Source organism: Streptomyces novaecaesareae, from assembly GCF_000716875.1.
Classification (GTDB): Bacteria; Actinomycetota; Actinomycetes; order Streptomycetales; family Streptomycetaceae; genus Kitasatospora; species Kitasatospora novaecaesareae.
In genome coordinates this window covers 1-106,969 of sequence record NZ_JNWQ01000011.1, presented here as the reverse complement: position 1 = coordinate 106,969, position 106,969 = coordinate 1, and the positions used below count along the sequence as shown (strand labels likewise).

Genomic DNA, 106,969 nt, shown 5'->3' with positions numbered 1-106,969 from the left:
ACGGCATACGAGATTTCTGCCTGTCTCGTGGGCTCGGAGATGTGTATAAGAGACAGGGGTGGGGGCGGCGGGGCGACAGGGGAGGACGTGGGTGTCGTACGGGTGGCCGTCGCAGCGGGGGCGGTGGCCGGTGAGGACCCGCGCCGGGACGGTGGCGCGGCCGCGGCGGGGGCGGCGGGGCCCGTGGCCGCTCGGGGCGGGGCGGGTCTGGGCCGCGGCGGCCGGGCGCCGGACCGGTGCGGCGGCGGGCAGGCCGGGGCCGGAGTCGGTGACCTCGATCCGCAGCCGGTCACCGCAGATCGACGCGGTGACCTGGAAGCCGTCGTCCGGCCGCCCGGTGGCGCCGTGCTCGACGGCGTTGGCGCAGGCCTCGCTGAGGGCGACGCCGAGGTCGTCGGCGATCTGCGGGTCGACGCCCGCCGTCGCCATGGCACCGAGCAGGATGCGCCGGGCCAGCGGAACGCTGACCGGGTCGCGCTTGAGGTGCAGAGTCCACCAGATGTCCACGGGAGGTCCCTCCTGGCTGCGGCTCCACATACAACTAGGTATCTCCGGGCGATTCGGCGGTGAACCGTGCCCGGGGGCCGCTACCGCCCGTTCGGCGGATGGACTGGGGGACGGGGTCTGTGCCGGGCAGCGCGTGCCCGGACCCGCACGCCGCTGCCGAAAGGGGCATTCGTAGGGATTTCCCACCCTGCCCGTGGCGGCGTCGTACGCAATGAGAGGATGGCCCGGCCATGACTGCCCTCGCTGCCGCCCCGCTCCCGGGCGACCCCGGACCGGCTCAGCCGGTGGGGGCCGCCGCCTGGGACCTGCGGCTTGCCCGGGCGGTCCCGTTCGCACTGTTCTGCACCTTGATCGCGGCGGCCGGGCACGCCCTGGCCGGTGGCGGCGACGTGCCGCCGACCGCGCTGGCGGTGGGTTTCGTCGCGGTGCTGGGCTTCGCGGCGGCCTGCGGCGGACGGGAGCGTTCGCTGGCGGCCATCGCGGGGGCGCTGGGCGCTGGGCAGCTCGCGCTGCACTGCCTCTTCCACGGTTTCAGCGGCCACGGCTTCGGCGCCGGCTCCATGGCCGGTATGGCCGGCATGCACGCCGGCGGCTCCGGTCCGCTGACCCTGCCACAGGTGGCCGGCCGGCTGATCTGCAACGAGGCCCGCCCGGGGACGCTGGTCGGCCTGCCCGGCAATCCGTCCCCGGAGCAGTTGGTCTCCTCCGCGGGCCTGGATCCGCACGCGTTCGCCGCCGCGCCCTGGTGGCAGGGCGGCGTGTTGGGCATGACGCCGTCGATGCTGGCCGGGCACCTGGCCGCCGCGCTGGTGGCGGGCTGGTGGCTGCGGCGCGGCGAGGCGGCGTTGTGGCGGCTGCTGCGGGTGGCCGCCTCGGCGGCCCGGGAGCACTGGGCGGCGCCGCTGCGGTCGGCGTTCGCGCTGGTGGCCGCGCTGCTGCGCGGTCTGTTCGGCGTGGCCGGTCCGGCCCGCCGGTTCGGGGCCCGGGGCGGGGAGAGTCCGTTCCCGGCGGGTGCCGTGCTGCGGCACAGCGTGGTGCGGCGCGGGCCGCCGCGCGGGGTCTTCGCGTACTGATCCGTGTTCCTGGCGGCCTGCGGGCCGTACCGGGTCGCGGGTGTGCGCACCGTCCGGGCCGTTCCCCCGACCACACCGGGGCCGGGCCCGAGGCTCTGCCCCCACACGTCCCCACGCGCGGCACCACCGAGGCACCGCCGGAGCGCGGCTCCGTCCGTCGCCCGGTCCCGGCCTGCCGCCGAGCTCCGATCGGAGACCCCTCATCATGCGTTCCCTTCCCGCCCGTCGTCTCGCCGCCGTCGCCCTGACCGCCGCCGCCTCCGTGGTGGCGCTGGCCGGCCCCGCCTTCGCGCACGTCACCGTGAACCCGGGCTCGGCCGCCCAGGGCGGCTACACGGCCGTCGACTTCCGGGTGCCGAACGAGAGCGACACCGCGAGCACGGTGAAGCTGGAGGTCAACCTCCCGCTGGACCACCCGCTGGCCTCCGTCCGGACCCTGCCGATGCCGGGCTGGACCGCCGCGATCGAGAAGTCGAAGCTGGACAAGCCGATCAAGGTGCACGGCAGCGACGTCAACGAGGCCGTCTCCAAGATCACCTGGACCGCCGACGCGGGCACCAAGATCGCCCCCGGCCAGTTCCAGGAGTTCCGGGTCTCGCTCGGCCCGCTGCCGACCGACTCGGACAGCCTGGTCTTCAAGGCCCTGCAGACCTACGACAACGGCGACGTCGTCCGCTGGATCGACGAGTCCAAGGACGGCCAGCCCGAGCCGGCCAAGCCCGCGCCCGTCCTGAAGCTCACCAAGGCCGACGGCGGCGACGGACACGGCGATGGCCACGGCGACAGCCACGGCGCCACCGCCTCCCCGGCCGCGGGCGCCCACGGGGACAGCTCGGACCACGCCGCCGCCGACGACTCCGGCAGCAAGGCCAGCGACTCCACCGCCCGCACCCTCGGCGTGGTCGGCATCGTGGTCGGCGTGATCGGCACCGCCGTCGGCGTGCTCGGCCTGCGCCGCAAGACCGGCGGCTCCGCCTCCTGACCCCCGCGCCGGCGGGGCCGCACCGAAGCCAAGGGTGCGGCCCCGCCGGCCGTCCCACCGCGCACGATCGGAAGCCCCATGCCCCGCACCACCCGCACCACCCGTCTGGCCGGCGCCGCCGCCCTCGCGCTGGCCGCCGCCCTGACGCTGTCCGCCTGCGGCTCCTCCGGCGGCGGCTCCACCGCCGCGAAGGTCACCCAGCAGAAGGAGGACACCCCGTACCAGGGCACCAAGCTGGCCAAGAACTTCGAGAAGCCGGACCTCCAGCTGACCGACACCTCCGGCCAGCCCTTCGACCTGCGGCAGCAGACCAACGGCAAGGCCACCCTGCTGTTCTTCGGCTACACCAGCTGCCCGGACGTCTGCCCGACCACCATGGGCGACATCGGCGTCGCGATGAAGGCGCTGCCCGCGGAGGAGCGGCAGAAGATCAACGTCGTCTTCGTCTCCACCGACCCGCAGCGCGACACCCCGAAGGTGCTGCGCACCTGGCTGGACTCGATGGGCAGCGACTTCATAGGCCTCACCGGCGACCTGGCCAAGGTGAAGACCGCGGCCAAGTCGCTCGGCATCATGATCGAGGACCCGGTGGTCAACGCGGACGGGACGGTCACCTCCACCCACGGCGCGCAGGTGCTGGCCTTCCTCCCCTCGGACGACAAGGCGCACGTGCTCTACATGAGCGGCACCGAGGAGAAGACCTACGAGCACGACCTGGCGCTGCTCGCCAAGGGTGTCGCGGCATGAGCGGGCAGAGCGGGCTCGCCGGCGAAGGGACGGCGGTGGCCACCGGAAAGCGCTTCCGCCGCAGCGCGCTGCTGGGCGCCGTGGTCGCGACGGCGCTGGGCGGCGGCGCGATACTGGCCGCCTGCGGGACGGGCGGCCAGGGCGGCGCCGCCGCCGGGCCGGCCAGGCTCAGCGTCGCCGACTCCTACATCCCGCTGCCCCCGGCGGGCGGGATGGCGGCCGGCTACCTGACCGTCCGCAACGACGGCGGGCAGGACGAGCTGGTCAAGGTGACCAGCCCGGGCGCCGAGTCGGTCACCATGCACCGCTCGACCGCGTCGACCATGGAGCAGGTCGCCAGCCTGGACGTGCCCGCGCACGGAGCGCTGCAGTTCGCGCGCGGCGGCACCCACCTGATGATCATGGGCTGGGAGAAGGCCCCCGCGGTGGGCGACGAGCTGGAGCTCGACCTCACCTTCGCCAAGTCCGGCACCATCTCGGTCAAGGTGCCGGTCAAGGAGCTCACCTACCGCCCCGGCCAGAGTTAAGGGGACCGCCAGCATGCAGACGGCCGGCCTGGAGAAGGCCTCCCACCGCCGGATCGCCGGGGTGCTCGGAATGCTCGGCGCGCTGCTCGCGCTGATGCTCGCGGGCGCCGGACCGGCCTCCGCGCACGCCACCCTGGACTCCACCGACCCCCGGCAGAACGCGGTGGTCGCCACCGCCCCGCAGGCGGTCACGCTGACCTTCAGCGAGGCCGTCTCGCTCTCCTCCGACTCCGTCCGGGTGCTCGACCCGGCCGGCCGGGCCGTGGACACCGGCAACCCGGCGCACGCCGACGGCCGGGGCAACACCGCCCGGGTCGGCCTGAAGAGCGGGCTCGCCAACGGCACCTACACGGTGGCCTGGCGGGCCGTCTCGGAGGACTCGCACCCGGTCGGCGGCGCGTTCACCTTCTCCATCGGCGCGCCCTCGGACACCTCGGTGTCGGCCACCGCGCTGCAGGGCGCCAAGGCCGACGGCCTGGTCGCCGCCCTGTACGGCACCGGGCGCACCGTCGCCTACGCGGCGTTCGCGCTGCTGGCCGGCGTCGCCGCCTTCGTGCTGATCTGCTGGCCGGCTGGGACCGCCCGGCGCCCGGTGCAGCGGCTGCTGATGACCGGCTGGACGGCGCTGCTGGTCTCCACCGTCGCGGTGCTGCTGCTGCGCGGCCCGTACGAGCGCGGCTCGGGGGTCGGTCAGGCCTTCGACCTGACCCTGGTGCGCGCCACGCTGGACGAGCGGATCGGCACCGCGCTGGCCGCCCGGCTGCTGCTGCTCGCGGCGAGCGGGGTGTTCCTGTCGCTGCTGGTCGGCCAGCTGGGGCAGCCGCCGCGGCCGCTGCCGGCGAAGCCCGTCGAGGACGACGGCCACGGCGTCGAGGGCGAGGACGCCGAGGACACCGAAGCCGCCGAGCTGCGCGAGCTGGAGCAGCGGGCCGCCGAGCGGCCGCAGCGGGAGACCAGGCTGGGCCTCGGCGTGGCCGGGCTGGTGCTGACCGTCGCCCTCGCGGCGACCTGGGTCGGCGCCGACCACGCCTCGGTCGGCATCCAGGTCTGGCTGGCGCTGCCGTTCGGCATCCTGCACCTGATCGCGATGGCGCTCTGGCTGGGCGGCCTGGCCGCGCTGCTGGTCGCACTGCGCGAGGGCGTCGGCGCCGAGGTGGTGGACCGCTTCTCCAGGATCGCCTTCGGCTCGGTGGCCGTGCTGGCCGGCACCGGGATCTACCAGTCCTGGCGGGGCCTGGGCAGCTGGGGCGCGCTGACCGGCACCGAGTACGGGCGGCTGCTGCTGGTGAAGAGCGGCTGCGTGGTCGTGATGCTCGGCGTCGCCTGGATCTCCCGGTCCTGGCTGGCCCGGCTGCGCTCGGCCCCGGCCGAGGCGGCGGAGGTCGAGCGGGCCGAGGTGCCGGAGCCGGTCGCCGTCGCCGCGCACAGCGAGGACCCGGTCCGGCAGGCGCAGCTGGCCCGGCAGAACGCCGCCCGGGAGAGTGCCGGGCGCGAGCGCGGGCTGACCCCGACCCGGGCCGGGCTGCGCCGCTCGGTGCTGGTGGAGGCGCTGGTCGCGGTGGCGGTGCTGGTGGTCACCACGATGCTCACCAACTCCCCGCCCGGGCGGGTGGCGAGCGAGGTCACGGCCGGCACGGCGGCCGCGGCCCCCGGCGCGGCCGCGGCGGCCCCGCAGACCGAGCCGGGCCGTACCGTCGAGCTCAAGCTCCCGTACGACACCAAGGGCCGGACGCCGAACGCCAAGGGCACCGCGACCGTCACCCTCAACCCGGCCCGGACCGGGCCGAACGAGGTGAAGCTCGCGCTGGACGGCGCGGACGGGCAGCCGGTGGACGTCCCCGAGGTGCAGCTCGCCTTCACCCTGCCGGACCGCGACCTCGGCCCGCTGCCGGTCGCGCTCACCCCGGAGGGCACCGGCCGCTGGAGCGGCACCGCGCAGCTGCCGCTGGCGGGCAACTGGGTGGTGTCGGTGCAGGTCCGCTCCTCGGACATCGACCAGACCACGCCGACCCAGCAGTTCAAGATCGGCTGACGGCGGTGGACGACGTGACGAGGGACGACGTGACGACCACGGAGCAGGCCTCGGCGGCACAGGCCGCGGCGGACCGTACGGGCTTCACCCGGCGGGCGCTGCTCGGCACCGCCGGCGCCGGGCTGCTGGTCGGCGCCGGTGCGGGTGTCGCCGGGGCGGTCGCGCTCGATAGCTCCGACCGCTCCGCCGGTACGGCCGCCGCCGGTGGCGCGCTCGGTGCGGCCCGGGTGCCGTTCCGCGGCGAGCACCAGGCCGGGATCCTCGAACCGCAGCAGGCCAGGGTCCAGCTGGCCGCCTTCGACCTGGCCGAGGGCGTCGGCCGGGACGGCCTGCGCGGCCTGCTGCAGCGCTGGACGAAGGCGGCCGAGCGGTTGACCGCCGGGGAGCCGGCCGAGGAGTTCGACAACCAGATCGCCCTGGACGCCGGGCCCTGCTCGCTCACCCTCACCGTCGGCTTCGGCGCCGCGCTCTTCGACAAGGCCGCACCGGCCGACCGCCGCCCGCCCGGGCTCGAACCGCTGCCCGCCTTCCCCGGCGACGCGCTCGACCCCGCCCGCGGCGACGGCGACCTGTTCGTCCAGATCGGCGCCGACGACGCGCTGGTGGCCGTGCACGCCCTGCGGGTGCTGCAGCGGCTGGCGGCCGGTACGGCGGCGCTGCGCTGGCAGTCGGCCGGCTTCGCCCGCACCCCCGGTGCCGCCGCGCAGCCGGTGACCGGCCGCAACCTGATGGGCCAGGTCGACGGCACCAACAACCCCAAGCCCGGCGAGGACGGCTTCGCCGCCAAGGTGTTCTGCGCCGCCGGCGGCGACCAGCCGGGCTGGCTGGCCGGCGGCTCCTACCTGGTGTTCCGGCGGATCCGGATGCTGCTGGACCACTGGGAGGCGCTCCCGGTGGACCGGCAGGAGCGGGTGATCGGGCGGCGCAAGTCGGACGGCGCCCCGCTCGGCGCGCCCGCCGGGGCCGGCGAGCACGCCCCGGTCGACCTCTCCGCGCAGGGCCCGGACGGCGCGCTGGCGGTCCCCGCCGACGCGCACATCCGGGTCGCCGCCCCGGCGGCCAACGGCGGGGCGGCGATGCTGCGGCGCGGCTTCTCGTACCACGACGGACTGCTGCCGGACGGCTCGCCGGACGCCGGGCTGCTCTTCCTCGCCTTCCAGGCCGACCCGCGCAGGGGCTTCACCCCGGTGCAGCGCAAGCTCTCCCGGGGCGACGGCCTCTCCCGCTTCCTGCGGCACGAGGCGAGCGGGGTGTACGCGCTGCCCCCGGCCGCGCCGGCCGGCGGCTACCTCGGCCAGCAGCTGCTGGAGGGGTAGCGCCCCGGCGCCCTGACGCCCCGGCGCCCCGGTGCCCGAAGCGGGCTCTTAGCACACGCGGTCCCGGCCACTGGAACGCTTTCCTGCCGGGACCGCGGAATCGTTAGGGTGACAGCTTCGGCACCACCCTGTTCGCGCAGCACCCCGTTCGCGCGGCACCCTGTCCGTGCGGCACCGAGTACTCCCGGAGGCGTCATGTCGGCCACCCGCTACACCTACCTCGGCCCGGCCGGCACCTTCACCGAGGCGGCACTGCACACCCTGCCCGAGGCGGCGACCCGGGAGCTGGTGCCGCTGTCCTCGGTGGCGCTGGCGCTGGACGCGGTGCGCGGCGGGGAGGCGGCCGGGGCGTTCGTGCCGATCGAGAACTCGGTGGAGGGCGCGGTCACCGCGACCAACGACGAACTGGCCGCCGGCACGCCGCTGATGATCTACCGCGAGGTGCTGCTGCCGATCGCCTTCGCGCTGCTGGTGCGGCCGGGCACCGAGCTGTCCGGGATCAAGACGGTGACCAGCCACCCGGTGGCCCAGCCGCAGGTGCGCCGCTGGCTGGCGGCCAACCTGCCGGAGGCCACCTGGGAGTCGGCCGCCTCCAACGCCGACGGTGCCCGGCTGGTCGCCGAGGGCCGCTACGACGGGGCGTTCGCGGGCGAGTTCGCGGCGCCGATCTACGGGCTGGCCCCACTGGTCAAGGACATCGCGGACGCGAAGAGCGCGGCCACCCGGTTCGTCCTGGTGGGCCGTCCGGGCCGGGTCTCCTCGCCGACCGGTGCGGACAAGACCTCGATGGTGGTCTGGCTGCCGGACGACCACCCGGGTGCGCTGTTGGAGCTGCTGCAGGAGTTCGCGGTCCGCGGGATCAACCTGATGCGGATCGAGTCCCGCCCGACCGGCGAGGGCCTGGGGAGCTACTGCTTCCTGATCGACTGCGAGGGCCACCTGACCGAACGCCGGGTGGGCGAGGCGATGATGGGCCTGAAGCGGATCTGCCCGCAGGTGCGGTTCCTCGGCTCCTATCCGCGCGCCGACCGGCAGGTGTCCGTCCACCGGCGGCCGGGGACCTCGGACGAGGATTTCTCCTCGGCGGCGGACTGGCTCTCGCGCGCGCTCGACGGGCGCGGGGACATCTGAGACTTCCGCGGCCGAGACGCATCCGACTGATACGCACGCACGCGGCGCCCCTGCGGGACAGCCTGACGACACCTGTTGTCTTTCTGACCTTTTCCGACCGTTTTGGACCGGGCCGCTCAGGCGGGGAGAGTGACCGTCCCGCTCATCCACAGGGGCGCCCGGCGCCGGAGTCCGCTGTCCACAGGCCTCCCGACTGTCCACAGCCGGAAGTTATCCACAGACCTGGGGACGAGTCGACAAACCGGTATAGCCATTGCCCAGAACTGGTCGGATCATCGGTTTGCGTCGCAGAGATGACTAATCGGACCAGAGTCACCCGCTTGCCAGCAAATCACCCGTGCGAGTGCTTCAATTCCCTCACTCGAGTAGGTCGATTGAGGTTTGAAACCTCAATTCCCTGGTTCGGTCACCCGGAGGGCGATCCTCCCCTTCGATCCACAGCCCCGGCCCCGGGCCTGTGGATAACCCGCCCCAGCGGGGTTCCCCACAGGAGTTATCCACAGGATCGGGGGAGTTATCCCCAGGGAAAAACCGGTACCGGTGGAGGAACTCCCGCCCGGTACGCTTGGGCCTGTGATTGACCTTCGCCTGCTCCGTGAGGACCCTGACCGAGTGCGCGCCTCGCAGCGCGTCCGTGGCGAGGACGTCGACCTGGTCGACGCCCTCCTCTCCGCCGACGAACGGCGCCGGTCCTCGGGCAGCCGCTTCGACGAACTGCGCAACGAGCAGCGGGTGCTCGGCAAGCAGGTCGCCCAGGCCAAGGGCGAGGAGAAGGCCGCCCTGCTGCAGCGCACCAAGGACCTGGCCGCCGAGGTCAAGGCCGCGGACGCCGAGCAGAGCGCCGCCAAGGAGGAGGCCGACCGCCTGCTCCGCTCGCTGGCGAACCTCATCGACCCGGCCGCCCCGGTCGGCGGCGAGGAGGACTTCGTCACCCTGGAGGAGATCGGCACCCCGCGCGACTTCGCCGCCGAGGGCTTCGAGCCGCGCGACCACGTCGAGCTCGGCCAGATCCTGCGCGCGATCGACACCGAGCGCGGCGCCAAGGTCGCCGGTGCCCGGTCCTACTACCTGACCGGTGTCGGCGCGCTGCTGGAGCTCGCCCTGGTCAACATGGCGATCGCCCAGGCCACCGCGGCCGGCTTCACCCCGATGATCACCCCGACCCTGGTCCGCCCGGCCGCCATGGACGGCACCGGGTTCCTCGGCCAGGCCGCCGAGAACGTGTACCACCTCGCCGAGGACGACAAGTACCTGGTCGGCACCAGCGAGGTCCCGCTCGCGGCGTACCACATGGACGAGATCATCGAGGCCGAGAAGCTGCCGCTGCGCTACGCCGGCTACTCGTCCTGCTTCCGCCGCGAGGCCGGCACCTACGGCAAGGACACCCGCGGCATCATCCGCGTCCACCAGTTCGAGAAGGTGGAGATGTTCGTCTACACCACTCCCGAGGACGCCGAGAACGAGCACCGCCGCCTGCTCCAGTGGGAGAAGGACTTCCTCAACGCGCTGGAGCTGCCGTACCGGGTGATCGACGTCGCCTCCGGCGACCTCGGCGCCTCGGCCGCGCGCAAGTTCGACATCGAGGCCTGGATCCCGACCCAGGGCAAGTACCGCGAGGTCACCTCGACCTCCAACACCACCGAGTACCAGGCCCGCCGCCTCTCCATCCGGATGCGCGAGGAGGGCAAGACCCGCCCGCTCGCCACCCTGAACGGCACGCTGGTCGCGATCCCGCGCACCATCGTGGCGATCCTGGAGAACCACCAGCAGGCCGACGGCTCGGTCGTCGTGCCCGAGGCGCTGCGGCCGTTCCTCGGTGGACGGGCCGTCCTCGAACCGGTCAAGTAACCCCGGTTCCAGCCGCACCACCCGCACTGCCTGCACCACCCGCAACTCCCGGGAGACGACCGGCCCATGAGCACCACCAGCCCCAGCCCCGTCTCCCCGGACGACACCCGAAGCGGTGGCGGCCTGCCCTACCGGCTGGTCGCCACCGACCTCGACGGCACCCTGCTGACCAGCGAGGAGACCGTCTCCGAGCGCACCCGCGCCGCCCTGGCCGCGGCCACCGGCGCGGGCGCGCAGCACATCATCGTCACCGGCCGCTCGGCCGTCTGGGCCCGCCCGGTCTTCGACGAGATCGGCTACACCGGGATAGCCGTCTGCGGCCAGGGCGCCCAGGTCTACGACGCCGGCGCGCACAAGCTGCTCACCTCCCTCACCCTGGACCGCCGGCTCGCCGCGCTCGCCATCGAGAAGATCGAGGCCGAGACCGGCCCGCTCGCCATCGCCGCCAACCAGGACGGCCTCGACGGCCAGGTGCTGGCCGGCCCCGGCTACGAACTGCTGATCGGCTCCGACCTGCCGGTCGTCCGGGTCGACCGCGGCGGACTGCTCGCCTCCCCGGTCAGCAAGCTCTACATCCAGCACCACGCCCTGACCGACGACGCCCTCGCCGAGGCCGCCCGCCGCGCCGCCGGCGACCTGGTCGGCGTCGTGATGGCCGGCGCCGGCGTGGTCGAGCTGCTCCCGCTGGGCCTGTCCAAGGCCACCGGCCTGGCCGTCGCCGCCCGCCGCCTGGGCGTGCGTGCCGCCGACACCATCGCCTTCGGCGACATGCCCAACGACGTCCCGATGTTCGGCTGGGCCGCCCACGGCGTGGCCATGGCCAACGCCCACGAGGAACTCCTCGCCGTCGCCGACGCCGTCACCACCAGCAACGACGAGGACGGCGTCGCCGTCGTCCTGGAGCGCCTCTACCCGGCGCGCTGACCGGGCCCCGCGGCCCGGAGCAGGCCCGGAGCAGGCCCGGGGCAGGACCAGGGCAGGCCCGGGACGGGACCTGTACCGGCCCGGGCGGGTGGCGGTGGCCGGGCGTTCACGGATTGTTCGCATGGGGGGTTGTAGGATGACCGGGCAAGCAGTTGTAGGATGACCGACGACTGATGGTTGTGCGGAGGGAGGCCCGGAATGAGCGGTGACGGCAGCAGCCTGCAGGCGGCCGGGCGGCGCTCCCTGGTGGACACCGCGATCGACCAGCTGCGCGAGCAGCTGGCCGGCGGGGCCTGGCCGGTGGGGTCGCAGATCCCCACCGAGCACGAGCTGGCCGAGCGGCTGCAGGTCGGGCGGAACACCGTGCGGGAGGCGATCCGGGTGCTGGTGCACGCCGGGATGCTGGTCTCCCGGCAGGGCGAGGGGACGTTCGTCCGCTCCACCAGCGACCCGGCGGCCGTGCTGCGCGGCGTCCAGCGCTCGGGCATCCGGGACGTCCTGGAGGTCCGCGCGGCGCTGGAGACCGAGGGCGCCCGGCTGGCCGCGCTGCGGCACACCCCCGAGGACGTCCGGCGGATGCGGGCCGCGCTGGCCCGTGAGGCCGAGGTGTTCGCGGCGCACCCCGAGCGGGCGAGCCGCGAGGCCACCGTCGAGCACGACCTGGAGTTCCACACCGCCGTCGTCGAGGCCGCGCACAACCCGGCGCTGACCGAGGTGTACCGCTACTTCGGCGCCTCCGTCCGCGAGTCGATGACCTCCGCCTTCGGCGACCACGACATGCCCGAGGCGGTCGTCGCCACCCACGAGGCGCTGGTCGACGCGATCGAGAGCGGTGACCCGGAGCGGGCGGAGGCGGCGTGTCGTGCGCTGCTCGCCGGCCCGACCGCGGCCGTCGAGCAGCTGCTCGCGGCCATCGCGGCCCGGAAGTAGGACGGCGCGAGCCTCCGCCCTCCCGCCCGCATCCACGCACATCCAGGAAAGAACAGCACACCCATGGCCGTCACCCGTGCCCAGCAGCCGGTTGTCACCACGCCCGCCCCGCTCCCCGTCCGCGCCCGGCTGGCCCATCCGCTCCTGCTGCTGACCGGCATCGTGCTGGTCGCGCTGAACATGCGCGCCTGCCTGGCCGCGATCTCCCCGATGGTCGGCGAGATCCAGCGGACCTTCGGCCTCTCCGCCACCGCGAGCGGCCTGATCACCACCGTGCCGGTGCTGTTCCAGGGCGTCGGCGCCCCGCTCACCCCCCGACTGACCCGCCGGTTCGGCGCCGAGCGGGTGGTGCTGGGCGCGGTGCTGGTGCTGGGCGCGGGCGTGCTGCTGCGGGTGCTGCCCTCGGTGTTCGCGCTGTACGGGGGCTGCGTGGTGATCGGCGTGGCCATCGCGGTGCTCAACGTGTCGATGCCGGGCCTGGTCAAGCGGGAGTTCCCGGACCGCGCGGCGACCATGACCGGCGTCTACTCGACCACCATGCTGGTCGGCGCGACCCTCGCGGCCGGCACCTCCGTCCCGCTGGAGCACGTGCTCGGCGGCGGCTGGCGGGCCTCGCTCGGCGCGTGGTCGCTGCTCGCCGTGGTCGCGGCGGTGGCCTGGCTGCCGCAGGTGCTGCGGGCCCGTCAGGAGCGGGGCGCGGTGGCCGCGGCGGCCGTGCCGGGCAAGCCGATCGAGGGCATCTGGAAGTCCCCGCTGGCCTGGCAGATCAGCCTGTTCATGGGGATCTCCTCGCTGCTGGTCTACACCCTGGTGGCCTGGCTGCCGACCATCCTGGCGGACCACGGCATGGACCGCGGCCAGGCCGGACTGGTCTTCGCCTTCTCCAACCTGGTGCAGGTGGCCGGTGCCTTCCTGGTGCCGCTGCTGGCCGGCCGGATGACCAGCCAGCGCGCCCTGGCGGTGACCATGGCCGTGCTGAACGGGCTCGGCATCGCGATGCTGCTGGTGGCGCCGGTCTCCGCCGCGTGGGTGTCGGCGACCGTCCTCGGCGTGGCCCAGGGCGGTTCGCTGGGCCTGGGCCTGGCGTTCATCGTGCTGCGCAGCGGCAGCGCGGCCGGCGCCGCCCAGCTGGGCGGGATGTCGCAGGCGATCGGCTACCTGGTCGCGGCGGCCGGGCCGGTCGGCGCCGGCGCGCTGCACCAGCTCACCGGCGGTTGGGACGCCACCCTGATGCTGATGCTGGTGCTGGTCCTGGTGGTCGGCGCGGCCGGCTGGGGCGCGGGCCGCAACCGTACGCTCTGAGTCCCCCGGTACGGCGCTGCGATCCGTCGGGCGCCGTACGGCTCACTCCTCGCCGGCCAGGGTCAGCCCGGCCAGCTTCACCGAGGCGAGCACCGTCGCCCCGACGGTGACCACCAGCAGCAGCGGGACGGCCGCCCCGAAGGAGACGTCGGCGCCGATCGCGGTGTCCCCGGCGACCGCCTCGGCCACCGCCTTGCCCCACTGCTGGACGCTCAGCGTCCGGGCGCCCTCGACGAAGTTGCCGACCACCGACTCCCAGATCAGGGCGTACCCCAGCCCGGCCACCACCGCGTGCCGGGTGGCCACGCCGAGCAGCAGGAACAGCGCGCTGTACGCGGCCCCGGCGACCAGCACCGCCACGGTGTAGCCGAGCACCACGCCGTCCCGGGTGCCGTACAGCAGCAGCCCGGACAGCAGCGTCGGGACGACCGAGAACAGCCAGGTGACGCCGGTCGCGACGGCCAGCTTGGTGGTGATGATCCGCCACCGCGGCAGCGGCTTGGCGAGCAGGTAGACGATCGAGCCGTCGTCGATCTCGGTGGCGATGACCCCGGTGCCGACCACCAGGCCGAGCAGCGGGACCAGGGTGCCGAGGCCGAGCTGGCCGAGGATCTTGACGGTCAGGCCGTGCGCGTCGGCGCTCGACCCGCTCGCGATGGCGGAGACGAGCAGCAGCAGCGCGGGGACCACCAGGAGCAGCAGGCCGCGGCGGCGGCCCAGCAGCCCGCGCAAGGTCAGCCTGGCGACGGTGGGGTTCATGGACGGTCGGCCCTTTCCTGGGTCCGGTTGGTGACGTGGATCAGGTCGGGGATCACGCGGAGACCAGGTACGAGAAGACGCTCTCCAGCGACTCGTCGGCCGGGGAGACGGTGTACAGCCGGATGCCGGCCTCCCGGGCGACCCTGGGCAGCAGGGTGGTGAAGCCCTGGAAGTTCACCGCCTCGATCCGCAGCGCCCGCTCCCGCTCGTCCACCTCGATGCCGGTGGTGGAGCCGTCGGCGATCAGCGCGGCGGCGAGCCGGCGGTCGTCGCTGGAGCGGACCAGGTAGCGGTGCGGGCGGTCGGTCATCAGCCGGCGGATCCGGCGGAAGTCGCCGGAGGCGGCGTGCCGGCCGGCCACCACGACCTCGATGTGCCGGGCCAGTTGCTCGACCTCCTCCAGGATGTGGGAGGAGAACAGCACGGTGCGGCCGTCCGCGCCGAAGCGGCGCAGCAGCTCCATCAGCTGGAGCCGCTGGCGCGGGTCCATGCCGTTGAAGGGCTCGTCCAGCAGCAGCACGGCGGGGTCGTGGACCAGGGCGGAGGCCATCTTGACCCGCTGCTTCATGCCCTTGGAGTACGTCCCGGTGCGACGGTCCTTGGCGTACGCCATCTCCACCAGGTCCAGCGCCCGGCGGGCGGCGGCGCCCGGCTGGGGCAGGCCGTGCAGTTCGGCGTTGGCGAGCACGAACTCCCAGCCGGTCAGGTAGTCGTACATCGACTCCCGCTCGGGGACCAGGCCGATCTGCCGGTACACCTGCTGGTTGCGCCAGATCGGCGCGCCGTCCAGGGTGACCGTGCCGCTGGAGGGGGCGAGGAAGCCGCTCATCATGTGGATGAGGGTGGACTTGCCCGCGCCGTTGGGCCCGAGCAGGCCGGTGATGCCGGGGCCGATGGCCATGGTGACGTCGTTGACCGCGACCACGTTCCCGAACCAGCGGGAGACCTTGTCGATGCTGATGGTGGCCATGCCGCCCTCTCTCAAACCTTCTTGTAGCGGCTCAGCAGCAGCCGGTACGAGCCGACCACCATGGCCACCGCGACGAGCGCGAACACCGCCAGGCCGAGGCCGCCCGGCGCGTGCCGGCGGTCGAGCCCGTTGCCGAGCTCGAACAGCTCGTTGACCAGGGACTCCACCAGGTCGGTGGGCGAGATCAGCGAGGTCCACTGGGCGGTGTCGGAGCCCGACGTGCTCGGGTTGCTGATGCCCACCGCGACGGTGGCCACCGCGGCGCTGACCGCCAGGTAGCCCATGATGGCGGCCACCCCGAAGCCCCGGCGCGGGGTGGTGGCCGCGATCACCAGCGCCACCGAGGTCGGCACCACGGCGTACAGCACGGCCGCCGCGAGGCCGTACAGGAACTGCCCGGTGTTGTGCGAGAAGTCCATCCCGCCGAGCAGCGCACCGGCGTACAGCACCAGCAACGGGGCCGCCATCAGCAGCAGTTGGGCGCAGACCATGGCGGCGAACTTGGCCCGGACGTAGTCGGTGCGGGTGATCGGGCGGGAGAAGTAGAGCGGCACGGTCTGGTACCGCAGGTCCCGGGAGAGCAGCACCGGCGCCTGGGAGGCGAGGAAGACCGAGACCACCAGGCTGAGGCTGGAGAGGTAGCCCGGGTACTCGACCGGCAGCTCCTCGCGCTTCATGGCGATCGCGACCGCCACGAAGATCATGGCGGGCACGGTGACCACGCCCAGCACCAGGAACGGCAGCACCTTCGACTTGCCGGAGCGGCCGAGGCCGTACGCGGCGCGCAGGCTCTGGGTGAAGAGCGAGCGGGTCGCGTACGCGCGGCCGAGCCGGGGGCCGGTGTAGCCGCGGTAGCCGATGTCGTGGATGACGCCGGTGTCGGCGGGCCTGGTCTCAGGAGGCAGCGACATCGTCCGTCCCTCCCCTGCTGTCCTGGTCGTCGGTGAAGAGCTCGGCGACCCGGTGCCGGCGCTGTTCCAGCCGGACCAGGCCGAGGCCCAGCCCGGCCACGGTGTCGCGGATGGTGTCGTACGTCGACTCGTCCGCGAGCCGGACCAGCAGCAGGTGCGAGCCCTCGGGCTGGGCTTCGACGCCGGCCGCGGCGAGGCGCTCGCGGACCGCCGTGCCGGGTTCGGAGCCGATCGCACCGGGTTCGCGGCCGTGGTCGTCCGGGAAGTCGGTGACCTCGACCGCGAGGACGGCCGTCGCCTCGGTGAAGGAGGCGGTGGAGGAGGAGCGCAGCAGCTTGCCGCCGTCGATGACGACCAGGTGGTCGCAGGTGCGCTCCAGCTCGCCGAGCAGGTGGGTGGTGACCAGCACCGAGATGCCGAAGTCGGAGTGCACCCGGCGGATCAGTGCCAGCATCTCGTCCCGGCCGGCCGGGTCGAGGCCGTTGGTCGGCTCGTCCAGCAGCACCAACTTCGGGTCGTGGACCAGTGCTTGGGCGAGCTTGACGCGCTGCTTCATGCCGGTCGAGTACCCGCCCATCGGCCGGTACCGCTCCTCGTAGAGGCCGACGTGCCGCAGGGTGTCCGCGGTGCGCTCACGGGCGGCGGTGGCGGGCAGGCCCGCCATCCGGGCCATGTGCACCACGAACTCGGTGGCGGAGACGTCCGGTGGCAGGCAGTCGTGCTCGGGCATGTAGCCGACCCGCTCGCGGATCTCGGAGCCCCGGGTGGCGATGTCCAGGCCGAGGACTTCGCCGCGGCCGGAGGTCGCCGGGGCGAGCCCGAGCAGGATCTTGATCAGGGTGGACTTGCCGGCGCCGTTGGACCCGACCAGCCCGACCACCCCGGGCCGCACCTCGACGGTGAGCTGGTCGAGGGCGGTGACCCGGGGGAACCTCTTGGTGAGGCCGTCCGTCGTGATGACAGCTGTGGACACGCCCTCAAGGTAACGGCCTTGCCCGGCACGGGTCATGAGCTGGAATGACGAGGGCCCCTGCTGCTGCGGTATGACGTCCGGGCTCCTCCCCCCTAGGGGTCGGCGGAGCCCGGACGTCGTACCGCGGCCGCGGCGGATCAGCTGTGCGCGCGCTCCCACAGCTCGGTGACCTTGCCGGAGGCGTCGATCGCCACCTTGTAGTCACCGGCCGAGCATGGGTACGAGCCCTTCTCGTTGTGCGGCGTGGCGATGCACTCGTTGACGTGCTTCACCAGGTCCGTCAGGTTGACGTCCTTCGGCGCGGCCAGCACCGAGCTCAGGTGGCCCTTGGCGGTGGGCGCGAAGGGGGCGGTCTTGTCGGCGCCCACCGGGTCGAAGCCGACGTCGTCGACCCCGCAGACGTCCTTGGTCTCCTTGTAGACCAGGGCGGTCGCGCTGGTGCCCTTCACCGGGTAGATCCACTTCTGCCCGGCGGGCAGCGGCTCGTGGGTGCAGAAGCCCTCGGGCTCGCCGGAGGCGGCCGAGGTGCCGCTCGGCGCGGGCTTGCCGGTCGGCGCGGGCTTCCCGGTGCCGGCCGGGGCGGCGGTGGGCGCGGCGCCCGTCGGGGCGGCGGTCGCGGTGCTCGACCCGCTCCCCGCGCCCTGGTCCGACGAGTTGTCCGGGCCGCAGGCCGCGAGCGCGAACGCGGCGGTGGCGACCAGAGCGGTGGCGAGCAGTCTCCTGGAAACACGCATGACGAAAGAACCCCCGTTGTAACGCATGATCAGATTGACGGTGCGGCGGACAGACTAGCGCCTCGCACCGTCGGGCCCCCGCCGGTCGAGCCGCACCGGCGGGGGAAGAAGCGGATCAGCCCAGCTGGGCCAGGCCCTCGGTGGCGATCCGCTCGAACACCGCGAGATCGTTCTCGAAGATCGAGTCCGGCACCGGCCAGTGGACGACCAACTCGGTGATGCCCAGCTCCCGGTAGGTGCCCGCCCAGTCCACGAACGCGTCCACCGACTGCAGCGGCTTCTCCGCGGTCGAGCCCTGGAGCAGCATCTTCTCCAGCGTGGCCACGTCCCGGCCCTTCGCCTCGCAGGCCGCGGTGAGCTTCACGATCTGCTGCGCGATCACCTCGGGCGCCTGCTCCACCGGCACGTCCGCGGGGCCCTTCGGGTCCCCGTACGTGACCCAGCCCTGCCCGTACTCCGCGGCCAGCCTCATCCCGCGCGGGCCGGCGGCGGCCACGTAGAACGGCACCCGCGGGCTCTGCACGCAGCCCGGGATGTTCCGCGCCTCGACCGCCGAGTAGTACGTGCCCTCACGTGTGGTGGCGTCCTGGCGCAGCAGCTCGTCCAGCAGCGGCAGGAACTCCCCGAACCGGTCCGCCCGCTCCTTCGGCGACCACGCCTCCTGGCCCATCGCGGTCGCGTCGAACCCGATCCCGCCGGCCCCGATGCCCAGCGTGAGCCGCCCGCCGGACACGTCGTCCAGGGTGATCAGCTCCTTCGCCAGCGTCACCGGGTGCCGGAAGTTCGGCGACGTTACGAGCGTGCCCAGCCGCATCCGCTCGGTCGCCGTCGCGGCGGCCGTCAGCGTGGGGATCGCCCCGAACCACGGCTCATCCCGGAACGACCGCCACGACAGGTGGTCATACGTGTACGCGGCATGGAACCCGAGTTCCTCGGCCCGCCGCCAGATCTTCTGTCCCTCGCCCCACCGGTGGATGGGGAGGATCACTGTGCTCAGACGCATGGCTCCGACCCTACGGGAGCGGTCGTCGTGAGCCCTGGTCATCGGGGCAGGCCGCACCCAAGGATCAGTAGCGGCTCATGTGCGGCATCGCCTTCTCGGCAAGATCGATGATCGCCTGTGCCTTCGGCAGATCGCCGCTCACCCTTCGGGGGTGATGGCCGGGGCTTCGGCAGACCGGTACTCGCTCTCGTTGCGGCGGATCCGCATGCGGCTGAACGGTCGCAGGACTCCGCCCAACGGCGGGTCGAGCTGCGCCTTCACCGTCTCGTACACGGCGACATGGCCACCCCTGCTCGTGGCACGGAGACCCTGGTTCATCAAGACCGCCGCAAGCGCCTTGCGCGCGGCGTCGTACGCGAGGCTGTACGCGCCGACCGGGTCGGCGTCGAGGAGCAGCTTCGCAGAGGCCAGGTGCTGCCGTGCCTGAGCCAACTCCGCCTGGGCATGCCCCGCAGACGCCGGCACCCTCTCGACCTCACGTCGTTGGATCAGGTCGTCAACGGTCGCACGGCCCTGTTCCCAGCGGTTCACGCGCCATTCTCCTTGTGCAGCGTTAGGCGGACCAGCGGTCGCTCGCGGACCGAGGTGAGGAACGGTTCGGCGCTCTCCGAGGCCCAGGCCAGCGGGGAGATGCGGTGGACGTTGACCTCCCGGTGCAGCTCTCGCGACGCCTGCTCGGCGACGTCGAAAAGCTCGTCCGGGTCGGGCTGCCCGACGACCAGGACATCGACATCTCCTGGGATCGGACCGGGCTCCCCCTCGTAACGGGCCGCCCACGAACCGTAGATGTACGCCTCCTCGACTCCGTCGAGAGTCGAGAGGATCACCGTGAGTCGAGGCACTGGCCCGTATGTCACGAGCAGCAGGTCGCACAGCGGTCGATACAGCAGGGTGTCCGTTCGAGCACTGATGATCCGGGTGCGGCCGAGCCGCTTCCCTGCGAGGATCTCAGCGCCGATCAGCCTGTCCACCTCTCTGAGCACCGCCGTGTGCGAGACGTCCAGCGCCCTGGCCAGTTCGATGAGCGTCCAACTGCGCTCCGGACTTAGCAGAGTGAGCGCCAAGAGGTCCCCCTGTAGCTGAGACCGGAACAGGGGGAGCAGAGAGGGTGCAGAAGACTTCATTACGCGCAGAATATCATGCGCGTAATGCAGATATCGCCTCAGGGTCAGAAAGCGATCACGCTGCGTAAGGTGGCGGAGCTGGCAAGCTCGCGCAGCGACCGGTCCCCCACCCGGCTGCCCCATAAGCCACCGGGTGGATACTCCTCCCGCACCTGCGCGAGTACCTGCTGCGGTCCGCCAACCCGGTCTTCGCCCGGGGCCGTGGAACAGCCCCCGCACCGATCAACCCGATCGAGCGTAGTACTCCTGATCCGCCGCCACTGTCCGGGCGACGGCGATAGCCTGCCCCCGCAGTACACCGTCGTCTGTTCTCCGCGAAGGTCCGCCATGTCACCCGTGTCCCGCAACCGCAGGTCGAACACCAAGAAGCAGCAGGGCAACAAGAAGCGTTCGGGCAACCCGGCGTCCCCGAAGAACATCCCCACCCCGCGCGAGCGGCTGAACCTGTCAGGCCTCCGCGCCGGCAACCCCTTCGGGGATCCGTCCGGCCTGTCGTTCCTGCAGCGGCTCGCGGGCGCGGAGTCCGCACGACCCGACTGGTTCGGACCGTCCATCGAAGGGCTCCTCGACGAGGCCGAGGTGTTGTTCGATGCCCAGAGCCCGCGTCAGCTGGAGGACATGACGGCTCGCCTGCTGGGAGCACACGTCCACAAGGCCGTCCAGGACGAGCACTCCCTCTTCCTCGACTACTGGGTCGAGGAACTGATCGACGTGACGGAGCGACGGGCCCGGGAACAGCTGGTCGCCGGGGCGCCCGGCAGCCGGGCCGCCAACCTGCTCCTGCACGGCCTGACTTCGGTCGGCTCCCCCGCAGTCGCGCACATGGCGGATGCCGCACTGTCCCGGCTGCACCCGATCGTGCACGGCACAGACATCGCGGGGGACCGGCCGGACTGGCTCGACTCGGCAGCGAAGCCGCAAATGACCGGAGACGTGTGGACGATGCGCGACGTCTACGGCAGCCGGCTCGGCGTCATCGCGGCCACCAGCTACCCGAACGGCGCCGACCCGGCTGTCTACCTCTTCGACATCGACGCCTGCGGCTTCGTCGTGCTCGCCGGAGGCGGCACCTTCGACGACGTGCAGCAGGCTGCCGCAGCCTGGCGCACCGCAGTCGGCGCAGCAGCAATCGACTGCGTCCCGCAACCACTCGACAAGGCCCACACGGAAGCGCTGCGCTGCCTCATCGAGGTGGACCTGAGTGAGATCACCATCCGCGGAACTGAGTCGCGGGCGGTGTGGGACGAGTGGTTCCGTGCCCTGCGGCGCATCCACGACCTGTCCAACGCCCTGCAGCGGCACGGCAGCTCACTGCCGACGCCCCTCAGCCTCTACCAGGATATCGATGTCACCCCGACGGTGGAGGCGTTCTCCGCCTGGCTGCGGCACGAGCACGGCAAGGAACCCGACCCGGAAGCCGTAGAAGCGCTGGTCGGCGAGTGGCTGGAGGGCGCCCTTCCCGATACCGCCGACTCGGTGTCACCACATCGGATCGAGCACCAACTCGGCCTGATCAACGACTGGATGCCCGACCATCCGGCCACCATCGGGGCCAAGGGGCTACTGCCGCACTGGGTGCGGTTCCTCGCGCAGCGGACGGACATCCCCGACAATGCGGCCGCTGCCGCCCTCGCGACGCTGGCAACCGTGTCCGGGGGCGGCCACCGGGCCGCCGAACACTGCCGCGACGTCCACTGATCGCGCTGCCGACACAGGACAGCTCGAGCCGATCTGCCGCCTTCACTGCGTCTCCTCGACCCCCTACGTCGCGTTCTCGCAGGTCACACTGCGATAGGTGAAAAAGGATTGACCGAGGTCACCAGCGTGCCCAGCCGCAGCCGCTCGGTGGCGGTGGCGGCGGCCGTCAGCGTCGGCACGGACCCGAACCACGGCTCGTCCCGGAACGACCGCCAGGACAGGTGGTCGTAGGTGTACGCGGCATGGAACCCGAGGTCCTCGGCCCGCCGCCAGATCTTCTGCCCCTCGCTCCACCGGTGGATGGGGAGGATCACCGTGCTCAGTCGCATACCACCGACCCTACGGCAGCCGTCAGCGGCTCCCGGTCGGATTCAACGCTGCAGCCAGCTCAGCAGGGTCGTCGCCGTGAACACCGTGCCCGACGCCAGACAGACCGCGCGCGGGGTCAGCCACCCGGGGCCTTCCGGGGGCCGGGACTGCGGGACCGGAGCCAGCAGCGCGTCCGCGAAGGCCTGGGCGGTCGGCGGTCGGTCCGCCGGCTCGACGGACATCGCGGCCCGTAGCAGCAGGGCGACGTTCGGTGGGAGCTCCGTTCCGGCTGGGAGCGCCGGCAGCGTCGAGGAGGTCGGCTGGCCGGTCATCAGGGCTGTGGCGCGTCCGCCCGGGCCGAACGGCTTCTGCCCGGTCAGCAGCTCGTAGGCCACGACGGCCAGCGCGTACACGTCGGCCCTCCCGTCGAACCCGCCGGTCTGGAAAGCCTGTTCCGGTGCCATGTACGCGGGCGTGCCCGTGGTCACCGTCAGCCCGGATGCGTCGGCCAGTTGCTTCGCGCTGCCCAGATCCGCCACCAGCACCGCGGCGGGCGCAGGGCCGGTGGCGAGCAGCAGGTTGGACGGCTTGACGTCGCGGTGCACCACGCCCGCCTCGTGCAGGACCTGGACCGCGTAGCCCGCCTCCGCGGCCAGCCGTAGCGCCTCCTGCGGGTCGCACTGCCCGACCCGGTCCGCCAGGGTGCCGCCGCGTACGTAGTCCATGACGAAGTAGGGCCGGTCCTCCTGCACCCCGACGTCGTGCACCCGGACCACCCGCGGGCTGGCGATCCGGCGCAGCAGCCTCGCCTCCGCCAGGAACCGCTCGCGCACATCGGCGTTGGCGGCCCAGTTCTCGGCCAGCACCTTCACCGCGACCTCGGTGTCGAGCTCCGGATCGTAGGCCTTCCAGACCGTCGCGAAGGAGCCGGCTCCGAGCCGCTCCAGGAGGAGGTAACGGCCGAGCTTGCGCATGTGGCAGCATTCTGCCGGAGTCGGGGGGAGTGCGGAACTCCCGTTCGGCGGGGGATGCCGGGCGGGACGAAACGGGGGGATCCGGATGTTCGAGGAAAGCGAGCTGGAACGGCTCGTGGCGGCTGCTCAGGCGGGGGACCCGCGGTCGATGGAGCACCTGCTGGCCAAGCTGCGGCCGGTGGTGCTGCGCCGCTGCTCGCGCTTCCTGCCCCACCACGCCGACGCGGAGGAGGCCGCACAGGACGCGCTGCTGTCCATCAGCACGCACCTGGGCGAGTACGGCGGCCGCGGCTCCTTCCTGGGCTGGGTGACGGTGATCGCCTCGAACGCCGCCCGGTCCACCTACCGCTCGATGCGTCGGCGCGCCGAGGACAGCCACGCCGACCTCCCCGAGTCCGTCGACCCGCGCACCACCAGCGTCATCGCCGGGACCCGGCTCGACCTGATGGAGGCGCTGTCCGCGCTGGAGCAGCAGCACCCCACCCTGGTGGAGTCCTTCGTGCTGCGCGACCTGGGCGACCTGACCTACGTCCAGGTGGCCGAGGCGCTGGACGCCCCGTTGGGCACGGTCAAGGACCGTATCCACCAGGCCCGCCGCTTCATGCGCGAGCGCCTGGTCACCGGTCTGTGAACGGCGGTCCCGCGGCGGGCGGCGGCCACCCCGTCGTCCGGCCCCGGTCCGCCGTCGCCGCCCTGGTGGCAGCCGCCGCGCTCGGGCTGGCGACCGGCCGGTTCGTCCTGCCACCACCCCCCGGCGCTACCGCGCACCCGGCAGCACGGTCGGGTGCCGCGGTCGGCGGGGCGTCCCAGGGCGCGTCCGCTCCCGCGACGCCCGGCGGGTCCGTCCCGACGCCCGCGTCCTCGGCCTCCGGCTCCGCCTCGCCGACCGGGGCGACCGGGCCGGTGACGATCGCGAACCTTCTGGAACCCGCGGCGTTCAGCCCGGACGTCGGCATCGGGCGGATCCACGTCACCGACCGGGTCGGCGACGGGGTTTACGCCAACGCGGCCTGCACCGGCGAGAAGACCCTCAGTCAGACCCTGGGCGGGCCCGATGCCCACTTCCGCGGACTGATGACCAGTCCCCGCACCGACCCGGGCGACTTCACGCTGGCCGCCGACCGCGTCGACCAGGTCGCCCGCGAGGTCGCCGCCGAGACCCAGAGCCCTTCCCTGGCGCAGAACTTCACCGAACGCCTGCTGCTGGAGGAGGTGCCCTGCCAGGAGGAACCGCCAGGGCACTGGGTCTACGGAAGGACCACGACGCTGCAGCTCGCCCCGGACGTCACCGCGAGCTGGATGGGCTACTACCAGGGATCGCGCAACACCACCGGCAGAGCACCCGAGGGCAAGGAGCCCTGCGGCGGCATCGCCGTGCTGCGCAGCGGCAACCACTACGGGGTGCTGGAGGTCGATGCCTGCCTGGGGACGGCCGCGATGGACCGCGTCGTCAGGACCGCTCTGTCACAGCTGTGAAACAGCCGGTCAGGGCTCCAACTTTCCCTCCTTGGGCGGCATCTCCCCGGTTGTACGAGGACGCAGCAGGCGTCCCGACCAGCAGGGGGACCAGATGACCGAGAACCAGACCGTCCAGCAGAAGTCCGTTCGCCGCAACCGGCTCGCCGCCGCGGCCTGCTTCGCCGCCGCACTGATCACGGCCAGCGTCGTCGGCACCCAGTCGGCCAGCGCCGACGGGGCCGCGCACGACGCCGCGCACCGCGCCGCGGTCGCCGCCCACCCGGCTGCGGTCGCCGCGCCCGGACTCGGCTCCGCCGACCTCGTCCAGAGCGAGGACTTCCCGCAGGGCCTGAACCCGGTCGGCGCGACCGTTGCGCTGACCGGACGCCAGGCGCTGTCCGCGTGCTCCGGCGAGGAGACGATGCGCGACCTGACCAAGGACAAGGCCACCGCGTACGCATCCGTGAACTGGACCTTCGACACCCACGGCATGCTGATCGAGTCGGCCGCGAGCGCCCCCACCGGGACCGCGGCCGACACCTGGGAGAAGCAGCTCGTCGCGCTCGTTCAGGACTGCCAGGACGAGCCCGCCAGCCACTGGCACTACGGCGCGGCCCACACCCTGACCGTCACCGGCGGCACCGCCCGCTGGTACCCGGCCTACAACGGCGACGGCACCGTCAGCGGCGGGGTCGCGGTCCTGCGCAGCGGCACCAAGGTCGCCATCGTCGAGCTCACCGGACGGCCCACCGACGCCCCGACCTACGTCGAAGGCATCACCACCGCAGCGCTGAACCGCCTCTCCTCCTGAACGGCAGCCCGGCTCCGCCCGCGCCGCCGGGCGGAGCCGGCCCCGAACGTCGAAGCGACTCGCCCGCCCAGGGGTGATGGGTGAACGAGGCTTGACCGAGGTCACGAGCGTGCCCTTCCGGTCAGCCGGTGCCGCCGCGTCCCAGGGCGGTGCCCCACCGTTCGGTGATGGCGGCCGCGTGCGCGAAGTGCGTGGCGGCCTCGGCGTCGCGGCCCAGGAGGCGGGCGAGTTCGCCGAGGGTGTACGCGACCGGGCGGATCGCCAGGGTGAAGCCTGCGGAGGGCGGCGGCGCGGCACGGTGGGGGAGCAGGGTGCGGTAGAGCTCGTCGGCCCGTTCCTGCTCGCCGAGCGCCACCACGGCCATTGCACGGAAGGTCGCGAGGACCGTGAGGAGGTAGTCCGTGCGCAGCGGGCCGAGCCTGGCCAGGACGGCGCGGGCCTCGTCCGGCTGACCGGCGGCGCACAGGGCCGCCGCGAGCAGGTCCGCCACCAGCGGGCCGTACTCCTCGGTCAGCTGCCGGGCCTGCGGGACGAACTCGCCGAGCCTTCCCTGCGCGGCCCGGATCGTCGCCAGCGCGACCTGCAGGAAGCCGTCGGCGTGCGGGGAGCCCTGCCTGGCCATTGCGGCGGTGGCTTCGGCGTACAGCTCCTCGGCGTCCTCGGTGCGCCCTTCGATCAGCGCGCGCGTCGCCAGCGCGGTCTGGCCGACCACGGTGGGCCCCGGCATCCGGTAGGTCCGGGCCAGTTCCACGCACGTGTCGATGTGGCCGTAGGCAGCGGCGACATCGCCTTCGGCCGCGGCAGCGGTCGACAGGGCGAGCAGGCCGAACCAGCGGAAGGCCGGCAGGTCGTGCTCGGTGGCGAGCCGGACGAGTTCCTCGCTCCGCAGCACCAGCTCGCGCACCTCGCGTTCCTCGGGCTCGTTGTCGAGTTCGCGGAGCAGCGCCGCGAGCGCCCGCGCGCGAAGGCCGGGATCCCCCAGGGCCGTTGCGAGGTCGACGGCTTCCTCGGCCGCGGCCCGCACGCGCGGGTTCCGCTCGTCGGACAGTTCGGCGCAGTAGGCGAGCAGCAGCCCGCACCGGGCGGCGGGTACCAGCCCCGGCTGGGCCAGCGACCGGCCGAGCAGCGCGACGACGGGCTCGTCGACCGCGCCGTACGGCCGGGTCTGCCACGGGGTGGGCTCGGACCAGGCGGTGAGTGCGCGGATCAGCAGCTCGCTCCGCCCGGTGCCGACCGCGCACTCGATCGCCCGCTGCCTGGTCTCCCGGGCGGACATGACCGCCCCGGCCCGCACCTGGGCGCGCAGCAGCCTGCCCAGCAGGTCGACGCGTTCCGCCTCCCGGTCCTGCGACGGGCCGACCGGGGTCCGGTCGAAGCAGTCCAGCGCCGCCGCGAGCAGATCGGCCGCCGCGTCGTGGGCGTAGCGGGCGGCGGCCAGCTCGGCCGCGCGCAGGCAGTAGTGCACGCCCTTGGCGGCCGTGGCCGAGGCCGCCGACCTCGCGAAGTGGTGGGCCAGCGCGGACACATCACCCGAACCGAGCCGCTCCAGGCCGGCCGCGATCCGTCCGTGCATGCGTCTGGCCCGCAGGCCGCTCAGATCGGCGAGCAGCGTGTCGCGCACCAGCGCGTGCGTGAACCGGACGCGGCCCGGGGCGGGCTCGGTCAGCAGTCCGGCGACCAGGCCGGCGTCCAGCCCGCCCAGGACCCCGTCCTCGTCGGTGTCCGCGGCGCCGACCAGCAGCTCGACGTCCGCCTCCCGCCCGACGACCGCGGCCAGCCGCAGCACGGCCACCACCGCTTCGGGGAGGCGCCCGAGCCTGCGGCGCACCACGTCCCGTACCCCCTCCGGCACCTCGGACAGGGCCACCAACGCGCCTTCGCTGCCGAGCAGTCGGGCGCTCTCCCACACGTAGAAGGGGTTTCCGCCGGTGCGTTCGGCGAGTGCGGCGACCGTTCCGGCGTCCACCGGCCCGGTACCCGCCGCCTTGATCACCTCGGCGACGGCCGGCACGGGCAGCCCCGGCAGCGGCAGCCGCAGCGGCGACCGCCCCGCGAGCACGGCGAGCTGGTCCGCGAGCGGGCCGCCGATCTCGTTCGGGCGGTAGGCGGCCGCGACCAGGACCGGTGTCCCCGGGGGCAGGTCGGTCAGGCCGGTCAGCAGGGCGAGCGTCTCGGCGTCGGCCCAGTGCAGGTCGTCCAGCAGCACGGCCAACGGCCGCTCGCGGGCCACCGCCGCGAGCCACTGCGACACCGCGCGGTTCAGGCGGAACCGGCCGGCGGCCACGTCCTCGTCGGGGCCCCGGCCGGATGCGCGGTCGGAGAGCAGCGGGGCCAGGACCTCGGCGGACCCGGCCGGGGGCGGCGCGGCGGCGGCGATCGTCCGCAGTGCCGCCACCCAGGGCCACGCGGGTGGCGCGCCCTCGTCGTCGGTGGCCTGGCCGACCGCGACCAGCCAGCCGTCGCCACGCAGCCGCTCGCCGAGCCGCTCCAGCAGCTCCGACTTTCCCAGGCCCGCCTCGCCGGTGACCAGCGCGACCCCGGGCCCCGCGGTGGCCGCCCGGCCGGCGGCCTCCACCAGCCGGGCGAGTTCGGCGTCGCGGCCGACGAACAGGCGCGGGTCAGCGTCGGTGTCAGTGTCAGCGTCGGTGTCAGTGGCGGGTCGGCGAGCCGGTGCCGGGGCGTTCCGGCCTTCGGGCGAGGTCGGCGGCCGGTGCCGCGGAACCTCCGTCGCGGCCCGCAGCACCGCGGTGCGACCGCCCAGGATGGCCGCTTCGAGCTCGTTCAGCGCGGGCCCCGGGTCGAGGCCCACCTCGGCCGCCAGGACCGCGCGGGCCCGGCGCAGCGTCGCCAGCGCGTCGGCCTGCCGGCCCGCCGCCCACAGCGCCAGCGCGTGCAGCCGCCAGCCTTCCTCCCGCAACGGCTCGTCGAGGGTGAGCAGTTCGGCCTCGGGTACGGTCACCGCGGCATCCGCCGACCTCAGCCCGGCGACCACGTTCAGCTCGCGGGCGACCAGCCGCAACTCGTCCAGCCGGGCGACCTCGGCCCGGGCCCAGGAGTCGTCGACGAACTCGGCGTACGCCGTGCCCCGCCACAGCGACAGCGCCTCGCCGAGCAGGCGCCGCGCCACCTCCGGCTGCCACTGCGAGACCTCGCGCGCCTCGCGCAGCAACCGCTCGAACCGCCAGGCGTCGACGGCACCGTCCGGCAGGCGCAGCGCGTACCCGGGTGGTGCGCTGACCAGCAGGGCGGCCGGAGTGCGCGGTGCCCGGCCGGGCTCCAGCAGCCGTCGCAGGTTCGACACGTAGACCTGAAGTGACGTCACCGCCCGTGCAGGCGGGGCACCTTGCCAGATCTCCTCGACCATCCGGTCGACCGAGACGACCGCGCCGCGCGCCACCGCCAGCCGGGCCAGGACGGCGCGCTGGCGCCGGCCGCCGAGCGGGACGGGCCCGCCGTTCCACTCGGCCGCGAAGGAGCCGAGCACGCGTATGGAGACCATCACCGGGCACATCGTAGACGGCCCGATGCTTTTCCAAGTCGCTTCCAAATGCCCTCCAGGAGCCCCCGGCGAGGCTTCTCGCATGGACACCACGAACGCACCCGCACAGACCCGTCCGAACACCCGGGAGATGGTGGTCATCCACCGCGGAATGCGCCGCGAGTCGCGACTGCTCATCGAGCTGATCGCCGCCGTGGCTCCCGGCGACACCGCCCGCGCCCGGGTGCTGGCGGACCACTTCCGCGACTACCGGCTCGGATTGAGCAACCACCACCACGGCGAGGACGCGTTCCTGTGGCCGCCGCTGCTGGCCAGGGTCGACCTCGAAGCCGACCTCGTCCTGCGGATGGAGGCCCAGCACGAACGCGTCGCCGCCACCCTCTCGGCGGCCGAAGCCGCCCTGGCCGCTTGGGAGTCGGGGGCCGGCGAGGCGGAGCGCGACACGCTCACGGCCGCCCTGGCCGAGCACCGCGCGGTCCTCGTCGAGCACCTCGACGAGGAGGAGACCTCACTGCTCCCGCTCGCGGCACGGCACTTGTGGCTGCACGAGTGGAACGCGATGGGCGAGCACTTCCTGGCCAACACGCCCAAACCCAAGCTGCTGTTCTTCCTCGGCATGGTCCTGGAGGAGGCCGATCCCGCCGAACGCTCGGCTCTCCTCGGCGGCCTGCCGCTCCCGGCCCGACTGCTCTGGTACGCCGTCGGCCGCGCGCAGTACACCCGCGCCACCCGCCGGGTCCGGGGCTGACCGCCCCGACCGCCTCCGCCCGGACCGCCCCTCCTCCCCGAATTCTCTCCGAAAGAGCAGGAAAGCCATGAAGCGCTTCACCACCGTCCTCACCGTCCTGAGCGTCCTGTTCGTCCTGTACATCGGCCTCCTCTACGTGCTGGACCCCCAGGGGGCCGCGTCCGGATTCGGCCTGCCGAGCTGGCCCGAGCACGAGGGCACGGGCTTCCTCACCGTCAAGGGCGGGCGCGACATCGCGACCGGCCTGGGCCTCTTCGCGCTCCTGCTGACCGGCCACCGCAAGGCCCTCGGCTGGATGCTGCTGGGGCTCACCGCCGCGCCCGTCACCGACATGCTGACCGTCCTGGGCAACCACGGGTCGGCCGGCACCGCGTTCGGCGTCCACGGCCTCACCGCCGCGGCAGTCGCCCTGAACGCCGTACTCCTCCTGCGCGAACGCCCCGCCCCGGCCGCCGCCTAGGGCCTCGCACGCACCCCGTTCCGCGCCTACCGGGAGAGGCTCCGGAAATCCGCGATGGCGCCCACCAGGTCGTCCCGGACGGGGTCGTCGTCCGAAAGCCGGTTCAGCTCGTCCTCCGAGAACGAGCCCACGGCGGCGAGGAGGGCGTCCACGAAGTCCGCTACCGGCATGCGTCCGATCTCTCCGTCCGATCGAGCTCGCGGACGAGCCGTCCCCGGAGATCTCGATGTCTCCGAGATCGAAGCCGCTCGGAGCCTCCTGGGGCGACCTCCTGGAGAAGTGGAACTCGATCACGGGGCTACGGGTGTGGGCGGGTGCGTTGGGCGGGGAGGCTGGGGGCCTCGGTGCGGCGGGCGAGTTCGGCGAGGGTGTGGAAGAGGACGTCGCCGAGCAGGACCGGGTCACGGGAGGTGTCGGAGGCGTCCGGGGCCGGGGAGTCGGGGCGGGCGGTCGGGGGCGACTGGTCGCGGAGCTGGCGAGTGGGCATGGCTCTTCCTGCCGACGGGGTGGCCGTGGGCTGTCCTGCCCGCCGGGCCCGGGGCGGACACCCGGGGCGGGGGATGATCGGCCGGAAACGGCGCAGGAAGGGCCGGATCGGGCCCCGGGCCGGGGCTGCGCACGGCCGGGGCCCGGGCCGGTGACCCGGCGGCGCCGATGGGCGAAGATGGACCGGTGACCGAACCCCGTACCGTTCCCCGCCTCATCGCCACCGACCTGGACGGCACCCTGCTCTGCTCCGGCGGCACCGTGACCGCCCGCACCGCCGCGGCCCTGGCGGCGGCCGAGGCGGCCGGGGTGCAGGTGGTGTTCGTGACCGGGCGGCCGCCGCGCTGGATGCAGCAGGTGAGCCCGCACATCGGCGGTCACGGGGTGGCGATCTGCTCGAACGGCGGCGCGGTGGTGGACGTGCGGCGCGGCGAGCTGCTGGAGTCCTTCCCGCTGCCGGTGGAGACGACCCTGGCGGTGGTCGAGGTGCTGCGGGCCAAGCTGCCCGGCACCGCGTTCGCCTTCGAGTACCCGGACGGCTGGGCCCGCGAGGCCGGCTACGCGGTGCCGATGTGGGGCGACGACCTGGAGGAGCAGATCGGCTCGGCGGAGGAGCTGCTGGGGGCCGGCGGGCCGGTGCGGGGCCTGTTCAAGCTGCTGGCCAAGCACCCGGACCTGGACCCGGACAAGTTCCTCGCCGAGGCCCGGGAGGCGGCCGGGCACCTGGCCGAGATCACCCGCTCGGCGCCGATCCCGCTGCTGGAGATCAGCGCGCCCGGCGTCACCAAGGCCAGCACGCTGGCCCGCTGGTGCGCCGGGCACGGGATCGACCGCCGCGAGGTGGTGGCCTTCGGCGATATGCCGAACGACCTGGAGATGCTGGCCTGGGCCGGCACCGCGTACGCCGTCGCCAACGCCCACCCGCAGGTGCTGGCGGCGGTGCCGCTGCACACGGTGAGCAACGAGCAGGACGGCGTCGCGGCGGTGCTGGAGGAGCTGCTCGGCCTCGCCTGAGCCGAGCGGCCACCCGGCCGTTGGGCGCCTTGAGCTGCCAGCGGTAGCGCCCGTCCGCGGCCCGTTCGGCGCGGAACCCCCCTCGACGTGCCCCTGCTGCGGTGTGACCGCGGCCGGAAGCGTCCGCAGCCCCCTCCGTCCGGTTACCTTCCGGATTCCCCTCCGAGCGGAGCAAAGCCATGTGTGCACATGGAGCTGCCGAAAGCCCAGAACGTTCACAACTTGCGCTGTTGGTCGCGAAGTTCTCCCTCGTTTAACTTTCACAGATCTTGACCGGCGGGCCCCCGAACGGCCCGCGTGGGTTCAGAGCCGAGCCGTCCAGCGCACCAGGGTGCCCTTGCGGTACGGCCCGCTCTCGTGCCAGGCGTCGCCGCCGAGCGCCTCCGCGCGCCGGGCCAGGTTGCGCAGTCCGCTGCGCCGGCCGCCCGCCGGGATGCCCACCCCGTCGTCGGTCACGGTGAGCAGCACGCCCGGCCGGCCGTCGCGGTCCAGGGACTCCGGGTCGCCGCCCATCGGCCGGCCGTCGTCGCCCAGGTGGACGGTCGCGTCGATCTCCACGCCGACCCGGGAGGCCCGCGCGTGCCGCGCCGTGTTGGAGAGCATCTCCCGCAGGGCGGCCAGCAGTTGACGGCCGGTCTGGTCGCCGACCAGGCTCTCCACCGGCCCGACGAAGCTCACCGAGGGCTTGAAGCCGAGCGCCGCCGCGGCCTGGCTGGCCTCCCGCAGCACCCGGGTGCGCAGGGTGTCCGGCGCGTCGCCGTGGTTGTCGTGCTGCAGGGCGTAGATGGTGGTGCGGACCTCCTGGATGGTGGCGTCCAGCTCGTCCACCGCCTTGCCGATGCCGGATCTCACCTCGGGGACGACCGCCCGCCGGGCCGCGCTCTCCAGCATCATCCCGGTGGCGAACAGCCGCTGGATCACCAGGTCGTGGAGGTCGCGGGCGATCCGGTCGCGGTCCTGGAAGACGGCCAGGCGCTGCTGGTCGCGCTGGCCCTCGGCCAGGCGCAGGGCGAGCGCGGCCTGCGAGGCGAAGGTCTCGGCGAGCTGCTTCTCGGTGTCGGTGAACGGCAGCGCACCGCACGGGCGCCAGACGCAGAGCCCGCCGAGCACCCGCCCGGCGGCGACCATCGGCACGGCCATGGACGGGCCGAAGCGGCGGGCGAGGCGGATCACCACGGTCGGGTCGCTGGACATGTCGTCCAGGTAGACGCTCTCCCCCGCCAGCAGCCGGGCCGCGAAGCTCTCCTTGGGCAGCAGTTCGCCGCGGACGAACTCGGCCACCTCGCCGGAGGCGTGGGCGACCCGCATCTGCCCGTCGCCCTCGCCCTCCGGGCCGGTCGGCAGCAGGATCATGCCGAGCGCGGCGTCCGCCAACTCCCGTACCTGCTCGGCCGCGACGGTCAGCGCCGTCTCGGCCTGCTCGGCGGAGAGCAGCGCGGTGGTGACGGCGGCGGCGCCGGCGATCCAGCGCTCGCGGCGGCGGCCCTCCTCGTACAGCCGGGAGTTCTCGATCGCCACGCCGGCTGCGGCGGCGAGGGCGTGCACCACCTGCTCGTCCTCGGGGGTGAAGGCGCCGCCGCCCTTCTTCTCGGTGAGGTAGAGGTTGCCGAACACCTCCTCGCGGACCCGGATCGGCACGCCCAGGAAGGTCTTCATCTGCGGGTGGTGCGGCGGGAACCCGGAGGAGCGCGGGTCGGCGCCGAGGTCGGTCAGCCGCAGCGGCTCGGGGCGGTCGATGAGCGCGCCGAGGATGCCGCGGCCGGCGGGCAGTTCGCCGATCGCGGCGGCGGTGTCGTCGGCCACGCCGACGTGGATGAAGTCGGCCAGGCCGGTGCCGCCGGGGGCGATCACGCCGAGCGCCGCGTACCGGGCGTCGACCAGTTCGGCGGCGCCGGTGGCGATCCGGTGCAGGGTGGCGTGCAGGTCCAGCCCGGCGCCGATGGAGACCACCGCCTCCAGCAGCCGCTGCATCCGGTCGGTGACGGCGGCGGCCGACTGCAGGCGCTCGGCGACCTCGGTGACCAGGGTGTCCAGCCCGAGCGAGGCGATCTCGGGCACCCGATGGGGTGTCGGCTCGGGGGTGGCCTCGGGGAGGTCCGGCGTGGGGTCCATGGAGAAAGCCTAGTTTGTACGCTTTTCAGCCGAAGGGTGGCGCGACTGGCGGTTACCCGCTGACGCCGGCTACGCCGGAACCGCCTCCAGCAGCCCGTCCGCCTCCCGCTCCCGCCGCCACAGCGCGTGCAGCCGCCCGTCCGGGTCGGCGACCAGCTCCGACCAGCGGCCCCGCTCGGCCACCCGGCCGCCGTCCAGCACCAGCACCTCGTCCACCGTGGCGTCGTCCAGCCCGGCCAGCCGGTGGGTGATCAGCACGGTGGTGCGGCCCGCGGTGGCGGCCAGCAGGTCGGCGGTGAGCGCGTCGGCGGTGGGCAGGTCGAGGTGCTCGGCGGGCTCGTCCAGGACGAGCACCGGGAAGTCCGCGAGCAGCGCCCGGGCGAGCGCGAGGCGCTGCCGCTGGCCGCCGGAGAGCCGGGCGCCGTGCTCGCCGACCATGGTGTCCAGGCCGTCCGGCAGGCCCTCGGTCCAGTCGAGCAGCCGGGCGGCGGCGAGCGCGGCGCGCAGCTCGTCCTCCGCCGCGCCCGGCCGGGCCAGCCGCAGGTTCTCCCGCAGCGAGCTGTCGAAGACGTGCGCGTCCTGCGCGCAGAGCCCGATCACCCGGCGGACGTCCTCGCCCGCGAGCGCGCGGCTGTCCACAGCCTGTGGACGACCGGCGGCGAAGGTGACGCCTCCGGCGGTGGGCTCCAGGAAGCGCAGCAGCGCCTGGGCGAGGGTGGTCTTGCCGGAGCCGGACGGGCCGACCACAGCGATCCGGCGGCCGGGGGCGAGGTCGAGGTCCACCCCGGCGAGCGCGTCCACCGGCTGCCCGGGGTGGCGTACGGTCAGCCCGCGCACCGCGACCGGCAGCGGCTGCTCGGGCAGGTCCACCGGCTCCGCCGGTTCGGTCACCGGCAGCGGAGCCTGAAGGACCTCGTCCAGCCGGGCCTGCGCGGCGCGGCTGCGCTGGCGGGCCTGGACGGCGAGCGGCATCCCGGTGACCGCCTCGAAGGCGGCCAGCGGGGTCAGCACCACCAGGGCCAGGCAGACCGGCGCCAGCGCCCCGTCCCGCACCCCCTGGACGCCGACGGCCGCCGCGGCGGTCACCGTCAGCCCGGTGAGCAGCGCGATCAGCCCGGTGCCGAGCGCCGTGGTGGCGGCCGAGCGGGCGGCCAGCCGGGTCAGCACGGTGTCGGCGCTGCGGACGGCGGCCAGCCGGCCGGGCAGCGCGCCGGCCACGGTGAGTTCGGCGGTGCCGGTGAAGGCGTCCACCACGGCGGTGGCCAGGCGCCCGCGCGCCGGGGCCTGCCGCCGCTCGGCGCCCGCCGACCAGCGGGCGGTCAGGGCGGGCACCAGCACGCCGGCCAGCAGCAGCCCGAGGCCGAGCACCGCCCCGGCGGCGGGCAGGAAGGCGGTCAGCGCCACCGTGGAGGCCAGCGCGACCACGGCCGCCACGGCGGCGGGCAGCCGCCAGCGCAGGTAGTGGTCCTGGATCGCGTCCACGTCGGCGACCAGCCGGGAGAGCAGGTCGCCGCGCCGGAAGGCGGGCAGTGCGGCGGGGGCGAGCGCGCTCAGCCGCCGGTGGACGGCGGCCCGCAGGGTGCCGAGGGTGCGCAGCACCGCGTCGTGCGAGACCAGCCGCTCGGCGTAGCGGAAGACGCTGCGGCCGATGCCGAAGGCCCGGACGGAGGTGACGGCCATCATCAGGTAGAGCACCGGCGGCATCTCGGAGGCGCGGGAGATGAGGTAGCCGGAGGTGGCCAACAGCGCGACGGCGCTGCCGAGGGCGAGCGCGCCGAGCAGGACGGACAGCGCCAGCCGGGGCGTGCTGCCGGTCTCGGCCTCGGGCTCCTCCGGTACGGCGGGGGCGGGCGTCGGCTTCCCGCGGTGGGCGAGCAGCGGGACCGGGGCGGCGCGCCCTTCGGCTCGGGGCGGGGCTGCGACTCGCCCGCTCGACGGGGCCAGCCGTACCCGCTGGTCCGCGACGGCCAGCAGCGCGGGCCGGTGCGCCACGACCAGGACGGTGCGCGCCGGGTCCGCGGCGAGCGCCCGGACGGCGTCCACGACGGCCGCCTCGGAGGCGCCGTCCAGGTTGGCGGTGGGCTCGTCCAGCAGGACCAGCGGCCGGTCGTCGGCGAGCAGCACCCGGGCGAGGGCGAGGCGCTGGCGCTGCCCGGCGGAGAGCCCGCTGCCGTCCTCGCCGAGCTCGGCGGCCAGGTCGGTCACGAAGTCGAGTGCGTGCGCGGCCCGCAGCGCCGTCCACAGCTGTTCGTCGTCGGCCTCGGGCCGGTAGAGCCGCAGGTTCTCGGCGATCGTCCCGGCGAACAGGTGCGGGTGCTGCGGCACCCAGGCGATCTGCCGCCGCCAGCTCTCCGGCTCCAGCTCGGCGAGGTCGTAGCAGCGGCCGTCGGCGGCGGTGATCCGGACGGTGCCGGCCTCGGGGGCGGTGAGGCCGAGCAGGACGGACAGCAGGGTGGACTTGCCGGCGCCGCTCGGGCCGGTGAGGGCCGTGGCGGTGCCCGGGCGCAGGGTCAGCGCGGCGCCGTCCAGCGCGGGCTCGGTCCGTCCGGGGTGGCGGACGACCAGGCCCTCGGCGCGGATCCCGGCGCCGGTCAGCACGGGGGCGGGGACGGCCCCGGCGGCGGGCAGCGGGGTCTCCAGCACCCGGAACAGCTCGTCGGCGGCGGTCAGCCCCTCGACGCTGGAGTGGTAGAGGGCGCCGACCTGGCGGATCGGGACGTACACCTCGGGGGCGAGGACCAGGATCAGCAGCCCGGTCTCCAGGTCGAGGGTGCCGTCCACCAGCCGGAAGCCGACGGTGACGGCGACCAGCGCGACGGAGAGGGTGGAGAGCAGCTCCAGGGTGAAGGAGGAGATGAAGGCGATCCGCAGGGTGCGCAGGGTGGCCCGGCGGTAGTCGGCGGTGATCCGGGCGATGGTGGCGGCCTGGGTGCGGGCCCGGTTGAACACCTTGAGGGTGGGGAGCCCGGCGACGACGTCGAGGAAGTGGTGTGAGAGCCGGGCCAGGGTGTCCCACTGCCGGTCCATCCGGGCCTGGGTGGCCATCCCGATCAGCACCATGAACAGCGGGATCAGCGGCAGCGTCCCGGCGATGATCGCGGCCGAGGTGAAGTCGGCGCCGACGATCCGCAGCAGCACGATGACCGGCACGACCACGGCCAGCGCCAGCTGCGGCAGGTAGCGGGCGAAGTAGTCGTCCAGGGCGTCGATGCCGCGGGTGGCGAGGGTGGTGAGTTCGCCGGTGCGCCGGCCCGCCAGGTAGGACGGGCCGAGCGCGGTGGCGTGGTCGAGCAGCCGGCGCCGCAGGGTGGACTTCACCCGGGCGACGGAGCGGTGTGCGGTGAGTTCGGTGAGCCAGCCGACCAGCCCGCGCCCGACGGCCGTCAGGGCGAGCAGCAGCAGCGGCGTGGTCAGTTCACCGAGCGTCGCCCCGCGCTGGAAGGCGCGGACGACGATCTCGGCGATGAGACTCGCCTGGGCGACCACCAGGGCCGCGCCGGCCGCGCCGAGGAGCACGGATCCGGCGAGGAAGGCCCTGGTGGTGCGGGCGTACCCGAGGAGTCGGGGGTCGACGGGCTTCACGGCGTCAGGCCTGGTCGAGCGGGGCGGCCGGGTTGTGCCCGGGGATGTGCTGGACGCCGATCCGCTTGCGGAACACCCAGTACGTCCAGCCCTGGTAGAGCAGGACCAGCGGGGTGAACACCGCCGCCACGATGGTCATCAGCTTCAGCGTGTACGGCGAGGAGGACGCGTTGCTGACGGTCAGGCTCCAGCCGCCGTTCAGGGTGGACGGCATGACGTTCGGGAAGAGCGCCAGGAAGAGCATCGCGACCGCGGCCACGATGGTCGCCCCGGAGAGGACGAACGCCCAGCCCTCGCGGCCGAGTTGGTTGGCGACCAGGGCGCCGGCCAGGGCCAGCACGGCGATCACCAGCGCGGCGAGGCTGCGGCCGTTGCCGCTGTCCGCCTGGGTCCAGATCAGGAAGGCGGCTGCCAGCACGGCGGTCGCCAGCCCGGCCTGCAGGGCGGCTCTGCGGGCCCGCTCGCGGATCTCGCCGACCGTCTTGAGCGCGGCGAACACCGCGCCGTGGAAGGTGAACAGGGCGAGCGTCACCAGGCCGCCGAGCAGCGCGTACGGGTTCAGCAGGTCCCCGAGGGTGCCGACGTAGTTCTTCTGCGCGTCGATGTCCACGCCGCGCACGATGTTGGCGAAGGCCACGCCCCAGAGGAAGGCCGGGAGGAGGGAGGTCCAGAAGATGGCCTCCTCCCAGTTCCGCTGCCAGCGGGCGCCGTCGCGCTTGGCCCGGTACTCGAAGGCCACGCCGCGGACGATCAGGCAGACCAGGATCACCAGCAGCGGGATGTAGAAGCCGCTGAAGAGCGTCGCGTACCAGTCCGGGAAGGCGGCGAAGGTGGCGCCGCCGGCGGTCAGCAGCCAGACCTCGTTGCCGTCCCAGACCGGGCCGATGGTGTTGATCAGCACCCGCCGCTCGGTGGTGTTGCGGGCCAGCGGCTTGGTCAGGATGCCGATCCCGAAGTCGAAGCCCTCCAGGAAGAAGTAGCCGATCCACAGGACCGCGATCAGCACGAACCAGACGTCGTGGAGTTGCATGTCAGATCCTCAGTTCCCCAGTGATCCTCGGTTCGGCGGTGGTCAGTACGCGAAGGCGAGCGGCTTGTCGGGGTCCTCGCCGACGGACGGTCCGCGCAGCGAGGGGTCCTTGGTGGGCGGCTGTTCGGTCACCACCGGGCCGGCCTTGGCGTACTTGACCAGCAGTCGGACCTCGATGACCGCGAGGATCGCGTACAGCGTGGTGAAGGTGACCAGCGCCCCGATCTGGGTGCCGACACCGACCTTGGGGGAGACGGCGCTGGCCGTGGTCATCAGGCCGAAGACGGCCCAGGGCTGGCGGCCCATCTCGGTGAAGATCCAGCCGAAGCTGTTGGCGATCAGCGGGAAGCCCATGGTCAGGATGCCGATCCGCCAGCTCCACTTGGTGAGCAGCGGCCCCATCTCCCGCTTCGGGGTGAGCATCAGCCGGGGCACCTCGGTGTCGCCGGTGCGGAACTCGGGGCGCAGCAGGAACTTCCGGCGGGTGGTCCAGAGGCCGATCAGGCCGGCCACGAAGGAGGTCATCCCGAAGCCGATCATGAGGCGGAAGCCCCAGTAGGTGACGAAGATGCTCGGGATGTAGTCCTTGGGGTCGCCGCCGTGCTGGGCCGCCTCGGCGGCCGCGGTGTCGTTGATGCCGGGGACGGCGGAGCTGAAGTCGCTGTGGGCGAGGAAGGACAGTATCCCGGGGATCTCCAGCTCGACCGAGTTGTGGCCCTTGCTGACGTCGCCGACCGCGAAGATCGAGAACGGCGCGGGCGCCTGGGTGTCCCACAGGGCCTCGGCGGCGGCCATCTTCATCGGCTGCTGCTCGAACATGACCTTGCCGAGTTCGTCGCCGCTGAGCGCGGTGCCGGCGCCGAAGACGACGGCGAGCACCAGGCCGAGCCGCAGCGAGGTGCGCATCGAGGCGGTCTTCTTGGCGTCGGCGGTCTCGGGCTTGCGCTTGGCCTTCCAGAGGTGGAAGGAGGAGATGCCGACCACGAAGGCGGCGCCGGTGAGGAAGGCGGCGGTCAGGGTGTGGGCGACGACGGTGAGGGTGGTGTTCTGGAACAGCACCTTGGCGATGTCGGTCAGCTGGGCCTTGCCGGTGACCGGGTCGATCGAGTAGCCGACCGGGTGCTGCATCCAGGAGTTGGCGGCCAGGATGAAGTAGGCGGAGAGCACGGTGCCCACCGCGACCATCCAGATGCAGGCGCAGTGGATCTTCCTCGGCAGCCTGTCCCAGCCGAAGATCCACAGGCCGATGAAGGTGGACTCGAAGAAGAAGGCGATCAGCGCCTCCATCGCGAGCGGGGCGCCGAAGACGTCGCCGACGAAGCGGGAGTAGTCGGACCAGTTCATGCCGAACTGGAATTCCTGGACGATTCCGGTGACGACGCCCATCGCGATGTTGATGAGGAAGAGCTTTCCCCAGAACTTCGTCGCGTGGAAGTACTTCTCCTTGTTCGTCCGCACCCAGGCGGTCTCCAGGCCGGCCACGACCGCGGCCAGGCTGATCGTGAGCGGAACGAAGAGGAAGTGGTAGACGGTGGTGATGCCGAATTGCCATCGCGCGATGGTCTCGTGAGCGATTGCCAGTTCCACGTCGCCCTCTCTCCCAACCTGCCCGTGTGATGACGGGCACCTTCCGGACAAACTTCTTCTATAGCCGTGGACCGCCGCCAAGCCGCGCAAGCTTGCCCGCTTGTGAACGTGAACACGTTCACAAGGGCCAGTATCCACCATCCTTACGGCGGAACTGCAGGTGGGGTGGGGTCGACAGCCCTGTGCGCTGCGTCACAGTGCGCGCGGCGCTGCGTCACGGGGTGCGGTGCGGTGCGCACAGTCTGCGGAACCGCCCGGGCCGGGGCAACGAACGAGCGGGCGGACGGCGCGCGCTTCTTGGCCGAACCGGCGCTTGACAGGCCGACGCCCCGCTCGCGTCGGCGGGCGGGGCGTGCTGGGCGGGGCGTGCTGGGCGGGGCGTGCTGGGCGGGAGTCCTACGCGGCCGTCCTACGCCCGGCCGTCCTACGCCCGGCCGAGGAGCTGGGTGCCCGAGACGGAGTCCGCGCGGGCCGTGAAGAACTCGGTGAAGCCCCGCAGGAACTCCTCCCGGGTGATCCGCCCGTCCCCGTCGGTGTCCAACTGCCGGAAACCGTGCGAGAGTTCGGCCGGGTGCACCCGCGGGCCGCCGAACACCACGCGGTACTCGTCGAACTCCAGGAACCCGCTGCCGTCGGTGTCGGCCGCGGTGAACACCGCCCGCAGCGCGGGCAGCAGCCCCTCCTCCAGGTACGCCCCGTCCCGGTCGCAACCCGCCACGGTGGCCGCCACGAACTCCTCCCGGCTGACCCTCCCGTCCCCGTCGGCGTCCATCACCGCGCGCAGCTGCTCCCACCAGCCCTCGAAGGCGCCGTACACCCGGGCCTCGGCGGCCTCGTCCAGCTCCAGTTGCCAGCACACGTTGTGCGCCATCGCCCGCAGGTCGTGTGCGGTGATGAAACCGTCGCCGGTCTGGTCCAGCACCTCGCGGAAGAAGCGGTCCACCCGGGAGCCGCGGGTGTCCCGGCGGTGCGGGCGGTAGCGGCCCGCCGGGCGCTGCTCCTCCGGGGAGCGGTAGCGCAGCCGGTCCGGCAGCAGCGGGACGAGCGCGCCCGCGCCGCGGTGCAGGACGAAGGACAGCAGCGCGGCCCGCCGGGTGCGGACCAGCCCGAACCGCTCGCGCACCGCCGGCGGCAGGTCCGCCACCGTCAGCTCGGTGACCACCCGGGCGGCGAGGCCCCGCACCACCCGCCACCCGGCGTCCCCGAGGAACCACAACCGCCGCGGCCGGGGCGCCTCGCGCAGCAGGTCCCCCATCAGGTAGCGCGCCCCCTCGGTGAACTCCAGCCGCTCGCGGGCATATCGGGCGAAGTACCCCGGCAAGTCCTTGGCGGTGGCCGGCAGTTTACCCTCCGGGAGGTCGAAGGCGGCCACCGCCTCCTTGAACTCCCCGTACGCATGCTCCAGTTGGGCCTCGTCGTAGCCGTCCCCGCCCAGCCGGCGCATGGTGGCCACGCACTCGAAGAGCGTCAGCAGCACCCACGCCCTGGTCCCGGCGTCCCGCGCGTCGTACGGCCGCCCGTCCGCCGCCGTGCCCCGGATCCGCTTGTGCGCCCGCTCCAGCCGCGCGATCTCCCGCCGCAGCGTCTCCGCGTCCTGGTAGAACAGCCGCCGCCCACTCCCCAGCGTGTGCTCCACCCGCCGCCACGGATGCGCCCGGTACGTGGAGTGCTCCGCCATCCCGGCCCCCACCACCGGATCCGCCGCCTGCAACACCAGCAGCCGCCACGCGACCAGGACGATCCGCCACTCCGACAGGTCCCGCTTGAACGACACCGCGGGCTCAGCCACGGCGCTCGCCGGTGATCTCGGGGCCGATCACGAAGCCCTTGGCGGGGCCCTCGGGGATCACGGCCTCCTTGCCGTAGGGGATACGAGTCGAAGAGGCATACGCACGGCGGTCGCGATCCGGCTCGGTGAGGATGGTGACGGCGCCACCGTCGTCGTAGTCGTCGATGATCACGTACACCGGGATGCCGGCGGCAGCGTAGGCGCGGTGTTTCAGGACGTGGTCTCGCTTCCTGGCCTCAGACCCGGGCGAGACGGTCTCGACGACCAGAACGACACCCGATGCCAACACGCCGAGGCCCTCGGGGTGCTCAACCGTCTCGCTGTCATCTGGCGCAACGAAGACGTCCGGGATCAGGACCTTGAGACCGGCAATCACGTTGCCGTCCTGGGCGGAGCCGTGATCAGTTCCGTCCAAAAACCGGTCCAGAGCCTTGTCCAACCGCCGGTTGAGGCTGAAGTGGCGATGCCCGCCAGTGGGTGACAACGTGATCGTCCCCTCGATGATCTCCGCTCGGAAGCCCTCCGGCACATCCAGGGACTTCCACGCTTGCCACAACACCTCGTCCAGGTTCACGGCGACGGTCCTCTCGACGATGGCCTTCTCTGCGACGGCCCTCTCGGCAACGAGCGCGCTCATGGGAACACCCCATTTCCCGTCCAGTGTGATCAGCTCGCACGAATCCGCACAAGCAATGGCTGCACGGTCGCACACGACCGAGGGGCTGACCGGGTGAACGAGTTCCGGTTCACCCGATCGAGGAGTTTCGGGGCCGGGAATGCCGGAACCGCAGGACGGGCCGGGGCCTGTCCTGCGGTTCCGAATGGGTTCGCGACCTCCTCCCGAGCGGGCGCGAACCGGGGTGGGTCAGGAGGTGGAGCGGGCGGCCGGCTTGCGGCGGGAGGATCTTGACGGCCGGGCCGTGCCGATCATAGGCACACGCATTCTTGACGCTCCATGCCGGATTCCGGCAGGAAGCGGGCCGTGGAATTGCCGGGTCGGTCAGCAGAATTGACGAGTCGACAATTTGCCGGAAGGCCGGTCCTCAGGCAGGCCGCTCGCCGTTGTTGGGCAGTTCGACTCGGAACGTCGCGCCCGCGCCCGGTGCGGTGTGCAGGCTGAGGGTGCCGCCGTGCGCGCGGGTGAGGGCGGTGGCGATGGCGAGGCCGAGTCCGGCGCCGCCGCCCTTGTCGCGGCTGCGCGAGGCGTCGACCCGGTAGAAGCGGTCGAAGACCTGCTGGGCCTGCTCCTCGGTGAGGCCCGGGCCAGTGTCGGCGACCTCCAGCAGGCAGACGCCGTCGGCTCCGGCGCCCACCCCGATCCGCACCGGGGTGCCGGACGGGGTGTGCTTGACCGCGTTGCCGACCAGGTTGGTCACCACCTGCCGCAGCCGCGCCTCGTCGCCGAGGACGGGCGCCGCGCCGGGGGAGCCCGTACCGGAGGGGCCGGTGAGCGCGACGGGGCGGCTCGGGTCGAGCGCGGTGAGGTCGTGCAGGGCGTCGGCGGCGAGGGTGCGCAGGTCCATCGGAGCGAGGTCGAGGGGGCGTTCCTCGTCGAGCCGGGCGAGGACCAGCAGGTCCTCGACGAGGGCGCCCATCCGGTTGGCCTCGCTCTCGATCCGGGTCATGGTCCGCTTGACGTCCGCCTCGGTGGGCAGCGCGCCCATCCGGTACAGCTCGGCGAAGCCGCGGATCCCGGCCAGCGGGGTGCGCAGTTCGTGCGAGGCGTCCGCGACGAAGCGCCGCATCCGGGCCTCGGACTCGGCGCGGGCCGCGAAGGCCGCCTCGATCTGGGTGAGCATCCCGTTGAGGGCGATGGACAGCCGCCCGACCTCGGTACCCCGGGAGAGTTCCGGCATCCGGTGGGAGAGTTCGCCGTCCGCGATCCGGGCGGCGCCCGCCTCGATCCGCCGCAGCGGCCGCAGCCCGGCCCGTACGGCGAAGAAGCCGAGCGCGGCGCTCAGCACCAGGACGGCGCCGCCGATGGCGAGGAAGGAGGTGTTCAGCTTGACGAGGGTCGCGTCGATGTCCTCGCGGGAGACGGCGACCATGACGTAGGTCGGGGTGACCGCGGGCGCGGCGTACGCGCTGGGGCCGACGGCCTGCCCGCGGGGCGCCTGGAGCGGCAGTACGAGCACTCGCCAGCTGTGGTGGCCGCGCTGGTCGGGCAGGTCGAAGGGGACGTCGGGGGCGGTGCGGGTCGGGTCGAGGCCGACCAGCTGGGGGGCCGGGTCGCTGTCGGAGACGGGCTGGCGCATGACCGCCTGGACCTTGCCGTCCGCGGACAGGTACTGCACCAGGTACTGGCTGGGCAGTCCGACCCGCCGGCCGGTGGTGACGGCGGGCTTGCCGACGTTCGGCGTGGCCACCTGGACCGGGGGCTTGCGGGACAGCGGCAGCCCGTACCGCTGGAGCTGCTCGTCCAACTGCTCGACCAGCTGGCCCCGGACGGTGCCGAGGACGAAGGTGTCGCTGACCACGAGGCCGGTGGTGACCAGCGCGAGCGCGAGCACCAGCAGCCGGACGCGCAGCGACAGCCGTGAGGTGAACCGGGCGAACACGTACCGGACCGGTCAGCCCTGCGGGGGGCGGCGCAGCGCGTAGCCGATGCCGCGCACGGTGTGGATCAGCTTGGGGCCGTGCGCCGGGCCGGAGTCGAGCTTGCGGCGCAGGTAGGAGATGTACGACTCGACGATGGAGAGGTCGCCGCCGAAGTCGTAGGCCCAGACGTGGTCGAGGATCTGCGCCTTGGACACGACCCGGCCGACGTTGGCCATCAGGTAGTGCAGCAGCTTGAACTCGGTCGGGGAGAGCGCGACCGGGGTGCCGCCGCGGGTGACCTCGTGGGCGATCGGGTCCAGGCTGAGGTCGGCGACGACCAGCCGGCCGTCCTCGGCGGGCCCGCCGGCCCGGCGCAGGATGGCGCGGATCCGGGCGATGAGCTCCTCCAGGCTGAACGGCTTGGTGACGTAGTCGTCCGCGCCGGCGGCGAGGCCCTGCACCTTGTCGCCGACACCGTCCTTGGCGGTGAGGAAGAGCACTGGCAGGTGGTCACCGGGGTGCCCGTGGGCCGGCCCGGCTATCTGGCCGCGGCTGGTGCGCTCGCGCAGCTTCTCGACGACGGTGAAGCCGTCGAGGTCGGGGAGCATCACGTCGAGCACGACCAGGTCGGGGCGTTCGGCGGCGATCAGGTCGAGCGCCTCGGTGCCGCTGGCGGCGGAGGCGACGCGGAAGCCGGAGAAGCGCAGCGAGGCCGCGAGCAGTTCGCGGATGTTGGGCTCGTCGTCCACGACGAGCAGGAACGCCTCGCCCTGGCCCCCGGCCACCGCGGAGCCGCCGGGTGTGGTGACAGTGCCTTGCACGGGGCTTTCGCCTCCTGGTCGGACGGGGACGTTCAGCATGAGGCTAGCCCTCGGAGGCTACGCGGCATGGATGAATGTTGGATTAACACCTTATCGGTCGGTTTTGCCGCCACAAGCCCTTAGGCAGGCGCTCGATGGTGTGCGCACGGGCGTGAGCACGTCCAGTGCGCCCCCTGGAGACTCTGCCCGCCCTGTGCCGTAGCCGGTATGACCCACCTCACTCCCGGGGAACGCGAAGGCGCAGGAAGTCGGCCGAGCCGACTTCCTGCGCCTTGCCGGGTGCTCCGCGTCACTCACCCACGGTTCGAAGCGATCACCACTGCGACCAGTCCACCGTGGAGATGTCGTTGTGGAAGTCCCGGGCGACCGTGGAGAGTGGCTGGACGTAGGTGTAGAAGGGGGGGAAGTCGCTGGTCGAGCCCCCGACGACCGTGCCGAGAGCCTTGTCGCCGAAGATGGCAGCTCCCCCGCTGTCGCCGCCGCGCGACCTCATCTCATCGATCTTGATCAAGTGATCGGTGGTGCCTTCCTTGGTGGTGATGCTGGCGTCGGCGTTGTTGAACGGGCCGCACTTCCAGCCGGTCCGCACGCCCGAGGTGCAGGTCCACATGCCTTTTTCCATCGTGGCCTGCGGGTCGGCGACGTAGCTGTTGTAGAAGTTGTAGACGTCGGCGACGTCCGTCTTGATCATCTTCCCCGTGGGGTGCCACGCTCGCGGGTTGTCCACCCTGATCAGCGCGTAGTCCGAGGCGGGGAGCTCCTTGTTGGTCACGACTCCGATGCGGGTGTTGCCCCACTGATCGGGCCAGTTGTCGTCGCGCCGGATCACCGTGCCGACGTCCCAGCAGTGCCCTGCAGTCATCAGGTAGGTCTGACCAGCCTGCTGGATCATGATGCCGGCCGAGCAGACCTCGTCCTTGTTGTCCCCTTTAAGACCGTCACCCCCGACCAGACCGGTACGGGCGATGGCGGCCCCCTGGTGGGCGGTGACGTTGACCTTCGCGCGGTCGGCTCCGGTGACACCGGCCGCGCGCAGTACCTCGTCGGCGTCCCTTCCGGCCGGCAGGTCCAGCACGACGCGGTTGGCGGTGGTGTCCACTTCCCACGAACTGTCCTGCGGCATCAGCCCCTTCCGCCCGAACGTGTTGAGCCGCTCGTAGACCTCCTTGAGGTCCGCTGTGGTGTAGGCGGCACGCTGCGGAATGACGCCGGCGGCCTTCGCCGCGCGCTCCCCCTCGTCGTCCACCACGTTCGCGTGCACCTCGCCGCGCATCACGTCGAGCCACACGCCCGCGGCCTTCGCGCCCTGGGCGGCGCGGAACGCCTTGGCGGTGTTCGACAGCCCGTCCTGAGCGGCCAGCCGCTGCGCCACCTCCTTTTCCGGGAGGCCGACTTGGGCCGCGACGGCGCTCACAGCGGTTTGCGGCGTGAACGGCGACGGTAACGCGACCGTCGCCGCCGCCGGGCTCTGGACCGCGCCCGGGGCCACGACCAGCCCGGCGAGCAGGACCGCCGTCGCGCCCCTGGCGAGGGCCTTCCTTGAGACCTTCATGGTCATCTCCTTGGATGGATTTCACGTGCGGGGTACGGGCCCTCGCTCAGGCGAGGAGGTTCATCCGCGAGGACATCAGGCGGTACTGGCCGGAGGCGTAGTCGTAGGAGACGTAGCCCGTCCAGTACGGGCCGACCAGCGAGTCGGTGAGAGCCCGGGTGAAGGTGTACGAGGTGCCGGACGAAGCCCACTGCCAGGCGCCCGAGACGTAGTTGTTCACGCCGCACTCCTGCGGGTCGCAGGAGTACAACCCGACCCAGTCGTACTTGCCGACCGGATTCCCGGCGTAGTCCCACCCGATCGTGATGACCTGAGTCTCCTTCACGTGGATGGCGACGGCCCAGGTGCCCTGCGCGGACCGGGCGACGGCCTCGGCGGCCACCGCCGGGACCACCGGCCCGGCCGCCGAGGCAGCCGTGGCCGGCAGCGCGCAGAGCAGCGCAAGAGTGAGGGCCGCCGCCCTCATCGACACGGCCACGGGCTCAGCTGATCGTGGACTTGTGGGACTCGACGATGCGGTACTGGCCCGAGGAGTAGTCGTAGGAGATGTAGGCGGTCCAGTAGTCCCCGCTGACCGCCGCGGCGCTGGTCACGTACGACGTGCCGTGGTTGTAGGCCCACTGCCAGTCCACGTAGCTGTTGATGCCGATGGCGCCCGGGTCCTGCTTGTAGAGGCCGATCCAGTCGTACTTGCCCACGTTGAAGGGCGGGGTCCAGTTGATCTGGACGTAGCCGCCGTTCTTGGACGCCCACGTCACGGGCGAGTCCGCCGACTGGACCGAGCTCTGCGCCTGCTGCACGCCGGTCGGCACCACCGCCGATGCGGTGGCCGAGCCCGCGAGGGGCAGCGCGACGGCCGTCACCAGGGCCGCGACGGCCGCGGCGCGGGTGCGGAAGGGGATGCGGGACATGGGGGTCCTCCTGGATCGTCGGCCGGCGCCCCCGGACGGGTGGGCGCCGGTGTCCGTGACCGGACTCCGACAACGGTCCGGGACGTCGGCAGACGATCAGTCAACACGCATGTCAGCGCGGCGATTTGTGCCACAATGACGCCGAAGTAGACGCCCGATGGACACCGCCCCGGAGGACCGGCCCTACGGCTCCAGCCGGTGCGGCCCCCGGAACAGGAACGTCGCCTCCCGGATCGACGGCAGCCCGAGGGCCAGCATCAGCAGCCGGCCGAGCCCGAGGCCGAGGCCGCCGTGCGGCGGGGTGCCGTAGCGGAAGCAGTCCAGGTAGCCGGAGAGCGGCCCGGTGTCCATGCCCTTCTCCCTGGCCTGGGCGACCAGCCGCTCGTGGCGGTGCTCGCGCTGGGCGCCGGTGGTGATCTCCACGCCCTTCCACAGCAGGTCGAAGGACTCGGTGACGGTCGGGTCGTCCTCCGGCCGCAGGTGGTAGAAGGGCCGGACGGCGGCCGGGAAGCGGGTGACGAACACGAACTCGTGCCCGGTCTCCTCGGCGATCAGCGCGCACAGCGCCCGCTCGCCCTCGGGGTCGAGGTCGTCCTTGACGCCCTCCCGGTCCCAGCCGGTGGCGCGGAGCCTGGCCTGGGCGTCGGCCATGGTGATGCGCGGGAAGGGCAGCTCCGGGACGACGACCCGGGTGCCGAAGTGTTCGGCGATCGCCTCACCGTGGCGTTCGGCCACGGCGGTGAGCACCCGGTGCAGCATCCGCTCCTCGAAGGCCATCACGTCCTCGACGCCGTCGATCCAGGCGATCTCGACGTCGACGCCGGTGAACTCGGTGGCGTGCCGCGAGGTGAACGACGGCTCGGCCCGGAACACCGGCCCGATCTCGAAGACCCGGTCGATGCCGCCCGCGATGGCCATCTGCTTGTAGAACTGCGGCGATTGGGCGAGGTAGGCGGTGCGCCCGAAGTACCCGACCTCGAACACCTCGGCCCCGGACTCGGAGGCGGTGCCCATCAGCTTGGGCGTGTGCAGCTCGGTGAAGCCCTCCTCCGCGGCGAGTTCGCGCATCGCCCGCTCGACGGTCGTCTGGACGTCGAAGACGAGGTGCTGGGAAGGGCGCCGGATGTCGAGGAACCGCCAGTCCAGGCGCTGGTCGATGCCGGTCTTCTCGTCGATCGGCAGCTTCGGCTCGGCGAGCGAGACGACCTCGACCCGGGACGGGACGATCTCCAGACCGCCGAGCTTCACCTGCGGGCTGGCGACCACCTCACCGGTGATCTTCACGGCCGACTCGACCGGGCGGCGGCGGTCAGAGGGTCCAGCGGGTGGTGGTGCCGTTGGGGGCGGTGTAGGCGGCGTACTGGGCTTCCGGGCCGGCTTCGACGGCGAACCACTCGGGGCGGGGGCGGTTGTGGACGAGCCAGTTGCGGTGGGCGGCCTCGACGAGGCGCCAGAGGTCGCGGGGGCCGCCGAGGGCGACGGTGGAGGGGCCTTCGGGGTGGGCGGTGGAGCCGTCCGCCGGGTCGTGGAGGGTGTGGCCGCTGCGGGTGACGGTGGGGGCGAGGCGCAGGCCGGCCCAGAAGGCGAAGCCGGGGTGGTCCAGGACGCGGGCGTCGAGTTCCGTGACCCGGCGGCGGGCCTGCGGGTCGAGGGGGGCGGGCTCGGCGGCCTCCGCCGGGTGCAGCGGCGGGAAGGCGTCCGGGCGGGGGAGGAAGCGGCCGGCCGCCCGGCCGTCGTGGCGCTTGGTCAGTCTGGCGACCGCGCCGGCGACCGGGGCGACGATGAGGCCGCCCGGGGCGCACTGGTCGAGCCAGGCCAGGGGCAGGCGGGGGACGCCGCAGGTGGCGATGATCCGGTCGTACGGCGCTGCGGCCGGGTGCCCGTCGGCGCCGTCGGCCCGGAGGACGGTCGACTCGAAGCCGGCCTCGTACAGCCGGGTGCGGGCGGCGGCCGCCAGGCGGTCGCTGCGGTCGAGGGTGGTGACGTGGGCCGCGCCGGCGAGGCGGCAGAGCAGGGCCGTGAGGTCGCCGGCGCCGGTGCCGATCTCCAACACCCGGTCGCCGGGCCGGACATCGAGCGCGTCGAGCATGTCGGCCAGCAGGCTCGGCAGGGCGGCGGAGGACGGAGCCGCGCCCGACCGTTCGAGCGCCGGGCCCGCGTCGGCTCTGGCACGCAGGAGTTGGTCGTCACTGTGGAGAACGGTCACCATGCCCGGTCGGTCCCTTCCTGGGTGGTCGCAGAACGTCGGGGCCACAGCGGTCAGCTGCTTGGCAGAGACGCCGGCCGTCCTGCATTCCCCGCGACCGGCGAGCCGATCGTCGCGAAGGCGGGAACAGCGGGACAAGGCTTGTGAATCGAGAGGAAAACCGAGAGGGAAGAGGGCCGTGGGACGACCGGCCCCGGCCTGCGAGACCATGGGTCCGTCGGCACAGGAGCGACCGGCACAGGAGCAGGGGGACCGCATGGAGCTACGGCAGCTGCGCTGCTTCGTCGCCGTCGCCGAGGAGCTGCACTTCGGCCGGGCGGCCGAGCGGCTGCTACTCGGCCAGCCCGCCGTCAGTCAGCAGGTCAAGTCCCTGGAACGGGAGTTGAAGGTCCCGCTGTTCGACCGTTCGCCCCGGTACGTCCGGCTGACCCCGGCCGGGGAACGCTTCCTGCCCGCCGCCCGGGACGTCCTGGCCGCCGAGGACGCCGCCCGCGCCCTCGCCGCCGATCTCGCCGCCCCCGCCGTGCTCCGGCTCGGCACCATCACCGGCCTGGGCGAGCGGCTCGACCAGATCCTCGACACCTACCAGCGCCGGGCCCCCGGCGTGCGCGTCGAACTCCACGCCGTCCCCGTCCGGGAGCGGCTCGCCCGGCTCGCGGACGGCCGCCTCGACGCCGCCTTCGTCCGCGGCGCCATGGCGGACAGCAGCCCCGAGCTCCGCTTCCTGCCCATCTGGCAGGACGAGTTGCTGCTCGCCCTGCCCGCCCGGCACCCGCTTGCCGACCGGCCGGAGGTCGACCTCGCGGACCTCGCCGACCTTCCGCTCCGGCTGACCGAGCACCGCAACCACCCGGCCCTGGTGGACCTGGTCATGGACGCCTGCCGGCAGGCCGGCTTCCAGCCGGTCCTCGGCCCGGCGCACAGCACGCTGCAGGACACCCTGGCCGCGATCGGCACCGGGATCCCGATGTGGACGGTGGTGTACGCCGCGAACGCCCGCATGATCAACGCACGCCGGGTCGCCTTCCGCCCCTGCCGCTCCCCGCTGGCCCTGCCGACCTCGCTCGCCGTACGGCGTTCCGCTCCGCTCCCCCGACTTCTCGTCGAGGCCTGTCGCAAAACGTCTCCGACCTGCGACGATCAGGATTCGTGATCGCTGTCAGAGCGAATCGGGTCTGGGTCGGGGAGGCCTGATCGGGTGGACTGGTCTCAGCCGGAAAACCGGCGGAGGAACCAAGAGGAACCCAGTCGAGGAGCCGAAGATGCCGATCGTCACCATCCAGCAGGGCCCGCGCAACGTCGAGCAGAAGCGCGAGCTGGTCAAGAAGGTCACCGACGCGTTCGTGGAGGCCCTGGAGGTCCCCGCCGAGAGCGTGTTCGTGTGGATCCAGGAGTACCAGGCGGAGAACTGGGGCGCCGCGGGCAAGCTCACCGCCGATCGCTGACCGCTGACCGGCGCAGCGCGGGAAGTCGGCCCGGCCGACTTCCCGCGCCGGGCCGGGGCTCATCATGGGGTCCATGAGTGGAGAACCGCTGTCCGTGTCCGTTGACGAGCTGCGCAGGGCGTTCGAGGTGCTGATGCGGCGCGTCGAGACGGCGGCGGGGGGCGGAGACGTCCCGCTGGAGGCCGAGTACTTCTGGGCGGTGCCGCAGGGCGAGATGTACGACGTCACCGGCGAGCCCGGCGAGTTGACGATCGGGCAGCTCTCGGAGTCGTGGCGGCACGTTCAGGACGTACTCGCCGACGAGGACCGCGCCGTCGGCTACCACCTGGTGTGGCTCGCCGATGTCCTGCGGGCCATCGGCCAGGAGCGGCCGGCGTAGCCACCGCGTCGGGGGCGTCGCGGGAAGTCGACCGGGTACGGGTTCGGCCGTACAGGTGCGTACCGGTGGGTGGGGCTGGACAGGCCCTCGGCCCGGCGCGGTGTGTCGCCGTGGGCCATCAGGGTTAACGGCCGGCTCGCCTTGCCTACCCGCTGGCGTGCCTGGCGCGGCGGCCCGGCCCGTTCAGGCTGAAGTGGTGCCACCATCCCCACCTCGGCCGGAGAGAAGCCATGAGAAATTCCCGCACGGTGACCACCGCGGTCACCGTCGTCGCCCTGATCACCGTGGCCTGCGGCGGCTGCTCCAGCAGCAAGAAGTCGACGGCCACGGCGAGCCCGACCCCCGCGGCGACGTCCACGGCGGCCGCCTCCGCCAGCCCGACCGCCGCAGCGAGCCCGACGGAGAGCGCGAGCCCGAGCACCAGCCCGACCCCCTCCGCGGGGGCCACCGGCGCGGGCGCGGTGGTCGGGGCGGCCACCGCCGGCAAGTTCAAGAACATCCTGGTCGACTCCCAGGGCAAGACGCTCTACCTGTTCGAGGCGGACACCTCGCCCACCCCGACCTGCTACGACGCCTGCGCCACCGCCTGGCCGCCCCTGCTGACCACCGGCACCCCCACCGCCGCGAACGGCGCCGACCAGACCAAGATCACCACCGCCGCCCGCAAGGACGGCACGTCCCAGGTCGTCTACAACGGCCACCCGCTCTACTACTTCGAGGGCGACACGGCCAAGGGCGACACCAACGGCGAGGAGTCCAGCGCCTTCGGTGCCAAGTGGTACGTGGTCAACGTCGCCGGCAACAAGGTCGAGGGCAGCTGAGCGGATGCACAGAGTCGAACGGCCGTTCCGATCCCGGCGGCGGGCATCCGGCCTCCTGTGGGTGCTCCTGCCGGTGGCCGTCACGGCCGGCCTCTTCTGGTACGGCCGGGCGCACACCCCCGACTACGCCAGCAGCCTCTTCGGCCGCCGCTTCGACGACGCCAACCTGCTCAAGGCCCAGCTCGGCACCGCCCTGCTGGGCCTCGCACTGGTCCAACTCCTGCTGGCGCTCTGGATGTACGGCCGGCTCCCTGGTCTGCGTGCCGCACCCCGTCCGGTCCGGACCGGTCACCGGCTGGTCGGCCTGGGGGCGTTCCTGCTCTCCCTCCCGATCGCCTACCACTGCATCAACGCCTACGGCGTACAGCTGACGGACAGCCGGATCGCCCTGCACAGCTTCTCCGGGTGCTTCCTCTACGGCGCGTTCGTCACCAAGGTCATCGTGGTCAGGCACCACAGGCTCCCCGGCTGGGCCCTGCCCGTAGCGGGCGGAGCGCTGATCGTCCTGATCGCCCTGCTCTGGTACAGCGCGGCCCTCTGGCGCCTCAACGGCCACCACGTACCCGGCCTGTGAGCCTCCCGGCGCTCGGCGGTCAGCAGAAGACGGCCTTGATGAGGGCGTCGAGCGCCTGGGGGAAGGTCTCGGCCGGGTTGGAGGCGGAGTCGCCGGTGGTGAGTCCGGCGGTGAGGGTCTTGGAGCCGTCGGGGCTGCTGATCATCAGTGCGCCGTAGCCGCCGGGAGCGCCGCCGTTGTGGTGGACGATGGTGATGCCGCCGCTCTCGGGGCCGAGGTCCTGGATGAACAGGCCGAAGCCGTAGCCGAGCATGCCGTGCGGGGTGCGCATCTCGTCGAGCAGGGCAGCGGGCAGGAGCTTGCCGCCGAGCAGCCCGGCGAAGAAGGTGTGCAGGTCCCGGGTGGTCGAGATCAGGTCGCCGGCGCCGATGAGGAGCGAGAGGTTCTGGCGGGTGACGTCGACGACCTTCCACTGGTCCTCGTCCTGGTAGCGGTAGTAGCCGTGGGCGTGCGGCTCGGGCAGCTCGGGTGAGTCGCCCGGGACGAAGGTGTCCCGCATGCCGAGGGGTGCCAGGATCCGGCGCTGCATCTCCTCGGCGTAGGAGCGGCCGGTGACCTGCTCGATCAGGAGCACGGCGAGGGTGTAGTTGGTGTTGGAGTAGCTCTGGTCGGCGCCCGGCTCGAAACGGGCAGGCTTGGCGAGGGCGAAGCGGACGATCTCCTCCGGCTGGTAGGTGCGGAAACGGTTGTCCACCCAGTCCTTGCCGATCGAGGGGAGGCCCTGGACGAAGGTGCCGTCGGGGTCGAGTTCACCGGAGGAGTTGTAGACGCCGCTGGTGTGCTGGAGCAGCATCCGTACGGTGATCCGCTGGTCGAGTCCGAACTGCGGCAGGTGGTCGGCGACCGGGGTGTCGAGCGCGATGGTGCCCTCGGCGACCAGGTGCAGGACCAGGGCAGCGACGAAGGTCTTGGTGCTGCTGCCGATCCAGAACCGGCCGTCGGTTTCGGGCTTGGCGGTCTCGCCGAGCTTGCGGATCCCGGCGCTGCCGGTCCATTCGCCCTGCGCGTCGTTCACGCGCATCTGTATCCCGGCGAAGCCGGCGTCGACGAAGGCCTGGATGGCGTTCTGCAGTTCGGGGCGGTCGTTCACGGTCGGTTCCTTGTCTTCGCGTGGGCTGGGTTGGTGGGGGCGGAGTTGAGGGGGAATCAGATGCTGCTGGCGGTGATGTCGCCGTAGGCGGTGGTGGCCTCGATCGTCACGTCGGCGTCGGCGCCGGCGGTGTTGTTGAGGGTGTTGTGGATGCGGCCGTAGGCGGTGCGGGCGTCGAGGGTCGCGGAGACGCCGGGGGCGGTGCCGACGGAGATGCCGCCGTGCTCGGTGCGCAGGGTGACGAGGCCGCGCACGGCCTCGGCAATGCGGAGGTCGCCCTTCTGGGTGGTGAGGCGGGCCGGGCCGCCGAGGCGGCCGACGGTGATGTCGCCGTCCTGGAGGGTGAGCTGGGCACTCGCGGTCTCGTCGAGCTTGACCGAGCCCTGGGCGCCCTCGAAGGTGACGTCGCCGAGGCGGCCGACACTGCGCAGTTCGGCGCCGGCAGCCTTGCCCTCGACGCGGGAGCCGGCCGGCAGCTGGACGGTCATCTCGACGAAGCCGGAGTTGCCGAGCATCCGGTTGGTCGCGGCCGGGGTCTCGATCCGCAGGACACCGTCGGCGTAGGCGACCTCGACCCTCTCCGCGGCCTTCACGTCGCGGCTCTTCGAGGAGTCCAGCGGGAGGATCTCGACCGTGGTGTCCGCCCGGTCGGAGGCGATGAAGCGGATGTGCCCGGCGGGGATGTCGAGGACGACGGCGACCGGGGCGGGGGTGTTGAACGAGTGCATCGTGCTGCTCCTTGTGCTGCGGTGCGGGCTCTTGCGGCCCGGCGTTTCTGACGAGAGAAAAGCTACGTTGCATTCAAGGATCGGACAATGGCTTCGTTGCGTGAAAATGACATTTCCGCAGGTCAAAGCAGTGGAATCATTGCATCGATCCTGAAAAGAATGCAACATCCCCTGCCTGGTTCGTTGCAATGAAATGATGATGAACGCTATTCTGGAGGCACCACGAACCACGAAGGAGGCCGCGATGCCGGGAGGCAGGCTCACCCAGCAGGAACGCCGGCAGATCGCACTGGGACTGGCCGACAACCTCGCCTACGCGGAGATCGCCCGCCGCCTCGACCGCCCGACCTCGACGATCACCCGCGAGGTGATCCGCAATGGCGGCCCGACCTCCTACCGCGCCGACCTCGCCCACCGCGCCACCGAGCGCCGCACCCAGCGCCGCAGGCAGCCCGCGCCCCGAGAAGCGGACGCGCCCCCGCAGGCCCACGGACGAGACGCCGAGGCGGTACGCGCGTACGAGGAGGTGTTCACCACCGTCCTCATGGCCACGGGCATGCCCAGGATGACGGCCCGAGTGATGGCCTGCCTCACCCTCACGGACCCGGGCAGCCTCACCGCGTCCGAACTCGTCCAGCGACTGCAGGTCAGCCAGGCGTCCGTCTCCAAGGCGATCGCGTTCCTCGACAGCCAGGGCCTCATCCGCCGGGAACCCGGCGAACGCCGCCGCGAACGGTACGTCGTCGACGACGACGTCTGGTACCAGTCGATGATGGCCAGCGCCCGCTCCACCGCCCAACTCGTCGGAACGGCACGCCAGGGCGTCGACGTCCTCGGCGCCCGAACCCCGGCCGGCGCCCGCATGGAGAACATCGCCCGCTTCCTCGACTTCGTCTCCGAGAGCATCGCCCGCGCAGCCGACCAGGCCCGCGAAATCCTCCACACCAAGCCCGAAGCGGCGCCGGACGGCACTACCTGAGCCACGGACACCGGCGGCCCCTTGCCAGGGAGCAAGGGGCCGCCGGATCCATTCGCTAGGCGCGTGGGAGGAGGTGGTCGAACTCCCCCGCCTTCGCGCCCCGGAGGAAGGCAGCGAACCTGGGGGCGGTGGTCCGGACGATGACGTCACCCTCGTCGGACTCACGGAGTTCAATCACTTCATCGACCGCACGAACCTCAACACAGTCGGAGTTCGATCCCGAGTAACTTGACTTCTGCCAGGTAGAGTTACGCATTTTTGCTTTCCATGTCTTTCTTGATGGATCGAATAAACTCTCGGGAATCCTCCTCCGAGAGGGCAGCCGACCCGATCTGGGCAAGCAGTGACCGGAATCGGGCTGTGTGGGCTGGTGCGTCGAAGAGCAGGTTGCCGACGCCCGAGTCCGCTTGTACGGCGTCCAGCTCAGGGATCGGCCCTTCGACGTACGTGAAGTTCTCATTCGGGAGCGGAATATCGTCGACGTCGAACAGCACGACTCGAATCGAGATGTTGGGCTGCTCGGAGGCTTCGAGAAGGGCACCAAGCTGGTCGGCCTGGACCTTGGCTCCACTGAACTGCATGCGCAGCGCCGCTTCATGGATGTACGCGGCGAATGGAGTCGATTCTCGAATGATGTGCTGACGCCGCAGGCGAAAGGCCACCCTCAGATCGACCTCGTGAGCCGGTAGACGCTGATATGAACGAGTGAAGATGGACGAGGCGTAGGCGTTCGTCTGAAGCAACCCATGGACGAAGGCCATCGTGTAGGCCGAGAGCCCTCGTGCGTGACCTTCCATCTCGGCGACCTCAAGGAAGTCCTGCGAGAGACGTCCGCGATACTCCTCCCACCAACCGCCCTTGTCTCGGTCCGTGATGATGTCCGCCAGCGCATCGATCAAGGGCTCGTTGACACACATGCACAACGCGGCAATCGTGCGCAGGCGTTCGACGCTGATGCCGGTCTTCCCGCTCTCCATCTGGGTCACATGGGCGGGGTTGATGCCCAGGGCACGGGCGAGCTGGCTGCCGCCAAGACCGGCCTGCTCCCGCATCCTGCGCAGTTCGGCACCCAGCCGCCGCTGGCGGAGAGTTGGGTTCGATCGAAGTGCCATGGGAACAGTCTGCCTCAGAGCGGCTGCCACGTTCGGGGGAACTTCTTGCGGATCGCCACAAATCTGTGGCTGGCCGCGCTATGGTCGTTGCCAGATGGATCCTACGGATCGTCAGCAATGCCTTCATCCAGGGCAGTAGGCGCCTGCTGCCCGCACGCCGAAGAGCAACCGTCACCCGGCCTGGCTCACGGTCGTATGCCCTACTCCCACACCACAGCCTCGTGGAGGTTCCCGTGTGCACCCGTAACACCCCCTCGCTCACCCTCTCCCGGCAGGCCCTCCGAGACGTCCTGCTCCGCGCCTCCTGGGACTCCGAGACCATCTTCAACGCCGAACTCGCCCTCGCCGAGCTGATCGTCAACGCCTGGCGGCACGCCGCCACCCCCGCGCCGGTCGTCTACTTCTCGCTCCTGGGCTGCACCCTCCGGGTCTCCGTCTCCGACGAGAGCGACGCGCTGCCCCATGAGCAGTCCCTCAGCCGACTCGCCGAGCGCGGGCGGGGCCTCCAGCTCGTGTCCTGCCTGACCCACCGCTGGGGCGTCGACCCGCAGAAACGTGGCAAAACGGTCTGGTATGAGCTGGACTCCGCCGCGTGAGCCCCGCCCGGCCGCCGATCGCCCCGGACGACCCCCGGATGCACGACTACTCCGCTCCCCAAATCACGACCCTGCTCGGCGAGTTGCACCGGCGCGGGCTTCCGTACGGACTGCTCTGGGGCTCCGCCTCGGCCGGCGAGTCCACCCTCGACGGGCGGCTCCTGGTCGACTTCGGCAACGCGCCCGTGAGCACTCTCCTCAACCTCCTTCACCTGCTCCGCGAGCTGGAGCGGGACGAGGCCTGGCGGCATTGAGATGAACACGCGGAGGCCCTCGCCCGGGAAAGGGCGAGGGCCTCGCGGTTTCGTCCGTCGGGCTCCGGGTCAGCCGCCGGACGGGTTCCGGTTGCCGCCGCCGAAGCCTCCGGCGGCACTGCCTTCGACGAGTTGGCTGGCGGTGTAGCCACCGTTGGCGTCGGGGGTGCCGACGACGGTCACGGTCTGGCCGGGCTGGAGGTCGGCGACCTTGCCCTCCTTGTTGAGCTGGACCTTGGTCGCGTAGCCGGTGGTGATCTTGACGGTGTTGCCGTTGGCGTCGGTCAGGTACACGGTGCTGCCGTCGACGGCCTTGACCGTGCCCCGGGCGAACCCGGGCTGCCCACCCTGGCCGGCGCCCGAGCCCTGCCCAGCGCCCTGGCCCCCACGGCGGCCGTTCTGCCCACCAGCGCCCTGCCCGTACCCGCCGCCGCCCGCACCCTGGCGCTGAGCACCGGCCGCCGCCGCAGGCCGGGAGGACTTCCCGCCCGTGTCCCCGTTGTTCTGCTGGTACCAGACCCCGCCCGCGAACGCGCTCGTCGCGATCACCCCACCCGCCAGCACCAGGCTGATCCAGGGGAGCTTGCGCCGGGGCGGTGCGGCCAGTTCGGCGCTGACGTCGCGGGCGTCCGGCGGGGTGGAGAGCAGGGCGACCTGCTCGGCCTGGGTGCTGCTGACCGTGGCGATCTCGTTGCTGCTCATGGCGTGGTGTGTGTCCTACTCGTGCCGGAGGGCGTCGATCGGCCGCAGCGAGGCGGCCCGGTTGGCGGGGTAGCTGCCGAAGAAGAGCCCGATGGCGACGGCGATGCCGAACGCGCCGAGCACCGATTCGGGGATCACCACCGGCTTGATGCCGACGATGCTGAAGTGCGAGCCGACCATGCCGGCCGCGACTCCCAATCCCGCGCCGATCACCGACAGCAGCGTCGACTCGGTGAGGAACTGCCCGAGGATGACCGCGCGCGGCGCGCCGAGCGCCTTGCGGATGCCGATCTCGCGCGTCCGCTCGGTGACCGTCACCAGCATGATGTTGGTGATCCCGATCCCGCCGACCAGCAGCGAGATCGCGGCTACTGCGCCGAGCAGCACGGTGAAGGTCTTGGTGGTGCTCTCCCGGGCCGTGAGCAGGGAGGCCTGGTTGGTGATCCGGAAGTCGGCCTTGCTCGGGTCGGCGATCGCGTGGGTGCCGAGCAGCACCCGGGTGATCTCCGACTGGGCGGCGGTGGTGGTGTCGGCCGACGCGGCCTGCACCAGGATCTGGTTGACCGGGCCGAAGCCGGTGAAGGCGTTCTGCACCGTCGGCAGCGGGGCGATCACCACGTCGTCCGGGTCGGTGAAGCCGCTGCCGCCCTTGGCCTGCAGCACGCCGACCACGGTGAACGGCGTGCCGCCGAGCACGACGGTCTTGCCGACCGGGTCCGCGGTGTCGAACAGCTGCTTGGCCGTGGTGGCGCCGAGCACCGCGACCTTGCGCGAGCCGAGCACATCGTCGTTGGTGAAGTACTCGCCGTGCGCGACCTTCTGGTTGGCGGTCTCGAAGTACGCCGGGTAGGTGCCGACGATCGAGCCGGGGCTGTACGAGATGTTCCCGTACAGCGCCGTGCCGCTGGTGGTGACGACCGGGGCCACCGACTTGATCGCGGAGGCGGCGTCGGCGTCGCTCGCCAGGGCCTTGGCGTCCGCCACCGTGAGCCTCTTCACCGAGGAGGCCGCGCGGGAGCCGCCGGCCGCCGAACCGGCGCTGACGGTCAGCGCGTTGGTGCCGAGCGAGGTGATCGAGTCCTTGACCGCGACGGACGAGCCGTTGCCGACGGCCAGCAGCAGGATCACCGAGGCGACGCCGATCAGCACGCCGAGCATGGTGAGCGCCGAGCGCACCTTGTTGGCGGCCAGGCCGCCGACCGCGAAGCGGAGTGTCTGCCAGAGGATCACGCGGGCACTCCCAGGTCACGAAGGGCGGGTGGCGGCCCGTCCACGGGGGCCTGCCGGACGTCGCTCACGATCTGCCCGTCGACCAGTCGCAGCACCCGCTTGGCGTGCCGGGCGACCTCGTCCTCGTGGGTGATCAGCACGACGGTGCGGCCGGTGGTGTTGAGCCCGTCGATCAGGGCCAGCACCTCCTCCGTGGAGCGGCTGTCGAGGTTGCCGGTCGGCTCGTCGGCGAGCAGCATCGCGGGGGCGGTGACCAGGGCCCGCGCCACCGCGACGCGCTGCTGCTGGCCGCCGGAGAGCTGGTTCGGTCTGTGGCCGGACCGCTCGCCGAGCCCGACCAGCGAGAGCGCGGCCAGCGCCCGGCGCCGCCGCTCGGCGGCCCGTACGCCCGCGTAGGCGAGCGGCAGCTCGACCTGGGCGAGGGCGGTGGTGCGCGGGATCAGGTTGAAGGACTGGAAGACGAAGCCGATCTTGCGGTTGCGCACCAGGGAGAGCTGCTGCTCGTCCAGGTGGCCGACGTCGACGCCGTCCAGCAGGTAGCGGCCGGAGGTCGGGACGTCGAGGCAGCCGAGGATGTTCATCAGGGTGGACTTGCCGGAGCCCGAACTGCCCATCACGGCGACGAAGTCGCCCTGTTCGATGTCCAGGCTGACGCCCTGCGGTTCGCCGGTCTCCGGGTCGTCCGGGCCGCGCAGCGCGTGCACGGTGGCGTAGCCGTGCCCGTACGACTTGGTGAGCCGGCGGATCCGGATCACCGGCACGGGCGCCGCGGGGACGCGCTTGTCGATGACGTGACGCATGCTCAGCCCCGACCGCCCCGACCGCCGCCGGCTCCGCCGTTGCCGCCACCACCGCCACCGGCACCGCCGCCGGTGCCGCCCGGGAAGACCCCGGCCCCGCCGCCCGCACCGCGGTTGCCGCCGCCGGGGAAGGAGCCGTTCGGGAAGCCGTTGGTGCCGCTGGTGGTGGGGAGTTCGACCTTGTCGCCCTCCTTCAGACCGGAGACCACCTGCACCGTGCTGTCGCCCTCGACGCCGACGGTGACGGTGACCCGCTCGGAGCTGCCGTCCTCGTGCACCACGGTCGCGGTGCGGGAGGTGCCGGTGCCGGACAGGGCCGAGGTGGGCAGCGAGAGCGCGTTGTCGGCCTCGCCGGTGATCACCTGGACGGTGGCGCTGAGGCCGGTACGCAGGGTGCTGGTGTCGCCGGTCAGCTGCAGCATGGCCGCGTACTGGACGGCGGAGGAGCCGGCCGCGCCGCCGGAGCCGCTGCTGCTGGGCAGCGAACTGACCGACAGGACGGTCGCGTTGAGCTTGGTGTCGGACTGCGCGTTCAGGGCGACGGTGCCCGCCTCGCCCTTCTTCAGCTTGAGCGAGTCGAGCTCGGAGAAGTTCGCGGTGACCTGCATCCCGGTCGGGTTGGTGAGCACGATGAATCCGCTGGGCGCGCCCGAACTCGCGCTCGCGCCGGTCGACTTGCCACCGGAGGACGAGGCCGAGCCCGCGGCGTTCGCCCCGACGGTGTCGCCGACCTTGCCGGAGACCGAGGCGACCGTGCCGTCCACCGAGGCGGTCAGGGTGGTCCCGGCGAGCGCCGCCTGGGCGTTGGAGAGGTTGGTCTGCGCGGTGGCGACCTGCTGCTGGGCCTGGGCCACGGCCGCGTCGTCGACCTTGGTGGTGGTGATGGTGGTGGTCTGCGGGGCGGGCGTACTGCTCCCGCCCGCCCCGCGTCCGCCACCGCCGGCGGCCCCGCTGCTGCCGGTTCCGCTGCCGTTCCCGCTGCTGCCGGTTCCGCTGCCCGACCCGCTGCCGGCTTCGCTGCCGCCGGTTCCGCTGCCGGACCCGCCGGAGGCCGGGGCCGGCAGCGGCTCGGTGGTCGTGGTGGTGACCCCGGCCTGCGCCTTGGTGAGGTTGGCGTTGGCCGTGGTGAGGGCCGCCTGGGCCGCGTCCACCTGCTGCTGGGCCGCCGTGGTGTCGACGGTGGCGAGCACCTGGCCCTTCTTCACGGCGTCCCCGACCGCGACCTTGACCGTGGTGAGCTTGCCGCCCGTCGCGAAGTCCTGGGCCGCGTCGGTGGGTGAGACCAGGGTGCCGGTTCCGGACACGGTGGCCAGGACCATGCCCTTGGCGACCGTCGCGGTACGGGTCGTGGGCTTGGCCGACGCCGGGCCGGAGCTTCCGCTGACCGTGGTGTACACCAGGGCCGCACCGCCCAGCAGGGCCACGCCGAGCGCGGAGTTGACGAGGACGGCACCGCGCCGCCGTGGGAGCACCTTCATGCCGGACAGCTTCGCGGGGTGCTCTTGCGGAGTCCTGGGCGCGGACTGGGAGAAGACTGAACGGTCGGATCCGGGCATTCCGGACGGAACACCTGCCCTGCGCGGCCCGCTTGGCCGCTCCGTGGACGGCCGTTGGCCGAACTCCCAGCGCACTCCCAGCGATCCACAGCCATCCGGGAGAGAACCGGGAGCGCGGCTCCCTACGAAACACCGCGGGGGCGCGCCGACGACCGGCACGCCCCCGCCGCTACCGGAGGTCCAGGAGGCCCTGGAGGCCCTGGAGGCTCACAGCACCTTGCGGAACGCCTCCGCCACCGACAGGAAGATCGAGTTGCCCTCGGCCTCCCCGATCGACACCCGCACGCCCTCCGGGAACGGCCGTACGATCACGCCCGCCTCGGCGCAGGCCGCGGCGAACTCGGCCGAGCGCTCGCCGAGCCCCAGCCAGACGAAGTTGGCCTGCGAGTCCGGGATCTCCCAGCCCTGGGCGCGCAGCCCGGCGACGACCCGGTTGCGCTCCTCGACCAGCGCGTCCACCCGCTCCAGCAGCGCCTCCTCGGCGCGCAGCGAGGCGACGGCGGCGTTCTGGGCGAGCTGGTTGACGCCGAACGGGACGGCGGTCTTGCGCAGCGCGGACGCGACCGGCTCGTGCGCGATCGCGAAGCCGACCCGCAGGCCCGCCAGGCCGTAGGCCTTGGAGAAGGTGCGCAGCACGCAGACGTTCGGGCGGTCGCGGTAGAGGTCGATGCCGTTGGGCACCTCAGGGTCGCGGATGAACTCGATGTAGGCCTCGTCGACGACGACCAGGACGTCACCGGGGACGGCGTCCAGGAAGCGCTCCAGCTCGGCGCGGTGGATCACGTTGCCGGTGGGGTTGTTGGGGTTGCAGACGAAGATCAGCCGGGTGTTCGGGGTGATCGCGGCGAGCATCGCGTCCAGGTCGTGGTCGCCGGTCGCAGTGAGCGGCACCGGGACGGGCGTGGCGCCGGCGATCTGGGTGATGATCGGGTACGCCTCGAAGGAGCGCCAGGCGAAGATCACCTCGTCGCCCGGGCCGGCCGTGGCGAGGATCAGCGACTGGGCGACGCCGACCGAGCCGGTGCCGGTGGCGATGTGCTCGACGGGCACGCCGAAGCGCTCGGCGAGCACCTCGGTCAGCTCGTTGACGCCCATGTCGGGGTAGCGGTTGAACGAGCCGGCCGCCGCGACCGCCGCCTCCAGCACGCCGGGCAGCGGGTCGTTCGGGTTCTCGTTCGAGGACAGCTTGTAGGCGTCGGCGCCGGCCGGCTTGCCGGGCTTGTAGGTGGGGATGCCGTCCAGGGTCGGCCGCAGGCGCGGGCCCTGCGCTGACGTACCACTGCTCACGGTCGTACTCCGTTTCCAGAAGTTGCACAACTGTCCGGTGCGCTCGCCCGCCGCGGACGGGTTCGCCGCCCGTGCCCGGGATCTCCTGACGCGCCCGGACCACCCCGGTCGGGTGCCTTGCACGATACCGACCGCCCTCACCCGTAGGAGTGAGATGCCCGGTCGGGTTACAGGCGCAGATCAGCCATTCTGCCCCGTTCCTTTGGCACATGTCAGAGGTAAGAGGCCTGGTTTCGGGCGGGTATCGAAGGGGCGCACCCCGGCTCACTCTTGGAGAAACGTATCTCCGAAGGCTCCCGATGCGCCGGTCACAGACCCTTGTCAGGAGCCATACGATCGGTCCGCCATGACAGCAGCAGCCAACCAGAGCGGTCGGCGACCCACCACCTCACGGCGTCTGGAGCGGGCCGGCATCCGGGATGTGGCGGCAGCCGCCGGAGTGTCGATCACTACCGTCTCCGACGCGCTGAACGGTAAGGGCCGCCTGCCCGACGAGACCCGCAGCCGGGTGCGCGAGGTCGCCGAACGCCTCGGCTACCGCCCCTCCGCCGCCGCCCGCACCCTGCGCACCGGACGGTCCGGCCTGATCGGGCTGACCGTCACGACCTACGGCGAGGAGCCGTTCACCTTCACCGAGTTCGCGTACTTCGCCGAGATGGCCCGGGCCGCCACCAGCGCCGCCCTCGGCCGCGGCTACGCGCTGGTGGTGCTGCCCGCCTCCTCCCGCCACGACGTCTGGGGCAACATCGCCCTCGACGGCACCGTGGTGATCGACCCGCCCGACCAGGACCCCCTGGTCAGCGAGCTGTACCGGTCCGGCGTCCCGGTCGTCAGCGACGGCAAACCCGGCAACTGCCCGGTCACCGCCTGGGTCGACAACGACCACGAGGCCGCCGTGCTCGGCATCCTCGACCACCTCTCCGAGGCCGGCGCCCGCCGGATCGGCCTGCTCACCGGCACCAGCACCGACACCTACACCCGGCTCTCCACCGAGGCCTACCTCGGCTGGTGCGCCAAGGTCGGCCAGGAGCCGGTCTACGAGGCCTACCCCGCGCACGACCCGGCCGCCGGCGCCGTCGCCGCCGACCGGCTGCTCGCCCGGCCCGACCGGCCCGACGCCGTCTACGGCCTCTTCGACCCCAACGGCACCGACCTGCTCGCCGCCGCCCGCCGGTACGGCCTGCGGGTGCCGGACGACCTGCTGCTGGTCTGCTGCAGCGAGAGCGACGTCTACGCGACCACCGAACCGCCGATCACCACGCTCTCGCTCAAGCCGCGCAAGATCGGCACCACCGTGGTCAACCTGCTCATCGACGCGATCGAGGGCGTGGACTCCGGCACCGGCGTCGACATCGCGCGGCTCTTCCCGCCCCGCTTCCGCACCGCCGGCAACGGCCCGCCGCCGGGCACCCTGATGCCGACCGAGCTGATCGTCCGCGCCTCCTCCCAGCGCCGGAGCCCGCGCACCACCGTCAGCCCGCCCCGGCCCCCGGGCGAGGTCTAGACCGCGCGGACGCCCAGCCGAGGCGTGCCGAGACGTGCCGAGACCTGACGAGACCCGACGAGACTGACGAGACCATACCGAGCCGGGACAAAACGGACCTTGAGCGGATGCCCGGCTGACGCTCCGGAGGATTGGATGCCCACCAGGTGACGACGGCGGGAGAGTGGTCTTCCTATGATGGGCGAATGACACCCGAGGACCGCTTCCCCGGGCCCGAGCACCCCCACTCAGGCCCCCGCCACCAGCCGGACCTCGACGTGCTGCCCTACGGCACCTATTACGAACCCGAGCCCGCCCCGGGCTACCCCGGCCCCCCGTACGACCCCGAGTCCTACGACGCCGAGACCTACAGCGGCTACGGCGGCGCCCGCTACCTCGAACAGCACTGGACGTCCGACGGCCAAGGCCACACCGTGCACGCCCAGGGGATCACCACCGACCAAACCCCGACCTTCTCGCCCCAGGGGCAGGGCGGCTACGACGGCCGGGAACACCCCGGGTACGAAGGCCGGGAGCAGGGCGGGTACGAGAACCACGAACACCCCGGGTACGAGAGCCAGGAGCAGAGCGGCTACGAGAACCAGGACCACCCCGGGTACGAACCGACCCTGCCCGACCAGCCCTCCCCGGCCCTCCAACTCGCCGACCGCGACGACCCGCCGACCATCGAACTCGGCCCGCCGCTGCCCGACCCCGCCGCCCCGACCTACCCGTACCCGGCCCCCGGCCCCGGCGAGCCGCCCGGCCCGGTCTACGTCGTCGGCGACGTGCACGGCTACCTGGAAGAGCTGCGCGCCGAACTGCACCACCAGGGCCTGATCGACGCCGACGGCCACTGGTCGGCCGGCCGCGCCCGGATCTGGTTCCTCGGCGACTTCACCGACCGCGGCCCCGACGGCATCGGCGTCATCGACCTGGTCATGCAGCTCGCCGCCGAGGCCGCCGCCGCAGGCGGCTACTGCCGCGCCCTGATGGGCAATCACGAACTGCTCTTCCTCGGCGCCGCCCGGTACGGCGACGAGCCGGTCCAGTCCACCGCCGGCACCGCCTCCTTCCTCGCCGCCTGGCGGCTCAACGGCGGCCAGCAGAACGACCTGGACCGCCTGGAGGCGCACCACATCAGCTGGCTCTCCCGACTCCCCGCCATCGCGCTGGAGGACGGCCACCTGCTGCTGCACTCCGACACCACCGCGTACCTGGAGTACGGCGAGTCCATCCCCGACGTCAACGACGCCGTGCACGGCCTGCTCGCCGACGGCACCGTGGACGAGTGGTGGGACTGCTTCCGCCGCTTCACCAAGCGCTTCGCCTTCCGCGGCGACGCCGGGCCGACGGCCGTCCACGAACTGCTGGACACCTACGGCGGCAGCCGCATCGTGCACGGGCACAGCCCCATCCCGTACCTCACCGGCGCGGTGCACGCGGACGACGGCCAGCCCCCGCACATCCCCGGACCGTACGTGTACGCGGACGACCTCGCGGTGGCCATGGACGGCGGCGTCACCATGGAGGGGCGGCTGCTCGTCGCCCGACTGCCCATCAACTGACGCCCCCCATCGAACAGTTGTTCCCGGCGCCCGGGCCGTCGCACGCGCGCGGCCCGGGGCGCGAAATTCCGGAAACCGACTGTCAGCCCGGGTGCACCCGCCCCTACCATGAGGCACACCACACCCGGCCGCCCGTCCGGCGGCCCGCCTCCGCGCCCGTTTCGGCGTCCCGAGGGCCCGCGAGCCCCCGGGGCGGAGCGAACCGGAGTCCGCACGAACGGGGTCCCCATGTCCAACCCCCCGCCACTGCTCGCCGAGGACCGCCCGGAGTACGAGCGCCTCCTCGCCGAAGCCCTGCGCGACCGCACCGTCCTCACCGCCCTGCGCGCCCGCGGCGCGCTCACCACCGACCAGCTGCGCGTCCGCGCGCTGCGCGACGCCGACGGCATCAATGCCGCGGCCGCCACCGAGTACGCGCACTACACCCGGCTGCGCGACAACCTGCGCACCACGCCACCGCCGCCGCCCGGCACCGAGCCCACCGCCCCCGGGCTGCTCACCCAGCTGCGCTCCGCCAACGGCGGCGCCGGGCTGTTCCCCGTCCTCACCGTGCTCACCCCGATCCTGGCCTGGGCCGCCGCCCTGGTCCTGCTGCTGATCGGCTACCTGCTGCGCGCCGCCGCCCCGGACCTCGTCCTCGCCCGCTCCCTGGTCACCGCCGGTTGGGTGGCACTCGCCGCCGGGGTGGCCGCGATGGCCATCGGCATCGTCGGGCTCCTCCTCACCGCCATACGCGATGGCACCGCCGCCCCGGCCGGCACCGACCCGGAACTCGCCGCCGAACTCGCCGACGCCCGCACCGAGTGGCGCACCGCGCTGCGCGAGCACGGCCTGCTCCCGTACCTGCGCGACGCGCTGCCGGCCGTCCCGGCCGACCAGGCAGCCACGCCCGCTGCGTCCGCCCAGCCCGCCGCGTCCGAAGGACCGGAGTTCACCAGCCCGTCCTTCACCGGCCCCGGCTACAGCTCCCCGTCCTTCACCAGCCCCGGCCCCGACGGCCTCACCGACGCTCAGGGCCGCGAGCCACGCCCCGCCGCCTTCACCACCCCCGACTTCACCGGCCCCGGTTACACCCCGCCGGCGTTCACCAGCCCGGACGACGTCACCTGAGCCGTCACGCCGCCCCGGCCACCCCGGCCACCCCGGCCGGCAACGCCAGGAAGGCCCGGGCGGCGGTGCTGGTCTGACGGCGGATCGCGGACATCCTCGGGCTCCTCACCCTGGTGCGGCTGATGGCCCCACATTCCCGTGCCACCACCCGCCCGGTCGTCACACCGAGGAGCCGGATCCGCCGTCATACCCCGGCACTACGGCCTCGGCTCCTGCGCGTCCGCCAGCTCCCGCACGTCCGTCAGCACCCGCAACTCCGGCGGGCCGTCCAGGAGTTCGGCCGTACGGTCCAGCGACCGCGCCAGATGCGGGCTGGCCAGGTGCGCGTCGAACGCCTCCCGGGACTCCCACTCCTCCACGACCACCAGAACCCTCGGATCCTCCGGGTCCGCGTAGTTCCGGTACGACAGGCAGCCCGGCTCGGCCAGGCTCGGCCCCACCATCGTCGCCGCCTGCTCCCACATCTCCGCCTCGCGCCCGGCCTTCGCCCGCAGCCGCGCCATCGCAGTGACCCGCTCAGACATCCCGCCCCCGTCCGTCGATTCCTTGTCCTGTCCCCGAGCCCCAACCACCACCGCCGTCCCGATCTTCCCCTGGCTCCCCCGGGCTCACCCGTACGGCTCAACCGTCCGGCCGTCACCGCGTCAGTTCAGGCCCTACCGGGGGGCTTTCCCCACCACGACCCGGGTGCGGCCACCATCGCCCGACCACCCCGAGCCCGGACAGTCTTGACCCCGCCGAGAACACCGACCCGGGGGAGGACCGCGATGAACACCGGATGCCACGGACCACTGCGCAGCGCACCGACGACACTGCTGATCGCCGCGCTGCTGGCAGCCCTGGCCATCCTGCTCCCCGGAGCGGGACGGGCCGCCGCCACGCCCGCCGCGCCCGGTCCGGCCGACCCGGTCAGCACCCCGGTCAGCACCCCGGTCGAGTTCACCGGCGCCGGCGGAACCGTCCTGCACGGCCAGGTCCTGACCCCGCCCCCGGCCGCGGCCGCCCCCGGCCCCGGCCTGGTCATGGTCGCCGGGGCCGGTCCGGGCCCGGCGAGCGGCCTGCGCGCCGCGGCCGAGGCGTACGCCCGGCGCGGCATCACCACGCTGATCTACGACAAGCGCACCGACGGCTACTCGCAGACCCACCGCGACTACGGGCAGCTCGCCGACGACGCCCTCGCCGCCGTCCGGCTGCTGCGCTCCCGCCCGGACGTCGCCCCGGACCGGGTCGGCCTGTGGGGCCTCTCCGAGGGGGCCTGGGTGGTCTCGCTCGCCGCCACCCGCTCCGACGACGTGGCGTACCTCGTCACCGCCGGCGCGGCCGGACTCACCCCGTCCCGCCAGCAGGCCTGGGCCTACGGCGGCTACCTGCGCCACGCCGGCATCTCCGGCTCGCTGCTGAGCGCCCTGCAGGACACCTCGGTCCGCCAACTCGCCGCCGCCGGGCTGTTCGCCGAAGCCGACTACGACCCGGTGCCGGTGTGGGAACGGGTCCACCAGCCCGTCCTGGCCGAATGGGGCACGCTCGACCGCGAGGCCGCCCCCGAGGAGAGCGCGCCGATCATCCGCCAGGCCCTCGACCGCGCCGGCAACACCCACTACACGATCCGGACCATCCCCGGCGTCCGGCACAACCTGCACCTGACCCACGACGGCGGGTACGACCGGATCGACCGGCTGCCCGACGACTACGCCGCCTACGAGGCCGCCTGGATCCAGCGGCTCGCCACCGCCCCGCCGCCGGTGTCCGCCGACCCGGCGCCGCACCAGGACGGCACGAGCCGCCCGCTCGCCCCGCTCGCCTGGTACGAGTCCACCCCGGTCCAGGCCCTCGCCCTCCTCGTCCTCCTGACCGGCTTCACGGGCTACCCGCTGACCGGCGCCCTCCGCCGGATCCGCCGCCGGATCCGACCCGCCGCCCAGCCCCGCACCGCACAGCCCCGCACCGCCCTGCCCAGTACCGCACAGCCCCGCACCGCCCGCCGGGCCGCCCGCTGGGCCGCCGCGACCGGCACCGCCGCCACCCTGGGCGGGCTCGGCTACCTGCTCTTCCTGGCGGCCACCGCCGCGATGTTCCCCGGCCCGGTGCTGTTCGGCCGTCCGCTGGTCTGGCTGGCCCTGCAACTGCTCGCGCTGACCGCCGTCGGTTCGGCCGCCGTCGCCGCCGGCACCGCCCTGCGGAACCGGGCCGCCCTCGCCGCCGCCCCCGGCCTCGACCGGATCCGGCTGGGCGGGCTGTTGCTCGCCGGGGCGGTGTTCGTGCCCTGGGCCCTGTCCTGGGGGCTCCTGCTGCCCTGACCCTGACGGCGCACCCGGTGGACGCCCCGCTCCCCCGCCCGGGGGAGCGGGTTCGCCCCGGGTGAGGACGCCCCCGCCCCGGCGATCCGGGACCGTCGGAGCAGCGGCGGACGACGGGCGTCCGCCCCGGCCGGGAGGCAGCACCATGGGCACACCGACGATCGCTGAACGACTGCACGGCACCCCCGCCCACGGCGTACCGCGCTGGGCCGTCCGCACCGCGTACGCGATCACGCTGGCGGTCCTGCCCTCCTGCCTCTGGCGGATCGGCGGCTTCATCTTCGGCCTGCCGCTGCTCGACCACGGCCCCACGCCCCCGGACCAGGACCCGACCTCCTTCGACGGCGGCTGGGCGTACATCCTCACCCTCAGCGTGGTCAGCGAGGCCTTGGCCTTCCTCTGCTTCGGCCTGGTCGCCCGCTGGGGCGAGGTGTGGCCGCGCTGGATCCCCCTCCTCGGCGGCCGCCCCGTCCCGGTGCTCGCCGCCGTCGTCCCGGCCGGGCTGGGATCGGCGGTCCTGATGACCTTCCCGTACGCGATGGTGATGTTCTCCCTCGGCCTGAACATCCGGGGCGGCCCGGGCGGGATGATCACCCACGGGTGGCAGACCGTGGTGTTCTGGGTCAGCTACCTCCCGCTGGCCGCCTGGGGCCCGCTGCTCGTGGTGCTCACCGTGCACTACTACCGTCGGCGCACGGCGAGTTGACCTCAGAACCCGGTCGGCAGCCGGGGCGTGTACGGGGCCTCCAGCACCGCCGCCTCGGCGTCCGTGAGGCGTAGCCGCAGGGCGGCCGCGGCGTCGTCCAGGTGGCCCGGGCGGGTCGCGCCGACGACCGGGGCGGCGACCACCGGGTTGCGCAGCACCCAGGCGAGCGCGACCTGCGCCATCGGGACACCGCGGGCCTCGGCGACACCCTCGACGGCGTCCACGATCGGCCGGTCGACGTCCCCGAAGAACCGCCGGGCGACCGGGTCCCCGGCCGAGCGGGTGGTCTGCCGCCCGTACGGCCGGGCCAGCCGGCCCGAGGCCAGCGGGCACCACACCAGACTGGCCACCCCCCGGTCGGCGAGCAGCGGGAACATCTCCCGCTCCTCCTCCCGCTGCACCAGGCTGTACTGGTGCTGCATCGAGACGAAGGCCGGGCCGCCGACCCGCTCCGCGGCATGCCCCAGCTCGGCGAACCGCCAGGCCCACATCGAGGAGGCGCCGACGTACCGGACCTTGCCCGCCTCGACCACCTCGCGCAGGGCCGCCACCGTCTCCTCCACCGGGGTCGCCGGGTCGAAGCGGTGCAACTGGAAGAGGTCGATGCGGTCCGTGCCCAGGCGGGCCAGCGACCCGTCGACCTGCTCCAGGATCGCCCGTCGGGACAGCCCGGAGCCGCCCGGGCCGTCATGCATCGGCAGCCCCGCCTTGGTCGCCAGGACGACCTCGTCACGCCGGGCGTAGCGCCGCACGGCCCGGCCGACCAGCTCCTCCGAGGCGCCGCCGCCGTACACGTTGGCGGTGTCCCAGAAGGTGATGCCGAGTTCGACCGCCCGCTGGAAGACCGGCGCGGCCGCCTCCTCGTCCAGGGCCCACGGGTTGTGCCCGCGGCCGGCCCCGCCGAAGCCCATGCAGCCGAGCGCGATCCGGCTGACCTCCAGGTCGGTGCCGCCGAGCTTCACGTACTCCATCTCCGCCGCCCCTCCCGTCACGCCGGGTACGGCTCGGCGGCCCGCGCGTTCTTCAACGCGCCCGCCCACCAGGAGAGCTGGTCGAGCAGGACCTTGGCGTAGCCGGCCGCCTGCGGGTCGTCCGGGCGGCCGTCCGACCAGGCGGTGAAGTAGTTCGGGAAGGCCAGACCGTCCCGGATGGTCACCGCGTGCAGCTCGGTCAGCACGTTCTCCAGGTGCAGGACGGCGTGCCGGCCGCCGGCCGCGCCGCCGTAGCTGACGAAGGCCACCGGCTTGGCCGTCCACTGCGTGAAGTGCCAGTCGATGGCGGCCTTCAGCGAGGCCGGGTAGCTGTGGTTGTACTCCGGCGTGACGACGATGAACGCGTCGGCGCCCTCCAGGGCCTCGGTCAGCTTCGCCATCCCGGCCGGGCGCGGGTAGTCGTCACCAGCGAACTTCGGTGAGGCGGCCGGGAGTTCGAGCGGGAGCTCGACCTCGGCGAGGTCCACCACCGCCACCTCGAAACCACCGTGCGCGGCGGCCTGCTCGGCCACCCACGAGGACACCACCGGGCCGAACCGGCCCTCCCGGACACTGCCGAGGATGATCACCAGCTTGTGCGCGTCGTTCGCCGCGGACTCGTTCTTCACCGCGGACTCGCTGTTCGCCGCGGACTCGTCGTTCGCCATGGCCCCGGCCCTCTCCGTGGAATCGTTCTTCTCCATGGCCACCACTCTCGGCCCGCCCGGCAGGCCCAACCAGGCCGTGCCCAGGCTGGCCCCCACAGGGCCACCCTCCGCGCCGCCGACCGTCGTACGCTCGCCATATGGGCACACCACTGGGGGACTTCATCCGCGCCAAGCGCGACAGCATCCAGCCCGAGACGCTGGGCCTGCCCACCCACGGCCGCCGCCGCTCACCCGGCCTGCGCCGCTCCGACCTCGCCGTCCGCGCCGGGATCAGCGTCGAGTACCTGACCCGGCTGGAACAGGGCCGCGACCGCAACCCCTCCATCGCCGTGGTCAACGCGCTCGCCGACGCCCTCAGCCTCGACCCCGCCGAACGCAACCACCTGCGCTACCTCACCAAGATCACCGGCGGCGGCTGCCCCAGCCACGTCCGCCCGGCCCCGCCCTCCCGCGAGATCCGCGCCACCGTCCGCGAAACCCTGCGGATGCTCGAACCCGGCCTCGCCGCCGTCACCAACCGCCTCGGCGACATCCTCGCCCACACCAGCGGCTACGCCACCGTCCTCGGCGCCGCCGGCCTCCTCGACGACGCCGCCCCCAACCTCACCCGCTACGTCTTCACCCACCCGCGCGCCCGCACCTTCCTCCCCGACTGGGACGACATCGCCGACGAACAGGCCTTCGACCTCTGGCTCGCCCCCTCGGCCGAGGCCTCCGAATGGTTCAGCACCGAACTCGCCCCACTCGCCGGCCCCGACTTCACCCGCCGCCTCGGCAACCACCTCGTGCCCCGCCGCGGCCCGCTCCGGCTCCACCACCCCCAAGGCCCCGAACTCCGCCTCCACCGCGAGACGTTGGACCTCACCGCCGACTCCCAGCAGCTCCTCGTCCTGCTCCCCGCCGACGAGGAGACCGCCTTCCACCTCGGCCGCCTCCTCACCCCGGCCCCGCCCCGCCTCCGCGCCATCTCCTGACCGCGACGCGCCCCACCCCGTCACACCCGATCGCCCCCGGCGGCGTCCACCGCCGCCCGCACGAACGCCAGCACCCGCGCCGACCCGTCGCCCTCCCGCCAGATCGGGCCGCGCTCGATCGGCGGCGCGTCGTGGATCGGCACGTAGGCGATGTCCGGGCGGGGGTAGTAGCGGCGGGAGTGCTCGCCGACGGGCAGCACCCCGCGGCCCAGGGCGACCAGGCTGAGCATCTCGGAGAAGGTCCGGCCGGACGGCCCCTTGGGCACCGGACGGCCGGAGGGGGTGCGGTCGGGGGTGCGGTCGCGCTTGAAGCCCACCGAGGTCTCATCCGGGTACTGCACCACCGGATGGTCCGCCAGCACTTCGAGCGACACCGACCGCTCCGCGGCCAGTGGATGCCCCGCCGCCACCGCCAACACCCGCTGCTCGCTCACCAGGACGGGCCCACGGGCCATCCCGTCGAACGGGTAGGAGGCGATCAGGACGTCGATCGAGCCGTCCACCAGGCTCGCCCGGGAGTTGGAGAGCTGGACCTCCCGAACGTCGACCCGGCAGTCCGGGTGCCGTTCGCCGAACAGCGCGACCGCCCTGAGCAGCACCGGCGCCGTCCACTCCCCGAGGAACGCCACCCGCAGCTCCCCGGTGACGCCCCGGACGGCGTCCTCCGCCCGCCGCAGGGCCGCCGCCATCGCCTCCACCACCGGGACCAGGTCGTCCGCCAACTGCCGCCCCACGGCGGTCAGTCGGACCGACCGGCTGGTCCGCTCGAACAACGGGCCGCCGATCCGGCGCTCCAGCTTCTTCACCACCTGGCTGACCCGCCCGGTGGTCAGGTTCAGCCGCTCGGCGGTCCGGCCGAAGTGCAACTCCTCCACCAGCACGAGGAAGACCTCGATCTCCAGCCGCTCCAGCATCCCGCCCCACCCTACGATCGTTGAATCCGGCTCAACGATCGTAGAGCGATCCCCCGTTGATGGCGGCCTCCGCACGGTGGATCGTTGACCCGTCCCCATCGGTCGCACCGGAGCGGAGCCGATCCCATGCGCGTAGTAGCCCTCGACCACCTGGTCCTCAACGTCGCCGACGTCGAGCGTTCACTGGCCTTCTACACCGGCCTCCTCGGCCTGGAGCCCGTCCGCGTCGACGAATGGCGCGCCGGCAAGGCGTCCTTCCCCTCCGTCCGCGTCACCCCCGAGACCATCATCGACCTGACCCGCGGCACCCGGCACGAGTCCAACGTCGACCACATCTGCCTCACCGTGGAGCCCCTCGACTGGCAGGAGGTCATCGACGCGGGCACCTTCACCGTCCTCGAAGGCCCCGTCCCCCGCTACGGCGCCCGCGGCACCGCCACCTCCGTCTACGTCCGCGACCCGGACGGCAACACCGTCGAACTCCGCTGGTACCCCCAGGACGCCACCAACTGAAAAGCCCGCCGCCCCGGTCCCACAGGGGAGGACCGGGGCGGCACCCCAACGACGTGCAGACGGCTCCGGGCCCGCTGCCTCGGCTAGTAGTACTTCGTTAGGTTGGTTTGATCTTGATGGTCGCGGTGGTGCATGCTGCGGCCTGTGGATCTTGGTGAGGTGGAGAGGCTCCGCGAGCACCTCGGCGACTTCGTGGCCGAGGTCTTCGCGTCGCTCGCGCGCAAGGACCAGCGCCGGCAGGGGGATTGCTACCTGCGTGGGCTGATGCTGGACGGGCGGCGAAAGTCGATCCAGCCGATGGCCGAGCGACTGCCGGACGGGAACATGCAGGCGTTGCAGCAGTTCGTCAGCCAGTCGCCGTGGGACCACACGCCGGTACTGCGGAAGATCGCCGGGAAGATGACCTCCGCCCTCGCGCCGGAGGCGTGGGTGATCGACGACACCTCGTTCCCCAAAGCCGGGGACCAGTCGGTGGCCACCTCGCGGCAGGACTGCGGCGCTCTCGGCAAGCGCTCGCTGTGCCAGGTCGGGGTGAGCATCCATGCCGTCACCGACAAGGCCTCCAGCCCGTTGTCCTGGCGGCTGTTCGTGCCGCCGGACTGGGACGACCGCGACGACGACCGCAGGCGACGCACCGGCCTGCCGCCGGAGGTCGGGCACGTCGAGAAGTGGCGGCTGGCCATCGACGCTCTCGAAGAGTTGATCTCCTGGGGGCTCGCCCCGCAGGTCGTGGTCGCCGACGCGGGCTACGGCCAGTCGGCGGCCTTCCGCCATGCCCTGCGCTCGCGCGATCTGGACTACATCGTGGCGGTGCGCGGGGACGAGACCGCGCACCGCCACGACGCGGAGCCCGAGGCACCCGCCTACGGCGGCGCCGGCCGCAGGACACTGCCCCGCTACCGCACCGACTCCGTCGCCCTGCACGAGCTCGCCGCCGCGGGCGGGCGCCGGGCGTTTCGGCAGGTCACCTGGCGCCAGGGCAGCCGCGGGGCGATGCGCTCAAGGTTCCGTGTCCTGCAGGTGCGGCCCGCGGGGAAGATCCCCCGGGCCCTCGCCGCCGCAGACGCAGGCGGCGGTGCCTCCTGGGACGGCGTTCTGCCGGCCGAGACCCTCCTGGTCGAATGGCCATCGGACGCGAACGCACCCACCGAGTACTGGCTCACCAGCCTGCCGCCCGACACCGCGATCCGCCGCCTCGTGCGCCTGGCGAAGATCCGCTGGCGCATCGAGCACGACTACCGCGAGATGAAGCACGGCCTGGGCCTGGACCACTTCGAGGGTCGCACCTGGCGCGGCTGGCACCACCACGTCACCCTGGTCACCGCCGCCCACGCCTTCCTCACCCTCCGGCGCCTCGACCCAAAAGTCGAGGCGCCGGCCTGACGTTCTACCGAGTCCTCGACGCCATCCAGGACCTGATACGAGCCTGGACCGGCGAATGCCCCACCTGCCACCGAGAGTTACCCACCACACGCCGACCCGAGCGCACGAGACCACTTCAGACCTAACGAAGTACTACTAGGGCCTGTCCGGCAAGATCCGCCGGACAGGCCCTAAGAACAGGCGACAACGTTCGGCCACGGTGCCGGCGTTGCCTTCGGGCGCCGCGAGTAGCCCGCCGTGCGGATTCGTTGGGTCATTCATATTCGGGCCAACGAATCCGTCCACCGGGCGATACGTCACTTCACCACCCTGGACGCGGCCAAGAGGAGAAACGGTACTGCCAAGGCGTGAGCAGCGTCTCGGGGAGGGTTGCGGTGGCGGTCGGATTGACGGGCTCCGCCGAGAGCCAAGCCGGGTTCCGTCGGCATGGCAGGACCCGAGGGGCCATCCGAAGCCGACGCCGACGGCCTTGTACGCGACACCGAGTGCGTAGGCAAACGACACGCCGAAGCAAGGTGAAATATGCCCCATTGGCGCCAGCGCGTCACCCTTTTGCATCTTTATCATTCTTTCCTTTTTAAGTTGCTGTTGCACGGTGTACTGAGTTGGTGACGGTGCATCACCACCCCTGGCCGGCTGCCGCTCCGCGGCCCCTCCTGGGGATGACGCCCGTGGCGCCCTGGCGCATGCACGAGGGCTTGTGGTCCGACCAGAACTCACCATCGGCGCTCCGAATCCTCTTTCCGAGTGACGGAGCTCAACGGCGACAAGAAAGGGTCCTGTCCTATGGCAGTCGATGCCATTCCGCCCGCCCCACCTGACAGAGGGCGTAAACGCTCCCGACTCACGGGGTCACTCGTCCTGCTGTCCGGACTGACGTTGCTCGCGACGGCGGGTCTGGTCGCGAGCCCGGCGCACGCCGCACAGGCGCCGGTGACGCTGGGGACCGACACCAGCTACGCGGTCCTGGGCGCCTCAACGGTCACCAACACCGGCCCCAGCGTGATCAACGGGGACCTGGGCCTCAGCCCGGGCACCAGCGTGACGGGCTTTCTACCCGGGACCGTGAACGGAGTCCAGCACGTCAACGACGCCCAGGCCGCACAGGCCCAGTCCGACCTGGTCATCGCCTACAACGACGCCGCAGGCCGGGCCCCCACGGCCAGCCTGACGTCTCCGGGCGACATCGGCGGCCTGACACTGACGCCCGGCGTCTACAAGGCGACGTCGTCTCTGAACCTCACCGGGACCGTCACTCTCGACGCCCTGGGCGATCCCAACGCCGTCTTCATCTTCCAGATCGCCTCCACCTTGATCACGGCCCCGTCGGCCGTCGTCAGCCTGGTCAACGGGGCGCAGCCCTGCAATGTGTTCTGGCAGGTGGGCAGCTCCGCCACCATCGACGTCAGCTCATTCTTCAAGGGCAACATCCTGGCCTTGACGTCCATCACGGTGAACCACGCCTCGGTGATCGAAGGCCGCGCCCTGGCACGCACGGGCGCCGTCACGCTGGACGACAACACCATCACCAGGGCGGCCTGCACCGTCGGCCCGCCCGGACCGAGCGGTCCGGCAGGTCCGAGCGGTCCGGCAGGTCCGAGCGGTCCGGCAGGTCCCAGTGGGCCCGCCGGCCCGCCCGGCTCTCCCGGTGCTCCTGGTGCGCCCGGCCCCAACGGTGCTTCCGGCGTGGCCGGTGCTCCGGGTGCTCCTGGTGCGCCCGGCCCCAACGGCGCTCCCGGCGCCCCCGGCTCCCCCGGTGCTCCCGGCCCCAACGGCGCTCCCGGGGCTCCCGGGGCTCCCGGCTCCCCGGGTGCCGCCGGCCCCAACGGCGCTCCCGGGGCTCCCGGTGCTCCCGGTGCCCCCGGTGCCCCCGGTGCCCCCGGTCCCAACGGCGCTCCGGGGGCTCCTGGCGCCCCTGGTGCTCCCGGTCCCAACGGCGCTCCTGGCGTGCCCGGCGCGCCTGGCTCCCCGGGCGCCCCGGGGCCTAATGGCGCCCCTGGAGCTCCTGGTGCCAATGGTTCACCCGGTGCCAACGGACTCCCTGGCGCCAACGGTTCACCCGGTGCCAACGGACTCCCTGGCGCCAACGGCTCACCCGGCGCCAACGGCTCACCCGGTGCCAACGGCTCGCCCGGTGCCAACGGACTCCCTGGCGCCAACGGCTCGCCCGGTGCCAACGGACTCCCTGGCGCCAACGGTTCACCCGGTGCCAACGGCTCACCCGGCGCCAACGGCTCACCCGGCGCCAACGGCTCGCCCGGCGCGCCTGGGCCCGCTGGACCCGCTGGACCCGCTGGACCCGCAGGGCCCGCAGGACCACCCCAGTCTCCCGGCGGTCACGGCGGCCAGGGGCACGGCGGTCACGAGCAAGGTGGTCACGGAAGCGACCAGGGCAACCACGGCAACGTGCCGGGCGGTCACAACCAGGGCGGCGGCCCCGTTCAGGGCGGTCACAACCAGGGCGGCGGCCCCGTTCAGGGCGGTCCCGTTCAGCACCCGAAGGGGTCGGAGCAGGCACTCGCCGCCACCGGCGCGAGCGGATCGATCGGCATCGTGATCGGCTCGGCCGTGGCCATCGCCCTGGGCGGTGGACTCGTCATCCTCGTGAAGCGAAGCGGCCGAACCGCAGCCCGCCGACGGCACTAGCCCCAGTAAGGGGACGCCCAGGATGACGCCCAGAAGGCTCCGTTGAGGTACGTCGTCGACAGCCGGTCACTGCTCGCGGTGCCGGCGGCGGATCTCACCGCGACGGCCGAGGAATGACCGGAGCCGATCGTGACCACCTGGAACGCCTGACAACGTCTGAGCGCACCGGCCCGCGACTCCCCCCTCGGGACGCGGGCCGGTGCAGTCGCTGGTGGTCAGTCCGCCAGCGGGAGGTAGACCCGGTTGCCCTGGGCGGCGAACTCGGCCGACTTCTCGGCCATGCCCGCCAGGACCTCGGCGTCGAAGTCGGTCGGTACGGCGCTGGAACCGTCGCCGTGCTCGTCCCGGATCTTTTGCGAGATCTTCATCGACGACAACTTCAGCCCGAAGCCAGCACCTTGGTCCCTGGCAGCCATAGCTTGCCAGCCGGCAAGTCAGCTCCGTGGCTCAGCACCAGCGGGTGAGCGGGGCCACGCTCAGGGATACCGGTCAGACGCGAGGACGGAAACAAGCCGACAGTCCAACACCCCGCCCGATCACCGCTAGTAGCGAAGTCGTGGCGAGAATTGACGGAACGGACCGACTGTCGAGCCTTTCCCTCTCGGGAGAGTTCACCTATCGTGATTAGTGAGGCGATTCCCCCACCGCAAAGGTAGTCCGCTCGACCTGCTGGTATCCCGACGCGGGGAGAGGCAGCGGTACAGCGGGCGGGGCGCCAGTGCGCGCGATGAGCGCCCGATCTCGCATCCCGGCATCGGATTGCGCAGGCAGCGCGGAAGTATGCCAATGCCAATCAACCCGAGCAAACCTGCTGTCACGGAGCGGCAACGCACGGCGAGTTCGTCGCGTGCTCCGGGCCTCGGCTCCGCAGCGCTACAGGGAGTCCTCCTGTGCTTCCTGTTCTGCACGGGTGCGCTGCCAGTGCTCGCCATTCCCCTGAGCCTGGCCGGGTTGATCACCCTGCACATGGCGGCGGACGACGTGATCATCCCGCTCTGGGGTGCCGCACTGACGCTGCTGCTGCTGTGCTGGAGGACTCCTGTGTCGAGGGCGGCGCGTGCGGGGTTCCTCGGTGGGCTCGTTGCGGTCACCGCCTATGACATGCTGCGTCTGCCGTTCATCCTGGTGGGCGGTTGGCGCGACTTCATACCGAGGCTCGGTGAGTGGATCACCGGCTCCAACAGGCCGAATGCCGTGATCGGTTACTTGTGGCGCTACGTCGGTGACGGCGGGGGCATTGGCATGGCTTTCGCCCTGTTCTGCCTGGTCCTCGGTATCCGTCGCCGCCTGGTGCTCTTCGGCCTCAGCTACGGAGTCTTCGTGTGGTCCGGGCTCATCGGCACGCTGCTCTTCGTGCCGCACGCACAGGCATTGCTCTTCCGACTCACCCCGGCGACCGTGGTCGTCAGTCTGGCCGGCCACCTCGTCTATGGCAGCGTGCTGGGCTGGACCATCAAGTGGTCCGACAGAGGCTACCGAGTGTTGGAGGGCTTGCCCCTGAAGCCGACCACGACCCACGGCTCGGCGATCCGGTCCGGACAGCACCGGCGATCGTCCCGTCCGGGCCAGCCGGATCCCCCGGCTCCACACGACCGCCACGCAGGACATACCGCCCCGGGGAGCACCCGCCTCCCGGGGCGGTGCCTCTCTGGGCGCGTCAGTCGGCCAGCGGGAGGTAGACCCGGTTGCCCTGGACCTTGAACTCGTAGGACATGGCCTTCATGCCCTCGACCGCTTCCTCGTCGTACTCCGGCGAAGCCTTCCCCTGGCCGAACTGCTCATTGATGCTTTTGCTGATCTTCATCGACGACAACTTCAGTCCGAAACCAGCACATCGCGTCTGAATGCGCCGACGTGATGCCTTCTGGGCGGCATCGGGGCGCGGCTCGGGGACGGCTCGGCGTGCCGTGGCAGGGTCAGCGCCGCGGGTAGACGAGGACGGGGCCGATGCCGGTGTCGGTGCCGAAGACCGCGGCGTCCGCACCGATCAGGTCCGGGACGAGTGTCCCGGCCGGGAGCGCGGATGCCTGGCCGGTGGCCAGGACGACCGAGGTCGGTGTATCGCTCAGGCCGCCGGTGTTCTGGTCGGGTGTCTTGGCGTTGCCGTACGCCGTTCCGTCCTTGTCCACCGTGGTCAGTTGAACGGGGTTGCGGGCGCCGGTCGCCTCGAAGCAGTAGCCCTTCTTCGCCTGCAGGTCGAAGACCGCGAAGTCGGCGATCAGGTAGCGGCCGTCGGACGACAGTCGGGGCGTGGCCTTCTTCCCCGTGCACTCGACCGTGGCGAGCACTTGGCCGGTCCCGCCGTCGTGCACGGCCCAGACGGACCTGTCGTTGTCGTGCCCGGTGGACGGCCACGCGGCCACGACATGGCCATCGGGTGATCCGTAGGCCGTCACTGTGCTGGAGCCCACGATGGCGCTCGCCCCTGCGGGTACCACGTCGCCGCTGAACCAGCCGCCGAGCGCCCAGAAGGCGCCCCGGCCCTGAACCAGCGGACCGGCCGGGGTCAGCGCTGTGACGCCCGTACTGGTGTTGCAGGAGCCGAAGGCCAGCTCGCAGGGCTTGGGGGCGTTCAGGGCGGCGTTGTTCCGGTCGTACGTGGTGACCTGGCCCGAGAGCACGTCCACCACGGCCGTGGACCGGCCCAGTTGCACCTCGGTGAGGCCGCCGTCGCGCTGAACGCCGTAACCGGTGGCCTTGTCCGGAACCGTGGTCTCCTTGACCGGCGCCGCCTCACCGCTGGACGCCGTGTCGTACGCGGCAAGCCGTGTGACGCCGCTCGCCCGGTTCACACCGTCCCCGCCTTCGGTACCCGTGACCGCGAGGACCGCGTATTCCTTACCGGCCTTGTGCGTGACGAACACCATGGCGTCGGCGTCCAGGCTGTCGCGCGTGGGATTCGCGACCGGCTTGCTCCGCCAGCGGATCGCGCCGGTCTTCGCGTCGTAGGCGAGGACGCTCGCGGTCTTCTTGTCCTCGGAGATCGAACGGAACAGGATCAGTCCCGCGTCGGATGCGACAGCCGGACCACGCAGGTTCCCGTCCTTGCCCGCCTCGACCTCCCATCCCCTTGTACTGTCGAACGCCGCCGGAATCGGTTTGGCCGGCGCGGCAGACCGGGACGGCACGGCAGCCGAGGTCTGCGTCCGGGACTCCTTGGGATCACCTGGAACCGACGAACCTCCACACGCGGTGAGTGAGAGTGCCGCGAGCGTCACGAACGCTCCCGCCTTCGCCGCTGATCTGACCATGCGCTTCCCCCAAAACCAGCTCTGCACAGCCACTATGACGGTACGACAGGTTTCCCATTTCCAGCACGGAGAACCGTCCCACCATGGCAGCACCCGGCCGCCCGCCTCGTCCACGGGATTTCGGGTGCCCGGAGGCAGCCCCGGAAACAGCGGAGCGCCGCCCCGAGGTGATCGGGGCGGCGCTCAGGTGTCCTGGGTCAGTCGGCCATCGGCAGGTAGACCTTGTTGCCGTGGGCCTTGAACTCCTCGGACATGGCCTTCATGCCCTCGACAGCCGTCTCGTCGTACTCCGGCGAGGCCTGGCCGTTGCCGAACTTCTCATTGATGCTTTTGCTGATCTTCATCGAGCAGAACTTCGGCCCGCACATGGAGCAGAAGTGCGCCGTCTTCGCGGGCTCGGCGGGGAGGGTCTCGTCGTGGAACTCGCGGGCGGTCTCCGGGTCGAGGGCCAGGTTGAACTGGTCCTCCCAGCGGAACTCGAAGCGGGCGTCGGAGAGGGCGTCGTCCCACTCCTGCGCGCCGGGGTGGCCCTTGGCGAGGTCGGCGGCGTGGGCGGCGATCTTGTAGGTGATCACGCCGGTCTTGACGTCGTCCCGGTTGGGCAGGCCCAGGTGCTCCTTGGGCGTGACGTAGCAGAGCATCGCGGTGCCCCACCAGGCGATCATCGCGGCGCCGATGCCCGAGGTGATGTGGTCGTAGCCGGGGGCGACGTCCGTGGTGAGCGGGCCGAGGGTGTAGAACGGCGCCTCGTCGCAGATCTCCTTCTGGAGATCCATGTTCTCCTTGATCTTGTGCATCGGGACGTGGCCCGGGCCCTCGATCATCACCTGGACGTCGCGCTCGCGGGCGATCCGGCCGAGCTCGCCGAGGGTCTGCAGCTCGGCGAACTGCGCCTCGTCGTTGGCGTCCGCGATCGAGCCGGGGCGCAGGCCGTCACCGAGGGAGAAGGTGACGTCGTAGGCGGCGAGGATGTCGCAGAGTTCCTCGAAGTTGGTGTAGAGGAAGTTCTCCTTGTGGTGCGCCAGGCACCACGCGGCCATGATCGAGCCGCCGCGCGAGACGATGCCGGTCTTGCGGCGCGCGGTGAGCGGGACGTAGCGCAGCAGCACGCCGGCGTGGACGGTCATGTAGTCGACGCCCTGCTCGCACTGCTCGATGATGGTGTCCCGGTAGACCTCCCAGCTCAGCTCCTCGGCCTTGCCGTCCACCTTCTCCAGGGCCTGGTAGAGCGGCACGGTGCCGATCGGCACGGGGGAGTTGCGCAGGATCCACTCGCGGGTGGTGTGGATGTTGCGGCCGGTGGAGAGGTCCATGACGGTGTCGGCGCCCCAGCGGGTGGCCCAGGTCATCTTCTCCACCTCCTCCTCGATCGAGGAGGTGACGGCGGAGTTGCCGATGTTGGCGTTGATCTTCACCAGGAAGTTGGTGCCGATGATGGCCGGCTCCACCTCGGGGTGGTTCACGTTGACCGGGATCACGGCCCGGCCGCGGGCCACCTCGGCGCGCACGAACTCGGGCGCGAGGCCCTCGCGGAGCGCCACGAACTCCATCTCCGGCGTCACCACGCCCCGCTTGGCGTAGGCGAGTTGGGTGACGGCGGCGCCACCGCGGCCGCGCAGCGGGCGGCGCGGGCGGCCGGGGAAGACGGCGTCGAGGTTGCGCAGGTTGCCGCCGCGCGGCGAGGTGTGCTTGATCCCGTCGTCCTCGGGGCGCGGCTCGCGGCCGTCGTACTCCTCGACGTCGCCGCGCTGCCGGATCCAGGCGTCGCGCAGCGGGGCCAGGCCGCGGCGCACGTCGGGCTCGTACGACGGGTCCGTGTACGGGCCGGAGGTGTCGTACAGCGGGACGGTCCTGCCGTTGGTGAGCAGCACCTCGCGGTACGGAACGCGCAGGTCGGGGCGGGATCCCTCGCGGTAGGCCTTGCGCCACGCCGGGGTCGGGTACCCGGTGCGCTCGCTGCTGGGGGCGCTCTGGGCAGACTGCGGCTGTGCTTCGAACGTGGTCATCTGACCTCTACTCCCTACGCCGGCATTACCCGGTCCAGGTTCCTGCGGTCGACGCAGCCGTCGGTCCGTCCGTCGACGTCCCGGTCAGCGCCCTCTCAGCCCGGTGCTCCGAGCTCCCGCGTCGCAGGCGGTGTTGCCTGCACATGACGCCCAACACCGTAGCGAGCCGATAGCCGCAGGTCCAGAGCGGGTCCCCGCCCGGATCCCCGCCCGGAACGCGTCGGCCCGAGGACCGGCCGAGACGCCGGGAACGGCCGAGGCCCGGCTTCCCGTGGTGGGGGCCGGGCCTCAGGGCGGCGGTTCGGGGAGGAGGTCAGCTCCTGGCGGCCTTCTTCACCAGGATCACGACGGCGGCCGCGATGCCGACCACCACCAGCAGCTTGAGCACGATGCCCAGCAGTGCGCCGACGACGCCGAAGACGAAGGCGACGATGTTCCAGGCCAGCACCAGGACCAGCACCGGGATGACGATGTTGCGCACCCACGAGGGCAGCGACTTCCAGAGCTCAGCCATGTCCGTTCCTCTTCTCCCCAAGGGTCGGCCGCCGTCCGGTGCCGCATCCCGCTTGCTTTCGGTACGTCGATCGTACGGTGACGCGAGTGCCGGAACGAGGGCCAACGGCCCGGAGAGAACCCCGAGATCACCCGGAGCCGACCCCCCGGGGTGACCCCCGAGAATTCGCCCGGCGGCGTGCAACCCCCGGCCGTCCCGAACGTCCAACTAGTGCCGGAGGAAGGCCCGTTCGGCAAAAACGACCCGGGGGGAACGCGATCATGCGAGCCATGCGAGCCAGAACAGCCGTGTCCCTAGCCGCCCTGGCGGCCCTCACCCTCACTACCCCGGCCCTCGCCGCCGGCCAGGCCCCCGCCGCCGGCCGGGGCGCCGCGGCCGCGAGCTCGGCCGCGGACCTCACCGCGCCGGCCGGCTTCCGCGGGATGTCCCCGTACCGGGTCCTGGACACCCGGGACTACAACCGGGTCCCGACGCACAACCGGTTCGGGCCGCTCGGGGCCGGCGAGTACTACAGCACCCCGCTGGCAGCCCGCTGCGCCAACCACCCCCCGGCGACCTGCGAGGCCGTGGTGCCGACCGACGTCACGGCCGTGGTGGTCAACGTCACCGTGACCGACCCGACCACCGACGGCTACGTCTCGCTCGGTGCCGCCAACGGCACACCCGGCACCGCGCCCGCCACCTCCAGCGTCAACTTCAAGGCCGGCCAGACCGTCTCCAACCTGGTCACCGTCGCGGTCGGCCCGGTCGTGCGGGGCGCCCCGTGGATCAGCGTCTACAACAACTGGGGCACCGCCAACGTCGTCCTCGACCTGGTCGGCTACTACCGGCCCGCGGCGACCGACAAGTACGGCCCGCTGGCCCCGACCCGGATCGCCGACAGCCGGGTCGACGGCACCGGCCGGCTCGGCGGCGACGCCGTGCGCTCGTTCCAGGTCGCCCGCCCCGAGCTGGGCACCGCGGACGCCACCGAGGTGGTCCTCAACGTCACCGCCACCGACGGCTCGTGGGACAGCTTCCTGACGGCGTACCCGAGCGGCTCGCCGCTGCCCGCCGCCGGGTCGAACGTCAACTTCCCGGCGGGGTCGACCGTCGCGAACCAGGTCGTGGTGCCGGTCGGTGTCGACGGCTGGATCGACCTCTACAACCACGCCGGCTGGGTGCACGTCATCGTCGACGTCGTCGGCTACTACGGCCCCTCCGGCAAGGGGCTGTTCAGCGCGCTCAGGACGCCCGTCCGCAGCCTCGACACCCGGGTCACCGGCACGAAGCTCCAGCAGTGGGCGACCACGCAGGTGCCGGTCGTCCCCTCGGACGGCTCCGTCCCGAACGTCATGGGCGTCGAGGCCAACGTCACGGTCACCGACGTCACCGAGTCCGGCCACCTCACGGTGTTCCCGGGCCCGGGCCTGCCGCCGACCACCTCCACCGTGAACGTCGCGCCCGGGCAGACCACCGCCAACTCGGTGACCACCAGGGTGGCCGGCGACGGCACCTACTCCGTCTACAACCACGGCGCCCCGGTGGACGTGATCGCCGACCTGACCGGCTACTTCACCACCGGCTGAGCAGGCGGACGCCGCCCGGCGCGCCCGGCTCAGGCTCGGGCTCAGGCTCAGACCGGCCAGCGCTCGCCGCGCCAGGCGGCGTCCCAGAACATCCACTCGTAGCGCGAGGTGGTCACGAAGTGCTCGACCACCTTGCGGCGCTCGGCCGGGGAGATCTCCTCGCCGAGCCGGTCGGTGAGGGCCAGCACCCGGCGCACCACGGACTGGAAGGCCTCGTCGCCGTAGGTGGCGATCCACTTGGTGTAGAGCGGGTCGGGCGAGCCCTGGGCGAGCAGCGCCTCGCCGACCCGGGCGTAGATCCAGTAGCAGGGCAGCACCGCGCCGACGGCCTCGGCGAAGGAGCCGCCGTGGACGGTGGCCAGCAGGTAGCTGGTGTAGGCCCGGGTGGTGGGCAGCACCGGTTCGGCGGCGGCCTGCTCGGCGGTGCCGCCGAAGGCGGTCATGAACTCGGCGTGCATGCCCTGCTCGGCGGCCAGCGCGCCGATCGCGTCGTCGGCGAAGGCCCGGACGTCCGCCTCGGTGGGCGCCTTGGCGGCGCAGACGGCGAGGGCGCGGGCGTAGTCGCGCAGGTAGTGCGAGTCCTGGACGACGAAGTGGCGGAAGGCCTCGCGGGGCAGGGTGCCGTCGGTGAGGCCGTGGATGAAGGGGTGGGCGAGGATCTCGGCGTGGATCGACTCGATCGAGGCCCAGAGTTCCTCGGTGAGGCTGGGGCTGGGGCTGGGACTGGAACCGGGGCTGCTGGTCATGCGGACGACCCTAAGCGAGCACCCCGGACGCCCGGGCCGGGCACTCAGTCCTCGGGCGGGGAGAACACCACCAGGACCCGCAGTTCCTCGGTGACGTGGTGGAACCGGTGCGGGGTCCCGGCCGGGACGTACACGACGGTGCCGCGCCCGACGGTCGCGGTCTCGGCGCCGACGGTCAGCTCGGCCCGGCCGCTGATCACCTGGTAGAGCTCGTCCTGGTCGTGCGCGGTCTGCGGGTCGGTGTTGCCGGGGGCGAGCGCGTACAGGCCGGCGGACATCCGCGGTTCGCGCAGGAACCGCAGGTAGGCACCGTCGTTGGCCGCGCGCTCGGCGTCCAGTTCGTCCAGCCGGAACAGCTTCACCGTCGCCGTCCTCCCTCGTCCGTCCACCTCCGGGACCACGGGCATTCAACACCAACCTGCCCTGTGGTGGTTCCGCTGGGCCGTGCTGCCTGCCAGGCTTGGGCGGCATGAAGGGTTTCGTCATCAAGACACTGATCAACGCGGCGGCCATCTGGGTCGCCGCCTGGATCGTCAGCGGCATCCAACTCGCCCAGGGCAAGGCCGACTGGCAGCACAAGGCACTGACCGTCCTCGGCGTCGCCGTCGTGTTCGGCATCGTGAACTGGCTGATCAAGCCGGTGGTCAAGCTGTTCTCGTTCCCGCTGTTCATCCTCACACTGGGGCTGATCACCTTCGTGATCAACGCCCTGATGCTGCTGCTGACCTCGTGGGCGTCCGGGAAGCTGTCACTGGACTTCCACGTGACCAACTTCGGCGCCGCACTGGTCGGTTCGCTGATCATCAGCCTGGTGGCCTGGGGCCTGCACCTGGCCCTGGACGACGACTGACGGCCGTCGTGCCCGCCCGCGCGAGGGGCCCGTACCCGGTGGAACAGCCGGGTACGGGCCCCTTCGCCTTGCCAGCGCTCCCCTTGCCGCCGTTCCCCTTACCGCCGTACGTCTCCGAGGATGTCCGCGAGCTCGGCGTCGAGTTCCCGGGCGGCGAGCTCCTGCCCCATCGGCACCAGCCGGTCGGTGCGCGCCAGGAAGGCGATCAGCGGCGCGGACGAGGCCCGCAGCAGTGCCTCGCCGGCGGGGGAGCGCAGCAGGATGCGGACCTCCGGGCGGTCCCCGCCGACCGGGTGGATGTGGACGTCGCCCTCGCCGGCGGGCCCGCCGATCCCGTCGAGCAGCAGCTCCCGCGCGAAGAACCAGGTGACCGGCGCGTCGCCGGGCAGGTGGAAGCTGAACCGGACGGCGTACGGATCGTCGGCCTCGTACGCCAGGTCCGCCAGGATGCGGAGGGAGAGCTCCTGCGAGACCACGAGGCCCATCACCAGGTGGCCCTGGACTGTGCTGTGCTGCATGGCACCAGTACCTCTCGTTCCGGCTCGGCCTTTCGGTACATTCCCCGTGTTTCGACCTTTTCCCCGCGCGGGAGACTCCCGCACAACGCTCCAGCCCCGGAGGTGTCCATGGGCCCCGAGAACCGAACCCCGCCACCGCGTCCGGTGGTCAAGCGCACCGCGCGGGCGATCCTGCTGGAGCTGGACCCGGACGATCCGTACGGCCCGGCCTCGATCGTGCTGATCCGGCGGGTCCGCCCGGGCGCGCCGCACCCGTACTGGATCACGCCCGGCGGCGGGGTGGAGCGGGGCGACCGCACGGTGGTCGAGGCACTGCACCGCGAGGTGGACGAGGAGCTCGGCGGCAAGGTCGTGGACGTGGTGCCCGCCTTCGTCGACACCATCAGCCACACGCACCACGACGACGGCACCCTGCTGCACCCGCACGGGGTCAAGGTGCAGCACTTCTTCGTCTGCCGGCTGGCCTCGATGGACCTCAGCCGGCGGCACGGGCCGGAGGTGACGGAGCCCAACGGGGAGTACGAGGTGGTGCGGCTGCCGTTCACCCGGGAGGGGGTCACCTCGGTCAACGTGGTCCCGCCCCGGCTGCGGGCGTACCTGGCGGCCAACATCGAGGGCATCCGCGCACTGCTCGCGCCCGACCTGGGGTGACCGACCGGTTTACAGCCGGCCGACCTCTGCCGACCGGCCGCCCCCTGACGACCACGTGGGACGGGGCCCACGTGGTCACCCGGCGGCCAGGTCGCCGACCAGGTCGTGCCGGATCCGCTCGGCCGGCACCCCCGACCGCAGCAGCACCCCGACGCCCCGGCGCACCATCGCCGGCGGCCCGCTGAGCACCGCCTCGCGCCCCGCCCAGGGGCCGAACCGGCCCACCACCTCCGGCAGTTCGCCGGTCAGCGCGCCCTCGGCCGGGCCGCCGCCGGACAGCACCGGGCGCACCGTCAGCCAGGGGTGGGCCCGGGCCAGCTCGCGCAGCCCGTCCAGCTCGTACAGGTCGGCGGCGCGGCGGGCGCCGTAGAACACCTCGACGCGGCGGCCGGGCGTACCGTACGCGGCGGCCTCCTCGACCAGTGCGCGGATCGGCGCGATGCCGGTGCCGCCGCCGAGGCAGAGCAGGTCCGGGCCGGCGGCGTGGTCGACGGTCATCGCTCCGGAGGCCGGCCCCAGCCGCAGCACGTCCCCGGGCGCGGCCCGGTGGACCAGCGCGTTGCTCACCCAGCCCGCCTGGACGGCCTTGACGTGGAAGGCCAGCAGCCCGTCCGGCCGGGGCGCGGAGGCGAAGGAGTAGTGCCGCCACACCCGCGGCCACCAGGGCGTTTCCAGGCTGGTGTACTGCCCGGCCCGGAACGGGTACGCCTGGTCCGGGCGGACGGTGATCACCGCGACGTCCCGGGTGCGGCGCTCGTGGCGGACGATCTCGCCCTGCCACCAGGGCGGCGAGGTGCGGGCGGCCTCCTCCGCGGCCTCGATCATGATCGAGGAGATCAGCCGGTAGGCGCGGCGCCAGGCCAGCTCGGTGTCGGCGTCCCAGCGGCCGCCCGCGTACCGGGCCAGCGCCTGCACCAGGCACTCCCCCACCGGGGCGTAGTGGCCGGTCAGCGTGCCGTACCGGCGGTGGCCGCAGCCGAGCGCGCTCAGCCCGGCGCGCAGGGCGACCGGGTCCTCGGCGCCGCGCGCGGCACCCAGCAGGGCGCGGAACAGCCGGTCGCGCTGGACGTCCATGGCGGCGGGGAAGAGCGAGCGGACCTCGGGATGGTGCAGGAAGAGCAGGGCGTAGAAGTGCGCGGTGGCCCGGTCGGCGACCGGCTCGACGACGGCGAGGCTGGCCCGGATCAGCTCGATGTCCCGTGCGGTGAGCGGCAGTTCGACCTCGGGTACGGCGGCTGCGGCCGGTTGGACGGCGGGGAGCGCGGGGGCCGGGTGGCCCTCGGTGGGCGGCTGCAGCGCCCAGGCGTCGCTCCAACTGTCGCCGGGTCCGGCCCAGTTGAGGCCGGGTGCGTCGGTGAACAGCGGCCGGAAGGCGGGCGAGGTGCCGGTGCCCGAGGCCGGCTCGGGGTAGCTCGGCGCGGGGTGGCTCGGCGCGGGTACGGCCGGCGGCTCGGACGGCATGGCCGGAACCACCGGGTGGACGGGCTCCGGACCGGGAGCCACGGGCGGCAGCACCTCCGTCGGCGCCTCCGCCGGAGTTGTCGGCGGCGCGTCCGCCGGAGCCGTCGGCGGCAGGTCCGGCGGGTCCAACGGCCTCGGCGGCCCCGGGATCCCCGGCAGGCCCGGCACGGAGGCGGCCCCCGCCGAGCCGTGCCCGGTGCGGACCAGAAGTGTTCTGCGGGACTTCACCGCTACGTTTCGAGTACCCAAGAGAATCGTTTCGCCTCCGGCCGGCCTGCGCCACCACCTGGCTTGTCTCTGCTGACGCCTAGGCAGCGTGGCACGCCCGAACTGCTCATCCGACAAATCGCGCGAAGCCCGGACACCCGGCCCGGGAACGCGCTACTCTCACTCGATCGCGGTTGCCCTGAGTGGCCCCCCGTCCACCCAGGGCAACCGCGTCCTGCTCACGGCAGGTCCGCTCAGAGCTGCCGCAGCAGCATGCCCGGCTGCTCCACGCAGTCCGCGACGAAGCGCAGGAAGCCGCCCGCCGTACCGCCGTCGCAGACCCGGTGGTCGAAGGTGAACGACAGCTGCGTCACCTCGCGCACCGCCAACTCCCCGCCGTGCACCCACGGTTTGGCGACGATCCGGCCGACCCCGAGCATCGCCGCCTCGGGGTGGTTGAGGATCGGGGTGGAGCCGTCCACACCGAACACCCCGTAGTTGTTCAACGTGAAGGTGCCGCCGGTCAGTTCGGCCGGGGTGAGCGAGCCGCTGCGCGCCGCCTCGGTCAACCGGCCGAGCTCCTCGCCGAGTTGCTCGGTGCTGCGGGCCTGCGCGTCCCGTACCACCGGGACGACCAGGCCGCGCTCGCCCTGCGCGGCGAAGCCCAGGTGCACCGCCGCGTGCCGGACGATGCCCGAACCGTCCTCGGTCACCGAGGAGTTGAGCTCGGGGAAGCGCGCCAGCGCGACCGTGCAGATCCGCGCCAGCAGCGCCAGAACGCTCACCTTCGGCCCCGGCGTGGCGTTCAACTGCCGCCGCAGCGCCATCAGTTCGGTCGCGTCGGCATCCACCCAGCAGGTCGCGGCCGGGATCTCCCGGTGGCTGCGGCTGAGCTTCTCGGCCACCGCCTTGCGCAGCCCGCGCAGCGGGACGACACCCTCCTGGACGGCCGCCGAAGGAGCCGCGGCGGGCACGGCAACCGACGCGGCCGTCGGAGTGGCCACCTTGGCCGCGACCGCCCGTTCGACGTCCGCCCGCATGATCAGCCCGTCCGGCCCGCTCCCGGTGAGCGCGGCCAGGTCGACCCCCTGCTCCCGGGCCAGCCGCCGCACCAACGGCGAGATCACCGGCAGCACGGCCGGCCCGGCGGCACCCGCCACCACCGCAGGCGCCACCGCGACCGGCGCAGCGGGCGCAACCGGAGCGACCGCCCCCGAAGCCGCACCCGCACCGACCCGGCGCCGCCGCCCGCCCTTCCCCGTCTCCGCGACGCCGTACCCGACCAGCGGCCGCTCCACGGTCTCGCCCAGCGAGGACGAGGGCCCGTCCGACCCTCTCTCCGCCGAAGCCGGAGCCCCGGCCACCGCGACCGTCACCAGCGGCGCGCCCACGGCGATCTCCTCGCCCTCCTCGCCGTAGCGCGCGGTGACCACCCCGCCGTACGGGCAGGGCACCTCCACCACGGCCTTGGCGGTCTCCACCTCCACCACCGGCTGGTCGACCGCGATCACCTCGCCGACCTCGACCATCCAGCGCACCACCTCGGCCCCGGTGAGTCCCTCACCGAGGTCGGGCAGCCGGAACTCCCGCACGACGGGCATCATGCTCAGTCCTCCCACTGCAGCCGGGCGACCGCGTCCAGGATCCGGTCCACCCCGGGCAGGTGGTGGTGCTCCAGCATCGGCGGCGGGTACGGGATGTCGAAGCCGGTCACCCGCAGCACGGGCGCGGCCAGGTGGTGGAAGCAGCGCTCGGTGACCCGCGCGGCGATCTCCGCGCCGGCGCCGCCGAAGCCGCTCGCCTCGTGCACCACCACGGCCCGGCCGATCGAGCGCACCACCCGGCAGACCGTCTCGTCGTCGAACGGCACCAGGGTGCGCAGGTCCAGCACCGCGAGGTCCCAGCCCTCGGCCTTCGCCGTCTCGGCCGCCTCCAGGCAGACCGGCAGCGAGGGTCCGTAGGTGATCAGCACGGCGGACGTCCCGGTGCGCCGCAGCACGGCCCGGCCGATCGGCTCGACCGGCACCGCCGGGTCGAACCCGTCCTTGCCCCAGTAGAGCCGCTTGGGCTCCAGGAAGACCACCGGGTCGTCGGAGGCGATCGAGGCCCGCAGCAGCCCGTACGCGTCGGCCACCGTCGCGGGCGTGACCACGTGCAGGCCGGGGGTGCTGGTGTAGTACGCCTCGGAGGCGTCGCTGTGGTGCTCGACCCCGCCGATGCCGCCGCCGTACGGGACGCGGACGGTGATCGGCAGCGGGAGCCGGCCCGCCGTACGGTTGCGCATCTTGGCGACGTGCGAGAACAGCTGCTCCAGCGCCGGGTAGGCGAAGGCGTCGAACTGCATCTCGACCACCGGGCGCAGCCCGTACATCGCCATGCCGACCGCGGTGCCGAGGATGCCGGCCTCGGCGAGCGGGGTGTCCAGGCAGCGGTCCCGGCCGAACTCGGCGGTCAGCCCGTCGGTGATCCGGAAGACGCCGCCGAGCGCGCCGACGTCCTCGCCGAGCACGTGCACCGCCGGGTCCTCGCGCATGGCGTCCCGCAGCGCGGAGTTGAGCGCCTGCGCCATCGACGCGGTGCGGACACCGGAGGGGTGCCGCGCAGCGGCTCGGCCAAGGGTGGGGGTGGGCGACGGGTGGGAGGTCGACATCAGTGCTGCACCTCGGCCTCGGCGGCCAGCTCGGCGGACAACTGGGCGGCCTGCTCCCGCAGTTGCGGGGTCGGCTCGGCGTAGACGTGGGCAAACAGCGACATCGGGTCGAGCTCCGGGTCGGCGTGGAACTCGGCGCGCATCCGGGCCGCCAGCGCCTCCGCCTCGTCCGCCGCCTCCTGCACCAGCACGTCGTCCAGGACGCCCAGTCCGCGCAGCGCGCGCTCCATCAGCAGGATCGGGTCGTGCTCCCGCCAGGCGTCGACCTCGGGCTCGGTGCGGTAGCGGGTGGCGTCGTCGGCGTTGGTGTGCGCCTCGATCCGGTAGGTCAGCGCCTCGACCAGGGTCGGGCCGCCGCCGCTGCGGGCCCGCTCGACGGCCTCGGTGAGCACCGAGTGCACGGCGGGCGCGTCGTTGCCGTCCACCAGCCGGCCCGGCATGCCGTAGCCGACGGCCTTGTGGGCCAGGCTGGGCGCGGCGGACTGCGCGCTGAGCGGGACGGAGATCGCGTAGCCGTTGTTCTGCACCAGGAAGACCACCGGGGCGTTGAGCACGGCCGCGAAGTTCAGCGCCTCGTGGAAGTCGCCCTCGCTGGTGCCGCCGTCGCCGAGCATCGCCAGCGCGACGGCCGGCTCGCCGCTCAGCCGGGCGGCGTGCGCCAGCCCGACGGCGTGCGGGGCCTGGGTGGCGAGCGGGGTGCTGAGCGGGGCGGTCCGGCTGGCGCGCGGGTCGTAGCCGGTGTGGGCGTTGCCGCGCAGCAGGGTCAGCGCCTCCAGCGGGTCCACGCCCCGGGAGACCACGGCGAGGGTGTCGCGGTAGCTGGGGAAGAGCCAGTCGCGCTCGCCGAGCACCAGCGCGGCGGCGATCTGGCAGGCCTCCTGGCCGGTGGAGGCCGGGTAGACGGCGAGGCGGCCCTGCTTGGTCAGGGTGGTGGCCTGCTGGTTGTACCGGCGGCCGACGACCAGGCGCCGGTAGAGCTCGCGCAGCAGCGCCGGGTCGTACTTCTCCAGCGCAGGGGTGCCGAGCACCCGGACGGGGGAGGGGTCCGGCAGGAGCGGGGCCGGGTCGGTGCGCGGAGCGGTGGCCCCGGGCAGCCAACCGGGCACATCCGTGTGGTGTCTGTGGTCGAGAACGGTCATCTCGGGGCACCTCCAGGGGTCGCGGGGGCTCCCTACCGATTGTTCGGTCGTCTGTTCATCTTGACCAGAAGCGTGACAAGGTGGTGGACATTCGGCCTGAGCGACGGTCGACTGGTGGCAGTGCGTCCAATCGGTGAGGGTGGGGGGTCATGTCGGCTGAACAGATGTCCAGACTCGACCGGGTCGACCGGTCGATCCTGCGGCTGCTGCAGCAGGACGGTCGCGCTTCCATCCGCTCGGTGGCCGAGCGGGTGCACGTGTCCCGGGCCAACGCGTACGCCCGGATCTCCAGGATGGTCGAGGACGGCGTCATCCGCGGCTTCACCGCCAGGGTGGACCACGAACGGGCCGGTCAGGCCGCGTCCGCCTACATCACCCTGAAGATCGTCCAGAACTCCTGGCGCACGGTCCGCGAGCAGCTGCTGGAGCTCCCGGGGGTCGCGCACATCGCCCTGGTCGGCGGGGACTTCGACGTCCTGCTGCTGGTGCACACCGCCGACAACCGGGCGCTGCGGGAGCTGGTGCTCAACCGCATCCAGTCCATCCCCCAGGTACTTGGTACACAAACCATGCTGGTGTTCGAGGAGACCGACCAGGTCCCGCCCGATTAGACGCCTACCGCTAGACGCCTACCGCCAGACGGCTACCGCGCCCGCAGCCCGTCGAAGGCCAGGTGCACCACCGCGTCCGCGACCCCGTCGGCGGCCTTCAGCCCCGGCCGGTACCACTCCACGATCGAGTTGATCATCCCGAACAGCAGCCGGGTGGCCAGCCGCGGCTCCACGTCCGCGCGCAGCGCGCCGTCCGCGACGGCCGCCCGCACCAGCTCGGCGACCTGGTGGTCGAAGTCCCGTCGGCGCTCCAGCGCCCACAGCTCGGTGGCCGTGTTGCCCCGCACCCGCAGCAGCAGCGTCACGTACGGCAGCTCCGCCAGCAGCACCTCCGCGGTGCGCCGCACCACGTGCTCCAGCCGCTCCACCGCCGGGCCCCCGACCGCGGCCGGCTCGGCCAGGATCGCGAACAGCCCGTCCAGCGCCCGCCCCACGGCCAGCCGCAGCAGCTCCTCCTTGCCGCGGACGTGGTGGTAGATCGAGGACTTGGAGATCCCGGCGGCCCGGGACAGGTCCTCCATCGAGGTGCCGTCGTAGCCGCGCTCGTTGAACACGTCGACGGTCACCGCGAGCAGTGACTCCACGGTGTAGGCGGTGCGCGTGGTGTGATCGGCCATCCTCCGAGTATCCCCGGCGGCCCCGCGCGGTACGCGATCGGGTCCGGCTGGTCCACACCGGCCGCGGGAGCGAAGCCCTAGAATCTGCGGACGATCCGTCCATGTCCAGCAGGCTGGGGTCCACGGCTGATGAACGCAATACCGGCAGTCGCCTCCGATGTGCCCGAGCAGCGCAGCGAGGACCCGCAGGACGCCTCACACGGCCTGCTGGACCGCGCCCGCGCGCTGGTCGTCCGCTTCGGCCCGGCCGTGTGGTGCTACGCCGTGCTCAAGCTGATCGGCTTCACCGTCTTCATGAAGCTGCTCTCCTTCGCCGGCGACTACGCCAAGAAGCCGGCCCGGTTCGGCGGCGGCGCCAACCCGTGGGACGTGCCGGCCAGCTGGGACGGCTGGTGGTACCAGCAGGTGGCCCAGTTCGGCTACCACCCGGCGCTGGTCCCGATCGCGGGGCCGGAGGGCTTCAACATCGAGCAGAACTCGGCCGCCTTCTTCCCGCTGTACCCGGGCCTGATGCGGCTGACCTCGGACGTCACCGGCCTCGGCCTGTACGGCGCGGGGATGCTGGTCTCGGTGGTGGCCTCGCTGTTCGCCGCCGCCGGGATCTACGCGGTGGTGGAGAAGCTGTCCGGGGACGTACGGGCCGGTGTGATCGCGGCCGGGATCTGGGCGATCGCCCCGGGCTCGGGCGCCGAGTGGGCGGTGTACTCGGACTCGACCTTCGTCGCGCTGGCCGCCTGGGCCTGCTACTGCGTGATGACCAAGCAGTGGGTCACGGCGGGGGCGATCACCCTGGTCGCCGGGCTCAACCGGCCGACCGCGGCGGCGCTGATAGGCGCGGTGGGCCTGGCCGCCCTGGTCGAGCTGTACCGGCGGGAGAGCGGCGTGCTGCGCCCGCTGGCCGCGATCCTGCTGGCCCCGATCGGCCTGCTCGGCTACGTCGGCTGGGTGGGCTGGAGGACGGGCGAGTGGGGCGGCTACTTCCGGCTGCAGCACGACGCCTGGCTGCACTACTTCGACTGGGGCCAGGGCACCTGGCACGCGATCCGCGGGGTGGTGCTGGGGCGCAGCGACTACCCCTTCGCCTTCCCGGTGCCGGACCTCCTCGCGACCCTGATCGTGTTCACCCTGCCGGTGCTGATCGTGCTGCTGGTCCGGTTGCGCCCGCCGCTGGTGCTGACCGCCTACACGCTGGCCACGATCGTCTCGGTGCTCGGCAGCCTCGGCATCTTCGGCAACGTCTCGCGCTACCTGCTGCCCGCGTTCCCGCTGTTCATCGCGCTGGCGATCGGGATGCGCAAGCTGAGCTGGCCGGTGCTGGCCACGGTGCTGGGCACCGGCGCGGTCGCCTCGGGCTGGTACGCCGGGTACGTGATCTTCGAGCTGGGCGTGCCGTAAACCCGGATCCAGCCGTAAACCCGGGTCACCCGGATCAGCGGCAAGCCCGATCAGCCGTAGCCCCGGAGGGCGCGTCCGCCACGGACGCGCCCTCCGGCCGTTGCGGCGCGATCCTGCCGCCCGCACCCTCTTGAGCCGACCGATCGTTCGGTTACTCTGTGACGTGTCCCGTCCTCCCCTCTGAGGAGCGCACAGATGTCCGCAGCGGTCACCCACCCCCTCGTCAGCGAGCTGGTCGAGCGCCACCAGGCCACCCTGGACGCCGCGCTCGACGCCGCCGCCAAGCGCGACTACTGGTCGCCCTACCCCGAGTTCCCGAAGGCCTACGGCGAGAGCGGCCCGGCGGACGGCAAGGCCGCCTTCGACGCCCTGCTCGGCGCCCCCTTCGCCCTGGCGGGCCACCCCACCGACGGCGACCAGGTCGGCGGCGAGGCCTCCCCGTACGGCATCGAGCTGGGCATCACCTACCCGCACGCCGGCCCGGACGCGCTGATCGCCGCGCTCACCGCCGCCCGCCCCGGCTGGGCCGCCGCCTCCCCGCTGGAGCGCGCCGCGGTCTGCATGGAGATCCTGCACCGGATCAACGCCCGCTCCCACGAGTTCGCCCAGGCCGTCATGCACACCACCGGCCAGGCCTACGGCATGGCCTTCCAGGCCGGCGGCCCGCACGCCCAGGACCGCGGCCTGGAGGCCGTCGCCTACGCGTACGCCGAGCAGACCCGGCTGCCGAAGCAGGCCGGCTGGACGAAGCCCCAGGGCAAGCGCGAGCCGCTGGTGATGACCAAGGAGTTCACCGTCGTCCCGCGCGGCCTCGCGCTGCTGATCGGCTGCAACACCTTCCCCACCTGGAACGGCTACCCCGGCCTGTTCGCCTCGCTGGCCACCGGCAACCCGGTGCTGGTCAAGCCGCACCCGCGGGCCGTGCTGCCGCTCGCGCTCACCGTCCGGATCGCCCGCGAGGTGCTCGCCGAGGCCGGTTTCGACGCCAACCTGGTCTGCCTGGCCGCCGAGCACGAGGGCGGCACCGTCGCCGCCGCCCTCGCGGTCCGCCCCGAGATCAAGATGATCGACTACACCGGCTCCACCTCCTTCGGCGACTGGCTGGAGGAGAACGCCCGGCAGGCGCAGGTGTACACCGAGAAGGCCGGCGTCAACGCGGTCGTCATCGACTCCACCGACGACTACAAGGGCATGCTGGGCAACCTGGCCTTCGCGCTCTCGCTCTACAGCGGCCAGATGTGCACCACCCCGCAGAACGTGCTGATCCCGCGCGGCGGCATCAGCACCGACCAGGGCGACAAGTCCTTCGACCAGGTCGTCGCCGACCTCGCCGGCGCCATCGAGGGCCTGCTCTCCGACGACGCCCGCGCCGCCGCCATCCTCGGCGCCGTGGTCAACCCGGGCGTGCTGCAGCGCTCGGCCGCCGCGGCCGGCGGCGAGTACGGCGAACTCGTCCTCGCCCCGCGCACGGTGACCTCCCCGGAGTTCCCCGGCGCGACCGTCCGTACCCCGGCCCTGGTCAAGCTGGACGCCGACAAGCCGGACGACCGCTCGGTCTTCCGCAGCGAGTGCTTCGGCCCGGTCTCCTTCGCCGTCGCCGTCGAATCCACCGCCGCCGGCGTCGAGTTGCTGCGCACCACGGTCCGCGAGAAGGGCGCCATGACGGCCTCCGGCTACACCACCTCGCCCGAGGTGGAGGCGCAGCTGGTCGAGGCCGCGCTGGACTCCGGCGTCTCGCTCTCGCTCAACCTCACCGGCGGCGTCTTCCCCAACCAGACCGCCGCCTTCTCCGACCTGCACGGCACCGGCGCCAACCCGGCCGCCAACTCGGCCTACTGCGACGGCGCGTTCGTCGCCAACCGGTTCCGCACGGTGGAGATCCGCCGGCACAGCTGAGGATTCGTACCGGCATCCCCCGGGCCCGTCTCCGAACTCCCGTCGTTCGCCCGGAGGGCGGGCGGGGCGGCGTTGGGGTGCGTGCATCGCAAGGCGGAGGAGGGAGGCGATGCGGAGCATCGGGCGACCGACGACAACGCAGCGAGGTGCGTGCACCGGCGTCGCCCCGCAGGCGAGAGTTCGGAGACGGGCCCGACTGGCCCCGGCGGTCACCCACCGCCGGGGCCCGGCGGTTCGCGGCCGCTGGGCCCCGGGGATGATGGAGGCTGGGAGAACGCCGGGAACGGCGTCCAACCGCCCTCAGAGCAACGGGAGCTGATACATGGCCGTGAAGCCGACGACCGAAACCGACGTCCTGATCGTCGGCGCCGGACCGACCGGACTGCTGCTGGCCGGCGACCTCGCCGCCGCCGGGGTCGGCGTCACCGTGCTGGAGAAGCGGGCCGCCGAGTCCAACCTCACCCGGGCCTTCGCCGTGCACGCCCGCAGCCTGGAGATGCTGGACGCCCGGGGCCTGGCCGACGAGCTGATCGCCACCGGCCGGCCGCTCGGCGCGCTGAAGATGTTCGACCGCCTCGGCATCGACCTCGGCTCGCTGCCCACCCGCTTCCCGTTCGTGCTGATCACCCCGCAGTACAACGTCGAACGGCTGCTCCTGGAGCGCGCCGAGAAGGCCGGCGCGACCCTCGTGCGCGGCGCCGAGGTGACCGGGCTGCGCCAGGACGCCGACGGCGTGACCCTGGAGACCGCCGACGGCCACGCCTACCGCGCCACCTACGCGGTCGGCACCGACGGCGTCCACTCCGCCGTCCGCGACCTGCTCGGCATCCCCTTCCCCGGCGAGTCCGTGGTCGACTCCGTGGTGCTGGCCGACGTCCGGCTGGAGCGCGAGCCCGCCGGGGCGATCACCGTCGGCGCCAACGAGACCGGCTTCGCGTTCATCGCCCCGTTCGGCGACGGCTGGTACCGGGTGATCGCCTGGGACCGCAACGAGCGCTTCCCGGACGGCATCACCCCCTCGCAGGAGCAGCTCACCGCCCTCGTCGGGGCCATCCTCGACGAGGACTACGGCCTGCACGACGTGCGCTGGAGCTCCACCTTCCACAGCGACGAGCGGCAGGTCCCCAACTACCGCTCCGGCCGGGTCTTCCTGGCCGGCGACGCCGCCCACTGCCACTCCCCGGCCGGCGGCCAGGGCATGAACACCGGTCTGCAGGACGCCGCCAACCTCTCCTGGAAGCTCGTCGCCGCCGTCAAGGGCCGGGCCACCGACGCCCTGCTGGACACCTACCAGACGGAGCGGCACCCGATCGGGAAGACCGTCCTGCGCACCTCCGGCGCGCTGATCCGGCTCGCCCTCGCCGAGTCCGCCCCGACCCGCGCCCTGCGCGGGGCGCTCACCGCGCTGGGCGGCCACCTCGACCTGGTCACCGAGCGCGGCGCCCGGCTGGTCTCCGGCATCGAGTTCTCCTACCCGGCCCCCAAGGGCGCCCACCCGCAGGTCGGCAAGCGCGTCCCGGACCTGCGGCTGACCGCCCTCAGCAAGCCCGTCGAGGGCGCCCCGGCCGCCCCCGAGCGGCTCTACGAGGCGCTGCGCGCCGGCGTGTTCGTCCTCGTCAGCAACGACGAACTGGCCGCCGCCGAGCCCTGGGCGGACCGCATGGTCTCCGCCGCCCCCGCCGACCCGCACGGCAAGCTGCGCGACACCGTCCTGCTGATCCGCCCGGACGGCTACGTCGCCTGGGCCGGCGTCGACCCGGGCCAGAACGAGCTCCGCACCGCCCTCACCACCTGGCTCGGGGCGGCCTGACCGACCGTCGGCGGGCGCGGCGCCACCCCCGCGTCCGCCGACCATTCGTTCGGTCGTCCGTTAACCCCGCGCCTTCTCGTAGTGCCGCGCGGCCTTCGCCCGATTCCCGCAGACCGCCATCCGGCACCACCGCCGGCGCCCGTTCTGCGAGGTGTCGAAGAAATACAGGATGCACGCCTCGTGCGCGCACTGCTTGATCCGCCGGGCGCCCCGGTCCAGCAGGTCCAGGAAGTCGTCGACGGCCAGCCAGGAGGCGAGCCACTCGGGCCGGTCCACCTCGACGCGCTCGGTCGGCCCTTCCGGGCCGAGCTCCCGGCGCAGCCGCCCCTGGCGCAGCACGCCGTTCAGCCGGGCCACCGCCTCGGCTCCCAACTCGCCCTTCCCGCACAGCTCCTGGACTGCGCCGGCGATCACCTCACGGGTCTCCCGCAGGGCCGTCAGCCCTGGGTCGGCCGTCCGGCAGCGGTCCGCGAGGCCGGCCGAGGCGAGCCAGATCCCGTAGCCGTCCGGCTCGGCGAGCAGGTCGTTGACGGGCGTCCCGGCCCAGCGCGTGTTGAGCAGGTCGAGCGCGAGCGGCTCGCCGATCAGCGGTCGCGGGTCCCTCGGGTCTGCCTTCACGTCAGTCATCGTTCTCCCTCGGCTCCAGCCGATTCTACGTCCGTGTCCGGCATCGCGAATTGGTATGGACCGACTCCGGAATTCCGGTCATTCACTGTATGGAATCCGGGAGTTTGCGGCTCTCCACACTTGACTGTTTTTTAGCAACGAATTGCTTGATCATGAGCCACATCGCACACGAGTTCTGTCATGTTCGAGCCAGCGTTCTCGACCCCGGAACGCCTGGCCCCTTGCCGGCCCCCACAGCCGGCCAGAGGAGGATCCGTTGCGCCCCCGTTCCCTTGCTCTCGCCGCGGCGATAGCCGTGCTGCCGCTGACCGCCGTCTCGCTCGGCGTCTCCGCCGCGCAGGCCGCCACCCCGAACGCCGCACCGCGCGTCTCCCTCCCGAACACCGTGAACCCCGCGGTGGCCCACTCGGAGAAGAAGGGCGACGTCCCGTCCGAGCAGCAGATCTCGGTGGCCGTCAGCCTGAAGCTGCGCAACACCGACGCCCTGGACCACTTCCTCACCGCGGTGGCCACCCCCGGCACCCCGGAGTTCGGCAAGTACCTGACGCCGGAGCAGTTCACCACCCAGTTCGGCCCGACCCAGGCGGACGTCGAGCAGGTCAAGGCCTACCTGGCCGCCCAGGGCCTGACCGTCACCGAGGTGAGCGCCAACCGCCAGGTGGTCAGCGCCCACGGCAGCTCCGCGCAGGTCTCGCAGGCCTTCGGCACCCACGAGAGCGCGTACGTCGACCCGCAGCTGCAGCGCGCGTTCTTCGCCAACGACGCCGCCGCCTCGATCCCCTCCGACCTGGCCTCCGTGGTCCAGGGCGTGAGCGGCCTGGACAACCACGCGGTGCGCAAGAACCGCCTGGCCAAGCCGAACTCGATCACCCCGAACGCCGCCACCGCGAGCCCGAACGGGATGTCCCCGGCCCAGTACACCGGCGCGTACAACCTGAACAAGACCGGCGCGGACGGCACCGGCGTGACGGTCGCCCTCTGGGAGTTCGACGGCTACAAGTCCTCGAACCTGACCACCTACGACTCGCAGTACGGCCTGACCGGCCCGGCCGTCTCCACCGTCTCGGTGGACGGCGCCAGCTACGACTCCGCCCCCGGCCAGGGCCAGGGCGAGGTCGAGCTCGACAGCGAGATCGTCCGCGGCGCGGCGCCCAAGGCCACCCAGCTGGTCTACGAGGCCCCCAACAGCGACCAGGGCGAGATCGACATGGCCAACAAGATCGTGGCCGACAACCGGGCCTCGGTCATCTCGATCTCCTGGGGCTCCTGCGAGCCCGACACCACCGCCGCCTCGATGACCGCGGTCGACAACGCCTTCAAGCAGGCCGCCGCCCAGGGCATCTCGATCTTCTCCGCCTCCGGCGACGACGGCTCCCGCGACTGCACCCGCTCCACCAGCGGCTCCACCGTCAAGGCCGTCGACTTCCCGGCCTCCAGCCCGCACCAGACCGGCGTCGGCGGCACCAACCTCAAGGTCACCAGCAGCAACACCTACTCCTCGGAGAGCGCCTGGAGCACCGCCGGCGGCGGCGTCTCCACCGTGTTCGCCAAGCCGAGCTGGCAGACCGGCACCGGCGTCAGCGGCACCATGCGCACCGTCCCGGACGTCTCCTCCAACGCCGACCCGCAGAGCGGCTTCGCGATCTACACGGCCGGCGGCTGGCAGGTCTACGGCGGCACCAGCGCGGCCGCGCCGCTCTGGTCCGGCTACGCGGCCCAGTTCAACCAGAAGGCCAAGGCCGCCGGGCAGCCGGCTCTTGGCGAGGCGAGCCCCCGGCTCTACTCCGTCGCCAACAGCAGCAGCTACGGCAGCACCTTCCACGACGTGACCACCGGCGCCAACCAGGACTTCTCCGCCAAGGCCGGCTACGACCAGGTCACCGGCTGGGGCTCCCCGGTCGCCGACGCGCTGACCACCGCCCTGCTCGGCGGCAGCACCACCCCGCCCTCCGGCGGCTGCACCGCCGCCCAGCTGATCGGCAACGGCGGCTTCGAGACCGGCACCGCCGCCCCGTGGACGACCTCCAGCGGCGTCGTCGACAACAGCTCCTCCCAGGCCGCCCACTCGGGCAGCTGGAAGGCCTGGCTGAACGGCTACGGCTCGACCCACACCGACACCCTGTCGCAGACCGTCTCGATCCCGGCCGGCTGCGCCTCCGCCAAGCTGACCTTCTGGCTGCACATCGACACCGCGGAGACCGGCACCACCGCGTACGACAAGCTGACCGTCCAGGCCAACAGCACCACGCTGAAGACCTACTCCAACGTGGACGCCGCCGCCGGCTACGTACAGCGCACCCTGGACCTGACCTCCTTCGCCGGCCAGACCGTGACCATCAAGTTCACCGGCACCGAGGACTCGTCCCAGCAGACCAGCTTCGTGATCGACGACCTCGCGCTGAACGTCAGCTGATCACCGCCAGGTAGCACCACCGATACCCCCGCCGGGGCGGCGCCGTCAGGGCCCGCCCCGGCGGTGTCGCGCCCGGCGGGCCGCCCGTCCGGGAGCCCCGGGTAAGCCCTGTGTTTCCGGACTGTTTCAAGATCGATAACCATCCGGTCGACCTGCCGTGACCACTGTCATACGCACGACTGATGACGTAGCCTCTCGACCGTGCATAGGGTTCCCCAAAGCTCGGTGAAGCCGCAGGCGGCGCGCCCCGGCGTCGGCCAGGTCCCACCGAACGCACCTGGTGGGGAGGGTCACCGTATGGCCGCACAGCAACCTCAGGACGCCGCGCGGCTGCGGCTGGTCGGATCGCATACGGACCGACCGGGGCCGCCCGCGCCCGGCTCGGCCCCGGCACCCGCACCGGCACCGGCCCCCGCACCGGCTCCGCCCGCCACCCGGCTCGCCCCGGTCGGCGGCTTCGCGGACACCCTGCACCTGGCCATCGAGGCCAGCGGCCTCAGCCTGGACCGGATCCGCGCCGCCCTCGCCCAACGCGGCGTCAGGGTCAGCGTCACGACGCTGAGCTACTGGCGGCGCGGCCGCAGCCAGCCCGAACGGGCCAGCTCGCTGCGCGCCGTCCACCTGCTGGAGGAGCTGCTCGGCCTGCCGCACAGCGCGCTCTCCTCGCTGCTCGGCCCGCCCCGCCCGCGCGGCCGCTGGGCCGCCACCGCCAACACCCTGCACCTCGGGCTGGAGGACGTCTGGCCGGGCGAGCAGGAGATCGCCTCGATCTTCGCCGAGCTGGACGCCCCGCCGGCCGGCGAGCTGGAGCGCCTGAGCATCCACGACTCCTACTACGTGGACGGCGAGCGGCGCGCCAACCTGCTGCGGATGCGCCAGGTGGTGCGCGCCACCGTCGGCGGCGTCGGCCGCTGCCTGGTCGTGCACAAGGCCGACGAGGAGGCCACCGGCTGCCCCGAGATCACGTCGGTGCGGCACGGCCGGCTGGGCCGGGTGCGCCGCCGCCCGGAGGTCGGGCTCACCGTCGCCGAGCTGATGCTGGACCGCCCGCTCGGCCTCGGCGACAGCACCGTCTTCGAGTACGAGGTGGAGATCCCGCCGGGCGGCCCGACGCTGGAGTACAGCCGCCGCTTCGCCACCCCGGTGCGCGAGTACGTGCTCCAGGTGCACTTCGACCCGGCGGCCGTCCCGGCGCACTGCGAGCGCTACGACCGCGAGCCGGGCGCCGACGTCGACCACCGCCGCGAGCAGCTGTGGATCGGCGCCTCGGCGAGCGCCCACGTCCTGGCCCCGGACCAGCAGCCGGGCCACATCGGCATCCGCTGGGAGTGGGCGTAGCCCCACCGCCCCACCCCGCTCTAGGAGCCCCGTCGGACCATCAGGTCCGGCGGGGCTTCCGCATGTCGGCCCCTCCGCAGACCTAACCACTTCAACGCCTCATGCCGGTTGACGCTTCATCACCTAACTCCTACTCTCATGAGTACCGGTTAGGCAGCAGCCTCGCCGGAAGCCCCAGCCCCACGGGAGTGACCAGGCATGTCCAGCACCACCCTGCTCCGCACCCTGCAGACCGGCCACGTGGGCCTCAACGTCACCGACCTCGCGCGCTCGATCGACTTCTACCGCGCCGTCCTCGGCCTCCAGATCACCCACGAGGGCACCGACCCCGAGCGCCGCTACGCCCTGCTCGGCCGCGACGGCCGCCTGGTGGTCACCCTCTGGCAGCAGAGCACCGGCACCTTCGCCACCGCGAACCCCGGCCTGCACCACCTCTCCTTCGAGGTCGAGAGCCTCGACGAGGTCCGCGCCACCGAGCGGCTGCTGCGCGAGCTGGGCGCCGAGTTCGCCTACGACGGCGTCGTCCCGCACAGCGAGGGCTCCGCCTCCGGCGGCATCTTCTTCACCGACCCGGACGGCATCCGGCTGGAGGTCTACACCCGCAGCGGCGTGGCCGAGACCGAGGCCACCGCCCCCACCACCGGCGCCCCGACCTGCGGCTTCTTCTAACCACCGCCGTCCGACCAGCCCCGGGGGGAGCCGACCATGACCACCATCAGCACGCCGTACCACGCCGGCGAGCGGACCGCCCAGGCCCGGGCCGGCCGGACCGAACGGGCCGACCACGCCGGCCGGTCGATCCGCAGCACCATCCCCGCGGTCGCCGCCCGCTTCCTGACCGAGCGCCGGATGCTGGTCGTCGGCGCCGCCGACCAGGACGGCCGGGTCTGGGCCACCCAGCTGGCCGGCCCGGCCGGCTTCCTGCGGGCGGCGGACGAGCGGACCATGGCGGTCGCCGCCCGCCCGGCCGGGGACGATCCACTGGCCGAGGCGCTGGCCCGCCCGGCCCGGGTCGGCACCATCGCCCTGGACCCGGCCGGCCGCCGCCGGATGCGGCTCAACGGCGGCTCCGTCCCGGACGGCCGGGGCGGGCTGCTCGTCGGCGCCGACGAGGTGGTCTCCAACTGCCCGAAGTACATCCAGCGCCGCACCCCGCTGGACCGCCCGGCCGCCGGCCCGCCCCGCGCGCTCGCCACCGGCCCGCGGCTGACCACCGCCCAGCTCCTGGCCGCGGCCACCGCGGACACCTTCTTCATCGCCACCACCGGCCCGGACGGCAGCGTGGACGCCTCCCACCGAGGCGGCTTCCCCGGCTTCCTGGAGGCGGTCGCGCCCGACCGGCTGCGCTGGCCGGAGTACCCGGGCAACAGCATGTTCCTGACCCTCGGCAACCTGGAGCTGGACCCGCGGGCCGGCCTGCTGCTGCCCGACTGGGAGACCGGCGGGGCGCTGCTGGTCACCGGCGAGGCCCGCACCGACTGGTCCGAGCAGGCCCGGCAGGCCGTCCCGGGCGCCGAGCGGATGGTCGAACTGGCCGTCACCGGGGTGGTCGAACTCGCCGACGCCACCCCGCTGACCTGGACCGACCCCGAGTACTCGCCCGCCATCCCGCACTGACCCGGGAGCCCTGAGGTCACCTCCCGGCCGAAGGCCGGGCGAGGGCCGTCACCCGCCCGGCTGCCGCCTCTTCTCCTGACACCTCCCCCTTTCCGCTGCCTCACCGCTTCCCGGACATCCAGTGGAAGAGCCCCATCGCGACACTGGTCGCCAGGTTGAAGCTGGACACCCCCGGCTGCATCGGCACCGCGACCAGCCGGTCGGCCCGCGCCTTGAGCTCCTCCGAAACCCCGTGCCGCTCGGTGCCGAAGGCGAGCAGCGCATCGTCCGGGAACGGCAGGTCCCGGATGTCCGTACCTTCCGGATCCAGCACGAACAACGGCCCCGCGGGCAGCTGCGGCAGGGTCAGCCGCTCGACGGCGGTGGCGAAGTGCAGGCCCGCACTGCCGCGCAGCACGTTCGGATGCCACGGATCCAGATCCCCGGTGGTCACCACCCCCGTGGCACCGAACCCCGCCGCCAACCGGATCACCGCCCCGACGTTCCCCAGATTCCGCGGATTCTCCAACACCACCACCGGCGCCCGCCGCGGCCGCGCACCCAAAGCCGCCAGGTTCGCCTCCGCCGAGGGCCGCACCGCCAACGCGATCACCCCCGTCGGATGCAGCCGGGGCACCAACGTCCGCAGCACCACCTCCGGCAGCTCCACCGCAAGCGCATCAACCGCCGCAACCACATCCCCCGCCAACTCGGCACCCAACGCCGCCAGCGCGCCCCGATCCGCAGTCAGCACCCACCGGACGTCACCCCCGAACCGCAGCGCGTGCTTCAACGCATGGAAGCCGTCCAACAGCACCGCCCCCGGCTCCCCCTCAGCCGCCCGCCACGCCCGCACCAGCTCCTCGTCGTCCATGCCGCCCACTCTGCCACCCACACCGCAGCACCCACCCACACCCAGCCACCGCCAGCCACCCCCACCC

At 72.6% G+C, this 106,969-nt stretch carries 100 protein-coding genes and 2 pseudogenes; 47 read left to right on the top strand and 55 right to left on the bottom strand.

The features are described 5' to 3' along the window. The coding region (locus OP86_RS39000) for an ATP-binding protein (protein ID WP_051829760.1) at positions 1 to 507 on the bottom strand (507 nt) is incomplete at its 3' end. A 230-nt stretch (positions 508 to 737) separates the two neighbouring features. Between OP86_RS39000 and OP86_RS06610 the strand changes: the two genes are divergently transcribed. From OP86_RS06610 to OP86_RS06560, 11 genes are all read left to right on the top strand, one after another. After that, a complete protein-coding gene (locus tag OP86_RS06610) occupies positions 738 to 1,580 on the top strand; it encodes a hypothetical protein (RefSeq protein WP_051829759.1) in 843 nt (280 codons plus the stop codon). A gap of 205 nt (positions 1,581 to 1,785) precedes the next feature. Beyond that, entirely contained in the window at positions 1,786 to 2,562 is a 777-nt protein-coding gene (locus tag OP86_RS06605; RefSeq protein WP_030055454.1) for a YcnI family copper-binding membrane protein, read from the top strand. Positions 2,563 to 2,640: 78 nt separating this feature from the next. Continuing rightward, the gene (locus OP86_RS06600; protein ID WP_030255420.1) at positions 2,641 to 3,309 is read left to right on the top strand and encodes an SCO family protein; all 669 of its coding nucleotides are present in this window, start codon (positions 2,641 to 2,643) and stop codon (positions 3,307 to 3,309) included. After that, a complete protein-coding gene (locus OP86_RS06595) occupies positions 3,306 to 3,836 on the top strand; it encodes a copper chaperone PCu(A)C (RefSeq protein WP_051829758.1) in 531 nt (176 codons plus the stop codon). Before OP86_RS06600 ends, OP86_RS06595 begins: the two co-directional genes overlap by 4 nt. A gap of 13 nt (positions 3,837 to 3,849) precedes the next feature. Continuing rightward, positions 3,850 to 5,868: a copper resistance CopC/CopD family protein gene (locus OP86_RS06590; protein ID WP_063832307.1), complete on the top strand. Its 2,019-nt coding sequence runs from the start codon at positions 3,850 to 3,852 to the stop codon at positions 5,866 to 5,868. A gap of 29 nt (positions 5,869 to 5,897) precedes the next feature. Continuing rightward, positions 5,898 to 7,184: an iron uptake transporter deferrochelatase/peroxidase subunit gene (gene efeB / locus OP86_RS06585; protein ID WP_051829757.1), complete on the top strand. Its 1,287-nt coding sequence runs from the start codon at positions 5,898 to 5,900 to the stop codon at positions 7,182 to 7,184. 195 nt (positions 7,185 to 7,379) lie between these two features. Beyond that, a complete protein-coding gene (gene pheA, locus OP86_RS06580; RefSeq protein ID WP_030255411.1) occupies positions 7,380 to 8,315 on the top strand; it encodes a prephenate dehydratase in 936 nt (311 codons plus the stop codon). Between the two features lie 573 nt (positions 8,316 to 8,888). Then, positions 8,889 to 10,163, top strand: coding sequence for a serine--tRNA ligase (gene serS, locus OP86_RS06575; protein WP_078588439.1), 1,275 nt, complete (start codon positions 8,889 to 8,891; stop codon positions 10,161 to 10,163). Between the two features lie 66 nt (positions 10,164 to 10,229). Then, entirely contained in the window at positions 10,230 to 11,087 is an 858-nt protein-coding gene (locus OP86_RS06570; RefSeq protein WP_051829756.1) for an HAD family hydrolase, read from the top strand. Positions 11,088 to 11,285: 198 nt separating this feature from the next. Further along, positions 11,286 to 12,017 (top strand): FadR/GntR family transcriptional regulator, encoded by a 732-nt coding sequence (locus OP86_RS06565; protein ID WP_030055465.1) that lies wholly within the window; start codon positions 11,286 to 11,288, stop codon positions 12,015 to 12,017. 63 nt (positions 12,018 to 12,080) lie between these two features. Further along, positions 12,081 to 13,319 (top strand): CynX/NimT family MFS transporter, encoded by a 1,239-nt coding sequence (locus OP86_RS06560; RefSeq protein WP_030255407.1) that lies wholly within the window; start codon positions 12,081 to 12,083, stop codon positions 13,317 to 13,319. 42 nt (positions 13,320 to 13,361) lie between these two features. Here the strand turns inward: OP86_RS06560 and OP86_RS06555 are convergent, their stop codons facing one another. The 8 genes from OP86_RS06555 to OP86_RS06520 form a co-directional block, all read right to left on the bottom strand. Continuing rightward, the gene (locus OP86_RS06555; protein WP_030055468.1) at positions 13,362 to 14,078 is read right to left on the bottom strand and encodes an ABC transporter permease; all 717 of its coding nucleotides are present in this window, start codon (positions 14,076 to 14,078) and stop codon (positions 13,362 to 13,364) included. A 52-nt stretch (positions 14,079 to 14,130) separates the two neighbouring features. After that, the gene (locus OP86_RS06550; RefSeq protein WP_030055469.1) at positions 14,131 to 15,048 is read right to left on the bottom strand and encodes an ABC transporter ATP-binding protein; all 918 of its coding nucleotides are present in this window, start codon (positions 15,046 to 15,048) and stop codon (positions 14,131 to 14,133) included. A gap of 11 nt (positions 15,049 to 15,059) precedes the next feature. Beyond that, positions 15,060 to 15,959: an ABC transporter permease subunit gene (locus OP86_RS06545; protein WP_030255405.1), complete on the bottom strand. Its 900-nt coding sequence runs from the start codon at positions 15,957 to 15,959 to the stop codon at positions 15,060 to 15,062. Further along, a complete protein-coding gene (locus tag OP86_RS06540; RefSeq protein WP_033331148.1) occupies positions 15,943 to 16,932 on the bottom strand; it encodes an ABC transporter ATP-binding protein in 990 nt (329 codons plus the stop codon). The genes OP86_RS06545 and OP86_RS06540 overlap by 17 nt, the downstream gene beginning before the upstream one ends. 137 nt (positions 16,933 to 17,069) lie before the next feature. After that, entirely contained in the window at positions 17,070 to 17,666 is a 597-nt protein-coding gene (locus OP86_RS06535) for a hypothetical protein (protein ID WP_030255402.1), read from the bottom strand. A gap of 115 nt (positions 17,667 to 17,781) precedes the next feature. Beyond that, positions 17,782 to 18,669, bottom strand: a complete 888-nt coding sequence (locus OP86_RS06530; protein WP_030055473.1) for an LLM class flavin-dependent oxidoreductase — start codon at positions 18,667 to 18,669, stop codon at positions 17,782 to 17,784. 138 nt (positions 18,670 to 18,807) lie between these two features. Further along, positions 18,808 to 19,200, bottom strand: coding sequence for a hypothetical protein (locus OP86_RS32790; RefSeq protein WP_199815149.1), 393 nt, complete (start codon positions 19,198 to 19,200; stop codon positions 18,808 to 18,810). Continuing rightward, a complete protein-coding gene (locus tag OP86_RS06520) occupies positions 19,197 to 19,793 on the bottom strand; it encodes a nucleotidyltransferase domain-containing protein (RefSeq protein WP_030055474.1) in 597 nt (198 codons plus the stop codon). Before OP86_RS06520 ends, OP86_RS32790 begins: the two co-directional genes overlap by 4 nt. Before the next feature lie 327 nt (positions 19,794 to 20,120). Between OP86_RS06520 and OP86_RS06515 the strand changes: the two genes are divergently transcribed. After that, a complete protein-coding gene (locus tag OP86_RS06515) occupies positions 20,121 to 21,491 on the top strand; it encodes a hypothetical protein (protein ID WP_157849680.1) in 1,371 nt (456 codons plus the stop codon). Positions 21,492 to 21,577: 86 nt separating this feature from the next. Here the strand turns inward: OP86_RS06515 and OP86_RS06510 are convergent. After that, positions 21,578 to 21,820 (bottom strand): annotated as a pseudogene (locus tag OP86_RS06510) (LLM class flavin-dependent oxidoreductase); the annotation flags it as partial. Between the two features lie 42 nt (positions 21,821 to 21,862). Continuing rightward, positions 21,863 to 22,774 (bottom strand): serine/threonine-protein kinase, encoded by a 912-nt coding sequence (locus tag OP86_RS06505; RefSeq protein ID WP_051829754.1) that lies wholly within the window; start codon positions 22,772 to 22,774, stop codon positions 21,863 to 21,865. 85 nt (positions 22,775 to 22,859) lie between these two features. Between OP86_RS06505 and OP86_RS06500 the strand changes: the two genes are divergently transcribed. The 3 genes from OP86_RS06500 (at position 22,860) to OP86_RS35635 (ending at position 25,043) form a co-directional block, all read left to right on the top strand. Then, positions 22,860 to 23,405, top strand: coding sequence for an RNA polymerase sigma factor (locus OP86_RS06500; RefSeq protein ID WP_030055479.1), 546 nt, complete (start codon positions 22,860 to 22,862; stop codon positions 23,403 to 23,405). Continuing rightward, a complete protein-coding gene (locus OP86_RS06495; RefSeq protein WP_030055480.1) occupies positions 23,402 to 24,250 on the top strand; it encodes a hypothetical protein in 849 nt (282 codons plus the stop codon). The genes OP86_RS06500 and OP86_RS06495 overlap by 4 nt, the downstream gene beginning before the upstream one ends. A gap of 94 nt (positions 24,251 to 24,344) precedes the next feature. Then, on the top strand, positions 24,345 to 25,043 hold the full coding sequence (locus OP86_RS35635) for a hypothetical protein (RefSeq protein WP_030255393.1): 699 nt from the start codon (positions 24,345 to 24,347) through the stop codon (positions 25,041 to 25,043). Positions 25,044 to 25,164: 121 nt separating this feature from the next. On the opposite strand, the gene OP86_RS06485 is transcribed toward OP86_RS35635, so the two are convergent. Continuing rightward, positions 25,165 to 28,542, bottom strand: coding sequence for an ATP-binding protein (locus OP86_RS06485; protein ID WP_051829766.1), 3,378 nt, complete (start codon positions 28,540 to 28,542; stop codon positions 25,165 to 25,167). A gap of 82 nt (positions 28,543 to 28,624) precedes the next feature. On the opposite strand from OP86_RS06485, the gene OP86_RS06480 reads away from it, so the two are divergent. Both OP86_RS06480 and OP86_RS06475 read left to right on the top strand, forming a co-directional pair. Continuing rightward, entirely contained in the window at positions 28,625 to 29,290 is a 666-nt protein-coding gene (locus OP86_RS06480) for a hemerythrin domain-containing protein (protein ID WP_051829753.1), read from the top strand. Positions 29,291 to 29,357: 67 nt separating this feature from the next. Beyond that, positions 29,358 to 29,750, top strand: a complete 393-nt coding sequence (locus OP86_RS06475; RefSeq protein ID WP_030055485.1) for a DUF4267 domain-containing protein — start codon at positions 29,358 to 29,360, stop codon at positions 29,748 to 29,750. Between the two features lie 26 nt (positions 29,751 to 29,776). Here the strand turns inward: OP86_RS06475 and OP86_RS36460 are convergent, their stop codons facing one another. Together OP86_RS36460 and OP86_RS06470 are read right to left on the bottom strand one after the other, a co-directional pair. Further along, on the bottom strand, positions 29,777 to 29,920 hold the full coding sequence (locus OP86_RS36460; RefSeq protein ID WP_157849679.1) for a hypothetical protein: 144 nt from the start codon (positions 29,918 to 29,920) through the stop codon (positions 29,777 to 29,779). Between the two features lie 128 nt (positions 29,921 to 30,048). Next, positions 30,049 to 30,237, bottom strand: a complete 189-nt coding sequence (locus tag OP86_RS06470; RefSeq protein ID WP_030055486.1) for a hypothetical protein — start codon at positions 30,235 to 30,237, stop codon at positions 30,049 to 30,051. Between the two features lie 167 nt (positions 30,238 to 30,404). Between OP86_RS06470 and OP86_RS06465 the strand changes: the two genes are divergently transcribed. Then, on the top strand, positions 30,405 to 31,250 hold the full coding sequence (locus OP86_RS06465) for an HAD family hydrolase (RefSeq protein WP_030055487.1): 846 nt from the start codon (positions 30,405 to 30,407) through the stop codon (positions 31,248 to 31,250). Positions 31,251 to 31,553: 303 nt separating this feature from the next. Here the strand turns inward: OP86_RS06465 and OP86_RS06460 are convergent, their stop codons facing one another. The 13 genes and pseudogenes from OP86_RS06460 to OP86_RS06400 form a co-directional block, all read right to left on the bottom strand. Further along, on the bottom strand, positions 31,554 to 33,362 hold the full coding sequence (locus OP86_RS06460) for a sensor histidine kinase (RefSeq protein ID WP_030055488.1): 1,809 nt from the start codon (positions 33,360 to 33,362) through the stop codon (positions 31,554 to 31,556). Positions 33,363 to 33,431: 69 nt separating this feature from the next. Next, complete coding sequence (cydD, locus tag OP86_RS06455) at positions 33,432 to 36,944, bottom strand: thiol reductant ABC exporter subunit CydD (RefSeq protein ID WP_030255387.1); 3,513 nt, start codon at positions 36,942 to 36,944, stop codon at positions 33,432 to 33,434. Between the two features lie 4 nt (positions 36,945 to 36,948). After that, on the bottom strand, positions 36,949 to 37,974 hold the full coding sequence (gene cydB / locus OP86_RS06450; protein ID WP_030055489.1) for a cytochrome d ubiquinol oxidase subunit II: 1,026 nt from the start codon (positions 37,972 to 37,974) through the stop codon (positions 36,949 to 36,951). A 42-nt stretch (positions 37,975 to 38,016) separates the two neighbouring features. Beyond that, complete coding sequence (locus tag OP86_RS06445) at positions 38,017 to 39,561, bottom strand: cytochrome ubiquinol oxidase subunit I (RefSeq protein WP_030055490.1); 1,545 nt, start codon at positions 39,559 to 39,561, stop codon at positions 38,017 to 38,019. Positions 39,562 to 39,985: 424 nt separating this feature from the next. Further along, complete coding sequence (locus tag OP86_RS06440; RefSeq protein ID WP_030055491.1) at positions 39,986 to 41,350, bottom strand: EF-hand domain-containing protein; 1,365 nt, start codon at positions 41,348 to 41,350, stop codon at positions 39,986 to 39,988. Then, the gene (locus OP86_RS06435) at positions 41,343 to 41,987 is read right to left on the bottom strand and encodes a Uma2 family endonuclease (protein WP_030055492.1); all 645 of its coding nucleotides are present in this window, start codon (positions 41,985 to 41,987) and stop codon (positions 41,343 to 41,345) included. The genes OP86_RS06440 and OP86_RS06435 overlap by 8 nt, the downstream gene beginning before the upstream one ends. 406 nt (positions 41,988 to 42,393) lie before the next feature. Then, entirely contained in the window at positions 42,394 to 43,908 is a 1,515-nt protein-coding gene (locus OP86_RS06430) for a sensor histidine kinase (RefSeq protein WP_030055493.1), read from the bottom strand. Positions 43,909 to 43,920: 12 nt separating this feature from the next. Continuing rightward, a complete protein-coding gene (locus OP86_RS06425) occupies positions 43,921 to 44,709 on the bottom strand; it encodes a response regulator transcription factor (RefSeq protein WP_234434774.1) in 789 nt (262 codons plus the stop codon). Positions 44,710 to 45,022: 313 nt separating this feature from the next. Beyond that, on the bottom strand, positions 45,023 to 46,267 hold the full coding sequence (locus OP86_RS06420) for a S1 family peptidase (protein ID WP_157849678.1): 1,245 nt from the start codon (positions 46,265 to 46,267) through the stop codon (positions 45,023 to 45,025). 40 nt (positions 46,268 to 46,307) lie between these two features. Continuing rightward, entirely contained in the window at positions 46,308 to 46,739 is a 432-nt protein-coding gene (locus OP86_RS06415; RefSeq protein WP_030255381.1) for a hypothetical protein, read from the bottom strand. A 4-nt stretch (positions 46,740 to 46,743) separates the two neighbouring features. Then, positions 46,744 to 47,172, bottom strand: a complete 429-nt coding sequence (locus OP86_RS06410) for a hypothetical protein (protein WP_030055497.1) — start codon at positions 47,170 to 47,172, stop codon at positions 46,744 to 46,746. 183 nt (positions 47,173 to 47,355) lie between these two features. Continuing rightward, positions 47,356 to 48,465: pseudogene (aspS, locus tag OP86_RS06405) on the bottom strand (aspartate--tRNA(Asn) ligase); the annotation flags it as partial. A gap of 16 nt (positions 48,466 to 48,481) precedes the next feature. Further along, positions 48,482 to 49,381 (bottom strand): methyltransferase domain-containing protein, encoded by a 900-nt coding sequence (locus OP86_RS06400; protein WP_051829752.1) that lies wholly within the window; start codon positions 49,379 to 49,381, stop codon positions 48,482 to 48,484. A 253-nt stretch (positions 49,382 to 49,634) separates the two neighbouring features. Here OP86_RS06400 and OP86_RS06395 point away from each other — a divergent pair, with 253 nt between their 5' ends. The 5 genes from OP86_RS06395 (at position 49,635) to OP86_RS06375 (ending at position 52,597) form a co-directional block, all read left to right on the top strand. After that, positions 49,635 to 50,531 (top strand): LysR family transcriptional regulator, encoded by an 897-nt coding sequence (locus tag OP86_RS06395; protein WP_030255370.1) that lies wholly within the window; start codon positions 49,635 to 49,637, stop codon positions 50,529 to 50,531. Between the two features lie 109 nt (positions 50,532 to 50,640). Further along, entirely contained in the window at positions 50,641 to 50,823 is a 183-nt protein-coding gene (gene dmpI, locus OP86_RS06390; RefSeq protein ID WP_030055499.1) for a 4-oxalocrotonate tautomerase DmpI, read from the top strand. Between the two features lie 73 nt (positions 50,824 to 50,896). After that, entirely contained in the window at positions 50,897 to 51,202 is a 306-nt protein-coding gene (locus OP86_RS06385) for a hypothetical protein (RefSeq protein WP_030055500.1), read from the top strand. A 230-nt stretch (positions 51,203 to 51,432) separates the two neighbouring features. Further along, positions 51,433 to 52,023: a COG4315 family predicted lipoprotein gene (locus OP86_RS34235; protein ID WP_063832306.1), complete on the top strand. Its 591-nt coding sequence runs from the start codon at positions 51,433 to 51,435 to the stop codon at positions 52,021 to 52,023. Between the two features lie 4 nt (positions 52,024 to 52,027). Further along, a complete protein-coding gene (locus OP86_RS06375; protein ID WP_051829751.1) occupies positions 52,028 to 52,597 on the top strand; it encodes a DUF6529 family protein in 570 nt (189 codons plus the stop codon). Between the two features lie 19 nt (positions 52,598 to 52,616). Here OP86_RS06375 and OP86_RS06370 read toward each other — a convergent pair whose 3' ends face one another. Next, positions 52,617 to 53,687, bottom strand: a complete 1,071-nt coding sequence (locus OP86_RS06370; protein ID WP_030055503.1) for a serine hydrolase domain-containing protein — start codon at positions 53,685 to 53,687, stop codon at positions 52,617 to 52,619. 56 nt (positions 53,688 to 53,743) lie between these two features. Then, complete coding sequence (locus tag OP86_RS06365) at positions 53,744 to 54,415, bottom strand: DUF4097 family beta strand repeat-containing protein (protein WP_030055504.1); 672 nt, start codon at positions 54,413 to 54,415, stop codon at positions 53,744 to 53,746. Positions 54,416 to 54,659: 244 nt separating this feature from the next. Here OP86_RS06365 and OP86_RS06360 point away from each other — a divergent pair, with 244 nt between their 5' ends. Further along, the gene (locus tag OP86_RS06360) at positions 54,660 to 55,394 is read left to right on the top strand and encodes a GbsR/MarR family transcriptional regulator (RefSeq protein WP_030055505.1); all 735 of its coding nucleotides are present in this window, start codon (positions 54,660 to 54,662) and stop codon (positions 55,392 to 55,394) included. Positions 55,395 to 55,449: 55 nt separating this feature from the next. Here OP86_RS06360 and OP86_RS06355 read toward each other — a convergent pair whose 3' ends face one another. Beyond that, entirely contained in the window at positions 55,450 to 55,650 is a 201-nt protein-coding gene (locus tag OP86_RS06355; protein WP_030055506.1) for a DUF397 domain-containing protein, read from the bottom strand. After that, positions 55,643 to 56,506, bottom strand: a complete 864-nt coding sequence (locus OP86_RS06350) for a helix-turn-helix domain-containing protein (protein WP_030055507.1) — start codon at positions 56,504 to 56,506, stop codon at positions 55,643 to 55,645. Before OP86_RS06350 ends, OP86_RS06355 begins: the two co-directional genes overlap by 8 nt. A gap of 233 nt (positions 56,507 to 56,739) precedes the next feature. Here OP86_RS06350 and OP86_RS06345 point away from each other — a divergent pair, with 233 nt between their 5' ends. Both OP86_RS06345 and OP86_RS06340 read left to right on the top strand, forming a co-directional pair. Next, complete coding sequence (locus OP86_RS06345) at positions 56,740 to 57,102, top strand: ATP-binding protein (protein WP_051829749.1); 363 nt, start codon at positions 56,740 to 56,742, stop codon at positions 57,100 to 57,102. Then, a complete protein-coding gene (locus tag OP86_RS06340) occupies positions 57,099 to 57,356 on the top strand; it encodes a hypothetical protein (protein WP_030055509.1) in 258 nt (85 codons plus the stop codon). The genes OP86_RS06345 and OP86_RS06340 overlap by 4 nt, the downstream gene beginning before the upstream one ends. 69 nt (positions 57,357 to 57,425) lie before the next feature. On the opposite strand, the gene OP86_RS36455 is transcribed toward OP86_RS06340, so the two are convergent. The 5 genes from OP86_RS36455 to hisC form a co-directional block, all read right to left on the bottom strand. Then, the gene (locus tag OP86_RS36455) at positions 57,426 to 58,058 is read right to left on the bottom strand and encodes a DUF5666 domain-containing protein (RefSeq protein ID WP_051829748.1); all 633 of its coding nucleotides are present in this window, start codon (positions 58,056 to 58,058) and stop codon (positions 57,426 to 57,428) included. Between the two features lie 15 nt (positions 58,059 to 58,073). Then, the gene (locus OP86_RS06330) at positions 58,074 to 59,288 is read right to left on the bottom strand and encodes an ABC transporter permease (RefSeq protein ID WP_030055511.1); all 1,215 of its coding nucleotides are present in this window, start codon (positions 59,286 to 59,288) and stop codon (positions 58,074 to 58,076) included. Continuing rightward, positions 59,285 to 60,088, bottom strand: coding sequence for an ABC transporter ATP-binding protein (locus OP86_RS06325; RefSeq protein WP_030255357.1), 804 nt, complete (start codon positions 60,086 to 60,088; stop codon positions 59,285 to 59,287). The genes OP86_RS06330 and OP86_RS06325 overlap by 4 nt, the downstream gene beginning before the upstream one ends. A 2-nt stretch (positions 60,089 to 60,090) precedes the next feature. Further along, positions 60,091 to 61,566 carry an efflux RND transporter periplasmic adaptor subunit gene (locus OP86_RS32785; protein WP_037777765.1) on the bottom strand — a complete coding sequence of 492 codons (1,476 nt, stop codon included), beginning with the start codon at positions 61,564 to 61,566 and terminating at the stop codon, positions 60,091 to 60,093. 285 nt (positions 61,567 to 61,851) lie between these two features. Continuing rightward, complete coding sequence (gene hisC / locus OP86_RS06315) at positions 61,852 to 62,931, bottom strand: histidinol-phosphate transaminase (protein ID WP_030055515.1); 1,080 nt, start codon at positions 62,929 to 62,931, stop codon at positions 61,852 to 61,854. Between the two features lie 346 nt (positions 62,932 to 63,277). Here hisC and OP86_RS06310 point away from each other — a divergent pair, with 346 nt between their 5' ends. From OP86_RS06310 to OP86_RS36450, 3 genes are all read left to right on the top strand, one after another. Beyond that, positions 63,278 to 64,435: a LacI family DNA-binding transcriptional regulator gene (locus OP86_RS06310; protein ID WP_051829747.1), complete on the top strand. Its 1,158-nt coding sequence runs from the start codon at positions 63,278 to 63,280 to the stop codon at positions 64,433 to 64,435. A 185-nt stretch (positions 64,436 to 64,620) separates the two neighbouring features. Then, positions 64,621 to 65,982 carry a metallophosphoesterase gene (locus tag OP86_RS06305; protein ID WP_157849677.1) on the top strand — a complete coding sequence of 454 codons (1,362 nt, stop codon included), beginning with the start codon at positions 64,621 to 64,623 and terminating at the stop codon, positions 65,980 to 65,982. 228 nt (positions 65,983 to 66,210) lie between these two features. Continuing rightward, positions 66,211 to 67,092, top strand: a complete 882-nt coding sequence (locus OP86_RS36450) for a hypothetical protein (RefSeq protein WP_030255345.1) — start codon at positions 66,211 to 66,213, stop codon at positions 67,090 to 67,092. A gap of 197 nt (positions 67,093 to 67,289) precedes the next feature. On the opposite strand, the gene OP86_RS06295 is transcribed toward OP86_RS36450, so the two are convergent. Next, entirely contained in the window at positions 67,290 to 67,616 is a 327-nt protein-coding gene (locus OP86_RS06295) for a putative quinol monooxygenase (protein WP_030055520.1), read from the bottom strand. Between the two features lie 243 nt (positions 67,617 to 67,859). Between OP86_RS06295 and OP86_RS38665 the strand changes: the two genes are divergently transcribed. Together OP86_RS38665 and OP86_RS06285 are read left to right on the top strand one after the other, a co-directional pair. Further along, on the top strand, positions 67,860 to 69,389 hold the full coding sequence (locus OP86_RS38665) for an alpha/beta hydrolase family protein (protein WP_051829746.1): 1,530 nt from the start codon (positions 67,860 to 67,862) through the stop codon (positions 69,387 to 69,389). A gap of 145 nt (positions 69,390 to 69,534) precedes the next feature. Next, positions 69,535 to 70,095: a hypothetical protein gene (locus OP86_RS06285; RefSeq protein ID WP_063832305.1), complete on the top strand. Its 561-nt coding sequence runs from the start codon at positions 69,535 to 69,537 to the stop codon at positions 70,093 to 70,095. A gap of 2 nt (positions 70,096 to 70,097) precedes the next feature. Here OP86_RS06285 and OP86_RS06280 read toward each other — a convergent pair whose 3' ends face one another. After that, positions 70,098 to 71,066: an aldo/keto reductase gene (locus tag OP86_RS06280; protein WP_030055524.1), complete on the bottom strand. Its 969-nt coding sequence runs from the start codon at positions 71,064 to 71,066 to the stop codon at positions 70,098 to 70,100. A 17-nt stretch (positions 71,067 to 71,083) separates the two neighbouring features. Then, positions 71,084 to 71,734, bottom strand: a complete 651-nt coding sequence (locus tag OP86_RS06275; protein WP_078588433.1) for an NADPH-dependent FMN reductase — start codon at positions 71,732 to 71,734, stop codon at positions 71,084 to 71,086. A gap of 137 nt (positions 71,735 to 71,871) precedes the next feature. Between OP86_RS06275 and OP86_RS06270 the strand changes: the two genes are divergently transcribed. Continuing rightward, positions 71,872 to 72,708: a helix-turn-helix domain-containing protein gene (locus OP86_RS06270; RefSeq protein ID WP_030255335.1), complete on the top strand. Its 837-nt coding sequence runs from the start codon at positions 71,872 to 71,874 to the stop codon at positions 72,706 to 72,708. Positions 72,709 to 72,728: 20 nt separating this feature from the next. On the opposite strand, the gene OP86_RS06265 is transcribed toward OP86_RS06270, so the two are convergent. Then, positions 72,729 to 73,622, bottom strand: a complete 894-nt coding sequence (locus OP86_RS06265) for a LysR family transcriptional regulator (RefSeq protein ID WP_030055528.1) — start codon at positions 73,620 to 73,622, stop codon at positions 72,729 to 72,731. A 126-nt stretch (positions 73,623 to 73,748) separates the two neighbouring features. Here OP86_RS06265 and OP86_RS06260 point away from each other — a divergent pair, with 126 nt between their 5' ends. The 3 genes from OP86_RS06260 (at position 73,749) to OP86_RS34595 (ending at position 78,164) form a co-directional block, all read left to right on the top strand. Further along, a complete protein-coding gene (locus tag OP86_RS06260) occupies positions 73,749 to 74,135 on the top strand; it encodes a VOC family protein (protein ID WP_030055529.1) in 387 nt (128 codons plus the stop codon). Positions 74,136 to 74,279: 144 nt separating this feature from the next. After that, positions 74,280 to 75,518 (top strand): IS701 family transposase, encoded by a 1,239-nt coding sequence (locus tag OP86_RS06255; protein WP_033331139.1) that lies wholly within the window; start codon positions 74,280 to 74,282, stop codon positions 75,516 to 75,518. Positions 75,519 to 76,304: 786 nt separating this feature from the next. Beyond that, positions 76,305 to 78,164, top strand: coding sequence for an ice-binding family protein (locus OP86_RS34595; protein WP_106973343.1), 1,860 nt, complete (start codon positions 76,305 to 76,307; stop codon positions 78,162 to 78,164). A 215-nt stretch (positions 78,165 to 78,379) separates the two neighbouring features. Here the strand turns inward: OP86_RS34595 and OP86_RS36445 are convergent, their stop codons facing one another. Further along, entirely contained in the window at positions 78,380 to 78,532 is a 153-nt protein-coding gene (locus OP86_RS36445) for a hypothetical protein (protein WP_030055531.1), read from the bottom strand. A gap of 418 nt (positions 78,533 to 78,950) precedes the next feature. Here OP86_RS36445 and OP86_RS06235 point away from each other — a divergent pair, with 418 nt between their 5' ends. Beyond that, a complete protein-coding gene (locus OP86_RS06235; RefSeq protein ID WP_157849676.1) occupies positions 78,951 to 79,865 on the top strand; it encodes a DUF6789 family protein in 915 nt (304 codons plus the stop codon). Here the strand turns inward: OP86_RS06235 and OP86_RS36440 are convergent. The 4 genes from OP86_RS36440 to OP86_RS06220 all read right to left on the bottom strand — a co-directional run bounded on the left by OP86_RS36440 (position 79,822) and on the right by OP86_RS06220 (position 83,935). Continuing rightward, a complete protein-coding gene (locus OP86_RS36440) occupies positions 79,822 to 79,968 on the bottom strand; it encodes a hypothetical protein (protein WP_157849675.1) in 147 nt (48 codons plus the stop codon). The two genes, OP86_RS06235 and OP86_RS36440, sit on opposite strands and share 44 nt — an antisense overlap. A 112-nt stretch (positions 79,969 to 80,080) precedes the next feature. Beyond that, positions 80,081 to 81,529: a hypothetical protein gene (locus OP86_RS33345; protein WP_157849674.1), complete on the bottom strand. Its 1,449-nt coding sequence runs from the start codon at positions 81,527 to 81,529 to the stop codon at positions 80,081 to 80,083. Positions 81,530 to 81,612: 83 nt separating this feature from the next. After that, positions 81,613 to 83,421, bottom strand: coding sequence for a phosphomethylpyrimidine synthase ThiC (gene thiC / locus OP86_RS06225; RefSeq protein ID WP_030055534.1), 1,809 nt, complete (start codon positions 83,419 to 83,421; stop codon positions 81,613 to 81,615). A gap of 313 nt (positions 83,422 to 83,734) precedes the next feature. Next, positions 83,735 to 83,935: a DUF5326 family protein gene (locus OP86_RS06220; RefSeq protein ID WP_030055535.1), complete on the bottom strand. Its 201-nt coding sequence runs from the start codon at positions 83,933 to 83,935 to the stop codon at positions 83,735 to 83,737. A 269-nt stretch (positions 83,936 to 84,204) separates the two neighbouring features. On the opposite strand from OP86_RS06220, the gene OP86_RS06215 reads away from it, so the two are divergent. Then, positions 84,205 to 85,503, top strand: a complete 1,299-nt coding sequence (locus OP86_RS06215; RefSeq protein WP_157849673.1) for a hypothetical protein — start codon at positions 84,205 to 84,207, stop codon at positions 85,501 to 85,503. Positions 85,504 to 85,550: 47 nt separating this feature from the next. Here OP86_RS06215 and tenA read toward each other — a convergent pair whose 3' ends face one another. Both tenA and OP86_RS06205 read right to left on the bottom strand, forming a co-directional pair. After that, positions 85,551 to 86,249 carry a thiaminase II gene (gene tenA, locus OP86_RS06210; RefSeq protein ID WP_030055538.1) on the bottom strand — a complete coding sequence of 233 codons (699 nt, stop codon included), beginning with the start codon at positions 86,247 to 86,249 and terminating at the stop codon, positions 85,551 to 85,553. Positions 86,250 to 86,293: 44 nt separating this feature from the next. Beyond that, positions 86,294 to 86,611: a cupin domain-containing protein gene (locus OP86_RS06205; protein ID WP_030055539.1), complete on the bottom strand. Its 318-nt coding sequence runs from the start codon at positions 86,609 to 86,611 to the stop codon at positions 86,294 to 86,296. 107 nt (positions 86,612 to 86,718) lie between these two features. Here OP86_RS06205 and OP86_RS06200 point away from each other — a divergent pair, with 107 nt between their 5' ends. Continuing rightward, on the top strand, positions 86,719 to 87,099 hold the full coding sequence (locus OP86_RS06200) for a phage holin family protein (protein ID WP_030055540.1): 381 nt from the start codon (positions 86,719 to 86,721) through the stop codon (positions 87,097 to 87,099). A gap of 98 nt (positions 87,100 to 87,197) precedes the next feature. On the opposite strand, the gene OP86_RS06195 is transcribed toward OP86_RS06200, so the two are convergent. Further along, entirely contained in the window at positions 87,198 to 87,617 is a 420-nt protein-coding gene (locus tag OP86_RS06195; RefSeq protein ID WP_030055541.1) for an SsgA family sporulation/cell division regulator, read from the bottom strand. A gap of 108 nt (positions 87,618 to 87,725) precedes the next feature. On the opposite strand from OP86_RS06195, the gene OP86_RS06190 reads away from it, so the two are divergent. Then, positions 87,726 to 88,268, top strand: coding sequence for an NUDIX domain-containing protein (locus tag OP86_RS06190; RefSeq protein ID WP_030055542.1), 543 nt, complete (start codon positions 87,726 to 87,728; stop codon positions 88,266 to 88,268). A gap of 75 nt (positions 88,269 to 88,343) precedes the next feature. Here OP86_RS06190 and OP86_RS06185 read toward each other — a convergent pair whose 3' ends face one another. From OP86_RS06185 to pdhA, 4 genes are all read right to left on the bottom strand, one after another. Next, complete coding sequence (locus OP86_RS06185; RefSeq protein WP_234434771.1) at positions 88,344 to 89,771, bottom strand: globin domain-containing protein; 1,428 nt, start codon at positions 89,769 to 89,771, stop codon at positions 88,344 to 88,346. A 419-nt stretch (positions 89,772 to 90,190) separates the two neighbouring features. Further along, positions 90,191 to 91,537, bottom strand: a complete 1,347-nt coding sequence (locus tag OP86_RS06180) for a dihydrolipoamide acetyltransferase family protein (RefSeq protein ID WP_030055544.1) — start codon at positions 91,535 to 91,537, stop codon at positions 90,191 to 90,193. Positions 91,538 to 91,542: 5 nt separating this feature from the next. Then, entirely contained in the window at positions 91,543 to 92,505 is a 963-nt protein-coding gene (locus OP86_RS06175) for an alpha-ketoacid dehydrogenase subunit beta (RefSeq protein WP_030255323.1), read from the bottom strand. An 80-nt stretch (positions 92,506 to 92,585) separates the two neighbouring features. Next, a complete protein-coding gene (pdhA, locus tag OP86_RS06170; protein ID WP_030055545.1) occupies positions 92,586 to 93,725 on the bottom strand; it encodes a pyruvate dehydrogenase (acetyl-transferring) E1 component subunit alpha in 1,140 nt (379 codons plus the stop codon). Between the two features lie 149 nt (positions 93,726 to 93,874). On the opposite strand from pdhA, the gene OP86_RS06165 reads away from it, so the two are divergent. Continuing rightward, positions 93,875 to 94,336 (top strand): Lrp/AsnC family transcriptional regulator, encoded by a 462-nt coding sequence (locus OP86_RS06165; protein WP_030055546.1) that lies wholly within the window; start codon positions 93,875 to 93,877, stop codon positions 94,334 to 94,336. Between the two features lie 32 nt (positions 94,337 to 94,368). On the opposite strand, the gene OP86_RS06160 is transcribed toward OP86_RS06165, so the two are convergent. After that, positions 94,369 to 94,953, bottom strand: coding sequence for a TetR/AcrR family transcriptional regulator (locus OP86_RS06160; RefSeq protein WP_030055547.1), 585 nt, complete (start codon positions 94,951 to 94,953; stop codon positions 94,369 to 94,371). Positions 94,954 to 95,082: 129 nt separating this feature from the next. Here OP86_RS06160 and OP86_RS06155 point away from each other — a divergent pair, with 129 nt between their 5' ends. The 3 genes from OP86_RS06155 to OP86_RS06145 all read left to right on the top strand — a co-directional run bounded on the left by OP86_RS06155 (position 95,083) and on the right by OP86_RS06145 (position 100,054). Further along, positions 95,083 to 96,348, top strand: coding sequence for a glycosyltransferase family 39 protein (locus tag OP86_RS06155; protein WP_078588431.1), 1,266 nt, complete (start codon positions 95,083 to 95,085; stop codon positions 96,346 to 96,348). A 195-nt stretch (positions 96,349 to 96,543) separates the two neighbouring features. Then, a complete protein-coding gene (paaN, locus tag OP86_RS06150) occupies positions 96,544 to 98,244 on the top strand; it encodes a phenylacetic acid degradation protein PaaN (protein ID WP_030055549.1) in 1,701 nt (566 codons plus the stop codon). A gap of 322 nt (positions 98,245 to 98,566) precedes the next feature. After that, the gene (locus OP86_RS06145; protein ID WP_030055550.1) at positions 98,567 to 100,054 is read left to right on the top strand and encodes an FAD-dependent monooxygenase; all 1,488 of its coding nucleotides are present in this window, start codon (positions 98,567 to 98,569) and stop codon (positions 100,052 to 100,054) included. Between the two features lie 60 nt (positions 100,055 to 100,114). On the opposite strand, the gene OP86_RS06140 is transcribed toward OP86_RS06145, so the two are convergent. Further along, a complete protein-coding gene (locus OP86_RS06140) occupies positions 100,115 to 100,681 on the bottom strand; it encodes a CGNR zinc finger domain-containing protein (RefSeq protein ID WP_030055551.1) in 567 nt (188 codons plus the stop codon). 256 nt (positions 100,682 to 100,937) lie between these two features. Here OP86_RS06140 and OP86_RS06135 point away from each other — a divergent pair, with 256 nt between their 5' ends. From OP86_RS06135 to OP86_RS06120, 4 genes are all read left to right on the top strand, one after another. After that, the gene (locus tag OP86_RS06135) at positions 100,938 to 103,094 is read left to right on the top strand and encodes a protease pro-enzyme activation domain-containing protein (RefSeq protein WP_078588430.1); all 2,157 of its coding nucleotides are present in this window, start codon (positions 100,938 to 100,940) and stop codon (positions 103,092 to 103,094) included. A 297-nt stretch (positions 103,095 to 103,391) separates the two neighbouring features. Continuing rightward, the gene (locus OP86_RS37390) at positions 103,392 to 104,432 is read left to right on the top strand and encodes a hypothetical protein (protein WP_078588429.1); all 1,041 of its coding nucleotides are present in this window, start codon (positions 103,392 to 103,394) and stop codon (positions 104,430 to 104,432) included. Between the two features lie 198 nt (positions 104,433 to 104,630). After that, positions 104,631 to 105,101, top strand: a complete 471-nt coding sequence (locus OP86_RS06125; RefSeq protein ID WP_030055554.1) for a VOC family protein — start codon at positions 104,631 to 104,633, stop codon at positions 105,099 to 105,101. A 36-nt stretch (positions 105,102 to 105,137) separates the two neighbouring features. Beyond that, complete coding sequence (locus tag OP86_RS06120; RefSeq protein ID WP_030255310.1) at positions 105,138 to 106,049, top strand: pyridoxamine 5'-phosphate oxidase family protein; 912 nt, start codon at positions 105,138 to 105,140, stop codon at positions 106,047 to 106,049. A gap of 100 nt (positions 106,050 to 106,149) precedes the next feature. On the opposite strand, the gene OP86_RS06115 is transcribed toward OP86_RS06120, so the two are convergent. Continuing rightward, positions 106,150 to 106,902, bottom strand: a complete 753-nt coding sequence (locus OP86_RS06115) for a TrmH family RNA methyltransferase (RefSeq protein ID WP_030055556.1) — start codon at positions 106,900 to 106,902, stop codon at positions 106,150 to 106,152. Positions 106,903 to 106,969 lie beyond the last annotated feature (67 nt).

Excerpts from the sequence above, each read along its gene's own strand:
- OP86_RS06235 (WP_157849676.1), top strand. The coding sequence starts at position 78,951 with ATGCCAATCAACCCGAGCAAACCTGCTGTCACGGAGCGGCAACGCACG.
- OP86_RS06560 (WP_030255407.1), top strand. The coding sequence starts at position 12,081 with ATGGCCGTCACCCGTGCCCAGCAGCCGGTTGTCACCACGCCCGCCCCG.
- OP86_RS06605 (WP_030055454.1), top strand. The coding sequence starts at position 1,786 with ATGCGTTCCCTTCCCGCCCGTCGTCTCGCCGCCGTCGCCCTGACCGCC.
- OP86_RS06140 (WP_030055551.1), bottom strand. The coding sequence starts at position 100,681 with ATGACTGACGTGAAGGCAGACCCGAGGGACCCGCGACCGCTGATCGGC.
- OP86_RS32785 (WP_037777765.1), bottom strand. The coding sequence starts at position 61,566 with ATGAAGGTGCTCCCACGGCGGCGCGGTGCCGTCCTCGTCAACTCCGCG.
- OP86_RS06350 (WP_030055507.1), bottom strand. The coding sequence starts at position 56,506 with ATGGCACTTCGATCGAACCCAACTCTCCGCCAGCGGCGGCTGGGTGCC.
- OP86_RS06590 (WP_063832307.1), top strand. The coding sequence starts at position 3,850 with ATGCAGACGGCCGGCCTGGAGAAGGCCTCCCACCGCCGGATCGCCGGG.
- OP86_RS34235 (WP_063832306.1), top strand. The coding sequence starts at position 51,433 with ATGAGAAATTCCCGCACGGTGACCACCGCGGTCACCGTCGTCGCCCTG.
- OP86_RS36440 (WP_157849675.1), bottom strand. The coding sequence starts at position 79,968 with ATGAAGATCAGCAAAAGCATCAATGAGCAGTTCGGCCAGGGGAAGGCT.
- OP86_RS06550 (WP_030055469.1), bottom strand. The coding sequence starts at position 15,048 with ATGGCCACCATCAGCATCGACAAGGTCTCCCGCTGGTTCGGGAACGTG.
- OP86_RS06375 (WP_051829751.1), top strand. The coding sequence starts at position 52,028 with ATGCACAGAGTCGAACGGCCGTTCCGATCCCGGCGGCGGGCATCCGGC.
- paaN (WP_030055549.1), top strand. The coding sequence starts at position 96,544 with ATGTCCGCAGCGGTCACCCACCCCCTCGTCAGCGAGCTGGTCGAGCGC.
- OP86_RS06475 (WP_030055485.1), top strand. The coding sequence starts at position 29,358 with ATGAAGCGCTTCACCACCGTCCTCACCGTCCTGAGCGTCCTGTTCGTC.
- OP86_RS06460 (WP_030055488.1), bottom strand. The coding sequence starts at position 33,362 with ATGGACCCCACGCCGGACCTCCCCGAGGCCACCCCCGAGCCGACACCC.
- OP86_RS06395 (WP_030255370.1), top strand. The coding sequence starts at position 49,635 with ATGGAGCTACGGCAGCTGCGCTGCTTCGTCGCCGTCGCCGAGGAGCTG.
- OP86_RS06295 (WP_030055520.1), bottom strand. The coding sequence starts at position 67,616 with ATGTCTGAGCGGGTCACTGCGATGGCGCGGCTGCGGGCGAAGGCCGGG.
- OP86_RS06570 (WP_051829756.1), top strand. The coding sequence starts at position 10,230 with ATGAGCACCACCAGCCCCAGCCCCGTCTCCCCGGACGACACCCGAAGC.
- OP86_RS36445 (WP_030055531.1), bottom strand. The coding sequence starts at position 78,532 with ATGAAGATCTCGCAAAAGATCCGGGACGAGCACGGCGACGGTTCCAGC.
- OP86_RS36450 (WP_030255345.1), top strand. The coding sequence starts at position 66,211 with ATGTCCAACCCCCCGCCACTGCTCGCCGAGGACCGCCCGGAGTACGAG.
- OP86_RS34595 (WP_106973343.1), top strand. The coding sequence starts at position 76,305 with ATGGCAGTCGATGCCATTCCGCCCGCCCCACCTGACAGAGGGCGTAAA.
- pdhA (WP_030055545.1), bottom strand. The coding sequence starts at position 93,725 with ATGACCGTTCTCGACCACAGACACCACACGGATGTGCCCGGTTGGCTG.
- thiC (WP_030055534.1), bottom strand. The coding sequence starts at position 83,421 with ATGACCACGTTCGAAGCACAGCCGCAGTCTGCCCAGAGCGCCCCCAGC.
- OP86_RS06485 (WP_051829766.1), bottom strand. The coding sequence starts at position 28,542 with ATGGTCTCCATACGCGTGCTCGGCTCCTTCGCGGCCGAGTGGAACGGC.
- OP86_RS06480 (WP_051829753.1), top strand. The coding sequence starts at position 28,625 with ATGGACACCACGAACGCACCCGCACAGACCCGTCCGAACACCCGGGAG.
- OP86_RS06530 (WP_030055473.1), bottom strand. The coding sequence starts at position 18,669 with ATGCGTCTGAGCACAGTGATCCTCCCCATCCACCGGTGGGGCGAGGGA.
- OP86_RS36455 (WP_051829748.1), bottom strand. The coding sequence starts at position 58,058 with ATGAGCAGCAACGAGATCGCCACGGTCAGCAGCACCCAGGCCGAGCAG.
- OP86_RS06565 (WP_030055465.1), top strand. The coding sequence starts at position 11,286 with ATGAGCGGTGACGGCAGCAGCCTGCAGGCGGCCGGGCGGCGCTCCCTG.
- OP86_RS06165 (WP_030055546.1), top strand. The coding sequence starts at position 93,875 with ATGTCGGCTGAACAGATGTCCAGACTCGACCGGGTCGACCGGTCGATC.
- OP86_RS06160 (WP_030055547.1), bottom strand. The coding sequence starts at position 94,953 with ATGGCCGATCACACCACGCGCACCGCCTACACCGTGGAGTCACTGCTC.
- OP86_RS06365 (WP_030055504.1), bottom strand. The coding sequence starts at position 54,415 with ATGCACTCGTTCAACACCCCCGCCCCGGTCGCCGTCGTCCTCGACATC.
- OP86_RS06120 (WP_030255310.1), top strand. The coding sequence starts at position 105,138 with ATGACCACCATCAGCACGCCGTACCACGCCGGCGAGCGGACCGCCCAG.
- OP86_RS06555 (WP_030055468.1), bottom strand. The coding sequence starts at position 14,078 with ATGAACCCCACCGTCGCCAGGCTGACCTTGCGCGGGCTGCTGGGCCGC.
- OP86_RS06145 (WP_030055550.1), top strand. The coding sequence starts at position 98,567 with ATGGCCGTGAAGCCGACGACCGAAACCGACGTCCTGATCGTCGGCGCC.
- OP86_RS38665 (WP_051829746.1), top strand. The coding sequence starts at position 67,860 with ATGAACACCGGATGCCACGGACCACTGCGCAGCGCACCGACGACACTG.
- OP86_RS06215 (WP_157849673.1), top strand. The coding sequence starts at position 84,205 with ATGCGAGCCAGAACAGCCGTGTCCCTAGCCGCCCTGGCGGCCCTCACC.
- OP86_RS06265 (WP_030055528.1), bottom strand. The coding sequence starts at position 73,622 with ATGCTGGAGCGGCTGGAGATCGAGGTCTTCCTCGTGCTGGTGGAGGAG.
- OP86_RS06270 (WP_030255335.1), top strand. The coding sequence starts at position 71,872 with ATGGGCACACCACTGGGGGACTTCATCCGCGCCAAGCGCGACAGCATC.
- OP86_RS06410 (WP_030055497.1), bottom strand. The coding sequence starts at position 47,172 with ATGTCCCGCATCCCCTTCCGCACCCGCGCCGCGGCCGTCGCGGCCCTG.
- OP86_RS06155 (WP_078588431.1), top strand. The coding sequence starts at position 95,083 with ATGAACGCAATACCGGCAGTCGCCTCCGATGTGCCCGAGCAGCGCAGC.
- OP86_RS06260 (WP_030055529.1), top strand. The coding sequence starts at position 73,749 with ATGCGCGTAGTAGCCCTCGACCACCTGGTCCTCAACGTCGCCGACGTC.
- OP86_RS06385 (WP_030055500.1), top strand. The coding sequence starts at position 50,897 with ATGAGTGGAGAACCGCTGTCCGTGTCCGTTGACGAGCTGCGCAGGGCG.
- OP86_RS06465 (WP_030055487.1), top strand. The coding sequence starts at position 30,405 with ATGGGCGAAGATGGACCGGTGACCGAACCCCGTACCGTTCCCCGCCTC.
- OP86_RS06520 (WP_030055474.1), bottom strand. The coding sequence starts at position 19,793 with ATGAAGTCTTCTGCACCCTCTCTGCTCCCCCTGTTCCGGTCTCAGCTA.
- OP86_RS06595 (WP_051829758.1), top strand. The coding sequence starts at position 3,306 with ATGAGCGGGCAGAGCGGGCTCGCCGGCGAAGGGACGGCGGTGGCCACC.
- OP86_RS06545 (WP_030255405.1), bottom strand. The coding sequence starts at position 15,959 with ATGTCGCTGCCTCCTGAGACCAGGCCCGCCGACACCGGCGTCATCCAC.
- dmpI (WP_030055499.1), top strand. The coding sequence starts at position 50,641 with ATGCCGATCGTCACCATCCAGCAGGGCCCGCGCAACGTCGAGCAGAAG.
- OP86_RS06600 (WP_030255420.1), top strand. The coding sequence starts at position 2,641 with ATGCCCCGCACCACCCGCACCACCCGTCTGGCCGGCGCCGCCGCCCTC.
- OP86_RS06515 (WP_157849680.1), top strand. The coding sequence starts at position 20,121 with ATGTCACCCGTGTCCCGCAACCGCAGGTCGAACACCAAGAAGCAGCAG.
- OP86_RS37390 (WP_078588429.1), top strand. The coding sequence starts at position 103,392 with ATGGCCGCACAGCAACCTCAGGACGCCGCGCGGCTGCGGCTGGTCGGA.
- OP86_RS06125 (WP_030055554.1), top strand. The coding sequence starts at position 104,631 with ATGTCCAGCACCACCCTGCTCCGCACCCTGCAGACCGGCCACGTGGGC.
- OP86_RS06535 (WP_030255402.1), bottom strand. The coding sequence starts at position 17,666 with ATGCGTGTTTCCAGGAGACTGCTCGCCACCGCTCTGGTCGCCACCGCC.
- OP86_RS06280 (WP_030055524.1), bottom strand. The coding sequence starts at position 71,066 with ATGGAGTACGTGAAGCTCGGCGGCACCGACCTGGAGGTCAGCCGGATC.
- OP86_RS06190 (WP_030055542.1), top strand. The coding sequence starts at position 87,726 with ATGGGCCCCGAGAACCGAACCCCGCCACCGCGTCCGGTGGTCAAGCGC.
- OP86_RS06360 (WP_030055505.1), top strand. The coding sequence starts at position 54,660 with ATGCCGGGAGGCAGGCTCACCCAGCAGGAACGCCGGCAGATCGCACTG.
- OP86_RS06470 (WP_030055486.1), bottom strand. The coding sequence starts at position 30,237 with ATGCCCACTCGCCAGCTCCGCGACCAGTCGCCCCCGACCGCCCGCCCC.
- tenA (WP_030055538.1), bottom strand. The coding sequence starts at position 86,249 with ATGACCAGCAGCCCCGGTTCCAGTCCCAGCCCCAGCCCCAGCCTCACC.
- OP86_RS06200 (WP_030055540.1), top strand. The coding sequence starts at position 86,719 with ATGAAGGGTTTCGTCATCAAGACACTGATCAACGCGGCGGCCATCTGG.
- OP86_RS06195 (WP_030055541.1), bottom strand. The coding sequence starts at position 87,617 with ATGCAGCACAGCACAGTCCAGGGCCACCTGGTGATGGGCCTCGTGGTC.
- OP86_RS36460 (WP_157849679.1), bottom strand. The coding sequence starts at position 29,920 with ATGCCGGTAGCGGACTTCGTGGACGCCCTCCTCGCCGCCGTGGGCTCG.
- OP86_RS06175 (WP_030255323.1), bottom strand. The coding sequence starts at position 92,505 with ATGGCGCAGGCGCTCAACTCCGCGCTGCGGGACGCCATGCGCGAGGAC.
- OP86_RS06420 (WP_157849678.1), bottom strand. The coding sequence starts at position 46,267 with ATGACCATGAAGGTCTCAAGGAAGGCCCTCGCCAGGGGCGCGACGGCG.
- OP86_RS06355 (WP_030055506.1), bottom strand. The coding sequence starts at position 55,650 with ATGCGTAACTCTACCTGGCAGAAGTCAAGTTACTCGGGATCGAACTCC.
- OP86_RS06285 (WP_063832305.1), top strand. The coding sequence starts at position 69,535 with ATGGGCACACCGACGATCGCTGAACGACTGCACGGCACCCCCGCCCAC.
- OP86_RS06400 (WP_051829752.1), bottom strand. The coding sequence starts at position 49,381 with ATGGTGACCGTTCTCCACAGTGACGACCAACTCCTGCGTGCCAGAGCC.
- OP86_RS35635 (WP_030255393.1), top strand. The coding sequence starts at position 24,345 with ATGACCGAGAACCAGACCGTCCAGCAGAAGTCCGTTCGCCGCAACCGG.
- OP86_RS06610 (WP_051829759.1), top strand. The coding sequence starts at position 738 with ATGACTGCCCTCGCTGCCGCCCCGCTCCCGGGCGACCCCGGACCGGCT.
- OP86_RS06275 (WP_078588433.1), bottom strand. The coding sequence starts at position 71,734 with ATGGCGAACGACGAGTCCGCGGCGAACAGCGAGTCCGCGGTGAAGAAC.
- OP86_RS06180 (WP_030055544.1), bottom strand. The coding sequence starts at position 91,537 with ATGCCCGTCGTGCGGGAGTTCCGGCTGCCCGACCTCGGTGAGGGACTC.
- OP86_RS06305 (WP_157849677.1), top strand. The coding sequence starts at position 64,621 with ATGACACCCGAGGACCGCTTCCCCGGGCCCGAGCACCCCCACTCAGGC.
- OP86_RS06325 (WP_030255357.1), bottom strand. The coding sequence starts at position 60,088 with ATGCGTCACGTCATCGACAAGCGCGTCCCCGCGGCGCCCGTGCCGGTG.
- OP86_RS06435 (WP_030055492.1), bottom strand. The coding sequence starts at position 41,987 with ATGAGCGCGCTCGTTGCCGAGAGGGCCGTCGCAGAGAAGGCCATCGTC.
- OP86_RS06505 (WP_051829754.1), bottom strand. The coding sequence starts at position 22,774 with ATGCGCAAGCTCGGCCGTTACCTCCTCCTGGAGCGGCTCGGAGCCGGC.
- pheA (WP_030255411.1), top strand. The coding sequence starts at position 7,380 with ATGTCGGCCACCCGCTACACCTACCTCGGCCCGGCCGGCACCTTCACC.
- OP86_RS06220 (WP_030055535.1), bottom strand. The coding sequence starts at position 83,935 with ATGGCTGAGCTCTGGAAGTCGCTGCCCTCGTGGGTGCGCAACATCGTC.
- OP86_RS06500 (WP_030055479.1), top strand. The coding sequence starts at position 22,860 with ATGTTCGAGGAAAGCGAGCTGGAACGGCTCGTGGCGGCTGCTCAGGCG.
- cydB (WP_030055489.1), bottom strand. The coding sequence starts at position 37,974 with ATGCAACTCCACGACGTCTGGTTCGTGCTGATCGCGGTCCTGTGGATC.
- OP86_RS06115 (WP_030055556.1), bottom strand. The coding sequence starts at position 106,902 with ATGGACGACGAGGAGCTGGTGCGGGCGTGGCGGGCGGCTGAGGGGGAG.
- OP86_RS06310 (WP_051829747.1), top strand. The coding sequence starts at position 63,278 with ATGACAGCAGCAGCCAACCAGAGCGGTCGGCGACCCACCACCTCACGG.